Source organism: Allobosea sp. P2_B12 (assembly GCF_056404835.1).
On sequence record NZ_JBFUDG010000007.1, the window covers coordinates 1 to 109,988 of the forward strand.

Below are 109,988 nucleotides of genomic sequence, written 5' to 3' on the forward strand. Positions count from 1 at the left end.
GTCGAACATGGAGTCGAACATGGAGGTCGGCGAGGGCGTCAAGCTGGTGCGCCAGGCCGGCGACCAGCTGAGCCAGATCCTCGGCCATTCCCGCAAGGTCGCCGCCACCATCGCCGACATCTCCTCGGCCGCCGGCGAGCAGGCCAACGGCATCGACGAGATGAGCCAGGCGGTGGCCCATCTCGACGAGATGACCCAGCAGAACGCGGCCCTCTCCGAGCAGAGCGCGGCGTCGGCCGCCTCGCTCTCCTCCCGCATCGGACAGCTCAACGACCTCGTCGCGGCCTTCAAGACCGGGCAGGAGGGCGCGGGGACCGCGGCGACCTATCAGCCGCACGCACCAGCCCCGACCGAGCCGGCGCGCCTGCGCAAGCTCGCCGAGGCCGCCTTCGTGCAGACCAAGGCCCAGGCACCCGCGCCGCGGCCCGCAGCCGCCGCGCCGGCCGCCCGAGCACCGGCCAAGAAGGTCGCCAACAGCCGCGCCAGCGACTCCGGCTGGGAAGAGTTCTGACGAAACCTGAACGGGCTGCGTTTCAGGCGGCGCGGCCCGCCGCCATCATGGTGTTGGCTATTTCGGTATAAAGCGACGTCCAGGCGCGTTCGATTTCGGGCGTGAAGCCCGCGCCGAGAGACGTTCGCAACGTCCAGATCAGCGCCTCTCCGACATAGTGGTAGTGCCGTTCCTGGACGCGGTAGCCGCGATGGCCTCGGCCCAGCTTCCGCAGCAGGACGGTCAGGCCTCCGGGATCGTTTAGCGCCGCCAGCGCGACGGTCAGCATCTCCATCAGCTTCACGCCTTGCGCTGCGATGTCGCCCTTGAACAGCGGCTTCACCTCGGGGGCGATCTCGAAAAGGCGCCCGTAGAACAGCGCCGCCGTCTCGCTCCTGCGGCGATGCAGCTGCGCAAAGCTGTCCCTGACCAGGGTGATGTCGTCCTTGGTCATCGTATCCTCGATCATGGCGTCACTCCCCGATTGTCGGATTTCTGAGCTGCCGTGAGTCGCCACGGTGGACCTGGAGATTTTGACTCCCGCATTCGTAACATGAAACGGGCCAGGCCCTCTTCGGCGGCACAGGCCATGGCCAGCCTGCACACCCATCGACAGGCGCATGCCGGCCCGATTATGCAGGACAGGCCCAACAGCGAGGGCGGCCCGCATATTGCGTGCCTGCCGGCCCGACATGCCTTCATGGAGATGACCGATGAGCAGCAACCTCCGGATCGACGGCGCCCGGCTGGTGTCTCGGCTCACCGCGCTCTCGGCCATCGGCGCCACGCCGGAAGGCGGCTGCCGTCGCCTTGCCCTCAGCGATGAGGACAAGCAGGGCCGCGACTGGCTGGTCGGACAGATGCAGGCGCTCGGCCTCGATGTGAAGATCGATGCGATCGGCAACATCGTCGGCATCCTGAAGGGCAGGGAGGATGGGCCGGCCGTCATCATGGGCTCGCATATCGACACGGTCGGCACCGGCGGCCGCTTCGACGGCGCGCTCGGCGTCGTTGCTGGCGTCGAGGTGCTGGCGACTTTGCGCGATGCCGGCCTGACCCCCAAGCGCGACATGGCCGTGATCGCTTTCACCAATGAGGAGGGCGCGCGCTTCCACCCTGATATGCTCGGCTCTTATGTCTGGGCCGGCGGCATGAGCGTCGTGGCCGCCCATGCGGAGCTCGACGCCGATGGCGCGGTGCTCGGGACCGAGCTCAAGCGCATCGGCTATGAGGGGCCCGAGCAGCCCGGTTTCCTGCCGGCGCATGCCTATCTCGAAATGCATATCGAGCAGGGGCCGGTGCTGGAGAGCGAAGGCGGCGGGCTCGGCGCCGTCACCGGCATCCAGGCGATCTGCTGGCTCGAACTCACGCTCAAGGGCCGCCCGAGCCATGCCGGCACGACGCCGATGGCCTATCGCAAGGATCCGGGGCTGGCTGCGGCGCGCATCAACATCTTCGCCAATGAGGTGACCAAGACGATTCCGGGCCAGCTCGCCAATTCCGGCGTGATCCGGGTGCAGCCGGCCAACGTCAACGTCGTCCCCGAGACGGTGATCATGACGCTCGACCTGAGAAACCCGCTCGACGCGCCACTGGCGCAGGCGGAAGCCGCGGTTCGGGCCTTCTGCGCCGAACTGTCGGCGCGCGACGGCATCGAGATCGCTTTCCGCGACCTCGCCCGCTTCCCGGCAACGCCCTTCGCGGAGGAGCTCATCGCCGGCATGGAGCAAAGCGCCGCCGAACTCGGCCTGCCGATCCGACGCATGATCTCCGGCGCCGGCCATGATGCGCAGATGATGTCGCGGGTCTGTCCGACCGCGATGGTCTTCATTCCCTCGATCGGCGGGCTCTCGCACAACCCGGCCGAGTTCAGCACCGACGAGGACATGACCGCCGGCGCCAACGTGCTGCTCAACGCGGCCTGGCGCGTCGCGAATGCCTAGGCGAGATTTTTTGAACGACGCAGACAGGATACGCCCATGACGACAATCGCCTCGCTTTCCGCAGCCGAACTCGGCCCGCTCTTCGCCAGCCGCGAGCTCTCGCCCGTCGATGTCGCCAGGGACGCGCTCGAGCGGATCGAGCGCTTCGAGCCGCAGATCAACGCCTTCGTGGTGCGCGATGCCGCCACCACGCTCGCCATGGCCGAGGCCTCGCAGGCGCGCTGGCTGAAGGGCGAGCCGCTGGGACCTCTCGACGGCGTGCCCGTCACCATCAAGGACAATATCGGCATCGCCGGCTGGCCGATGCGCCGCGGTTCCGCCGTGGCGTCCGACGCGCCCTTTGCCGAGGACGCGCCGGCAGCCGCGCGCCTGCGAGAGGCGGGCACCGTCTTCCTCGGCAAGACGACGATGCCGGAATATGGCTGGAAGGGCGTCGGCGATTCCCCGCTCTCAGGCATCACCCGCAATCCCTGGAATATCGCCACCGGCCCCGGCGGCTCTTCTGCCGGTGCGGCCTCCTGCGCCGCGCTCAATCTCGGCTGCATCCATATCGGCACGGACGGTGCCGGTTCGGTGCGCATCCCCGCAGCGTTTACAGGCGTCGTCGGCCTGAAGCCGACCTATGGCCGCGTCCCGGCCTGGCCGGTTTCGACCATGGGCTTCCTCGCCCATCTCGGCCCGCTGACCCGCACCGTCGCCGACACCGCGCTCGCGATGAACGCGATTGGCCGGCCCGATATCCGCGACATGACCGCGATGATCGACCGTGCGCCTGATTATGTCGACGGCCTCAAGGGCGGCGTGAAGGGCCTGCGCATTGCCTGGTCGCCGAAACTTGGAGGCAATGTCACGGTCGATCCCGAGATCGCGGCGCTGACGCAAAGCGCGGCGATGGCCTTCCGCGACCTCGGCGCCAGCGTCGAGGAGGTCGATCCGGGGTTCGGGGACCCGATCGAGACGCTGATGACGATCTGGTCGGCGGGCGCTGCACTCGCATTGCGCAGCGCCGGCCCGGCCGAGCGGGCGCGCATGGACCCGGGCCTCGTCGCGGTGGCGCAGCAGGGCGAACGCGTCTCGGGTGCGACTTACGTCGATGCGCTGCTGAACCAGCGCAATGCGCTTGCGCACAAGATGGCGCAATTTCATGCACGCTTCGATCTGCTGCTGACGCCGACCTTGCCGCTGCCGGCCTTCGCGGTCGGCGCCAATACACCGGCCGATGGCGCCTATGGCGACGACTGGACGCGCTGGACGCCCTTCACCTACCCGTTCAACATCACCCAGGCCCCGGCGATCTCGCTGCCCTGCGGGCTGACGAGCGCAGGCCTTCCGGCGGGGCTGCAGGTGGTCGGCGCCTTCGGCCGCGACGCCCTGGTGCTGCGCGCTGCGGCAGCCTTCGAAGCGGCCAGGCCCTTCGCCAGGATCGACACGCCGGTCGGCCTCGCCTGACGATCGCTCGTGCCGGCGCCCGCCAATGAAGCAGGCGTCGGCGCGAGCAACTCAATGGCGCTGCTGGAACCTGCGAAATATTTTTCTCCGCTCCAATCCAGCCCAGCAGCCCCAATCCGGCGGCAAACTCTCAACCGGTTCCGTTTGGCACGAAGCGTGCAGGCAGTTGGCCGCCTGCGGATGGCCGGTCAGACGAGTTGTCACGGCAGAATTTTTCTGCCCAAACTCGCGCCAAGGTCGCCCGTATAGAGGTTGCCGTTTCAGGGGAGAGATCGATGGACCGCAGAACATTTCTGAAAGCCGCCGCGGGGACCGGCGCATTGGCAGCCAGCGGTGGGCTTGCGATGCCGGCCCTCTCGCAAGGTGCCGCGGCGAAGACCCTGCGCTTCGTGCCCCAGGCAAACCTCGCCAATTTCGACCCGATCTGGGGCACGCAATACGTCGTCCGCAACGCGGCCCTGCTGGTCTGGGACACGCTTTACGGCATCGATTCGAACTTCCAGCCGAAGCGTCAGATGACGTCGGGCGAGGAAGTCTCCGCCGACGGGCTGGTCTGGACCTTCAAGCTGCGTCCCGGCCTGAAATTCCATGACGGCGCGCCGGTGACCTCCAAGGATGTGGTCCAGAGCCTGAAGCGCTGGCAGGCCCGCGACCCGATGGGCCTGATGATCAAGGCGATCGAGAACGAGCTCGTCGCCGTCGATGATACGACCTTCAAATGGTCGCTGAAGCAGCCCTATCCCAAGATGCTGTTCGCGCTCGGCAAGAACAACTCGCCCTGCACCTTCATCATGCCCGAGCGCATCGCGAAGACCGATCCCTTCACCCAGATCACCGAGTATATCGGCTCCGGCCCGATGAAGTTCGTGCGCAACGAATGGGTCCCCGGCGCCAAGGCGGTGTTCGAGAAATTCGCCGACTACGTCCCGCGCGACGAGCCTGCCTCCTGGCTCTCCGGCGGCAAGAAGATGCTGCTCGATCGCATCGAATGGGTGATCATGCCCGATGCCGCGACGGCCGCCGCCGCGCTTCAGAACGGCGAAGTCGACTGGTGGGAGACCGCGCTCTCCGATCTCGTGCCGATCCTCAAGAGGAACGCCAACATCAACGTCGATATCGGCGATCCGCTGGGCAATATCGGCGCCTTCCGCATGAACCACCTGCATCCGCCCTTCAACAATGTGAAGGTGCGGCAAGCCGTGATGACGGCGCTGAATCAGGAAGACTACATGCGCTCGATCGTCGGCGACGACGACAAGCTCTGGAAGGAGATGGGCGGCTTCTTCACGCCCGGCACGCCGCTCTACACCGAAGAGGGCGGTGCCATGATGAAGGCGAAGAACGTCGCCGCCGCCAAGAAGCTGCTCGCCGAGTCCGGCTACAAGGACGAGCCTGTCGTCTGCGTCGTCGCGCAGGACATGGCCGCGACCAAGTCGATGGGCGACGTCACCGCCGAGCTGCTCAAGAGCATCGGCCTGAAGGTCGATTTCGTTGCGACCGACTGGGGCACGACCGGCGCCCGCCGCGCCCAGAAGACCCCGCCCGGCCAGGGCGGCTGGAACATGTTCCACACCTGGCATGCCGGCGCCGACTGCGTGAACCCTGCCTCCTACACCGCGGTTCGCGCCAATGGCGAGAAGGCCTGGTTCGGCTGGCCGGACGTGCCGGCCGTCGAGACCGAGGTGACGAACTGGTTCAATGCCAAGGACATTGCCGAAGAAAAGACGGTGATGGGCAGGCTCAATACGGCCGCGGTCGCGAACGTCGTCTATTGCCCGACCGGCTTCTATCTCGGCTACCAAGCCTGGCGGAAGAACGTTTCGGGCGTCACCAGCGGGCCGTTCCCGGTCCTCTGGGGCGTGTCGAAGGCATGACATCTCGGAAATGGGGGCGGCGCTGTCGCCCCATTTCCGATCCAGGGTCGCGCGCGTCCTACGCGCCGATCGCGGCGCTTTCATTTCGCCGGGCCGATGACAGGCCCGGCGCAGCCAGACACCAGATCAAGCGACAAAGGGCCGGAAAGCCGCAATGTTAGCCTTCATTGTCAGACGGATCATCACGACCATCCCTGTGATGGCGTTCGTGGCCCTGTTCGTCTTCTCACTGCTCTACATCGCGCCCGGCGATCCCGCCGCGGTCATCGCCGGCGACCAAGCCTCGCCTGCCGATGTCGAGAAGATTCGCGCCAGCCTGGGGCTCGATCGGCCTTATCTCGTGCGCTTCGCCGAATGGGCCTTCCGCGTGCTGCAAGGCGATCTCGGCACCTCGATCTTCACTTCGCTCCCGGTGACGCAACTCATCGCCCAACGCATCGAGCCAACCCTCTCCCTGATGGTATTGACGCTGATCTTTGCGGTGACGATCGCCGTGCCGATGGGAGTCATCGCCGCCTGGAAGGCTGGGACCTGGATCGATCGCGGCGCCATGGCGTTTGCGGTCTTCGGCTTCTCCGTGCCGGTTTTCGTGGTCGGCTATCTGCTGGCCTATGTCTTCGCCCTGCAGCTCGACTGGGTCCCGGTCCAGGGCTACACGCCACTCTCTCAGGGCGTCTGGCCCTGGTTCAGGAACCTGATCCTGCCCGCGGTCACGCTCGGGCTGGTCTATATCGCGCTGATCGCGCGCATCACCCGGGCAACCATGCTCGAGGTGCTGCAGCAGGATTATGTCCGCACGGCGCAGGCCAAAGGGGTGGGCCAGCGCGAGGTTCTCTTCATCCACGCGCTCAAGAATGCGGCGGTGCCGATCGTCACGATCATCGGCATCGGCATCGCGCTCCTGATCGGCGGCGCGGTGGTCACCGAGAGCGTCTTCGCCATTCCGGGCCTCGGCCGGCTCACGGTCGATGCCATCCTGCGGCGCGATTACCCAGTCATCCAGGGCGTCGTCCTGATGTTCAGCCTGGTCTACGTGCTCGTGAACCTGATCATCGACCTGACCTATACGCTCGTCGATCCGAGGATACGCTATTGACGATGCAAAACTCCCTCTCAGTGCCCTCCGCCCTCGCTGCCTCGCCCGAACCCGACATCGCGCCGCTGCCGGGCCGCTGGACCCGTTTCCACCGCTATCTGCGGCGGCACCCTGCCGTGGCGATCGGCGGCTCGCTGCTCGTATTGATGGCGCTGATCGCCGTCTTCGCACCGCTGTTGTTCACGGTCGATCCGACCGCGATCGCGACCTCGCGGCGCACGCGCGTGCCGTCCGAGCTTTACTGGTTCGGCACCGACATGCTGGGCCGCGACATCTATTCGCGCGTCGTCTACGGCGCGCGGGTCTCGCTGGTCGTCGGCTTCAGCGTGGCCATCCTCTCCTCGATCATCGGTCTGTCGGTCGGACTCTTCGCCGGCTTCGTGCGCTGGGCCGATGGCATCGTCATGCGCATCATCGACGGCATGATGTCGATCCCGCCGATCCTGCTTGCCATCGCCCTGATGGCGCTGACGCGCGGCTCGATCCAGAACGTCATCATCGCGATCACGATCGCCGAGATTCCGCGCGTGGCACGCCTGGTGCGCGGCGTCGTGCTGTCGCTGCGCGAGCAGCCCTATGTCGAGGCCGCGATCTCGAACGGTGCGCGCACCCCGCGCATCATCCTGCGCCATATCCTGCCAAACACCTTCGCGCCGATGAGCGTGCAGGCGACCTATATCTGCGCGAGCGCCATGATCATCGAGGCGATCCTGTCCTTCATCGGTGCGGGCATCCCGCCGGCGACGCCCTCCTGGGGCAACATCATGGCCGAGGGGCGGGCGCTCTGGCAGGTCAGGCCGCACATCATCCTGTTCCCTGCGATCTTCCTCTCGATCACCGTGCTCGCCGTGAACCTGCTGGGCGACGGCCTGCGCGACTCGCTCGATCCGCGCCTCGCCAAGGCGCTCTGACGCGAGGCGTCGAACAACCTCTCCGGGCGCCCCATGCGCCGGGAGCAGTCCATCCCCACGATGGCCGGCGCTTGACGCGCCGTCCATGCCGAGCCGAGCATCCACCATGCCTGACGATGAAGCCGCTCCCGATCGGGACCCGCGCAACGCGCCCGTGATCCCGTCTTCATTGATGGAGACCACCCGGTGAGCCGCATCCTGACCATCGCCGCAGCCCAGCTCGGCCCGATCCAGCGCGACGAGAGCAGGGCGTCCGCCGTCGCCCGCATGATCGAGCTGATGCGCCAGGCCAAGGACCATGGCGCCGATCTCGTCGTCTATCCGGAAGCCGCGCTGACCGCCTTCTTCCCGCATTGGTTGATCGACGACGAGGACGAGATCGACAGCCATTTCGAGAGCGCGATGCCCGGGAACGAGACCGCGCCGCTGTTCGAAGAGTCCAGGCGTCTCGGCGTCGGCTTCCATCTCGGCTATTGCGAACTGGCCCATGAAGAGGGCCGCAAGCGCCGCTTCAACACGGCGATCCTCGTCGACAAATCAGGCGCGATCGTTGGAAAATACCGGAAGATCCATCTGCCGGGCCATCCCGAGCATCGCCCCAACGCCCCGTTCCAGAACCTCGAGAAGCGTTACTTCGAGACCGGCAATCTCGGCTGGCCGGTCTGGCGGACGATGGATGCCAATATCGGCATGATGATCTGCAACGACCGGCGCTGGCCCGAGAGCTACCGCTCGATGGGCCTGCAGGACGTCGAGTTGATCGTGCTCGGCTACAACACGCCCAAGCACAACCCGCCGGCGCCTGACCATGACCGGCTCGGCAATTTCCACAATCAGCTCGTGATGCAGGCCGGCGCCTATCAGAACGCGACCTGGGTCGTCGGCGTCGCCAAGGCGGGGCTGGAGGCCGGCGTCGACCAGATCGGCGGCACCTGCATCATCGCCCCGACCGGCGAGGTCGTGGCGCAGGCGGTGACAGAGAGCGACGAACTCGTCGTTGCCCGCTGCGACATGGATCTGGGCAACAGCTACAAAGCCTCGACCTTCAATTTCGCCAGGCACCGCGAGCCGCAGGCCTATGGCCTGATCGTCGAGCGCAAGGGCGCTGTCGGGCCGTGAGCGAAGCAGAACGTCGTATTCTCATCGGTTCGGCAGGTGGAGAGCAACTCGTCATCGAATGGCCCGAGATCGCCGGCGAGTGGGCTCGCGTTGATGTTTCATTCCGGTCAGGCGCATTCGCCGGAGCTTTTCGGTGCAATGTGCTTGCAGCGGAGCTTCACGAACTCGAACGAATGTTGCCTGTCGTAAAGCGCGACCTCGTCGCCTATTCGTGGTGGTCGGCCGAACGGAACATCGCTCTCGAGTTGATTCCGAGCCGACTCGGCACGATCACCGTGAGCGTGGAACTTTCGGACGATCCTGCCTTGCGCAAACTGAGTTTCGACATGGCGATCGATCAAAGCTACCTGCCAGGGTGAGGCGGATGGCGCCGATTGCGAAGTCAGGCACTTGAGGTTATGTATATCCCAATTGGATATACGGAGGTGATGATGCTGGCGAAAACCCGCGCGACCACCAAGCTCTTTACGACCAACCGCTCGCAGGCCGTGCGCCTGCCGAAGGAACTTGCTTTTCCGCCGGACGTCACGGAGGTCGAGATCATCAAGCAGGGATCGGGCGTGTTGATCGTGCCGAAGGGCAAGGGCTGGGATGATTTCTTCGACAACGGACCTTTCGCCAGTGATGATTTTATGGTGACGCGCGACCAACCGCTGGCTGCAGAGGAACGAGAAGAGTTCTGATGCTGACCTATATGCTGGACACGAATATCTGCATCTACCTCATCAAAGATAAGCTCCCGCATTTGCGCGAGCGCTTCAAAGAGACTCAGGAACAGGTCTGCATTTCCAGTGTGACGTTTGGCGAACTTCATTATGGAGCCGAGAAATCCGATCAGCGCGGCCGCAATATCGATGCGCTGCAGCGTTTCGTCGCGCGCATGCCCGTTCTGCCGTTCGACGCCGAGGCTGCCGAAAACTATGGTCAGTTGCGTGCGGACCTGAGCAGGCGCGGCACGCCCTGTGGCCCATTGGACACCCAGATCGGCGCCCATGCACGCAGCCAGGGCTTGATCGTCGTCACCAACAACCGCCGCGAATTCGACCGCATGCCCGGGCTGCGCGTCGAGAATTGGGTCTGACAGACCTGCCCGATATGCTCCTTCTCGTTCCTTCCGCAGCCGCCCTTCAGGACAAGCCATGACCCACGATCTCATCCTCAAAGGCGGACGGGTCATCGACCCCTCGCAGAAGCATGACGGCATCCTCGACGTCGCCTTCACCGACGGCAAGGTTTCCGGCTTCGGCAAGGACCTCAAGGGCGCCAGGGAGATCCGCGACGTCTCCGGCTACATCGTCACGCCCGGCCTGATCGACCTGCACACCCATGTCTATTGGGGCGGCACCTCGCTCGGCATCGACGCCGACGAATTCTGCCGTGCCTCGGGCGTCACCACCTCGGTCGATACGGGGTCGGCCGGCCCCGGCAATTGGCCGGGCTTCCGCAAGCACGTCATCGAAAAGAGCCAGGCCCGCATCCTCGCCTATCTCCATGTCTCTCATGCCGGCATCTACGGCTTCGATCACCGCGTCATGGTCGGCGAGAGCCGCGATATGGCGATGATGAATCCGATCGACTGTGCCGAGGTCGCCGACAAGAACCGCGACCTGATCGTCGGCATCAAGGTCCGGGTCGGCTTGCACGCTTCAGGCGACCAGGGCACGGCGCCGCTCAACATCGCGCTGCAGGTCGCCAACGAGGTCGGCATGCCCTTGATGTGCCATATCGACCATCCGCCGCCATCCTATGAGGAGGTGGTGAACATGCTCAGGCCGGGCGACGTGCTGACCCATGCCTTCCGCCCCTTCCCGAACGCGCCCTGCACCGCGCAGGGCACGGTGAAGCCCGAGGTCCAGGCTGCCCGCAAGCGCGGCGTCATCTTCGACATTGGCCACGGCAAGGGCTCGTTCTCGTTCAAGACGACGCGCGCAATGCTCGCCAACGGCTTCGAGCCCGACGTGATCTCGTCTGACGTCCACAAGCTCTGCATCGACGGTCCCGCCTATGATCAGGTGACGACCATGTCGAAGTTCCTGCTGATGGGCATGAGCCTGAACAACGTCATCGCGGCCTCGACCGTGAATGCAGCGATGGCGCTGAAGCGCCCCGAATACGGCTCGCTCAGGGTCGGCTCGCTCGGCGACGCGACGATCCTGACGGTGAAGGAAGGCAAGTTCGACTATGCCGACGTTACCGGCGAGCACATGATCGGCGACAGGAAGATCGTCTCCGAGGGCGTCGTGCTGAAGGGCGCCTGGTGGCACCCCAAGCGCAGCAACAAGTTCAAGAAGGTCGCGGCATAGGCGTAGGTTTTCGCCGCAAGGAGTGTTTAGCTGAGGCGGGTTTGGCTGAAGGGAGAATTCCGATGCTGACAATGCGCTCTGGCCTTGCCGTCCTGTCCCTGCTTCTCGTGTCCGCCCCGGCAGCGGCGGACACGCCTGATATCCTCAAGGGGAAATTCGCGTTCAATTGGCACTCGGAACCGGGCCGGCAGAAATGCCTCAAGGTTGATGGACCGGTGCTGGCCAGTTTCAAGTCGAGCAAATACCGCTGCGATCTCAACGCCAAATCAAATACCGCCTCAGGTGCGAGCGCTCGCACCTGCACGGAGGTCAAGGGCAGCAAGGAGTATCTGATCTTCGATACGATGCGGGCGTGCGAAATGGAGCGGAAGGTTCAGGATTCGAACAGTGAAGGCTAATTCGACGGCCTGAACATGATCGATCCGTCTTTGCCGCGGTGGCGAGCGATGACGCCTGCCGACTTGCCCGCCGTCGGCGCGCTCGCAGCGCAACTTCACCCTGGCTATCCCGAGGACGAGGCTGTCTTCGCCGAACGCCTGGCGCTCGCTGCTGAGGGCTGCTTGTGCCTGGAGCAGGCCGGCCGCGTCTGCGGCTATGTGCTGAGCCACCCCTGGCTGCGCGCCCGGATTCCGGCGCTCAACAGCCTGCTCGGTGCGCTGCCGGAGGCGGTGGACGCCTATTACATTCACGATCTTGCGCTGCTGTCGGCCATGCGCGGTGGCGGCCATGCCTCGGACTGCGTCGAACGGATCGCCGGGTTTGCGCGCGGGGGCGGCTTCGCCTGCCTCTCGCTCGTCGCCGTCAACCGCTCGACCGGCTTCTGGCAGCGCCAGGGCTTTCGCCCGGTGCATGACCCCGCCCTTGCGGCAAAGCTCGCAAGCTATGACGATGCCGCGCGCTATATGGAGCGCGAGCTGGACCCCGACGCCATTGGCGTTGCCCGACCCTGATACGACGAGGAAGCTGCCGATGAGCGCCGAAGAGAAACTCAAGGATCTGGGCCTGAGCCTGCCCGCGGTCGCGGCGCCGATGGCGAACTATGTCCGCTTCAAGCGGGCCGGCGATCTCGTCTTTCTCTCGGGGCAGGGGCCACGCAATCCCGACGGCTCCATTCCCGCCGGCAAGGTCGGCAAGGATTTCACCACCGAGCAGGCCTATGAATTTGCCAGGACGACGGGCCTGGGGCTGCTGGCGGCGATGAAGGAGGCGGCCGGCTCGCTCGACAAGGTCGAGGTGATCAAGCTGCTCGGCATGGTCAATGGCGTGCCGGATTATGGCGACCAGCCCAAGGTCATCAATGGCTGCTCGGACCTGCTCGTCGCGGTGCTCGGCGAAAACGGCCGACATGCCCGCTCCGCCGTCGGCATGGGCTCGCTGCCGGGCAACATGCCGGTCGAGATCGAAGTCATCATCAAGGTGCTGCCGTGAACGTGCCTGCCCAGAAAGCCATGAACTACGAAGCACTGAAGGCCGAGGTCGCCCGCGTCTATGGAACGCCGGCCGTCGTCATCGACCTCGACAAGGTCGAGGCCAATATCGCCCGTCTCCAGGCGGTCTGCGATGCCAAGGGCGTCGCCAACCGCCCGCATATCAAGACGCATAAGTCGCCTGAACTGGCCCGCCTCCAGATCGCGGCGGGCGCGCGCGGCATCACCTGCCAGAAGCTCGGCGAGGCCGAGGTGATGGCCGATGGCGGCATCGACGACATCCTGATCAGCTACAACATCCTCGGCGAGCAGAAGCTCGGCCGGCTCGGCCAGCTCCAGCGCCGGGTCAGGATGATCGTCGCCGCCGACAACCCCGTCACGATCGGTAGCTTGCCGCAGGCGGCCGAGATCGCCGGGCGCGACCTCGAGGTCGTGGTCGAATGCGACACCGGCCGGCAGCGCGCTGGCGTCGAGACGCCGGGTGAGGCTGTCGAACTGGCGAAGCTGATCGCGAGCTCGAAGGGGCTGCGTTTCGCCGGCTTCCTGATGTATCCGCCCGAAGACGGCTGGGAGCGCACGCAAATCTTCCTCGACACTGCCAATGCCGGCCTGCGCGATGCCGGTCTCGAAGCCGGCATCGTCTCGACCGGTGGTTCGCCCAACATCCCCAATATCGGCAAACTCAAGGGCGCGACCGAGCACCGAGCCGGCACCTCGATCTTTAACGATCGCATGCAGGTCGCAGCCGGTGTGGCGAGCCTCGATGACTGTGCGCTGAGCGTCTATGCCACGGTGGTCAGCCGGGCCGGACCGGAGCGCGGCATCCTCGATTCCGGCTCGAAGACGCTGACCAGCGACACCGGCGGCCTCGAAGGCCATGGCTACATCCTCGAATACCCGGCCGCGAAGATCGCTAAATTCGCTGAGGAACACGGCTTCCTCGATCTCTCGGCGAGCAACGGCCGTCCGAAGGTCGGAGAGGTCGTGCGGATCGTGCCCAACCATGTCTGCGTCGTCGTCAACATGGTCGACCGGCTGGTGACGGTGCGCGGCGACACGCTGGTCGGCGAATTGCCGGTGGCGGCGCGGGGCAAGCTCGTCTGACGGCGGCCTTGCCGCCAGCGGCCTGTCCGGCCCGGACCCTGTGTCGATGCGAGCCCGGACCAACGGAATGATTCCGTCCCGAAGCGGCATGCTCTAGCCTGCCGCTTCGGAGTCGCACGGGCGGCCCCGTGCAGCCGAAGGGATCGCAGTGGTTTCCGGGCAGGATGTCGAGAAGAACGGGCCGGCCAGATCGGAGTCCAGGGTGCCCGGCAGTTCTGTCGCGGCCCTGGGAGCCATCGTCGCCGGCGCGCTGGTGCTCCAGATCGCCGGCACGGTGCTCAACATGCTGGTGCCGTTGAGCCTCGCGCTGGCGCAGCAGAGCCCGCTTCTGATCGGCCTCGTCGGCTCCGCCTATTCGGTCGGCTTCCTCTGGGGCTGCTTCAAGCTGCCGCCCCTGATCCGCCGCATCGGCCATATCCGCGCTTTCGCCGTCTTTGCTTCCCTGCAGACGATGTCGACGATCTCGATCGCGCTGCTGCCGGCGGAGTTGTGGATCGTGCCGCGGCTGGTGATGGGCCTCGCTGCGGCCGGCCATGGCATCTGCATCGAAAGCTGGATCAGCGGGCAGGCCCATCCCAGCCAGCGAGGCCGGATTTTCGGCCTCTATCAGATCCTGAATCGGATCGCCTTGATCGCCTCCCAGCTTGCGGTCGGCTATGCCGCGATCCGCATGGAGAGCATGCTCCTTCTGGCGGCGATGGCGTTTTCGACGGCACTGATTCCCGTCTGCTTGACCCGGGCGCGCGGGCCGGACTCGTCGGAGGCGGTCACGCTGAAACTCAGGCTGCTCTGGACGCAGGCGCCAGCTGCGGTGATCGGCTGTCTCTATGTCGGCCTCATGGGCGGCCCGCTGGTCAATGTCGCCCCGGCCTATGGCATCCTGATCGGCCTCGACCAAAAGGCGGCGACCCTGCTCACCGCTTCCGTTCAGATCGGAGCCCTGCTGCTGCAATGGCCGATAGGCCTCGTCGCCGACCGGCTCGACAGCCGCATCATCATGCTCGCGGCGGCTGGAACCGTCATTGCGGCCCTCGTCGCGCTGGGCATCAGTCTTCACCTCGGCGCCTTGCATTTGACGGGGCTGCTCGTGCTCTTCGCGATCGTCGGCGCCGGCAGCATTCCGCTCTACACGGTCGCGGTGACCCATGCTTTCGTCCGCCTGAAGGACGAGCAGCCCGTCGGGCTGTCGGCGGGGCTGCTGTTTCTGTGGGGTGTCGGCTCGACGATCGGCCCGCTGGCAAGCTCGGCTGCCATGCAGGCTGTCGGCCCCCAGGGCCTGCCGATCTATTTCGCGGTGCTGTCGGTCGGCCTTTGCATTTTCCTCGCCATCCGCCTTGTCCGCAAACCAGCGCCGGCACCTGTGGAATCCAGCCGCGACGTAAGGCCGATCTCCGTGCCGGGAATGGGGTCGCGGCTGACGCCGCTCAAATGAGCGAGGTGCCCTCCCGGCGCCGCGCCGAATCCGCCCTCAGTTCTGCACGATCTTCGAGCCCTTGATCACCACGTCGGAGGAGGCCTTGGCATTGAGTTTGCCGCTGGCCTGAATGGTGATGTCGTTGCCCTTCAGCGTGACGGTTCCGTCCTTCTTCATGGCGAGCGAAGCGTCGCGGCATGCGAGCCCGAGTTGCTGGCCGCTCTCAACGCTAGCCGCGACCGCCGCGGTCAGGGCGAGGTCGCGGCTGTCCAGCGTGATGTCGCGCCCGCTCGCCAGGCTCATCCTGCTGCCGGCGACGACGCTGAGCTTGCCGCCCGCGCTGATGGCGAGCGCTCCGCCAGCAGTGATGCTCATCCCGCCCGGTGCGGTGATGGCGAGCGCTCCAGCCGGCGTGGCCGAAATCAGCGCGGTCAGCGCGCCCAAGCGAGCTTCGAGGAGAGCTATCCGGCGTTCCAGAGCATCGGTATCGGCTGCCATGGTGCTTCCTCCTGCTCAGTGCCCTCTGGGGATGGCCTGTTCACACCTCTGGGTGGCGCGCGTTCCACGCCGCCGCATAGTCCGTGCAGAGCTTGTCGAGTTCGTCGCGGTCGGTGACGCCGGCCGGCCGGCTCCGCGAGGGCGAGGCTTGTAGGAATGGGACATAACGCTGATGCGCGACGCGCCAGAGCCGGCGCAGCTCCGCCAACGGGTCGGCATGATCGTCGACGCGAATGTCGAAGCTCGGCACCGGCTCGCCGGACCAGATCCGGATCGCCGCCGACTGCCGGCCGCGCTTGTCGCCGCCGGCCTTCTCGCCCGCTTCCAGCGCGACCAGGAGCCGCTCGTCGAAATCGAGCGCGGAGGCCGCGATATAGGCTTTCAACGTTTGCTCGATCACCTCCGGCCCGCTGAGCATATTGCCGGCGACGGAGACCTGCGGTCCATCGATCGCTCCGCACCAGTCGATGCAAGCGGAGCCGGTATGGGAGGCGATTCGGCCCTCGCGGTCGATGACGTGGAGCTGGCGGTGTGAGCGGCCTTCATCGGCGGCTGTCAGCGTCGCCACGATCTCGACCGCGGAGCGGCCCTCCTGCAGCAGCCGGAAGCCGTCGATGCCGTAGAGCGGATTGACGAAGGCCTGGGTCGCGATCGCGCCGATCCGGCCGCCGCCATAGGGCACGCGCGAACCCACCGCGAAGGCGCAGGTCGAGACAGCGACGCCATAGGCGCCGGTGGCGGCATCGCGAGCGACGATGGACCAGGTCATGCTGACACATATCTCATGCGGATCGCTCCTCAGCGGCCGGCGGCATAGGCCTGCATCAGACGCGGCGTCGCGGCCGCGCGCAAGAGGCCGTTGCCGTCCGTCTCGGCGGCGGTCAGGCGTCCGATCGTCCAGGCCGGAGCGCGCTCCAGCCTGTGGCCGCGCGCGACGAGATCGGCCAGCACGGATTCGCCGATGCTCTCCTCGACGGCCAGATGCCCTGGATTGGCCTCTCGCGGATAGAAGGTCGAGGGGAAGTGCTGGGTGTGGAATAGCGGCAGGTCGATCGCCTCCTGCAGGTTGAGGCCGTGATGCACCCGGCGCAGGAACATGCCGAGCTGCCACTGCTCCTGCTGGTCGCCGCCCGGCGTGCCGAAGACGAGGCGCGGCTCGCCGTTCTCGAAGGCGAGCGAGGGCGTCAGCGTCGTACGCGGGCGCTTGAACGGGGCGAGCGAGGAGGGCAGCCCTTCCTCGAGGAAGAAGGCCTGCGCCCGTGCGTTCAGCGGGAAGCCGAGCGCCGGGATCACCGGCGAGGACTGGAACCACCCGCCCGACGGCGTCGCGGCGATCATGTTGCCCCATTTGTCGATGACGTCGATATGCACGGTGTCGCCGCGCCGGCCTGCCGCGACCATAGAAGCCGTGGTCGGCTCGCCAACCGTCGCGTCGGCCTTGCCGGATTGGCCGACATAGCGGACGCTGGCCATGGCGCGCGCGACCTGCTCCTCGAAGCCCGCGATCATGCCCGGCCGCAGCTCCTGAGACGCCGTGTCCGTGATGAGGTTGCGGCGTCCCCGCGCGTAATCCTCGGAGAGCAGCGTCGCCAGCGGCACCTTCACGAAATCGGGGTCGCCGTAATAGGCCTCACGATCGGCGAAGGCGAGCTTCATCGCCTCCGCGACGTGATGGATGAAGGCGGCGCTGTCGGGCCCCATCCCGGCGATGTCGATACCTTCGAGGATCTTCAGCGTCTGCAGGAAGACGGGCCCCTGGCCCCAGGGACCGATCTTGAACACCTCCCAGCCGTGATAGGTCACGCTGGTGGGCGTCTCATAGGTCGGCTGCCAGCGCGCCATATCGTCGGCGGTCAGCAGGCCCTTATGGCGCCGGCCCGAGGAATCGATCGCCTCGGTCGTCCGGCAGAAGGTGTCGATCGCCTCGGCGACGAAACCCTTGTACCAGGCGTCGTAAGCCGCCTGGATCTGCTTCTCGCGGCTGCTGCCCGCGGCCTCCGACTCGCTCAGGATGCGCTTGTAGGTGTCGGCCGCTGCCTGGTTCCGGAACAGCGCCTTGGCCTTGGGAACCTGCCCACCCGGCAGGTAGACCGCGCCCGAGGTCGGCCACTCATTGGTGAAGAGGTCGGTCAGGCCGGCAAGCGTGTCGCTGACGCGCGGCAGCATCGGATGGCCGTCCTCGAAATACCCTATCGCGGGTTCGAGAACCTCGCGCAGGGGCAGGCGGCCATGGTCGCGCAGCAGCGTCATCCAGGCCCCGAAGGCGCCGGGCACGACGGCCGCGAGCAGGCCGGAGCCCGGCACGAGATCGAGGCCTAGCGCCTTGAAGGCATCGATGGTCGCGGCCTCCGGCGCATTGCCCTGCCCGCAGATCACCTCGACCTTCTTCGTCTCAGCCGAATAGAACACCGCCGGCATCTCGCCGCCGGGACCGACCAGATGCGGCTCGACGACCTGCAGCACGAAGGCTGCCGCCGCGCAGGCGTCGAAGGCGTTGCCGCCCTTTTCCAGCATGGCCATGCCCGTCGCAGTGGCGAGCCAATGCGTCGAGGTGCAGACACCGAAGGTGCCGAGGATTTCCGGACGGGTGGTGAACATGGGTGGTCCTTAGGCTCAGTTTTCTTTTGGATCGAGGACGTCGCGCAGGCCGTCGCCGAGCATGTTGAAGCCCAGCACGGCGAGGAAGATGCAGATGCCGGGCGCGACCGACATCCACGGCGCCTGGTCCATGAAGTTCTTGGCGACGTTCAGCATCTGGCCCCAGGAGGGGGAGGGCGGCTGCTGGCCGAGGCCGAGGAACGAGAGCGCCGCTTCGAGAATGATCGCCTGCGCCATGAACAGGGTCGACTGGACCACGATCGGCGACATGATGTTGGGCAGGATATGACGCAGCACGATCCGCAGATCGCGTGCGCCGACCGCCCTGGCGCCCTCGACGAAGTCCTCCGTCTTGACGCTCATGACCTGCGCGCGCACCAGCCGCACGAAGATCGGCACCGCCGAAAGCCCGATCGCGATCATCGCATTGGTCAGCGACGGGCCAAGCACGGCGGCAAACGCAATCGCCAGGATCAGGAACGGGCAGGCCAGCATCGCCTCGGTGACGCGCGAGATCACGGCATCGATCCAGCCGCCATACCAGCCGGCAAGCAGACCAAACGGCACGCCGATGGCGAGCGCGATCAGGACCGAGACGATGCCGGCGAGCAGCGAGGCGCGAGCGCCATAGAACAGCCGCGAGACCTGGTCGCGCCCGAGTTCGTCCGTGCCGAACCAGTAGAGCTCCGAGGGCGGCTTGCGGATGGCGAGGAAGTTCGACTTCAGCGGGTCGGCCAGCGGCAGCAACGGCGCAAACAGCGCCATCAGCACGAAGGCGAGCACGATCGCGCCGCCGATCAGCGCCGAGCGGTTGCGGACGAGCCGCGCCATCACGCTCGGGCGCGGGCGGAAGGAAGGCTCGGCCGGCCCGGTCAGTCCGTCTGTTCCCGCAGCCGCCATCACTGTGCCCTCAGCCGCGGATTGACGAGGATGTAGAGCACGTCGGCGAGCAGGTTCATCAGGATGAAGCCGATCGCGGTGCACAGGACGACGCCCTGCACGACGCCGTAGTCCCGGTTGAACACAGCATCGACGATCAGCTTGCCAAAGCCCGGGATCGTGAAGACCTGCTCGGTCAGCACGGCGCCGCCCAACAATTCGCCGAACAGGATCGTCGATAGCGTGATGATCGGCACTAGCGCATTGCGTAGCGCGTGACGGTTGACCACGGCATCCTCATCGAGCCCCTTGGCGCGGGCGGTGCGGACATAGTCCGAGCGCAACACCTCCAGCATGGCCGAGCGGGTGTGACGCATCAGGAAGGCGGCAAGCCCGCTGCCGAGCACGAAGGCGGGCATGATCAGCCGCTCGATCGCCCCTTTCGGATCGCTGAAGAACGGCTCGTAGCCGGAGGCCGGCAGCCATTTCAGTTCGACCGAGACGACCAGGATCAGCATGATCCCGAGCCAGAAATTCGGGATCGAGAGCCCCGACAGCGCCAGCGCGCTGGCGGAATAGTCGACGACGGTGTCCTTGCGTCGCGCCGCGATGATGCCGGCGGGAATGCCGATGCCGATGGCGACGATGATCGAGGCGATGGCGAGTTGCAGCGTCACCGGCAGCTTCTGCAGGATCAGCGCGAGGACCGGCTCGCCGGTACGCAGCGAGCGGCCGAAATCGCCCTGCACCACCTGTCCGAGCCAGGCGAAGAACTGCACCACGACGGGATCGTCCATGCGGTAGATCTCGCGCAACCGCGCGATCACCTCGGGATCGCGCTCCTCGCCGGCGATGACGAGGAACGGATCGCCCGGCAGCGCGCGCTGCAGGGCGAACACGAACAGCGACACCAGGAACAGCGTCGGCAGCGCGATCAGGGCCCGGCGGCCGATCAGGGCGAGCATGCGGCCCTCGTCACGCTGGTCTTCATCAAGACCGCTTCATCCCCGCGAGCCGGATCATGCCGTCCGGACTGATCGCGAAGCCGCTGATGTTGGAGCGCATCGCGAAGAACACCGTCTGGTTGTAGAGATAGACGATCGGCAGTTCGTCCTGGAGGAACTTCTGCGCGGCGTCGTAGCGCTTCTTGCGCTCCGCGACGTCATAGACGGTGCGTGCTTCGTCGAGCAGCTTGTCGACCTCGGCATTGGAATACTTGCCGTCGTTCTGGTTGCCCTTGGAGGTGACGAACTGGTGCAGGTTGCCGTCCGGGTCGATGCGGCCCGACCAACCGACGCGGCTCATCTGGAACTTGCCCTGCTGCTGGTCGCGCAACTGGCTGGCGAACTCGGTCGAGCGGATCTGGATGTCGATCCCGGCCTCGGCCGCCATCGCCTGGATGACCTGGCCGAGCTGTGCATCGACGGGGTTGTTGGTGACGAAGAGCTCGACCGAGACCTTGGCGACGCCAGCTTCCTTAAGCAGGGCCTTGGCCTTGGCGACGTCGCGTGCCGGCACCGGGAAATCGGCGCTGACATAGGGGTTTCCGGAGTTGAACGGCTGGATCATCGGCTCGTAGAGCCCCTCGAACACGACCTGGCTCAGGACCTTCCGATCGATCGAGAGCGAGAGCGCCTGCCGGACGCGCTTGTCCATGCCCATCGGCTGCTTGGCGGCATCGCCATTGGCGGTATTGATGGTGATGCCCTGGTAGCCGAGGTTGGGGATACCCGCGACCTTGAGAGCCTTGTCTGATTGGGCCGACTTCACGTCGGTGGGGGCCAGCCGTTCCAGCATGTCGAGTTCGCCGGCGCGCAAATTGGCGAGGCGCACGGTGGTGTCGGGGATGGAACGGTAGAGGATGCGGTCGAAATGGTAGTTCTGCGCCTCCCAGTGCTCCTTGAAGCGCTCCAATACGATGCGGTCGTTCTGCACCCGCTCGACGAATTTATAGGGTCCGGAGCAGACTGGCTTGGCGGCGACGTCGCCTGCGAGGCTCTTGGGCGCCAGCATCATGCCAGCCCGGTCGGTGAGTTGCGCCAGCAGCGTCGCGTCGGGACGCTTGAGTTTCAGCACGATCGTCGAAGCATCGGGTGTCTCGACGCTGTCGACCGAGGCGAGCTCCGATTTGCGCAGCGAATCGGGCATTGTCCGTGCGCGCTCGATATTGGCCTTGGCGGCTTCGGCATTGAAGGCGTCGCCATCATGGAACTTGGCGTCGGTGCGTAGCTTCATCGTCAGGGTCAGGCCATCGGACGAAAACGACCATTCGGTCGCCAGCCGCGGCACGAGCTTCAGATCCGGCGTGATGTCGAGCAGCTTGTCGCACAGGCCCTTGAAAACGATGCGGCCGACAAAAGTGCGCGCCTTGTGCGGATCGAGCATGTCGGGGTCTTCCTGCAGGCCGATGCGCAGGGTCGACGGCGTCTGGGCGAGGACGGGCAGGGCTGAAAACGTCAGCAGCGTGGCCGAGGCAAGGGCAGTCAGCAGCTTCATCGGATATCCCCTCTTATTGATCGTGGTCTTCGCCACCGAATGTCGTCCCAGTCGGTACTAACTTGATGCAAAATCGTGCTCGCGTCGATGCGGCATCGCATCATTGTCCGCCCTGACCTGCATGCTTTTGCGTCGCCGACCTGCATGCAAGTTGACGGCCATCCATATGCCCCGCAACGACAGCCCTCATGCGCCCGTCACGGTCGCCTTGGCCGCCCTCGCTGGCTACAAGACCTCAGGAACAAGCGCTCGCGCAAGGCGCCGATTTGGAGAAAGACCAATGCTGCTGGGTGTGATCGCCGACGATATGACGGGCGCGACCGATGTCGCGCTGATGCTGAATCGCAGCGGCATGCGCACCGTCCAGCTCATCGGCGTGCCCCCCACGGGGCAGGCGCTGCCGGAAGCGGACGCGATCGTCGTCGCGCTGAAATCGCGCACCAACCCCGTCGCGGAGGCCGTGGCCGATTCGCTGGCCGCCTGCGAGGCGCTGCTGGCAGCGGGCGCGAAGCAGATACTGTTCAAATACTGCTCGACCTTCGATTCGACGCCGTCAGGCAATATCGGGCCGGTCGCGGATGCGCTGGCGCAGCGGCTGCGCGCTGAGATCGCCATCGTCTGCCCGGCTTTCCCCGCCAATGGCCGCTCCATCTATCAGGCCTATCTCTTCGTCGGCGCGGTGCCGTTGCATGAGAGCTCGATGAAGGACCACCCGCTGACGCCGATGCGGGATTCCAACCTGATGCGCCTGATGGGCGCGCAGACCAAGGCGGCAGTCGGCCTCGTCGATTACGCAACCGTCCTGGCCGGCCCCGATGCGGTCAAGGCACGGTTCGCCAGGCTGAGCGGGGAGGGCACGCGCTATGTCGTCACCGATGCGCTGACCAATGCCGACCTGATGGTGCTGGGCGAAGCCGTCGCCGGCCATGTCCTGCTGACCGGCGGCTCTGGCATCGCGATGGGGCTGCCGCAGAATTTCCGCAAGGCGGGGCTGTTGCCGGAGCGTGAGATCGCAGCCAGCTTGAGCGCGCCGGCCGGCCGTGCCGGCATCATCTCCGGCAGTTGCTCGACCGCGACGCGCGGACAGATCAAGACCGCAATCGAGGCCGGCTATCCAGCGCTCAAGGTCGATCCGATGGAGCTGATCTCCGGCGGGCAGGATGCGGGCAAGCTCGCCGATTGGGCGCTGGCGCAAGCTGCGGACAGGCCCTTCCTGCTCTATTCCAGCGACGATCCGAAAGAGGTCTCGGCGGTCCAGGAAAAGCTTGGCCGCGACAAGGCGGGCGAGACGGTCGAGCATGCCTTTGCGGAAACGGCCGCGCTGCTGGCAAAGGCGGGCGTCTCGCGCCTGCTGGTCGCGGGCGGCGAGACCTCGGGCGCCGTCGTGCAGGGGCTCGGAATCGGGATGCTGGAAATCGGCCCCGAGATCGACCCGGGCGTGCCCTGGACGCGCGTCGCGGGCGGGCAGGATATGGTGATTGCGCTCAAATCGGGCAATTTCGGCGCGCCGGACTTCTTCGTGAAGGCATGGGGCCTGTTGCGCTGAGGCGCAGTTCCCGGCCGGCGAAACTCGTATAGGATGCGCTGCACAAGGAGGGCCCGATGAGCATGGCGTTTCTCGGCGATCTGATGACGAGCGTAGCGGGCCGGGGCCGGGCCCTGATCGGCGAGCGCTTCATCGGCCAGCGCAACCGGCCGATCGACCGCCTCTGCGAGGATCTCCTCTCCGGTCGCGGCGAAGCCTCCGGCATGGCGCTGGCTCAGGGCGTGCTCGATGCCTGGGAGCGGCTTGACCGGCCGGGCCGCCAAGCCTTCTTCGTCATGCTGCAGGAACGCTTCGGGCCGGACCATGACAGGCTCGTCAAGGCGATCGAGGCCTATCGAAAGCAGCCCAGCGCTGCCGCGATTTCGGCATTGCATCTGGCCTCCGAACCGCGCCGGCAGGAATTGCTGCGCCGCCTCAACCTCGCGCCCGGCGGGACCCATGTGCTCGTGCGGATGCGCGAGGCGCTGTTCGAGGCGATGGAGACCGATCCGGACCTGCTCGCGGTCGATTCCGACTTCCGACACCTCTTCGGCTCCTGGTTCAATCGCGGCTTCCTGGTGCTGCGCCGCATCGACTGGCGCAGCCCGGCGAATGTGCTGGAGAAGATCATCCGCTATGAGGCGGTGCACGAAATCCAGGGCTGGGACGATCTGCGCCGGCGCCTGGAGCCCGCCGACCGGCGCTGCTTCGCCTTCTTCCATCCCCAGCTCGTCGACGAACCGCTGATCTTCGTCGAGGTCGCGCTGACCGGCGAAATCCCGCGCAGCATCGGCGAGGTGCTCAGCGGCGAGCGTGAGGTGCTGTCGGCCCAGTCCGCGACGACGGCGGTGTTCTATTCGATCTCGAACTGCCAGGAGGGCTTGCGCGGCATTTCCTTCGGCAATTTCCTGATCAAGCAGGTCGCCGAGGATTTGAAGCGTGAGCTGCCCGGGCTCGACACCTTCGTCACGCTCTCGCCGGTGCCGGGCTTCGCGCGCTGGCTCGACGGCATTGTCGCCGATCCCGGCGAATTTGCCCTCAGCAATGAGGAACGCTCCGAACTGGGCCGTCCTGCCGTCGAGATGATCTCGCTGGACGAGCCGACCCGGTCCCGCCGTGACAAGCTGCTCGGTCAGATGGCGGCGCAGTACCTGTTGCGCGCCCGCACCGCTTCGGGCCGCGTCATCGACCCCGTCGCCCGCTTCCACCTCGGCAATGGCGCGCGGCTGGAGCGCATCAATGTCGGCGGCAACCTCTCGGCGCGCGGCCTGCGCGAGTCGCATGGCGTGATGGTCAACTACCGCTACGACCTCGACGACATCGAGACCAATCACGAGGCGTTCGCCACCCGCAACACGGTGGTCGCCTCCTCGGGCGTGCGCAAGCTGCTGCGGCCGGCCGCAGCCTGATCTCATGCCTCAAAAAGAACGCCTGAAAGGACCCGAAATCATGGGCAACCACCTGTTCGACCTCATCCGCGCACGCATCGCTGCGCCCGACGCCGCCTTCGCCGTGCTCGATGACGGCCGACGCTATTCCTATGCCGACATGGTCGATGTCTCCGGCCGCTTCGCCAATGCGCTGTTGGCGCTCGGCGTGAAGCCGGGTGATCGCATCGCCGTGCAGGTCGAGAAGAGCATTGAGGCTCTGATGCTCTATCTCGGCGCGGTCCGGGCCGGCGCGATCTTCCTGCCCCTGAATACGGCCTATACACCGGCGGAAATCGAGTATTTCCTCGGCGATGCCGAGCCGGCCCTCTTTGTCTGCGATCCCGCCCGGGCCGAGGCGCTGAAGCCCTATGCCGAGAAGGCCGGTGCCAAACTGGAAACGCTCGGTGTCTGGCGCTCGCCCGATGTCTCTGCCGGTACGCTCTCGGACAAGGCGCTGGCTGCTGCGCCGACGTTCGCCGACATCGCGCGCGGTCCCGATGATCTCGCCGCCATCCTCTACACCTCGGGCACCACCGGCCGCTCCAAGGGCGCGATGCTCAGCCACGACAACCTCGCCTCGAACGCGCTGGCCCTGGTCGATTACTGGCGCTTCACGAAGGACGATGTCCTCCTGCACGCGCTGCCGATCTTCCACACCCATGGCCTCTTCGTCGCGACGAACTGCGTGCTGTTCTCCGGTGCCTCGATGATCCTGCTGCCGAAATTCGATCCCGACCACGTCTTCAAATATCTGCCCCAAGCGACCTGCCTGATGGGCGTGCCGACCTTCTATGTCCGGCTGCTGCAGGACGCCCGCCTCACCAAGCAGGCGACCGCGCATATGCGCCTCTTCGTCTCGGGTTCGGCGCCGCTGCTGGCCGAGACCCATCGCGAATGGCGCGAGGCGACCTCCCACGCCATCCTCGAGCGCTACGGCATGACCGAGACCAATATGAACACCTCGAACCCCTATGAGGGCGAGCGCGTCGCCGGCACGGTCGGCTTCCCGCTGCCGGGCGTAACCGCGCGCGTCACCGATCCCGAGACCGGCAAGACGCTGGCGGCCGACGAGATCGGCATGATCGAGGTCACGGGTCCCAATGTCTTCAAGGGCTATTGGCGCAATCCCGAGAAGACCGCGGCCGAGTTCAAGCCGGACGGCTTCTTCATCACCGGCGATCTCGGCAAGATCGATGGCGCCGGCTACGTCCATATCGTCGGGCGCGGCAAGGACCTGATCATCACCGGCGGCTACAACGTCTATCCCAAGGAGGTCGAGACCGAGATCGACGAGATGCCGGGCGTCATCGAAAGCGCCGTCATCGGCTGCCCCCATCCCGATTTCGGCGAGGGCGTCACCGCCGTCGTGGTGGTCAAGCCCGGCGCGACGATCACGGCGGCCACGATCGCCAAGACGCTGGAGCAGCGTCTGGCCAAGTTCAAATTGCCCAAGCAGGTCTTCATCGTGCACGACCTGCCGCGCAACACCATGGGCAAGGTCCAGAAGAATCTGCTCCGCGATGAGTACAAGGACGTCTATGCGCGGCAGATGAAGGCGGGGGAGTAGCCGGGTTCAGGCCGGCACGGTCGCCCGGATCTCGATCGTCTCGCCATCCTTCGGGATCAGCAGCCGGCTGGAGCCTATCCGGCGCGCGATCGCCGCTTGCCTGAGCGCGGCCCGGCTGACGCTGGCATGGTCGAGCGCTTCCATATGTGCCGCGATGACCGTCGCGCGCGGCGCGGCCTCGCAGAGATCGAGCGTCTGGTCTGCGTCCATCACGATCAGCGTGTCGTCCCAGAGCGCGCCGCAGGAATGGCTCACGATCACGTCCGGATCGGTTGCCGCCAGCGCTTCGAGCAGGGGTGGATAAAGCACGCTGTCGCCGCACCAGTAGAGCGTCGGCTCACCCGGCGCTTCCAGGCTGAAGCCCATCACCGGCCCCATCTTGCCGACCACCGCGCCGGTGCCGTGCTGGGCCGGATGGCGCTTCAGGATCGCTGAGCCGAGCCGCACGAAGCAACCCACTGGAGTGACAGAGAGGAAGCCGGCTTCTGCGATCGTCTGTTCATTGCCCGGCTGGCAGAACAGCGGCAGGTGCTTGGGCACCTGCTGCTTGCCGACCTCGTCGAAATGATCGGCATGCAGGTGCGAGACGATGACGGTGTCGACGTCTGCCAGAATGGCCTCGATGGGCTCGGGCAGATCGACCATCGGATTGGGCGAGCGACCGGTAAAGGAGGGCCGGCTGTGCCGCGGCCCGAAATCGGGATCGACCAGGATCGTCCTGCCGGCATAACGCAGCTTGAGCGTGGCGTTGCGGAGAAGCTGGAGTTGCATGGTCGCTGGCCCTGTTGCGAGGGCGGGACTCTTCCGCCATCGCGGGGCTTGGCGCCAGTTCGATTTTGTGAAGGCAACGCCACTCCGGCGTGACGTCCCTGCTCGTGGCGTGCCTGCTTTCGCCTCAGGAGCGCTGCCGCGGTCTCACCCGGCCTTGTGCAGTCGCTCCAGCGGAAACCGTGCAACATCCGCCAGCAATTCGACGAAGCCTTTCGCCTGCAATGCGGCCGTGATTTTGCCCTTCTCTGCCGTGGCGAGGCTGGCGTCGCCCGCGGCGCCTGAGCCGTGAACGTCCTGCGCCATCCAGGCGAAGGCGTGCAGTCCCGTCGGCCGCAACCAGGTGTAGCCCTCCGTCGCCATCTCGACGGTCCGCGGCTCGAAGCGTCCCGCCTGGCTCATATCGACGAGGTCGGGCCGGAAATGCAGCATCAGCGAGGTCTCGATGTCGCCGGCATGGATGCCGTGATTAGCGTCGAAATCGGCATAGAGGCCGGGCGGCAGACCGAAGGCGCGCCAAGCCGTCGTGACCGCCAGCATGCCGTGGCGCACGCGCAGTTCGCGCGCGACGACCTTCATCGGATCGATATTGCCGCCATGCGAGGTCAGGATCACGAGCTTGCGCAGGCCGGCGCGCTTCACGCTCTCGCCGATCTCGATCCAGCCTTGTGTCGCGCTTTCCCAGGAGAGGGTCAGCGTCCCCGGCGAGTGGAGATGTTCGTTCGACTTGCAGATTGCCTGGGTCGGCAACACGAGGACGTCGAGCCCTGCCGGCACGAGGGGCATCGCCTCCGCCAGCATCGCGTTCATGATCGTCGTATCGACGGAAACAGGCAGATGCGGGCCATGCTGCTCGATCGCGGCCAGAGGCAGCACCGCAATGGTGCTCTCCGCCTTGAGCCCGGCGAAGTCGGTGGTCTTCAGATCGCCCCAAAAGCGCGCGCTCATCTCAGCCTTTGTCTCCACCTGCCACCCGGTTGATCTCGGCGCATTCGAGAATGCGCGAGGGGGCCCCGTCCCGGACCAGCGCCAGCATGGCCCGCCCGATCCGTTCCGTCGAGGTGACGTAATCCGGGAACCACCGCTCCAGCAACCGCACCGAGAATCGAGATTTGCGTGATTTGTGCTCAACAAAAAGGCAGAATGCGCGCTCCATGCGCATTCTCGGGGCCGTCTGGTTCACGACGGCGATCGTCGCATGGCATATATGTTGCTCACTTGGAGCTTCGCCAGCGCCGCTGTTCGGGAGGTTGTAGCATGATGATGAAGTATCGCCTGACGCGCCGTGGAGCGCTCGGCCTGATTGGCGGCTCGGCTCTCGTGGCCGTCCCCGGCGCGCGCGTCAGCGCCCAGACCCTCGACAAGGTCTCCTACCAGACCAACTGGCGCGCCCAGGCTGAGCATGGCGGCTTCTACCTCGCCGCCGCCAACGGCATCTACAAGAAGTACGGCATCGACGCCGAGATCAGGCCGGGCGGCCCGCAGCAGAATCCCTCGCAGCTCCTGCTCGGCGGCCGCGTCGACATGATCATGTCGAACTCCTTCGAGGCGATCCGCTACGCGCAGGAGAACATCCCCTTCCTCTGCATCGCCTCGATCTTCCAGAAGGACCCGCAGGTCATCATCTCGCACCCGGGCGTCGGCAACGATTCGCTCGCCGCGCTCAAGGGCAAGCCGATCCTCGTCGGCGCCGCCGGCCGCAACAGCTACTGGCCGTTCCTGAAGGCAAAGTTCGGCTACACCGACGAGCAGATCAGGCCCTACACCTTCAACATGGCCCCGTTCCTGGCCGACAAGACGATCTCGCAGCAGGGCTTCCTCTCGTCCGAGCCCTTCGCGATCATGAAGCAGGGCGGCGTTACGCCGGTCGTCCATCTCATCGCCGATGCCGGCTTCGAGAACTACAACACCACGATCAACATTTCGCAGAAGATGGTCGCGGAGAAGAAGGATGTCGTGCAGCGCTTCGTCACGGCCTCGCTCGAAGGCTGGGCGGAGTACATGAAGGGCGGACCGGCCGTCGCCGCTGCCAACGCCCAGATCCTGAAGGACAACCCCGACATGGATCAGGAGAAGATCGACTACGCGGTCAAGGTCATGAACGAGAAGGGCATCGTGCTCTCGGGCGACGCGCTGACGCTGGGCATCGGCGCCATGACCGATGCGCGCTGGGGCTCGTTCTACAAGACGATGACGGAGGCGGGCGTCTTCCCGGCCGGTATTGACCTGAAGAAGGCCTACAGCCTGGAGTTCGTCAACAAGGGCGTGGGGAAGGCTTGAGTGGCCTGTCATTCCGGGGCAGCGCGCAGCGCTGAACCCGGAACCCACGACCGGGTGAGGCCTTTCGGGTACAATTGCCAACGCTAGCCCAGTCGTGGGTTCCGGGTTCAAGCCTCTGGCTTGCCCCGGAATGACGAAGCTGGGCGCCAATCAACGGATCATCAGGCTTTGGACACGGCCTCTCTGAGCACACCCCATGCCGTCCGCCCCGAGGGCCAGAAGCCCCTGGTCTGCGTGCGCCATGTCTCCAAGCAGTTCGGCAACGGCACGCTCGCCGTCCGCGACGTCAATCTGAGCCTCGGCGCGGGCGAGTTCGTCAGCCTGCTCGGCCCCTCCGGCTGCGGGAAATCGACGCTGCTGCGGATGATTGCCGGCCTCGGTGCGCCCTCCAGCGGGACGATCGAATGGCCGACGACCACTCATGACGCTGCAGGCGAGCCGCAGCGCGATCTCGGCTTCGTCTTCCAGGACCCGACGCTGATGCCCTGGGCGAGCGCGCTCGCCAATGTGATGATGCCGCTGACGCTGAAGGGCGTCCGCAAGGCTGAGGCCCGCGAGCGCGCTGCCACCATGCTGGCGCTGGTGGGGCTCGCCGGCTTCGAGAACGCCTATCCGCGCGAACTCTCCGGCGGCATGAAGATGCGCGTCTCGATCGCGCGCGGGCTGGTGTTGCGGCCCAAGATTCTGCTGATGGACGAGCCTTTCGCCGCACTCGACGAGATCACCCGCCACCGCCTCAATGACGACCTCCTCGAACTCTGGTGGAAGGAGAAGTTCACCGCCGTCTTCGTCACCCATTCGGTCTTCGAGTCGGTCTATCTCTCCAGGCGGATCGTTGTGATGGCGGCACGCCCCGGACGGGTGATGGCCGATCTCGATGTCGATGCGCCCTATCCGCGCGACGAGCTGTTCAGGACCTCGCCCGAATACGCCCATCTTTGCCGCGTCGTCTCCGGCAAGCTGAAGGAGGCGATCGGCTCATGAGCGTCCCTTCGATCGATGCTCCCGCCGCAGCGCATGACGGTACCGATTCCGAGGCGCGGCCCGTCTTTGCCACCGAGCCGCGCATCCTCGGCCTGCCCGCCAGCGCTTGGCCACGGATTCTCGCGCCGATCGCGATTGGCGTCGTCACGCTGGGCCTGTGGGAACTCGCTGTCCGCTGGAACGGGATTCCGTCCTATATCCTGCCGGGGCCCTTGCTGATCGGCCAGACGCTGGTCGCAGACTGGGGCACGCTCTCGGGCTCGCTCTGGATCACGCTGCGCATCACCTTCATGGCGCTGGCGGCGGCGGTGATCGTCGGGGTGACGCTGGCGGTGCTCTTCACCCAGTCGAAATGGCTGGAAATGTCGCTTCTGCCCTATGCGGTGATCCTGCAGGTCACGCCGATCGTCGCGATCGCACCGCTGATCATCATCTGGGCCGGCGACATCAATCTGGCGCTGCTGATCTGCGCCTGGATCGTCGCTTTCTTCCCGATCCTGTCCAACACCATCCTCGGGCTGAACTCGGCCGACCACAACCTGGTCAACCTGTTCCAACTCTATGGCGCGACCCGCTGGCAGACCATGCGCCATCTCAAACTGCCCGCCGCCTTGCCCTATTTTCTGGCGGGGCTGAAAATCTCGGGCGGTCTGGCGCTGATCGGCGCGGTCGTCGCGGAATTCGTCGCCGGCACCGGCGGCAGCGCCTCGGGGCTGGCCTATCGCATTCTGGAGGCGGGCTACCAGCTCAAGATCCCGCGTGTCTTCGCCGCGTTGCTGATGATATCCCTGTCCGGAATCGCGATCTTCCTGGTCACGAGCTGGATTTCGCATCTGCTGTTGCGGCGCTGGCACGAAAGCGCCCTGAAGCGGGAGAATTGAGATGAGCGCCGTGTCCGAACGCAAGCCCAAGCCGGTGCAACCCTCGCGCTATAACATTGCGGCGCTGAAGGAAGATCTCGACGGCATCGCGCTGATCGACGAGGCACAGGTCGTCCGCAAGCGCTCGCGCGACTTCTTCTGGTACTCGCCGATCCTGAACCAGCTTCTCGCCGACAAGTCGGCCGACATCATCGCGGCGCCGCGCGACGAGGCCGAGGTGATCCGCATCGCGGCCGCCTGCGCCAAGCGTCGCATCCCGCTGACTGTCCGCGCCGCCGGCACCGGCAATTACGGCCAGGCGGTGCCGCTCCAAGGCGGCGTGCTGCTCGACATCACCGGCCTGACCGGTATCGAATGGCAGAAGGCCGGCGTGGTCCGCACGGCTGCCGGCTCCCGCATGCTCGACGTCGACATCGCGATGCGCGATTCGGGCTACGAGCAGCGCATGCACCCCTCGACCAAGCGCAGCGCGACGGTCGGCGGTTTCGTCGCCGGCGGCTCCGGCGGCATCGGTTCGGTGACCTATGGCGGTTTGCGCGAACCAGGCAACATCCTCGCGGCGCGCATCGTCACGCTGGAAGAAGAGCCGCGCATCATCGAACTGCGCGATGACGCCGCCCAGAAGGTCAACCGCGCCTATGGCACCACGGGCATCATCACCGCGCTCGAAATGCCGCTGGCGCCGGCCTGGCCCTGGATCGACGTCATCGTCGCCTTCGACGATTACATGGAAGCCTTCCAGGCGGGCTACGAGCTCGCGCTGGCCGACGGCATCGTCAAGAAACTCATCACGCCCATCGCGTCCGAGATCACGCCCTGCTTCGGTGCGCTGAAGCCGTATTGTCCCGAGGGCAAGAGCATCCTGATCTGCATGATCGCCGAGGGTTCGCTCGGCCCGTTCAAGGCGATCGTCGGCAAGCGCGGCACGGTCACCTACGAGGCGCCGTCCGAGGAAGGGCCGGGCACCGTCCCGCTCTACGAATACACCTGGAACCACACCACGCTGCAATGGCTCAAGAGCGATCGCTCGATTACCTATCTGCAGTGCCTGTTCCCGCATGACCGTCTCGTAGAGAGCGCGCGCGAGACCATTGCGGCCTTCGGCGACGAGCTCCTGCCGCATCACGAGTTCATCCGCTTCGGTGGGCGGGTGACGGCAAGCGCGCTGCCGATCCTGCGCTATTCGACGCCGGAACGCCTGAACGAGATCATGGCCCAGCACGAGGCGGCGGGCGTCTTCATCGCCAACCCCCATGTCGTCTCGCTGGAGGAGGGCAGCCGGCACAAGCGGGCGGACGCGGACCAGCTCGGCTTCAAGCGCGACGTCGATCCGCGCGGCCTGCTCAATCCGGGCAAGATGACCAGCTTTATCGCCGATCCCGCGGCCTAGCGATCAGGCGAAATAGGCGAGCTTCTTGTCGGCCGGCAGCGCATCGAGTTCGCGCAGGCCGGCCTCCGAACCCGAGGCAGGCGAGGCCGTCAGCGCGGGCAGCTGGTCGGCGATACGCTGCTGGAAAGCAGCGACCGGAGAGGATTGTTCCAGAATGGCGACTGTCTGATCAGCCGGGTCGCTGAAGACGACGTCGTCGTCGAGCGGCTGAATCGAGCCGATCCGTGGCGCCATGCCTCCCATAGTCATCGCCGGACGCTTGCCCACGAAATTGGGCGCTGCGTGGTCCTCGATCTCGACGATCTCGATGTCGTCATAGCTGTTCAGGGCCGCGGCCTTGTTCAGCTTGAGATCCAGGGCCGGGTGCGCGGGAGGGGTGAAGGGCTCGGCCGTTGTCATGGCGCCCGGAGACAGGCCGACGACGGCGCGCAGGCTGCTGTCGAGCATCGCGATGGTGTCGGCGATCTTGTCGATCTGCTGGACGGTGCCGTCCACGATCACGGTCGCCGCGGATATCTCCGCGGTGCGCTGGTCGAGCATGTCGCAGAGCGCCTCATTGGCGCCGGCTTCGCGCAGACTCCAGGCGGCCTCCTGCATGCTCTCGGTGGCCTGGATGATGCTGCCCGCCGCCGTCGCGATCCGGGCCGCCAGGCCCGAAGCGCGCTCCTCGGCCTTGCCGCTGATCCGCTCCAGGTCGATGCGCAGATCGGCGATGAGGGCTGCCGCTTCGCTGATATCGGGTTCTGCTGTCGGCTCCGGCTGACCGATCCCGACCACGCGCTCGATCCGGCCGATCGCGCTCAGAAGCTGCATCGTGTCGGCTTGCCGGTTGCGCTTGGCGAATTCGGCCATGAACCAGCGGCCGCGGGCCGTTTCCATGACCGCGGTTTCGATCGCCTCGTAGTCCGTTTCGCTCAGCGGTGTCAGTGACCGCGCTTCGCTCATGACCAACCTGTTCTTGAAAGACTGGCCGAATCGCGTTCCGTCAGTCGTGATGCACCGTTGAAAAGCCTGCCACCGGATTGCTTAACGAACTGTTCCCGAGGCTGAATTCTCGGCGACGCAGGGGGCCTGGCGCGCGGCCGTTCCGGACGCGCGCCAGGCTGCCCGCATGAGCGGCTGGCTGTGGCATCCATGCCCTTGCCAAGCCAAACCCGGACGGCGATACAAGCTCAAGGGGCAAGCCGGCGCCTGCCACAGGCGCCGCGGGTTGATGCAAGACCGTCGAGCGCGGGCGAGGGACATCACGCAGAGCCATGGCGAGCCCTGATTCCGCCGAACCGCAAGCCGTCTTCCGCGACGACGCCGGCACGCTGGCCGTGGTGCTCGCCGGCTCCTGGAGCGCCGATCGTGCGCCTCGCATCGAAAGCCTTGCCAGCGAAATCGCGCAGCGCGTCGGGAAGGCCTCGCGCGCACGGCTCGACCTGTCGGCCGTGGTCCGGCTCGATACGCTGGGCGCCTATGTCCTCAATCGAATCAAGCATCAGCAGGAGACCGGTGGCGCCGCCGTCGAGATCGTCAGCAAGCGGCCCGAGCACGGCGTCCTGCTGGCCGAGGTCGGCGTGCATGACCATTACGTGTCGCCGACTGACCACCAGTTTCGGGTCGTCGACGTTCTCGTGAATATCGGCAAGGCCGTGGTCCGCTTCGGGCGCGACATAGTCGGCGGCGCGATGTTCCTGGGCGAGGTGGTCGTCGGCTCGGCCGGCGTCGTGCTCGGCCCCCGCAAGTTTCGCGGACCTTCCCTGGTCAATCAGATCGAGATGATCGCCTTCAACGGCGCGCCGATCATCATGCTGATCTCGTTCCTGGTCGGCTGCATCGTCGCGCAGCAGGGCATCTTCCAGTTGCAGCAGTTCGGCGCCACCGTCTTCGTGGTGAACCTGACCGGCATCCTGATCCTGCGCGAGCTCGGCGTGCTTCTAACCTCGATCATGATCGCGGGCCGGTCCGGTTCGGCCTTCACCGCTGAGATCGGCTCGATGAAGATGCGCGAGGAGATCGACGCACTGCGGGTCATGGGGCTCGACCCCATCGAGGTCCTGGTCGTGCCGCGCATCCTCGCGCTGGTGATCTCGCTGCCGATCTTGACCTTCATCTCGTCGATGTCGGGGCTCACGGGTGCCGCGCTGGTCTCGTGGCTCTACGGCAATATCGGCATCGACACCTTCCTGGCGCGATTGCAGTCGGTCATTACCTGGAAGCACTTTGCCGTCGGCCTCATAAAAGCGCCGTTCATGGCCTTCGTGATCGGGCTGATCGCCTCGATCGAGGGCTTGGCCGTGAAGGGTTCGGCTGAGTCGCTCGGGCGCCAGGTCACCGCCTCGGTGGTGAAGGCTATCTTCATGGTCATCGTCGTCGACGGCCTGTTTGCGATGTTCTTCGCATCCATCGAATTCTGAGGATCGTATCCTGGAGATGAGCGAGCAGGGGATTCAAGAGGCACGACCGGCGCACCACGGTGCTGAACCGTCTGACATTCCTGGCCCTGCCGAGGGCGAAGTCGTCATCCGCGTGCGCGACCTGAAGGTCGCGTTCGGCGACAAGGTCATCATGGACGGGCTGGACCTCGACGTGATGCGCGGCGAGATTCTCGGTTTCGTCGGCGGCTCCGGGCAGGGCAAGTCGGTGCTGACACGCACGATCCTGGGGCTGGTGCAGAAGTCACGCGGCACGATCGAGGTCTTCGGCGAGGATGTTGATACGCTGAACCCGGAACAGCGTCGTACGCTGGAGCGGCGTTTCGGCGTCATGTTCCAGCAGGGCGCGCTGTTTTCGGCGCTGACCGTGAAGCAGAACATCCAGGTGCCGATGCGCGAATATCTCAAGCTCTCGCCGGGCCTGCTCGACGAGATGGCGATGGTAAAGCTCGATCTCGTGGGGCTTAAACCCGACGCAGCCGACAAGACGCCCTCCGAGCTTTCGGGCGGCATGATCAAGCGCGCGGCACTCGCCCGCGCGCTCGCGCTCGATCCTGAGATCGTCTTCCTGGACGAGCCGACCTCGGGGCTCGACCCGATCGGCGCGGCCGAGTTCGACGAATTGATCGTGACGCTGAAGCAGACTTTGGGGCTGACCGTGTTCATGGTAACCCACGATCTGGACAGCCTCTATTCCGCCTGCGACCGAATCGGGGCGCTGGCGGACAAGCGGGTCATCGCGGTCGGGCCGCTGGCCACGATGCTGGCATCCGACCATCCATGGCTCAAAGCTTATTTCGGCGGCGAGCGGGCGCAAGCCCGCCTGCCGCCCGAGCAACGGGAAAATACAGTCTAGACCATGGAATCGCGGGCAAATTATGCGCTGGTCGGACTGTTCACGCTCGCCGTTCTGGCTGCGCTGTTTGGCTTCGTCTACTGGTTCAACAGCGGTGGCGCGGGCAAGCGGGCCGATGTGCGGATCATCTTCAGCGGCACGGTGACGGGGCTGGGGCGCGGCTCCAGCGTGCTGTTCAACGGCCTGCGCGTCGGCGAAGTCACGCGAATCGAACTCCAGCCCGACGATCCGCGCCGCATCTACGCAGTGGTCCAGGTCGATCGCTCGACGCCGCTGCGCATCGATACCCGCGCCCGCATCGAGTCGCAGGGTCTCGCCGGCGTCGTTGCCGTGCAGCTTCTCGGCGGCGACCCCAACTCACCCGTGCTGGAAGCGAAACCCGGCCAGGCACTGCCGACGATCATTGCCGAGCGCTCCGAGTTCCAGGACATCCTCGAGACGGTTCGCACCATCGCCAAGCGCGCCGAGGACGTGCTCGGCAGCGTCGAGGGGCTGGTGAAGGACAATGCCGGCCCGATCAGCAACACGGTCCGCAACGTCGAGAGGTTCTCGGCGGCGCTCGGCAACAACTCCGACGGCGTCGACAAGCTGATGCAGAGCTTCGGCACGATCGCTGAGACCATCGCGCCGCTGTCGCAGAAGCTCGGCGTCCTCAGCGAGGAACTGACGCAGATCGTCCGATCGGTCGACCAGAAGAAGGTCTCGTCGATCGTCGACAACGTCGACAAATTCACCGCGGCGCTGGGCGGCTCCAGCGGCGATGTCGGCAAGGCGGTCAAGGACGTCGCCTCGATCACCGAGAAGCTCAACAAGGCCGCCGACCAGGTCGAGGGCGTGCTGAAGAGCGCGCAGGCCTTCCTCAACACGGCAGCCGGCGAGAATGGCCGCAGCGCCTTCTCCGAGGTCAGCGACGCCGCCAAGTCGATCCGCGTGCTCGCCGACAATCTCGACAAGCGCACCGCGGAGATCACCGCCGGCATCAGCCGCTTCACCGGGCCGGGGCTGCGCGACATCGAAACGCTGGCAAGCGACGGTCGCCGCACGCTGACGGACCTAAACCGCACGCTGCGGAGTTTGGAACGCAACCCGCAGCAGTTCATCTTCGGCGGCAAGCCCCCGCTTCCTCAATATGGTGGATCCCGCTAGTCCGATGACGATCAAGGCCCCGCCCGCGCCGCCAGCCCTTTTCCGCAAGCCCGTCACCATCGCCCTGGCGTTCGCCGCCAGCGTGCTGCTGGCCGGTTGTGGCGGCGGTAGCGCGCCGACCACCTACGATCTCTCCGCCCCGCGCGACTTCGGCCGCCTCGGTGGCTCGCGCGCGACGCTCGTCGTGGCTGAGCCCACGACGGTTCAGGCCCTCGATTCCGACCGGGTCATCGTCAAGGATTCGACCGGCGCGCTCTCCTTCCTCGGCGGCGCCCAATGGGCCGACCGGGTGCCCAAGCTGGTGCAGATCCGGCTGATCCAGACTTTCGAGAACGGCAGCAGGCTGGGCTCGGTGGCGCGTCCGGGTGATCGCATCACGCCGGAAGTGCAACTGATCACCGATATCCGCAGCTTCAACATCGACGCTGCCAGCGGCGCGGCCGTGGTCGAGATCACCGCCAAGCTGGTCGGCGACCGCACCGGCGACATCCGGCGCGCCCGGCTGTTCTCCGCCCGCGTGCCGGCCGGTGCCGTCGATGGCCCAGGCGCCACGCAGGCGCTCGACCGTGCCCTGTCGCAGGTGCTGATCGAGATCGTGCGCTGGGCGCGGTGAGACGATAGCGGCAGCCGATGCAGCAGGTCCGCAAGCGCGGTTCCGCTTCATCGCGAATCAAACTAGCGTCTGATTCCGGCTCGGCCCGAGCCGCCCCCCTCCGATCGGGGAAGTACGATGCGTACAGGGCTTTCCGATGATCCGACCGTCTGTTCGAGCATCACGCATGAGGAGGGATTGCGCCGCCTGCTCGCAATAGGAGGTTTGGACATGAAGTCGCCGCTACCAATCCATCATCTGAAACGCAGGGCCAAGCTTCTCCGGCGCAAGGAAGAGGTTCCGCTGCATGCAGCCCTCGATCGCGTCGCCATGGAGGAGGGCTATCGTAGCTGGAGCCTGCTGATGGCCAGGCAGCCGGAGGCGATGACCGCGAGCATGGTGTTCGCTCGTCTGGCTCCGGGTGATCTGATGATCGTCGCCGGGCGCCCTGGGCAGGGTAAGACATTGCTGAGCCTTGCTTTCGCGGTCGAGGCGATGAAGCGCGGCAATCGTTGCGTGTTGTTCTCGCTTGAATACACCGAGCCGCAACTGGCCGAACGCCTGGGTGCGATTGGAGCGGGGCAGGGCGCCTTCGCGGGATTGTTTGCACTCGACTGTTCGGATGCGATCAGCGCCGATTACATTGTCGGCAGGTTGACCGGCGCCGCACGCGGCACCCTCGTTGTCATCGACTATCTACAACTGCTCGACCAGCGACGCGACAAGCCGGAACTGGCTCTCCAGATGCGGGTTCTGAAGGTTTTCGCGAGAGAGCGCGGACTCATCCTGGTTTTTATCTCCCAGGTCGATCGCAGCTATGAGGGCTCCGGCAAGCCGTTTCCGGACATGACGGATGTGCGCCTGCCCAATCCGCTTGATCTCACGCTGTTCGACAAGGCCTGCTTCGTCAGCAAGGGCGAGCTTCGCTTCCAGTCAGCGGCCTGAGCGGCTCCCCGCCATTTCGGTTCCCGTCAACAAGAAGGCCGCCCTTGCGGGCGGCCTTTTTCGTCGTGCGGATCAGCTTGCCTCTACTCGAAGCGTCCGCTCGCATGAGCCAGCATCGTATACACCTTGCCGGTCTCCGAGGTCAGGTAGGTCTTGGCGACCATCGAGTCGCGGTCGTCCTTGGCGGCTTCGGCCAGCAGGCGCTCGAACTCGTCGATATAGCGATCGACTGTTTCCTTGAACTCCGCGTCGCGGCGGTACTTCCGCCGGATCTCGTCGAAGGTCTGCTGGCCCTGCAGCGTGTAGAGGCGGCGCGTGAAGACGTTGCGCTCGCCGCGCTTGTAGCGGTCCCACAATTCGACGGCCGCATCATGGTCGATCATCCGGGCGATGTCGACCGAGAGCGAGTCGAGTCGCTCGATCGAATGCGCCGTCGGCTTGGGGGCCTCCGGAGCCTTGTCCTCGCGCGAGGCCCGGTTGAGCAGGTCCGACAGCCAGCCGACCTTCGCCGGCGGCGGGGTCTCCGGCGCGGGCTGGCGGCGCGGAAGTTCCTGCACGGGCGCCGCCGGGGGGGGGGCGGAGCGCGGCGCCGGAGCGGGAGGTACCTCTGCGCGAGGTGCCGGGGCGGCCGGCTCCGGCGTTGCGTCAAGCGAAGGCCGCAGCGCCATCGGCTCGGCGGCGGGCAGGCGCGCCTGCGTCACGGTGGTGGTCGTATAGGCCGGCTCCGGCCGGGGCTGGGCGCTCGCGGCCGAGCGACGGCTCTGGCCGGTATCGACGGGCAGCGCGACGTCGCTGCGGCGGCCCGAGCGGGTGACGATCTCGGTCAGCTCGTTCAGCGCCTTGATCTGCTCGGCGACGACGCGGCGCATGGCCGAGGTCGATTCCTGCGTCTCGCGCGGCAGGTCGAGCACGCCGCGCTTCAGCTCCGCCCGGGTCTCCTCCAGCTCGTGCTGGATCTCGGCGGCGACGCCGCGCATGTCCTGCGCCGCGCCCTGGAAGCGTTCCGTGACCTTGGCGAGCTCGCTGCCGACTTCGCTGGAGACCTGCTCGTAAGCCTGGCGCAAGGCCTGGGCGGTACGATCGCGTTCCTTGCCGGTCGTGCTGCGGATCAGTTCGAACTGCTCCGAGATCGCCGTCGTCGTGGCCTCGGCGGAATCGCTCAGCACGCTGCCGATCTGGCGGGCCCGCGCCTCCGCGGTGCTCAGCGACTCGTCCATCAGCGCCGCAAAGGAGCGGGTGATCGACTCGACGTCGTCGGTCCGGTTGGCGATGAGGCCGTGCAACTCCTCGAGCGAATCCTTGCGCTCGGCGAGAGCCTTGCCGACGCGGGCCTCGACCTGCTCCAGACGGGTCGCGACGGCATGCAACGCGGCCGTGCTGGCCTGGGTGACTTCGCCCAGCGAAGCGCCCTTGTCGTCGAGCTGGCCGACGAGCGCGGTGGTCTCGCGCAGCGTGCCTTCCGAGAACGTCTTCAGCTCCGCGACCTGAGCCGCGATCTGCTCCGAAGCCTTGCCGGTCTCGTCCATCACGGTGGCGATCACGCTCTGCAGGTCGCCGACACGGGCGGACAATCCGCCCTCGACGGCGGCGAGGTTCTTGTTCGCGCCGTTGACGATCTGCTGCATCAGCTTGTTGGCCTCGCCCAGGCGGCCGAGCATGCCGCCCAGCTCGCTGCGAAGCTGCTCGTTGGTGTTGACCAGAGCATCGACCGACTGCCGGGTGCCGTGCTCCAGCGTCTCGCGCAGGCCGTTCGACGAGGTGTCGAGCGCCGTCGTGATCGCGGCGCCGCGCTCGCGCAGCCCCTCGATGATCGACGAACCGCGGCTTTCGATCGCCCGCACGACGGTTTCGCCCACGGTCGCGACCTCGTTGGCGATCGCCTCGCCGCGCTGGCCCAGCGCCGTGACCATGCCGCCGCCCTTGTCCTCGAACAGGATGCGCAGCTCCTCGGCGCGCTCGCCGAGCGAAGCCGAAATCGCCTCGGAGCGGTTCTGCAGCGTGTCGGCGATCTCCTGGCCGCGCGTGTCGAGCGTGCCCGAGACCGTGTCGAGCCGGTTGACCACACGCTCCTCGAAGCGCGCGACGCTGCGGTCGAGCGTATCGGCGATCTGGAGCGCCCGCCCGCCGAGCGTGGCGTTGATCGTGTCGGCCTTGTCGCTGAGCGTGCGGGTAAGCGATTCGCTCTTGGAGGTCACGACCTCGCCGATCTCGTCGGCCTTGGCGGCCAGGGCGCGGGTGACCTCGCGGCCGCCCTCGGCCAGCACCCGGGCGATATCGACCGTGCGCTCGACCAGCGCCTCGTTCAGCGCGGTGGCGCGTGCGCCGAGGCTGCCGTCGATCCGGGCGATCAGGCTGTCGAGCGAGGTGGCGATCTCGGCGCTCTTGGCGCCCGAACGCTCCTCGAACAGCTTGATCTGGCTCTCCATCGCATCGGTGGCTTCGCGCGTCCGGTCGGCGAGGATCCCCGCCGCTTCGGTCGCACGCGCGCCGACCCGGTCCGCCAGCGCCATGCCGTCATCGCCAATCAGCTTCTCGACCTGGGCGATCCCGGTCGTCACTGCGGCGGTCAGGGCCTGCGTATCGTCGGACAGCCTGTTCGTCAGGTCGCCGCCCTTGTGAATGATGACGTCCTCGAAGGCCGCCAGGCGCGAGCCGAGAGCAGTTTCGACATGCCGGCCCTGGTTCTCGAACAGCTCCGCGAAGGCGCTGAGCCGTTCGCCCATCGTGGTCTCGATTTCGCGACCCTGCTCGTCGAAGAGCCGGTTCAGCGCGTCGTGACGGCCGGCGAGCGCTTCCGTCAGCGCCTGGGCTCGGCCTTCGACCGAGCGCAGCATCGATTCGGCATTAGCCGACAGCGCCTCGTTGACGCGTCCGCCCTGCTGCGTCAGTGCCAGCACGATCTCCTTGCCGGTGCCGGCGAGCAGCGTGCGCGCCTCCTCGGCATGGATGGTGAAGGTCTCGCGCAGCCCCTGCGTCGCCTGCGCGACGCGATCGGCGACATCGCGGCCGTCGACATTGATGGTCTCCGTCAAGGCGCGGGTGGCGTCGCTCATCCGGCGCGCCAGATCCTCGCTCTGCTCGCCGAGCAGCGTATGAACCTCGCGCCCGGTGCTGACGAGGTCGCGCAGCATCGCCTCGCGCTGGTCGCCGAGCAGCGTACCGACCTGCTCGCCGGTTTCGCTGAGCCGCGTCAGGAAGCCACTCTGCTGCTGTTCCAGCGCCGCCTGCGCGGTTTCGGTGGCGTCCCTGAGGCGGGCTGCCAGCGAAGCGCCACGCTCGTCGAGCCGCTGGTCGAGGCTTTCGCCGGTCTCGGCCAGCCGGGTGATCAGGGCGCCGCTGCGCTCCGCCAGCACGCCATGGACCGAGCGCCCGACATCGGCCACGCGGCTGACCAGGGCTTGGCTCTCACTGCCGAGGAGGTCCTTCATCTCGAGCCCGGCCTGGGAAAGCTTGACGGTTAGGGCGGCTGCCTGCTCGTCGAGCAGCGCGCCGACCCTCGACCCGGTCTCGGACAGGCTCGACGTCAGCGCATCGCTTTGCGCGCCGATCAGGCCATGAACCTGCTCGCCGGCCCGGCCGAGCCGCAGCACGAGCGTATCGCTCTGGTCTTCGAGAAGCTTCGCGACCTCGGCGCCAGTGCCCGATACGCGCGAGATCAGGGTCTCGCTCTGGCCTTCGAGAAGCTTTGCGACATCGGCGCCGGTACCCGACACGCGCGAGACGAGCGTCTCGCTCTGGTCGGCGAGCAGCTGCGCGACATCGGTGCCCGTGCCCGACACACGCGAGGCGAGCGCCTCGCTTTGATCCGCAAGCAGCTTGGCAACATCCGACCCCGTGCCGGAAACGCGCGAGACCAGGCTGTCGGCCTGCTCGCCGAGCATCGCCTGGACGGTCTCGCCGGTTTCCGACAGTCGGGTGACGAGCTTGCCGCCGCGCTCGTCGAGCACGGTCTGCAGGCCCTCGGTCACCTCGGTGACGCGGGTCGCCAGCGTCGCGCCATGCCGACCGACGGTCTCGCCGAGCGACTGGCCGGCTTCGTCGACGCGCAGGATGATCGCATCGCTGCGCTCACGCAGCACGTCGTCGACCGTGCGAGCCGTGTCGTTGAGGCGCGTCACCAGCGCATCGCTCTGGGTGCCGATCAGGCTGTTGACGCTCTCGCCCACTTCGAGAAGGCGCGAGGCGATCATCTCGTTCTGGCGGGTGAGCAGGCCGTTGACGCCACGTCCGACCTCGGCGAGGCGGGTGGTGACGCTGTCGCCCTCGTCGGCGAGCGAGCTGCGCAGGCTCTCGCCGGTCTCGGTCAGGCGCGCCCTCAGGGCCTCGCTCTGGTTCTCGATCAGGGCGACCATGCTGCGGCTGCTGGTCTCGAAACGCTCCGCGGCCTCTGTGCCGCGCGCGGAAATGTCCTGCGCCAGCGTCTCGCCGGTGGCGCGCAGGGTCTCGTTCACGGTCTCGACGCGGGCGGCAAGCGTATCGGCGACCTGCGAGCCGGTCTCGCTGATCGCGCGGGTCACGTTCTGCGCTCCCGTTGCGAGGCCTTCCGTCAGTACGGCGCCGGTGCGCTCGAGCGACGCCGCGATTTCGCGGGCGCGGCCGTCGAGCAGGGTCGACAGGCTGTCGCTGGCGCCCGCGAGCCGCTCGCTGACCTCGCCGGACGTGACCTGCAGGCGTTCGACCAGTTCGCCGCCGCGACCGCTGATCTCGTCGATCATGCGCTCGCCGGCACGTCCGAGCGCCAGGGTGATCTGGTCGCCCTTTTCGCCGAGCGAGCCGGTGACCCGGTCGCCAGCCTGGGCGACAGCATCCGCGATGGTGCGGCTGGCGTTGTCGAGATCCTTCGAAAGGCTCTCATGCGCGCCACTGATCGCGAACTTCACGCGCTCGGCGTTGCCGACGACAGCTTCGCGCTGCGTCACCAACTCGTCGATCAGCGAACGCAGCCGGATCTCGTTATCGGCATAGGCGCGTTCGAGCGTGGCGATCTCGCCGCGCACGATCGTCTCCAGTTCGCCGGCGCGCGCCACGGCGCGCTCGATGCCGTCGCCCATCGCCGCGACTTCGCGGCGGATGGTCTGGCTCAGCGACAGCACCGAATCGGCGCCGACGACTTCTGGCTCGGCCAGTCGCAGGGCGACTTCCGTCATCGCCCGGGCAACGAGGCGCATCTCCTGCGTACGGCGATAGAGCGCCGCCAGCACGAAGAAGAACACGATCGGCGCGCCGACGGACAACGCGAGGATGGTCCATTCGCCGACGCCGAAGGCGCCGAAACGCTCCAACAGACCGGTGTCGAGCGAACCGAAGCGGTTGAACAGAACGAAGGCGGCGCCGCCGAGCCAGGCGAGCGAGGCGAGCGCTGCGAACCAGTAGGGCTTGGAGGAGGGCCGCACGGAGAAGGCCTGGACGAGCGAACTCGAATCGCGCCGGTCGTCATTGGCGACGCGGCTCGTATCGGGCGCGATCGCCGGCCGCGGCGGAGCCTGCGGGGCCGATGCGGAAGCTTGCGGCGCGGCCGGTTCGACACGCGGCAGTTCGAGCTTGAGATCGTTCTCGGTGGTGGCCGGCAGCTTCGGCTCAGGCCCCGGATCGGTGTCGCCCTCGGACTTCGGCTGGTCCAGCCGGAGGGCCTCCTCGATCGCGGACATGGCGGCCTCGGTCGGATCCTGGAGCTTCTTTTGCCGATTCATGCTGTGCCGCCTCGTCACGCTACTGGGACAGGAGCCGTAATCATGTTCACCGCACTCGCGCAGAGACCGCCTCTGGTCCTGGCAAGGGGAGAAACACTGCGCCCATCATTTACCAATTGGAAGGGTAGTGGACGCTCTAAGCCTTGGGAACCCGTTTAAGCCGCCGATTCACAAACGTCGTTAACGCCTCATTCACCATGATGGCGCTTGATGAGGGCTGGGAAACCTCTTCCACGACGCCTGCCCATCCATCGTTTTCGAGCTACAAATGCCCCAAACTGCCATCGATCTCGACCATCTCGCCCTCCAGACCGGCGGCGACCAGGAGCTCGAGCGGGAACTGCTGGCCCTCTTCGCCCAGCAATGCGTCCGTCATCTGCGCACCATCCACAGCGGTGACGACACCAGGACCCGCATGGACGCGGCCCACACGCTGAAGGGCGCGGCGCGCGCGATCGGTGCCTGGCAGGTGGCCGACGCGGCCGACGCCATCGAGCGCCATCTCGCTGAAACCGACCCGCGCCGGACCGAAGCCGCCATGGATACGCTCGCGCTCGCCGCGGCGGAGGTCCGGGCGGTCATCGCGCGCTACGACGCCGCCGCATAAGGGCACGCCCCCGATCCGCGCCGGCGGGTGCGGCGGAAAGTCCTTTCCCCCACGGTTGGAAATGCTCTAAGGCGGGGCGCGCAATCGTCTGCCCGCTGGAGTCCAGGATGCCGAAGATCACCTTCATCGATGCTCGGGGCGAGAGCCGGACCGTCGAGGGCGAGACCGGATCGACGGTGATGGAAGTCGCCATCCGCAACGGCGTGCCGGGCATCGAGGCGGAATGCGGCGGCGCCTGCGCCTGCGCCACCTGCCATGTCTATGTCGATGACGCCTGGACCGCCAAGACCGGTGCGCCTGAATCGATGGAAGAAGACATGCTCGACTTTGCTTTCGAGGTGAAGCCGACCTCGCGGCTCTCCTGTCAGATCAAGGTCCGCGACGAACTCGACGGGCTCATCGTGCGCACGCCTACGCGGCAGGGCTGAGCAAGCCGGCCTATTCGGCAGCAGCCGGGATCACCCGCGCTATCACCGTCTCGCTCCCGGGGGCCGGATGGCGCGGAACGAGGAAGGCCAGCGACAGCGAGACCGTCGCCACGGCAGAGCCGATATAGAAGACGATCGCCGGGTCGCGCAGCCAGATCAGCCCGAACGTCACCGGCAGGACCACCGCCGCGATGTGGTTGATCGTGAAGGCGACTGCCGAGGTCGGCGCGATATCGGCCGGGTCGGCGATCTTCTGGAAATAGGTCCGCTGTGCCAGCGTCAGCGTGAAAAATACACCATCGACGATGAACAGCGCTCCGGCGACGAAGACGCCCCAGCCGGCGAAATGCCCGTGGCTGGCCAGCGCATAGCCGACGAAGACCAGGATCAGCGAGACATTCTCGATCTGGATCGTCGCGCGCTCGCCGATCCGTCCGACGAGGTTGCCGAGCATCGGCCCCATGAAGGTGTTGATGCCGTAGGTCGCGAGCAGCAGCATCGCCGTTGCCGAGACGTCGTAGCCGAAGCGCTCGACCAGCAGGAAGCCGCCGAAGGCCATGAAGATCTGCCGGCGGGCGCCCGACATGAAGGTCAGGGCGTAATACAGCCAATAGCGCTTGCGCAGCACGAAGCCCTTGTTCTGCGGCACCGCACCCTGGAAGCGTGGAAACGCCATCCAGGCGATGAGCGAGAGCACGACGACGAGGCTCCCGGCCGCAACGAAGACGATGATGTATCCGGGCTGGAAAACGCGCCAGATCACGGCAATCGCACCGAAGGCGAGAAGCTGCGCGGTGGCCGACGCGCCTGCGATCCGGCCGAGCAGGCGCGGCGCCTGCGCCTTCGGCAGGAGCTGGAGCTGCAGCGACTGCTGGGCTGTCTCATAATAGTGGAAGCCGAGCGACATCACCGTGGTCGTCAGCAGAAGCCCGCCGAGCGTGGGATAGAACCCCGTGATGGCGACGCCGATGCCGAGCGTCACCAGGCTGAGATAGGCCAGGATCTGCTCGCGCATGATCCAGAACAGGATGATGGCGGTGAAGGCGAGGAAGCCGGGGATCTCCCGCACCGATTGCAGGATGCCGATATCGGAGCCGCTGAAGCCCGCCGCCTCCTTGGCAAAATTGTTGAGCAGCGCGGTCCAGCTCGCAAAGCCGAGCCAGTTGATGAAGGCCAGCACCATCAAGAAGGCGGTCGGGGATCGCAGCAGCGCGGCGAGGCCGCGCGGGGCGGGAGCGATGTCGGTCATCGGGGAGACCCAGCAGGAGGCGCGACCCGGCAGGCCGCTGCATCGCACGGCAGCCGCACATGCGACGACCTTCTTAGAACGCCCGGCTGCAGCTGGATAGCGGCCTGGGTCGCACGGCGCATATGCATCGGATCCGGTCTATGATGGCGCGCGGACCAGCATTTCTTTGCGCTGGATCATCGCAGCTGAACAGGCAAGCGATAGGATGTGACGACAACGCAGCAGGGAGGACATCATGTACAAGTCGATTCTGGTTCCCGTCGATATCGCCGAGCCCGACATGGCGGAACCCGCGATCACCGCCGCCGTGTCCTTTGCAAAAACCTCGGGCGGAGCCGTCAGGCTGGTCTATGTGCGCTCGCTGGTGCCGATCACCTATATGGAGTTCGTGCCGGCGGACTTCGACGCCGAGCAGCAGGAGGACGCCGAGGCCAAGCTCGCCGCCATCGCCGCCAAGATCGATCTGCCCACTGAACAGGTTTCGGCCAAGGTGCTGATCGGCTCGGTCCATGGCGAGGTGCTGGCCGAGGCCGACGCCAGCGGCTCCGACCTGATCGTCATCGGCTCGCATGAGCCTGGCATGCTCGCCTATGTCATCGGCTCGAATGCCTCGGCGATCGTGCGGCGCGCGAAATGCTCGGTGCTGGTCGTGCGCTGAGCGTTTCCGCAAGGAGGCTCTAGGCGGGCAGGCGCCCCGGCACCAGGTCGTCGGGCACCTCGCCGCTGGCGAGTTCGCGCGGCCGGTTGAGCGTCACCATCGGACGGACCTGCCAGAACGACGCAGCCGTCAGAACCAGGCCGAGCAGGCCGGTCGTGTTTGCGCCCAGCAAGAAAGCGCGGCCGGTGAAAAAGACGAGCATCAGCAGCGACAGCGCGCTGACGAGGGCGAGCGCGAGCCAGAAGGCGAAGGGCTTGCCGGCGACGAAGCGGGCACGCGGATTGGCCTTCGCGATCGCGGCGGCCAGTGCCGAGACGAAGGCGTGGTAGCGCGCGTCGTCGCGATCCATATCGGTCAGCGAGCGCCAGGACAAATTGCCGAAGGTGATGCTCTTGCCGTCGCTCAGGCGCAGCTGCGTCTTGAAGCCCTTCGAGCTGACATTGCTCGGGGCATAGACGAAACGCACCTGCTCGACCGCCGCCAGCGCGACCCGGTCGACCTTGCGGGTGGTGTCGATCTCGAGCATGTCGCCATCGAGCGTGTAGGCGATCTCGAAGCCGACCGGCCTCGGGCGCTGGCGCCAAGACGGGTGAGGGGTGTCGTCGTCAGAAATGGGCTGCATGCGGGGAGCCATAGCGGCTCTCGTGATGCTTGTCAGCGCGCCAACACCTTCATCGCGCCATCCAGTCCATCGAGCGTCAACGGAAACATCCGCCCGCTCATCAGCCCGCCGATCTGGCGGATCGACTGGGTGTAGCTCCAGAGGTTCTGCTGGATCGGGTTGAGCCAGACCGACTTCTGGAAGCGTCCGGTCAATCGCTCCATCCAGACCGCTCCGGCCTCCTCGTTCCAGTGCTCCACCGAGCCGCCCGGCATCGCGATTTCATAGGGGCTCATCGAGGCGTCCCCGACGAAGACGACGCGATAATCGGCCGGGTAGGTCCGCAGCACGTCCCAGGTCGGGATGGCCTGGTCGTGGCGGCGCCGGTTCTCGCGCCAGACCTTCTCATACGGGCAATTGTGGAAGTAGAAATGCTCGAAATGCTTGAACTCGGCCCGTGCCGCCGAGAACAGCTCCTCGGCCAGCTCGACATGCCAGTCCATCGAGCCGCCGACATCGAGGAAGAGCAGCACCTTGACCGCGTTGCGCCGCTCGGGCCGCAGCTTGACGTCGAGATAGCCGTGCCTGGCCGTCTCGCTGATCGTTGAATCGAGGTCGAGTTCCTCGGCAGCGCCGGTGCGGGCGAATTTACGCAGGCGCCGCAGCGCTATGCGCAGATTGCGCACGCCGAGTTCGCGCGTGTCGTCGAAATCCTTGAACTCGCGCTTGTCCCAGACTTTCACCGCGCGGAAATTGCGATTCTTGTCCTGGCCGATGCGCACGCCCTCGGGATTGTAGCCATAGGCGCCATAGGGCGAGGTGCCGGCGGTGCCGATCCATTTCGAGCCGCCCTGGTGGCGGCCCTTCTGCTTATCCAGCCGAGCTTTTAGCGTCTCGAACAGCTTGTCCCAGCCGAGTGCCTCGATCTGGGCCTTCTCTTCGTCGGTGAGATATTTCTCGGCGAGCTTGCGCAGCCATTCATCGGGAATGCGTGTCGGCTCGACGCTCTCGCCGAGCGTCTCCATGCCCTTGAAGACCTGGGCGAAGACCTGGTCGAAACGGTCGAGATGGCGCTCGTCCTTCACCAGACAGGTGCGCGCGAGATAGTAGAACTCATCGACCCGGTGCTCGGCCAGGTCGGCCTCGACGCCTTCGAGCAGCGCCAGATACTCCCGCAACGTGACGGGAATTTTGGCGGCCCGCAGATCGGTGAACAGGCGCAGGAACATCGCACTACTGTGCGGCGGAACACGCCGCGGTCAAGCCGTGCGGCGGTCAAGATGTGAGCCCGCCGTCATCCCCGCCCGCATGTCGCGGCCGGGGATGACGGCGGATGACGATCACGCCACGGCGTCGGCGAGATCCTTGGTCACCTTGAACTTGACGACGGTCTTGGCCGGAACCTTGATCGTGGCGCCGGTCGAGGGATTGCGGGCCTCGCGAGCCTCGCGCTTGGCGGCCGAGAGCTTGCCGACGCCGCCGAGCGTGATGTCGTCGCCCGACTTCAGCGTCTTGGCGACGATCGTGCCGAGCGAAACCAGGATGGCGGAGACGTCGGTCTTCGACTTGCCGGTCTCGTCCGCGATGGCGGCGATCAGTTCGTTCTTGGTCATGAGATCCTCCTTGGGAGAGTGTTGTGGGGCGACACGCGTTGGGCCGGTTGTCCGCGGCAGAGTGGTCTTACAAAGCACCACTGCCGCAAATCGCATGGCGCGACTGCGGCAGTTGCCATGACCGCCGTCGAAAGGCGATGCCCGCAGGGCAAGATACGCACAGAAATCGCGTTCGTTCCCGCGAGATGGCAGCAAGATGCAACCTTTTGATAGCGTCTCGCGGCCCAATTGACAAAATGGACCCAATTATTTCAAGCTTGAAATAATAAGTTTGGCCTTGGGGGATCGGCATGAAGGTCATCATCGTCGGCGGCGGGATCGGCGGCCTGACGCTTGCTCTCATGCTGCATGCGCGCGGGATCGAGGCGACCGTCTACGAGCAGTCCGGAGAGATCCGGGAGGTCGGCGTCGGCATCAACACGCTGCCCCATGCGATTCGCGAGTTGGCCGATCTCGGTCTGCTGCCGGCGCTCGACGCGGTCGCGATCCGGACGCGCGAACTCATCTACATGAACCGCTTCGGCCAGACCGTCTGGAGCGAGCTGCGAGGCCTGCATGCGGGCTTGGCCGCGCCGCAGTTCTCGATCCATCGCGGTCGTCTGCAGGGCGTGATCCGGGACGCGGTCGTTGCGCGGCTTGGCGAGGGGGCGCTGTGCACTGGCCGCAGGTTGCAGGGCTTCATGCAGGACGAGGGCGGTGTCACCGCCCATTTCGCCGATTCCCGACGCGGCGAGGCCGGCGAGACCGCCCGTGCCGACATCCTGATTGGTGCCGACGGCATTCACTCCACGGTGCGCGCGCATTATTTCCCCAATCAGGGTCCACCGCGCTGGAATGGCGTGCAGATGTGGCGCGGCGCCTGCGACTGGCCGGCCTTTCTCGATGGCGAGAGCATGATCATCGCTGGCGGCATGGCCGGCAAGCTGGTGCTTTATCCGATCGGGCCGGGATCGGGCCCGCAGACGCGGCTGACCAACTGGGTCGTCAACATCCGCACCGGCGACCCCGCCAAGCCGCCGCCGAAGGAGGCCTGGTCGAAGCCGGGCCGGCTCGAGGACGTGCTGCCCTTCGCCCGGCGCTTCACTGTGCCCGGCGTCGACATCCTCGCGCTGATCCAGGCGAGCCCGGGCTTCTGGGACTACCCGATGTGCGACCGTGACCCGCTGCCGCGCTGGACCCATGGCCGCGTCACGCTGCTCGGCGACGCCGCCCATCCGATGTACCCGGTCGGCTCGAACGGCGCCTCGCAGGCGATCCTCGATGCCCGCTGCCTCGCCGACCTGCTGGTGCGGGCCGAGCATCCGCGCCAGGCGCTTGCGGCCTATGAGGCGCAGCGCCTGCCGGCGACGGCCGAGATCGTCGCTCTGAACCGGAATGGCGGCCCCGAGCGCGTCATCGATGCCGTCGAGCAACTGGCGCCCAACGGCTTCGACGATGTCGAGCGCGTGTTGAGCTATGCCCGACGCGAGGCGATCGTGAAGTCCTATGCCGGCAAGGCGGGCTTTTCCCAGGAGCAGCTCGCCAGGCGCGGCTAGGGGGGGCCGTCAGCCCGCTTCGGTCAGTTGCGAGATGCGCGCCTTGAGCCTCGCATTGGTCTGTTCGCAATGCTTCAGCCGGCGCGCCATATCGAGCGGTACGATCTCGGCCGCGGGCTGGCTTTCGAAGGCGACGCCGACGCGCTCACCATCGCGCCAGCGGATACGCGCGATGTAGGAGCGCTGGTGCTTGGCGAGCTCAAGATCGAAGCTGGCCGGTAGCGCGACGGCGTCTGACACTTGCAGCAGGGCGCCGTCCTCCGAGAGATTGCGGACCACGCAATCCAAGGTGGAATGGCTCTGGTTGAAGCTCACGCGTCCACCCAGCAAGGAACGCAGGCGCTGAGCCTTGCGACGTTCGATCGTCATATGATGCCATCCAGCCTGTCTCGCGCTCTCGCGCAGTGCGACCTGAGCGTTCATAGCCGAGCAGACGTCGGATGGCAGTCTTAAGCCTTACTTAACCTTAACGGCCCGGACGCCGGTCTAAGGCGAGAAGATTTGCCGCCCGCTTACGCAGATGGCACGCCGGTCCGGCCGCTGCGCCTGGCGCGGGCCTCCTGCAGCGAGACGACCTCGCCGGAGCGTTGTTCGTCCGCCGCGATGAAGGCGACGCCGACATCGTCTCCGTGCCGCCAGCACTGGCGCACCCGGACGCTGCCATCCGTGTTGGCGATGTCGAGCTCGAAGGTCTCGGGCAGGGCGATCCAATCGCTCATGCGGACCATTGCTCCTGTCTCCGACCAGTTGCGGACCGTGCAGGCCAGGACGGATTGACGCCCGTTGAACACAACGCTGGCGCCCTGGAAGACGCGGGTTCGCGCCTGGATGCGGCGATCGGCGATCATGGTTTGCTCCCTGGCGGACGGGCCTTTTGCAGCCCGTCTCTTCGTTCGTTGATAGCAAACTGCCGGAAATTCGGCTCCGATACAGCCTAAAGGTCGGTTTAACCTTAACCTGGCCGGCTCAGGCACCTTCGGGCGGAGGTGGCAGGAAATCGACCTCGTGCTTGGCCGATAGCGCCACGACATCGGCCGGGTTCTGGTCGGCCATCGCATGGATGCCCCAGAACAAATCGTAGAGCCGGCCCGTTGGCGCGACCCAGAACAGGCATTTCACCGGGGTCTCGCTCTTGTTGAACAGGCCGTGGGGCACGTTGCGCGGCAGCCGGATCAGGTCGCCGGGGAGCGCGTGGCTCTCGGTGCCGTCGAGGATGAGGTCGAGCCGGCCCTCGAGCATGTAGATGAACTCGTCCTGCGTCGTGTGGATATGTGGCGGGACGAAGGTGCCCGGCGGAAAGGTCGCGTGCCAGGAGAACGAATCCGGGCTCAGCGACTTCGGCACATAGGTCTGGCCGAGAATGTTCCAGGAGATCGAATCGAGCCCGTCATTGGCGCGGGTGACGCCGGCGGTCAGCGGTTTCATGGCTCTGTCCTCACTTGTCGGCACTGCGGTGTTTCTCAGAAATGCAGGAAGCGGTCTTTGACCGCGCTGTCGCTGCGCAGATCGTCGCTCGTGCCGCGCCAGACGACGCGGCCCTTCTCCAGCACGATATGGCGGTCGGCGATTTTCGCCAGCGCATCGACGTTCTTGTCGATCACCAGGATCGACTCGCCCTCGGCCTTCAGCGCGGCGAGGCAGGACCAGATTTCCTGCCGGATGATCGGCGCCAGACCCTCCGTCGCCTCATCGAGAATGACGAGCTTCGGGTTGGTCATCAGCGCGCGGCCGATCGCCAGCATCTGCTGCTCGCCCCCCGACAATTGGTTGCCGCGATTGGCGCGGCGCTCCTTCAGGCGCGGGAAGAAGGCGTAGATCCGGCCGATGTCCCAACGTGCCTCGCCAAAGCGGCTGGAGGCCGTCGCGATCAGGTTTTCCTCGACCGAGAGCGTCGGGAAGATCATCCGTCCCTCCGGCACCAGCCCGATGCCGGCCTGCGCGATCCTGAACGAGGCGGCGCCCGTCAGGTCCTTGCCTCCGACGCTGACCCGCCCGGCCTTGGGCGCAATCATGCCCATGATCGCGCGGATCGTCGTGGTCTTGCCCATGCCGTTGCGGCCGAGCAGCGTCACGACCTCGCCTTCGCCGATCGTAAGATCGACGCCGAACAGGATCTGCGCCTCGCCATAGCCGGCATCGAGCCCTTCGACGACGAGCATTCCTAGCCCTCCTCGCCGAGATAGGCTTCGCGCACGGCCGGATCGGCGCGCACCGTTGCCGGCGCGCCCGAAGCGATGACGCGGCCATAAACCAGCACGCTCACCGTATCCGCCAGCGCGAAGACGGCCTCCATATCGTGCTCGACCAGCAACATCGCGTAGCGCCCCTTCAGGCTCGCCAGCAGCGCGATCAGGCGCTCACCCTCCTCGCGGCCGACGCCGGCCAGCGGCTCGTCGAGCAGGATTGCGGCCGGCTCCAATGTCAGCGCCATGGCGATCTCTAGCGCGCGCTTCTCGCCATGCGAGAGCCGCCCCGCCAGCACATGCGCCCGCTCGGTCAGGCCGACGGCCTCGATCGCGGCCCAGGCCGGGCGGTTCAGACTTTCGTCGCGCGCCGCATTGCGGAACAGGGCGAGCGGATGGTTCGCCCGCGCCTGCACGCCGAGCGCGACGTTCTCCAGCACGGAGAGCGAAGGGATCGTCGAGGTGATCTGGAAGGTCCGCGCGAGGCCGGCCCGTGCGCGCTTCTCCGGGGGCAGGGCGGTGATATCCCGTCCCCTGAAGTGGATGCTGCCGGTGTCGGGGCGCAGCATGCCGGAGATCTGATGCACCAGCGTCGTCTTGCCGGCACCGTTGGGGCCGATCAACGCATGCAACTCGCCGGGCGCGACCGACAGTGCGACACCATCGGTCACCTTCAGCGCCCCGAAGGCCTTGTTCAACCCGGACAGGACCAGCACCGGCTCAGCCATCGTTGCGTCAGTCATGACGACCGACCCCGAGCTTGCGCATCAGCCCGACCAGCCCGCCGCGTGTGAACAGCACGAACAGCACGATCATCGGGCCGAAGATCACTTTCCAATGCTCCGTCCAGCCCGACAGCACATCCTCCGCGAACAGGAAGGCGAGCGCGCCGATGATGGCGCCATGCAGCGAACCGACGCCGCCGAGCACGACCATGAAAATCAGCTCGCCCGAGCGCGGCCAGGACATGTAGGCCGGGCTGACGAACTCGGTCTGGTTGGCGAGCAGGAAGCCGGACACGCCCGCGATCATGCCTGAGATCACATAGGCGACAAGCCGGATGCGGCCGACATGGAAGCCGGTGACGGCGACGCGAGTGGCGTTCTCGCGCGCGGCCCCCAGAACGCGCCCGAAGCGCGAGGCGACGATGACGCTGACGAGGCCGTAGCAGGCGAGCAGCACGCCCAGCACCAGATAGAAGAAGCCGACGCGGTTGCGGAACGGATCGAAGCCGAGGACCGTGCTGCGCTCATACAGCGTCAGCCCGTCATCGCCGCCATAGGCCGAGAGCGCCTGCGCCAGGAAATACACCATCTGGCCAAAGGCGAGCGTGATCATGATGAAGGTGACGCCCCGCGTGCGCAACGAGACGTACCCCGTCACCGCGCCGAAGACCGCGCACAGCGCCAGCACGACCGGCAGGATCAGCATGATCTCGCTGCGCCCCTCGGTGATCATGATTCCGGTGGCATAGGCGCCGATGCCGACGAAGGCGGCATGGCCGAACGAGACCAGCCCGCCGACGCCGAGGATCAGGTCGAGCGAGAGCGCCGCGATGGCGAAGATCATCGCCCGCGTCACCAGCGTCAGCCAATGCGAAGGCAGCCCGAGCGAAACCGCCACCGGCAGCAGTGCCAGCAGGCCGAAAAGCGCGATGGCGACGAGCGGGCGCCGCCGGGCGGGCGCCGTCACTGGCGCCGGGACGGCTGCGCTGGCGAGGCTCATGCGCGCCTCCTCATGACCGTCCCTTGGCCGGCAGCAGGCCCTCGGGCCGCACGAACAGCACGATCGCCATCACCAGATAGATCAGCATCGAGGACAGCGCCGCGCCCGCAGCCCTGGCCGAGGGCGCGCTCATGAACAGCCGCAGCAGGTCGTTCATCGAGGAGCGGCCGAGCGTGTCGACGAGGCCGACGATCAGCGCCCCGACGAAGGCGCCGCGGATCGAGCCGATGCCGCCGACGACGATGACGACGAAGGCGAGGATCAGGATGTTGTCGCCCATGCCGGGCTCGACCGAGAGGATCGGCGCCGCCATCGCCCCGGCGAAGGCCGCCAGCATCGTCCCGAAGGCGAAGACGATCATGAAGAGCTTGTTGATGTCGACGCCGAGCGCCGAGACCATCGGCGCGTTCGAGGCGCCGGCGCGCAAAAGCATGCCGGTGCGCGTCTTCTCGACGATGAACCACAGCAGCGCACCGACTGCGAGGCCGGCGCCGATCAGCGCGAAGCGGTAGGTCGGGTAGAGGATGCCGTCGAGCAGCGCGATGTTGCCGGCGAGGAAGGCCGGCACCGGCACGGACAGGGGCGCCGCGCCCCAGACCATCTTCACACCCTGGTTGAGCAGCAGGATCAGCCCGAAGGTCGCCAGAACCTGGTCGAGATGGTCGCGTTCGTAGAGATGCCGGAAGACCAGGAATTCCAGCGCGAGCCCGATCACCAGCGCCGCAGCCAGCGCCAGCACGAGCCCGAGCACGAAGCTCCCCGTCAGGCCGACGAAGGTGACGGCGAGGTAGGCGCCGAGCATGTACTGCACGCCATGCGCCAGGTTGATGAAGTCCATCACCCCGAAGACAAGCGTCAGCCCCGCCGCCACGAGAAACAGCAGGATGCCGAGCTGGAGCCCGTTCAGGATCTGGACGATAAGGAGGCCGGTGGTCATGTGAGCCTGAGCCGCGATGATGCCGGAAAGGGCGCGGGGAACCCTCTCCCGTAGGGAGAGGGTAGGGTGAGGGGTCGGCCGTTGGAAACTGTAGCTGTGAGCGAACCGAATGCGGTGGTCAGGGCAGCGTCCTACCTTCGAACGGCCGACACTTCACCCCTACCCCTCTCCTTACAGGAGAGGGGTTCCCCGCGGGTCTCTTGCCGCTATTTCAAGCCGCAATCCTTCGCATGCGGATCGGCGTAGTCCGTGAACACCTTCTGGGCGATCTCGGTCTGGAATTTGCCGTCGGCGCGTTTGGCGACCTTGACCAGATAGAAGTCCTGGATCGGGTAGCCATTGGTGTTGAACTTGAACTTGCCGCGCAGCGAGGTGAAGTCGGCCTTCTTGATCGCCGCCCGCAGCTTGTCCTTGTCGGCCGTGCCGCCGGCCGCCTTGACGGCGGAGTCGATCAGCATGGCGGCGTCATAGGCCTGCATCGCGTAGGAGCCGGGCACGATCTTATAGGCCGCCTCATAGGCACTGACGAAGGCCTTGTTCTGCGGGTTGTCCATGTTGGGCGCCCAGGTCATGCCGCCGAACAGGCCGACCGCCGCATCCTGCTGCGCCGGCAGGGTCGATTCATCGACCGTGAAGGCGGAGAGGAACGGGATCTTGCCCTGCAGGCCGGCCTGCGACCACTGCTTGACGAAGTTGACGCCGAGGCCGCCGGGCAGGAAGGCGAAGACCACGTCCGGCTTGGTCGAGGCGATCTTGGCGAGGTCGGAGGCGAAGTCCATAGAGGTCAGCGGCGCATAGACCTCGTCGACCACCTCGCCCTTGAAATAGGCCTTGAAGCCGGCGAGCGAGTCCTTCCCGGCCTGATAGTTCGGCGCGATGATATAGGCGCGCTTGTAGCCTTGGTCCTGCGCGTACTTGCCCAGCACCTCATGGACCTGGTCGTTCTGGTAGGAGGTGACGAAGAAGTTCTGATGGCAGGCCTTGCCCGCCATGGTCGAGGGGCCGGCATTGGGGCTGATCAGGATCGCGCCGGAATCCAGCACCGGCTTGGCGATCGCCCCGAGGATGTTGGAGAAGATCGGGCCGACGACGAAATCGACCTTGCCGCCCTCGACGAAGCTACGGACCTTGCCGACCGCGACGTCGGGCTTGAGCTCGTCGTCGATCACGGTGATCTGAACCGGCACGCCGCCGAGCTTGCCGCCGTTCTTGTCGACCGCGAGCTGGAAGCCGTCGCGGAGTTGCTGGCCGAGCGCGGCCGCAGGGCCGGTCAGGACGGAGACGACGCCGATCTTGATCGGCTCCTGCGCCTGGGCGCTGGCGATGCCGAGCGCCAGCAGACCGGCACCGAGCGAGAGTGAGAGTTTGAGTGTCATGTCGGATGTCCTCCCGGGACGAGCGAGAAAGCGACAGCGCGGCAGGGGTCCCTCAACCCTCATTGCCACGCGATGAAGGCATATTGTTTCAAGCTTAAAATATCCGCAAGGGGTTCTTGCGCGGGAATTTTCGTGGCTTCGATCAACCGCCGTCATCCCGGACCAGCGGCGAAGCCGCGCCGCTCCGGGATCCATCGTAGAGCCAATCCTTTGGGCCGTATCCGCCCTACGATGGATCCCGGAGCTTCGCTGCGCTGCGTCCGGGATAACGGCGCGGGTGTGACGCCCGGCACAGCGAACTCACGCCTGCACGCCGTCGACATACCAGTCCATCTTGGACAGCATCTCGTCGGAGGCTTTCTCGCCCGCCTTGATGCGAACCTCTCCCTTGAGGTCCTTGAGCTCGCCGGTGAAGGGATGCAGCGTCCCGGCCACGATGCCCTTCGTCACCTCGTCGGCGGCAGCGCGCGCGGCGGGCGTCACGGCGGCGTTATAGGGCGCGATCTTGACGAAGCCGTCCTTGATCCCGCCCCAGACGTCGCCGGACTTCCAGGTGCCGTCCATGGCCTCCTTGACGCGCTTGACGTAGTAACCCGACCAGTCGTCGATGATCGCCGAGAGATGCGCCTTGGGCGCGAAGCTGCTCATGTCCGAGGCTTGGCCGAAGGCGAAGACTCCGCGCTGCTCGGCCGCCTGCAGGGCCGCGGCCGAGTCGGTGTGCTGGGTGATCATGTCGGCGCCCTGGTCGATCAGCGCCTTGGCGGCGTCGGCCTCCTTGGCCGGGTCGTACCAGGTCGAGGCCCAGATCACCTTGGTCTTGAAGTTGGGGTTCACCTTCCGCGCGGCAAGCGTGAAGGCGTTGATGCCCATCACCACCTCGGGGATCGGGAAGGAGGCGATATAGCCGGCCTGGCCCGATTTCGACATGTGCCCGGCGATGGTGCCGATCACGGCACGGCCCTCATAGAAGCGGGCATTGTAGGTCGCGACGTTCTCGGCGCGCTGATAGCCGGTGGCGTGCTCGAAATGGATCTTCGGGAACTGCTTGGCGACCTGGATCGTCGGGTTCATGAAGCCGAAGGAGGTCGTGAAGATGATCCGGTTGCCGGCCTGCGCAAGTTGGCGGATGGCGCGCTGGGCATCCGGTCCCTCGGCGACGTTCTCGATGAAGCTCGTCTTGATCTTGGCGCCGAACTCCTTCTCCAGCGCCTTGCGCCCCTGATCATGCGTCCAGGTCCAGCCATGGTCGCCGACCGGGCCGACATAGATGAAGCCGACGCCGAGCGGCGCCTGCGCCGAGGCGCCACCGATCAGCGGCAGGGTCGCGGCGGCGGCGCCGGCGCCGAAATTGAACCGGCGGCGCGTGATGATGGAGGTCATGATCCTGGTCTCCCCGTTATGGTGGCGGCGTCACGACGCCGAGAAAGGCTTGCCGAGACAGGCCGGCGCATCGAGCCGGCCTGTCTTTCGGCCTAACGACATCATGGTCAGAACCGCGATCGTCGCAAGATAGGGCGCCATGGCCAATAGTTCCGGTGCGAGCCAGGTGATGCCGGCGGCCTTCGCCTGCAGCTCCAGCGTCATCACCGCGCCGAACAGATAGGCGCCCAGGAGCAGCCGGCCCGGCTTCCAGGCGGCGAAGACGACCAGCGCCAGCGCGATCCAGCCGCGGCCCGCGGTCAGCCGGTCGGCCCACATCGGCGTCAGCGCCAGCGAGAAATAGGCACCGCCCAACCCTGCCAGCGCGCCGCCAAAGGCAATCGCGCCATAGCGGATGGCGATGACGGGATAGCCGATCGCATGGGCCGAGGCATCGTTCTCGCCGACGGCACGCAGGATCAGTCCGGCTCGCGTCCTGCGCAGGAACAGGCTGACGCCGAGCACGAGCGCGAGCGAGAGATAGACGACGATGTCGTGGCCGAAGACGGCGCGCAGCAGCGGATGCTCCGATAGCGCGGCGGGAAACACCGGGCCGATCCGCGTGATCGTGCGCCCGACGAAGCCGGCCCCGATCAGCGAGGAAACACCGACGCCGAAGATCGTCAGCGCCAGCCCGGTCGCGACCTGGTTGGCGGTCAGCGATAGGGTCAGAACCGCGAAGACCATGGCGGTGGCGATACCGGCGCCGCAGGCCGCGACCAGCCCGAGCCCGGTGCTGCCGGTGCTGAACGCCACGGCGAAACCCGCGACGGCCCCGCACAGCATCATGCCCTCGACGCCGAGATTGAGCACGCCGGATTTCTCGACGACGAGTTCGCCCAACGCCGCCAGCAGGATTGGTGTCGAGGCGGCGACGAGGGTCATCAGGATGGAGACGAGGATGGCGGTGGTCATAGACGCGCCTCCGAGGGCCGCAACGCCGCTGCCAAAACCCGCGCCGTCATCCCGGACAAGCGGCGCAGCCGCGCAGCGCCGGGATCCATCGGAAGGCTCCGACGCTCTAGGATGGATCCCGGAGCTCCGCTTCGCTGCGTCCGGGATGACGCGGAGGGTGTAGAGAGCGAGGAGGAAAAGCCGCAAACGCTCATGCCGCCCGCACCTTCCAGCCGATCCGGTAGCGCACGAGCACATCGGTCGCGAGCAGCACGAAGAGCAGCAGCGCCTGGAACATGCCGGTCGCCGCCTGCGGCAGCCGCACCGTGGTCTGCGCGATCTCGCCGCCGACATAGGTCGCCGCCAGCACGACGCCCCCAAAAACGATGCCGAGCGGGTTCAGGCGGCCGAGAAACGCGACGATGATCGCGGTGAAGCCGTAGCCGGTCGGGAATTGCGGCGTGAGCTGGCCGAACGGGCCCGCCGCCTCGAACAGTCCCGCAAGTCCGGCAAGCCCGCCGCCCGCCAGCAGCGTCGCCCAGGTTACCCTGTCGGCGCTGAAGCCGCCATGGCGCGCGGCGGCCGGGGCGAGGCCGACGACCTTCACCGCATAGCCGGCGGTGGTCTTCTCCATCAGCAGCCAGGCGACAAGCGCGATGATCACCGCGACGGGAATGCCGAGATGGACGAGCGACCCCTCCATCATCGCCGGCAGCGTCTGGTCGGCGGTGAACATCCGCGTCTGCGGAAAATTGAAGCCGTCCGGATCCTTCCACGGGCCGCGCACGAGGTAGTACAGCGCCTGTACCGCGACATAGGTCAGCATCAGGCTGGTCAGGATCTCGCTGACCTGTAGCTTCACCCGCAGGAAGGCGGGGATTGCCGCCCAGGCCATGCCGCCGAGGATGCCGGCCAGCGCCATGACGGGCAGGATCCACCATCCGGTCATCTCGTAGGTCGCGAGCGCCACGCCGGTGCCGGCGATCGCACCCATGATGTACTGACCCTCGGCGCCGATGTTCCAGACATTGGCGCGGAAGCCGATGGCAAGCCCGAGCGCGATGATGACGAGCGGCGCGGCCTTGACGCCGAGATCGGCCCAGCGCTGCGGCTCGAGGAACGGCGTCAGGAAGATGTCGCGCACGGCGTGGAAACCGTCATAGCCCATCGCAGTGAAGACGATCATGCCGATCAGCATGGTCAGGACGACCGCGATCAGCGGGCTGGCATAGAGCATGGCCGTGCTCGGTTCGCGGCGGCGGCGCCATTCAAGCATGGGCCGATTCTCCAAGATCGGACTTGCCGTGCCCGCTCTCGCCATGCACCCCACCCATCATCAGCCCGATCTCGTCGATGCCGAGTTCGGCCACGGCGCGAGGCGCCGACAATCGCCCCTCATTGATGACGCAGAGCCGGTCGGCGAGCTCCAGCAACTCGTCGAGGTCCTGCGAGATCACCACCACGGCCGAGCCCTTGGCGGCGAGATCGACCAGCTCCTGCCGGATCGCGGCGGCAGCGCCGGCATCGACGCCCCAGGTCGGCTGGCAGACGACGAGCACGCCGGGCTGCTGGCCGATCTCGCGGCCCATGATGAATTTCTGCAGATTGCCGCCCGAGAGCGAACGCGCCAGCGCGGCGGTGCCGGTGGTGCGGACATCGAAGCGCTTGATCACGGAATCGGCGAAGTTGCTGACGTCACTGGCGCTGATGATGCCGAGCGGGGTCAGCGGCAGGCGGTGCCGCGCCGTCAGGATACTGTTGTCGGCCAGCGAAAAGTCCGGCACGGCGGCATGGCCGTTGCGCTCTTCCGGCACGCAGGCAAGGCCAAGCGCCCGGCGCGGACCGGCCGTCATCGTGCCGATCGGCTTGCCGTCGAGCGTGATCGCGTCGTGTTGCGTCGCGGGCCGCTCGCCCGAAAGCGCGGCCAGCAGCTCCGACTGGCCATTGCCGGCGACACCCGCAATGCCGAGGATCTCGCCGGCTCGCGCCTCGAAGGTCACGGCTTCGAGATCGGTGCCGAAGGGTGGCTCGCCCGCCAATGTCAGCCCCGAGACGGAGAGCCGCACGGCCCCTGTGCCGCTGCTCTCGCCATGCTCGATCTGGCGCAGTTCGGCGCCGATCATCAGCTCGGCCATGCGCTTGGTCGTCTCGATCTTGGGGTCGCAGGTCGCGACGACCTTGCCCCCGCGCAGGATGGTGGCGGCCTCGCAGAGCGCTTTGATCTCGTGCAGCTTGTGCGAGATGTAGAGGATGGCGCAGCCTTCGGATGCGATCTGGCGCAGCGTCAGGAACAGCTTGTCGACCTCCTGCGGCGTCAGCACCGAGGTCGGCTCGTCCATGATCAGGAGCTTGGGCTTCTGCAGCAGGCAGCGCACGATCTCGATGCGCTGGCGCTCGCCGACCGAGAGCGTATGGACCTCGCGCTCGGGGTCGAGCGGCAGCGAATAGCTGTCGAGGATGGCGGCGACGCGGGCCTTGAGTTCATCGCGATCGACCGCCTCGTCGAGCCCGAGCGCGATGTTCTCGATCACCGTCATCGCGTCGAACAGCGAGAAATGCTGGAACACCATGCCGATGCCGAGCCTGCGTGCTGCCTTGGGCGAGGGGATCGCGACGGTCTCGCCATTCCAGGCGATGCTGCCCTCGTCGGCCTGCTGCACGCCGTAGATGATCTTGACCAGGGTCGATTTGCCGGCGCCGTTCTCGCCGAGCAGGGCGTGGATCTCGCCTGGTCGCACGGAGAGGCTGATGTCCTCGTTCGCTTTCACGCCGGGAAAGCTTTTGGAGATGTGCGACAGGGCAAGCCGAGGGCGAACCGTCTGGTCAGGCGGTTGCGTCATGGCCGGCACTTTCCTCCACTCCGGCTTCGTCGGAAGCCCTTGATCCGCGAAGCAAACTCCGCACCAGCTCGGCCGCCGTCAAGGTCGCGATGACCTCGGGGCGCTTATCCGCGACATCGGCGCCACCGATGGGACAGGTCAGGCGCGTAAGCGCGTCGCTCCGGCCGCCGGCGCGCAGGAAGCCGGCCTCGAAACGCGCCCGTTTCGTCGCCGAGCCGATCATGCCGACATAAGCCCCGTCGCCGCGCATCAGCGCCACCTCGCTGAGGCGGTAATCCAGCGCGTGGCTGTGGGTCAGGATGACGAAGGCGGAGCCTGCTCTGGCGGTATCGATGGCCGCGACCGGGTCGGCCATGCGGATGCAGGTGATGGCGGGAGGCAACCCGTCCATGACGCCGTCGCGGTCGTCAATCAGCGTCGTCGCGAAGGGCAGGGCGGCAAGCGCTTGCGCCAGCGCCCGTCCGGTATGTCCGGCGCCGAAGATCAGCACGGCCGGGCGGGAGGCGGCGTCGGCCTTCTCGCTCGCCGCGAGCATGGCGAGATCGGCCGCCGTCGCGCGCTTCAGTGAAACGGTCACCCGCCCGCCGCAGCACTGGCCCATCTGCGGGCCGAGCGGGATGTCGAGGCTGCGATCCCTGTCGCCTGCCGCCAGCATCTCGCGGGCGATGTCGATGCAATGGAATTCGAGCTGCCCGCCGCCGATGGTGCCGGCTGTGGCGCCGTGGCTCACGGCCATCGCCGCGCCGGCCTCGCGCGGCGTGGAGCCGGCGGCGCTGGCGATGGTGACGAGGATGGCACCGTGGCGCAGGTTGCGGGCGAGGAAAGCTGAGAGGGTCACGCGCCCGCCTCCGCCCGCACCCGCTCGACCGCCGCCAGCACGCGCTCGGGCGTCGCGGGCGTATCGAGCTTCGGGCAGACCTTATGCCCGCCGACGCTGGCCACCGCATCCGACAGCGCATGCAGCACTGAGATCGCCAGCATCAGCGGCGGCTCGCCGACCGCCTTGGAGCGACCGATCGTCGGCTCGCGATTGGGCGTATTCTCCAGCAGCGCGACGTTGAAGATGCGGGGCCGGTCTGAGGCGACGGGGATCTTGTAGGTCGAGGGGGCATGCGTCTTGAGCACGCCCTTCTCGTTCCAGACCAGTTCCTCGGTGGTGAGCCAACCCATGCCCTGGATGAAGCCACCCTCGATCTGGCCCTTGTCGATCGCCGGATTCAGCGAGGTGCCGCAATCATGCAGGATGTCGACGCGCTCGACCTTGTATTCGCCGGTCAGCGTGTCGATCGCGACCTCGGCCGCGGCCGCGCCATAGGCGAAGTAATAGAACGGATGACCGCGCCCGGCCTTGCGATCCCAGTGGATCTTCGGCGTCGCGTAGAAGCCGGTCGCCGAAAGCTGGACCCGGCCCATATAGGCAGCCCCGACCAGCTCGGAAAAGCCGATCTCCTGCGCGCCGATCCGGACACATCCCGGCAGGAAGGCGATGTCGGTGGGCAGCACGTTCCATTTCGTCGCGGCAAAGGCGACGAGCCTTGCCTTGATCGTCTCGCAGGCATCGAGCGCCGCCATGCCGTTGAGATCGGAGCCCGATGAGGCGGCCGTCGCCGAGGTGTTGGGTACCTTGCCGGTCGTCGTCGCGGTGATCTTGATCTGGTCGAGCCCGATGCCGAAGGCCTGCGCCACAACCTGCGCGACCTTCACATAAAGCCCCTGGCCCATCTCGGTGCCGCCATGGTTCAGCATCACCGTGCCATCGGTGTAGACATGCACCAGCGCGCCGGCCTGGTTGAACCAGGTCGCGGTGAAGGAGATGCCGAACTTGACCGGCGTCAGCGCGATGCCGCGCTTGACGATCGGGCTTCTGGCGTTGGCCTCGCGGATCGCTTTTTGGCGCGCGCGATAGTCGCTGGAGCGCTCCAGCTGGTCGATGACCTCGCCAGCGATATTGTCCTCGACGGTCTGGTGATAGGGCGTGACGTCGCGGCCCAGGGGTCGATAGAGGTTCCGCCTTCGCACCTCCAGCGGGTCGAGCCCGGTCGCGAAGGCGACCTCCTCGATCAAGCGCTCGGCGCCGACCATGCCCTGCGGCCCGCCGAAGCCGCGAAAGGCCGTGTTCGAGACCGTATGCGTGCGCAGCGGCTCTGAGACGGCGCGCACTGCCGGATAGAAATAGCAATTGTCCATGTGGAACAGGGCGCGGTCCGTCACCGGTCCCGACAAATCGGCATTCCAGCCGCAGCGCGCCGCATAGATGGCATCGACCGCGAGGATATGGCCGTCATCGTCGAAGCCGATCTCGTAATCGCAGATGAAGTCGTGGCGCTTGCCGGTGATGACCATGTCGTCGTCGCGGTCGGGCCGCAGCTTCACCGGCCGCTTCAGTTTGCGCGCGGCCAGCGCCGCGACGCAGGCGAAGAGGTTCGACTGCGTCTCCTTGCCACCGAAGCCGCCGCCCATGCGCCGGACCTCGACGGTGACCGCATGCGAGCCGACGCCCAGCACCTGCGCCACCATGTGCTGCACTTCGCTGGGATGCTGCGTCGAGGAGAACACCTGCATGTCCTCCTCCTCGCCGGGGATGGCGAGCGCGATCTGGCTTTCGAGATAGAAATGGTCCTGCCCGCCGATCTCAATCGAGCCCTTGAGCCGACGCGGGCTGGCGGCCATCGCAGCCGCGACGTCGCCGCGTTCGAGCTTGAGCGGGTCGGTGACGAGATCGCCGCCCGCCGCGCGTGCAGTCGCGACGTCAAGCAGAGGCTTCGCCTCCTCGTAAACCGCCTTGGCGAGCAGGGCCGCATGCCGCGCCGCCTCGCGTGTTTCGGCGACGACCGCGAAGAGCGGCTGGCCGTGATGCAGGATCATATCCGTCGCAAAGACCGGCTCGTCATGGCGATGCGTCGAGGAGATGTCGTTGCTGCCGGGAATGTCGGCAGCGGTCAGCACGGTGAGCACGCCCGGCGCCGCGCGGACCGCGTCGAGATCGAGCGAGGCCAGCTTGCCATGGGCGATGCCGCTCAGCCCGAGATAGGCGTGCAGCAGCCCGGCCGGGGCCGCGATGTCGTCGATATAGACCGCCTCGCCCGCGACATGCCGCGCGGCGGAATCATGGATGCGGGCCGCGCCCAGCGGCCCTGTCGCGCTCTCGGGCTCGATCCGCTTGCGCGCGTCAGCCATGGCCGACCTCCGCCAGCAGCCCCGCAACGCGGGTCTCGACCTCCGGCTGCGTGGTCTCGATCAGGAAGCGCCGCAGCAGGTTTCCGGCGACCGTCAGGCGATACTGCGCGGAGGCCCGCATGTCTCTGAGCGGGGTGAAGTCTTTGGGCAGGGCGGCAATAGCGGCTGTCACGGCTGCCTCATCCCAATTCCTGCCGATCAGCGCGGTCTCCGCAGCCGCCGCGCGCTTCGGGATGCCAGCCATGCCGCCATAGGCCAGTCGCGACTCCGCAACCCGGCCGTCTTCACCGATCCGCAGCAGGAAGGCGCCGCAGACGGCCGAGATATCCTCGTCGAAGCGCTTGGAGATCTTCGAGACGTGGAACAGCGCGTCGGCAGCTAGCTTCGGCACGATCACGGCCTCGACGAACTCGCCTTCGCGCCGATCCTGCTTGCGGTAGTCGAGGAAGAAGCCTTCGAGCGGGATGCTCCGGCGATCGTCCCCGCGACGCAGCACCAGCTTGGCACCCAGCGCGATCAGCACCGGCGGCAGGTCTCCGATCGGTGAGCCGTTGGCGATGTTGCCGCCGATGGTGCCGGCATTGCGGACCTGCTCGCCGCCGAAGCGACGCATCAGTTCGTCAAGCTGCGGCGATAGCGCTGCCAGCGCCGAACGGACATCGGTCTGCGTCGCCATCGCGCCAATCCGCAGATGGTCGTCCCGATCCTCGATCTCCCGCAGAGCCTCGATTTGGCCGAGATAGATCACGGGGTCGAGCCGGCGCATGCCTTTCGTCACCCACAAACCGACATCGGTCGCGCCGGCAATCAGTGTCGCCTGCGGCTCGGCGATGAGGAGGTCGGCCAGCGCCTCGACGGTCGCCGGCGCGAGGAAGCGGCCGCTTGGACCCGAAAGCGAAAGCGTTTCCGTGTCGGAGAGCTCGCTCAACCGCTTTGCAACGGCGTCGCGATCGAAGCGATCCGCCGCGCCGAGGCGATACATCCGCCGCGCCGCCGCGATGATCGGCTCATAGCCGGTGCAACGGCAGAGATTGCCCGCCAGCGCATCCTCGATCCGCGAAACCGACGGCGCATCCTCGTTGAGCCAGAGCGCGAACAGCGACATCACGAAGCCCGGCGTGCAGAAGCCGCATTGCGAGCCATGGCAGTCGACCATCGCCTGCTGCACCGGATGCAGTGCGCCGTCCTCGCCCTTCAGATGCTCGACCGTCAGCAGCTGGCAGCCGTCGAGCGTCGGCAGGAAGCGGATGCAGGCATTGATCGCCTCATAGCGCATCAGGCCCCGGTCGATGCGGCCAACGACGACGGTGCAGGCTCCGCAATCGCCCTCGGCGCAGCCCTCCTTGCTGCCGGTCATGCGCCTGTCGAGCCGCAGCCAGTCGAGCACCGTCAGGGTCGGATCGCAGGAGGCGATCTCGACCCGTTCGTCGCCGAGAAGGAAGCGTAGGGTGTCACGCATCCCGCCCGCCTCGTTCGCAAATACCGATCATGCCCGCAGATTAGGCATGATCCCGGCTTGGCCGGAAGCTTTGATTTGGTGCAGATGTGATGTGAATTTGAGCCGGAGCCTAAAGCCCGTGACGGAAAAGACCGTGATTGCCTTGCGCGGCCGCCTGCTCTGGTTCGTCGATGATCCCCATGATGCCGGCGAGGCCGCCCATCGCTATGTCGCGGATGGGCTGGTCGTGGTCGAGGATGGCATCATCGCCGCCGTTGGCGAGGCGAGCGCATTGCTGGCGACGCTGCCCTCTAGCGCAGAGATCGTCGATCACCGCCCACATCTGATCATGCCTGGCTTCATCGACGCGCATCTGCATATGCCGCAGACGCAGGTGATCGCCTCCTATGGCGCGCAGTTGATGGACTGGCTCAATCGCTACACCTTCGTCGAGGAGCAGAAGCTCAGCCAGCAGGGCCATCCCGAAAAGCTCGTCACCTTCCTGCTCGACGAATTGCTGGCGAACGGCACCACGACGGCGGTGATCTACTGTTCGGTGCATCCGCAATCGGCGGAAGCTCTGTTTCGCGAATCGCAGCGTCGCAACACCCGTATGCTCGCGGGCAAGGTAATGATGGACCGCAATGCGCCCGACGCGCTGACCGATACGGCTACAAGCGGATATGCCGACTCGAAGGCGCTCATCGAACGCTGGCATGGCAAGGGCCGGCAGCTTTACGTCATCAGCCCACGCTTTGCCGTGACCTCGACGCCGGAGCAGATGGAGGCCGCCGGGCGGCTGGCGGCCGAGCATCCCGATTGCCACGTCCAGACCCATATCAACGAGAACAGGGCCGAGATCGCCTTCGCCAACGAACTCTACCCGGAGGCCGGCGACTATGCCGGCATCTACCAGCATTACGGCCTGCTCGGACCCAAAAGCCTGCTCGGCCACTGCATTCACATGACCGATCGGGAATGGCGGCGCTTCGCCGAGACCGGCACGGTCGCGGTGTTCTGCCCGACCTCGAATCTCTTCCTCGGTTCGGGGCTGTTCGATTGGGCGAGGGCGCGTGCCGAGGGCGTCCCCGTGGCGGTCGCGACCGATATCGGCGGCGGCACCTCCTATTCGATGCTGCGCACGATGTCGGAGGCCTACAAGGTGCTGCAATTGCAGGGGCAGTCGCTCTCGGCCTTCGCCGCCCTGCATGCGATCACGCTCGGCAATGCCAGAGCGCTGAAGCTCGACCATCTGATCGGCTCGCTGGAGCCAGGCCACGAGGCCGACATCGTCGTGCTCGACCCCGCCGCGCAGCGCGCGATGGCGCACCGACTGGAGACGGCGCGCGACCTGGCGGAGGAACTTTTCGTGCTGGTCACGCTGGGGGACGATCGCAACGTGGTGGCGACCTATGTGATGGGGGAGCGGGTGGCGCCCGCGTCATCCTCGAGCGGAGTGTAGCGAACGAACCTCCCCGTCATCCCGGACGCAGCGAAGCGGAGCTCCGGGATGACGGGGAGGTTCTCGAGGGTCGCGTAAAAGCGTCACCCCAGCGCGCCGCCCTTGCGCGCGAAATCGACATAGATTTCGCGCAGGCGCAGCGCCGCCGGCCCTGGCGCGCCATTGTGGATGGTGTGGCTGTCGATCGTGGTCACCGGCATCACCAGGCTGGTGGCCGATGTGATGAACGCTTCTTCGGCCTCCAGCGCCTCGTCGAGCGTGAAGGCGCGTTCTTCCAATGTGAAGCCGGATTCATCGAGGAAGGCGAGCACGGCCTTGCGGGTGATGCCGGGCAGCACCTTGTTGGACAAAGGCCGCGTGATCAGGGTCTTGCCCTTGACGATCCAGGCGGTCGAGGAGGCACCCTCGGTCACGACGCCGTCCTCGGTCAGCCAGGTCTCTTGCGCGCCGTTCTCGGCTGCGAACTGCTTGGCGAGCACCGGGGCGAGCAGATTGACGCTCTTGATGTCGCGGCGTGCCCAGCGCAGATCCGGCATCGACACGACCTTGATGCCGGTCTTGACGGTCGGGGCATTCACGAAGTTGCGGGCCTGGGTGAACATCACCAGCGTCGGCGTCACGTCCTTGGGGAAGGCGAATTCGCGGTCCGAGGCGCCGCGCGAGACCTGCAGATAGATGCCGCCCTCGTCGAGGCTGTTGCGCCTGATGAGTTCCTCATGGATGGCGACCAGTTCGGCCTTCGACCAGGGCAGGGCAAGCCTGATCTCGCCGCAGGAGCGCTCCAGCCGGGCCAGGTGCGCCTCGCAATCGACGAGCTTGCCACCGATCACCGCCGAAACCTCGTAGATGCCGTCGCCGAAGATGAAGCCGCGGTCGAAGATCGAGATGGTGGCGTCTTCTTCCGGCAGGTAGCTGCCATTGACATAGACGGTGCGGCTCATCGGTCTGGTCTCGTCGCTTCAGGGAGATGGATTGATGTAGCCGAGCGTTCTGCGTGAGGCGAGCGCCAAAGCAGGCTTGCGGGGCGGCGTCGCGCGCAACTCACGGCCGCAGCGCGGCCGCCAGCAGCCGTTGCGTATAGTCGTGATGCGGCGCCGCGAAGATCGCCTCCGTCGGCCCGCTTTCGACGACGCGCCCGTCCTTCATCACCATGGTCTCATCAGCCATCGCCCTGACTACGGCGAGGTCATGGCTGATGAAGAGGTAGGACAGGCCGTGCCGGGTCTGCAGGTTCTTGAGCAGCGCAATGATGCTCGCCTGCACGGTGCGGTCCAGCGCCGACGTCGGCTCGTCGAGCACGACCAGCGCCGGATGCAGGATCATCGCGCGCGCGATCGCGATGCGCTGGCGCTGGCCGCCGGAAAATTCGTGCGGGTAGCGGTTGCGCAAGGCTGCGTCGAGCCGGACCTCCTCCAGTGCCTGCGCCACGCGGGCCTCGCGCTGCGCCCGCGTCAGGCCGGGCGCATGGACGAGCAGCCCCTCGCCGACGATCTCCCCCACCGTCAGCCGGGGCGAGAGCGAGCCATACGGGTCCTGGAACACCGCCTGAAGGCTTTTGCGCAGCGGACGCATCGCGGCCCGGTCGAGCGGCTGCAGGGCGCGGTCCTCGAAGCGGATCGTGCCGGCGCAGGGCAGGAGCTTCAGCACCGCCTTGCCCAGCGTCGACTTGCCGGAGCCGGATTCGCCGACGATGCCGATGGTCTGGCCGCGCCGGAGCGTCAGGTCGATGCCGTCGAGCGCATGCAGCACCAGCCTGTCCCGCCCCAGGAACCCGCGCGACAGCGTGTAGCTGACGCGCAGGTCGCGGGCCTCCAGCAGCACGGGCGCATCGGCCGGCGGCGGCGCCTTCATGCCATGCGGTTCGGCTGCGAGCAGCATCTGTGTGTAGGCATGCGAAGGCTGAGCGAAGAGCTTGTCCGTCGGCCCGCTTTCGACGATCCGGCCGGCCTGCATCACATGGATGCGGTCGGCATGATGGCGCACCAGTCCGAGATCATGCGTGATCAGCAGCACCGCCATGCCGAGCCGCTGGCGCATCTCGGCGATCAATTCGAGGATCTCGGCCTGGATGGTGACGTCGAGCGCCGTCGTCGGCTCGTCGGCGATCAGCAGGTCCGGGTCGTTGGCGAGCGCCATCGCGATCATCACGCGCTGGCGCTGGCCGCCGGAGAGCTCGTGCGGATAGGCATCGATCCGCGCGTTGGGGCGGTCGATCCTGACCAGCCCGAGCAGTTCGAGCGCGCGGGCCCGCGCGGCTTTGCGGGACAGGCCTTGATGCCGGCGTAAGGGCGCCGCGATCTGGTGCCCGACCCGGGACAGCGGATCGAGCGAGGTCATCGGCTCCTGGAAGATCATCGCAAGCCGGCTGCCGCGATAGCGGTTGAGCTGCGCCGGCGGCAGGTTCAGCAGCTCGGTGCTGCGATAGCGCACCGAACCGCTGGCCTCGCCATTGCTCGCGAGCAGGCCCATCGCCGCCATCGCGCTCTGGCTCTTGCCGGAGCCGGATTCGCCGACGATGGCGGCGAATTCGCCCGGTGCGACATCGAGGTCGATGCCGCGCACAGCCTCGACCATGCCGTCACGCGTGCGGAAGCGCACCTTGAGATCGCGGACCGAGAGCAGGGGAGCGCCGGTGTCCATCTCAATGCTCGGTCGGATCGAGCGCGTCGCGCAGGCCGTCGCCGAGGAAGTTGAGCGCAAACAGCGTCGTCACCAGGAAGCCGGCGGGTACAGTGAGCAGCCAGGGCGCGGCCTCGATGGCGCGTGCCCCGTCCGAGATCAGCGCGCCCCAGCTCGTCATCGGCTCCTGCACGCCGAGCCCGAGAAAGGAGAGGAAGCTTTCCAGCAGGATCACCTTCGGCACCAGCAGCGTGACCTGCACGATCACTGGCCCCAGCGTGTTGGGGATGATGTGGCGGGTCAGGATGCCGCGCGTCGGCACGCCCAGCGCCTCGGCCGCCAGCACATAGTCGCGCCGCTTGATCGAGAGCGTCTGGCCCCGGACGATGCGGGCCATGTCGAGCCATTCGACCGCCCCGACTGCGAGGAAGACCAGCACGACATTCCGGCCGAGGAAGACCACGAGCAGGATGGCGATGAAGATGAAGGGCAGCGCATAGAGCACATCGACGGCGCGCATCATCACCATGTCGATGCGCCCGCCGAGATAGCCGGCCGTGGCGCCGTAGGCGACGCCGATGACGAGCGCCACGGTCGTCGCCAGCAGGCCGATGGAGAGCGACATCCGGCCGGCCATCAGCGTACGGGTCAGCAGGTCGCGGCCGTTGCCATCGGTGCCGAACAGGAAGCGCATGGGTTTGAGCGGCGCCTCAACCACGAGCCTGCGGCCGTCATCGCCGCTCTCGACGATGCGGGCGACGCCGAACTGGTCCGAGCGCTCGAAATAGACGAGCAGCCGCGGGTCGATCGGGCGCGGCGCGGTCAGGGTCGCGCGCGCCACACCGTTCTCGATGATGACATCGCCGGCCGTGGCGCGGATGCGCGCCGCGATGCGCGCGACGGCCGCCGGCACGGCCTCCGCCCGCGGGTGGCTGGCGATGCCGGCCGGCAGGCGCACATAATCCGGATAGACCTTGTCGTAGGGGTGCCCGGTCAAGAGCGGCCCGATCAGGCAGGCCAGCGCGATCAGCGCCAGCACGACCAGGCTCACCACGGCGGCGCGGTTGCGCACGAGCCTGCTGCGCGCGTCCTGCCAGAGCGAGCGGCCGGGTGCGGGCGGGGGGAGCAGGGCGGCGTCGCTCATCGCCTCAGCCCAGCCGGATGCGCGGGTCGAGCAGCGCATGCAGTAGATCGACCGCGAGGTTGAAGACCAGCACGAAAAGGGCGACGACGACCACCGTGCCCATCACCAGCGTGTAGTCCCGGTTGAGCGCGCCATCGACGAAATAGCGGCCGATCCCGGGAATGCCGAAGATCGTCTCGACCACGACGGAGCCGGTCAGCAGCGCCGCCGCCGTCGGTCCGAGATGCGAGACGATGGGGAGCGCCGCCGCACGAAGCGCATGCAGCGCAACGGTTGCCCCTGACAACCCTTGAGCGTGCAGGGTGCGGATATGGTCGGCGCGCAGCGTCTCGATCATCGCCGCGCGCGTCATCCGCGCGATCACGGCAAGCTGCGGCAGGGCCAGCGTCACGATCGGCAGGATGGTGTTGCGTGTGGCGCCGCCATTCCAGCCGCCGACTGGCAGCCAGGCCAGCATCAGCCCGAAGACGATCTGCAGTACCGGCGCCACGACGAAGCCGGGGATGGTGATGCCCGCCGTCGCCAGCCCCATCACGGCGTGGTCGGCGGCGCTGTTGCGGCGCAGCGCGGCCAGCACGCCGAGCGGCGCCCCGATTGCGAGTGCTACCACCAGCGCGCTGGCCCCCAGCCGCATCGAGACCGGCAGGCCCTGTTTGAACAGCTCCGCGATCGTGAAATCGCGGAAGAAGTAGGAGGGTCCGAAATCGCCCCGCAGCAGCGCGGCGAGATAGGTCAGGTATTGCTCGTGAAGCGGCCGGTCGAGCTGGTAGATACGGCGCAGATTGGCCATCACGGCGGCATCCAGCGGCCGCTCCAGATCGAACGGACCGCCCGGAGCCAGCCGCATCAGTAGGAAGGACAGCGTCACGACCGCAAACAGCGTCGGGATCGCGCTTAGGAAGCGGCGCAGGATGAAGGGGAGCAAAGGCTCAGCGCCCTACGTCATCGCGAGCGCGGCGCTCAAGGCTTGAGGCTCAGGAACCGCGTCGGGATCGCCCCGCGCAGGTTCTGCTCGAACCCGGTGAGCTTTGGCGAGACCAAGTTCTTGGTCGAGTAGTACATCACCGGAATCCAGGGCTGCTCGCGGGCGATGATGCTGTCGGCCTCGCGCAGGATGGCGGCGCGCTTGGCGAGATCGGTCTCGTCGGCGGCGAGCTTCATCAGCGCGTCGAATTGCGGGTTGTTGTACTTGCCCGAATTGAAGCCGGTATTGTCGCTCTGGAACAGGAACAGGAAGTTCTGCGGATCGGAATAGTCGCCGATCCAGCCATAGCGGGCCACGTCGAAATCGCCGCCGTCGCGCAGATGGGCGAAATGGGTCTTGCCATCCGTGCTGATGAAGCTGGTCTCGACGCCGATGGCCTTCCACTGCTCGGCCAGTGCGATGGCCGTATGGCGGTTGTTGTCGGTGGTGTTGTAGCGATATTCCAGGCGCAGCGGCATGCCCGGCCCGAAACCGGCCGAAGCCAACAGCCGCTTGGCCTCGTCCTCTCGGTCGAGCGGCGAGGCCAGCTTGAAGTCGAGTTCGGCGCGCTCGCCGTAATTGCCGATATGGGGCGGGATCACGCCATAGGCCGGCAGCATCGTGCCGCCCCAGATCTCCTCGGCGATGAACTCGCGGTCGATCGCAAGCGAGAGTGCCCGGCGCACACGCTCATCGTCGAAGGGTTTCTTGGCCGTGTTGAGGATTAGGAAATAGGTGCCGAGATAGGGCGCGACCCGGACCTGGTTGCCGAGCTTCTCGCGCAATGACTTGATCTGGTCGGCCGGGACGTCGGTGGTGAGGTGCAATTCGCCCGCCTGGAAACGTCGTGCCGCCGCCGCGAGATCGGATGTCGGATAGTAGATCACCGTGTCGATCTTGACGTTGGCGGCGTCGTGGAAGGCCGAATTCCGGTCGAGCCGGATATGCGAGTTCGGCACGAACTCCTTCAGCACATAGGCGCCGTTCGAGACCCAGTTCTCCGGCTTGACGAAATCGCGGCCGAATTTCTCGACCGAGGCACGATGGACCGGGAGCCCAGTCTGGTGCGTCAGCAACTCAAGGAAGTAGGGCGTCGAGCGCTCCAGCGAGATTTCCAGCGTGCGCGGGTCGATCACCCCGACGCCGAGATCCTCGATCTTCGTGCCGTCCGTGCCCTTGTTGATCTTCTCGGCGTTCAGGATCGGGTAGAGGATGTTGGCGTATTTCGCTCCGGTCTGCGGATCGAGCATCCGCCGCAGCGAGAACACGAAATCGGCGGCCGTGACCGGATCGCCATTCGACCAGCGCGCATTGCCGCGCAGGACGAAGCGCCAGGTCCTGCCGTCCTCGCTCGTCGTCCAGCTCTCGGCGACGCCGGGGATGACCTCGCCCTTCATGCTGTGGATGACGAGCCCTTCCGACAGGTCCCGCAGGAGGTGCGCCTCGCCGACCGTCGAGGTCTTGTGGGCGTCGAGCGTTTCGGGGTCGCCGTCATTGCCGCGATGGAAGACACCTTGGGCAAGGGCCGTCGCGGCGCCGGAGAAAAGCAGCATCGCGGCCAGCACGAGAGGCGCCGCGCGGCGCGTGACGTCGATCATGAAAACCTCCCCTTGGCGACGGTCCGCGCTGCGATGCAAGGAACCCTCAAGGCGAAGTAGAACCCGGCTGCCAGGGCATGCCAAGCTGGAAAAATGGACTGACCTGCGCTGATTTTACAGGCCAGTGGTTGGTGGCCGGCGCTGCAATGGCCGATCGCGTCGTCAGCCTTGCGCCGCCGCCCGCTCCTGCGCTTCGACGACCGCGACCGCCGTCATGTTGACGACGCCGCGCGCCGTGACGTTGCCGGTGAGGATATGCACCGGCTTGGCCGCGCCGATCAGGATCGGGCCGACGGGCAGGGCGTCCGCCAGCACCTTGGCAAACTGATAGGCGATGTTGGCGGCGTCGAGATTCGGGAAGATCAGCACGTTCGCCACCCCCTTCAGCGTCGAGGAGGGCAGGACGCGCTCGCGGATCATGGCGACGAGCGCCGTGTCGGCCTCCATCTCGCCGTCGCATTCGAGTGCCGGCGCGCGCTCGCGGATGAGTGCCAGCGCCTTGCGCATCTTGAGGGCAGACGGCGTATCGGCCGCACCGAAATCCGAATGCGAGAGCAGCGCGATCTTGGGCTCGATGCCGAAGCGCGCGACATGGCTTGCCGCCAGCACCGTCATATCGGCGATCTCCTCGGCGGTCGGGTCGTTCTTGACATGGGTGTCGGCCAGGAAGAACGCGCCCTTGTTGGTGATGATCAGCGTCATCGCTGAGATGTCGCAGACGCCCGGCGCCAAGCCGATGATGTCCTTGATGTGCCGCAGCCGCGACATGAAGCGGCCTTCGAGGCCGGTGATCATCGCGTCCGCCTCGCCGCGCGCCACCGCGAGCGCGGCGATCACGGTGTTGTTGGTGCGCACCAGCGAGCGCGCCGCCTCGGGCGTGACGCCGCGGCGCCCTGCGATGTCGAGATAGGTCTGGACGTAGTCGCGATAGCGCGGGTCGTCCTCGGGGTTGATCACCTCGAAATCGATGCCCGGCCGCAGCGACAGGCCGAAGCGCTGCACACGGCTCTCGATCACGCTCGGGCGGCCGATCAGGATCGGGATCGCCAGCCCTTCCTCCAGCGCGACCTGGGCCGCGCGCAGCACGCGCTCATCCTCGCCCTCGGCGTAGATCACGCGCTTGGGGTCGGCCTTCGCCTGGGCGAAGAGCGGCTTCATGATGAAGCCGGAGCGGAAGACGAAGCGCGACAATTCCTCGCGATAGGCCTCGATGTCGGCGAGCGGCTTGCGCGCGACGCCGGTTGCCATCGCGGCTTCCGCCACGGCCGATGCGATGCGGATGATCAGGCGCGGATCGAACGGGTTGGGGATCAGCGAGTTCGCCCCGAAGGTCGAGGACTCGCCGCCATAAGCGCGCGCCGCGATGTCCGAGGTTGCCTCGCGGGCGAGGGCTGCGATGGCGCGCACGGCGGCGAGTTTCATCGCCTCATTGATCGTCGTCGCCTGCACGTCGAGCGCGCCGCGGAAGATGTAAGGGAAGCACAGGACGTTGTTGACCTGGTTCGGATAATCCGAGCGCCCGGTGCAGATCATCGCATCGGGGCGCACCGCCAGCGCATCCTCGGGCGTGATCTCGGGATTGGGGTTGGCGAGCGCCAGGATCAGCGGCTTCGGCCCCATGGCCTTCGCCATCTCGGGCTTGAGCACGCCGGCGGCCGAGAGGCCGAGAAAGACATCGGCGCCGGGGATCACATCGGCCAGCGTGCGGGCACCGGTCTCCTGAGCATAGACCTCCTTCCAGCGGTCCATCAGGGTGTTGCGGCCCTTGTGGACGACGCCCTCGAGGTCGGTGACCCAGATGTTCTTGCGTTGCGCACCGAGCTCGACCAGCAGGTTGAGGCAGGCGAGCGCTGCCGCACCCGCGCCCGAGACCACGATCTTGACGTCGGCGATCTTCTTCTCAGCCAGGTCGAGCCCGTTCAGGATCGCCGCCGAGACGATGATCGCGGTGCCGTGCTGGTCGTCATGGAAGACCGGGATCTGCATCCGGGCCTTGAGCTGCTCCTCGATCTCGAAGCATTCCGGACCCTTGATGTCCTCGAGATTGATGCCGCCGAAGGTCGGCTCCAGCGCCGCCACCACCTCGACGAATTTCTCGATGTTCTTCTGCTCGACCTCGATGTCGAAGCAGTCGATCCCGGCGAATTTCTTGAACAGGACCGCCTTGCCCTCCATCACCGGCTTGGACGCCAGCGGCCCGATGTCGCCCAGGCCCAGCACGGCGGTGCCGTTGGTGATCACCGCGACGAGATTCTGGCGCGAGGTCAGTTCGGCCGCCTGGCTCGGGTCGTCGACGATCGCCTCGCAGGCGGCTGCCACGCCGGGCGAATAGGCGAGCGCGAGGTCGCGCTGGTTGCCGAGCGGCTTGGTCGCCTGGATCTCGATCTTACCGGGGCGGGGCAGGCGGTGATAGACGAGCGCGCCCGAGCGGAGATCGGGGGACAGGTTGCTCTTCATCGCGGTGGCTCCAGCGGCGTCGGCTCAATGTCAGGAGCAGTCGAGGTCGCGCGAATGAGGGCACGTCGTCAAGCGCGCAGCGTGGATTAATCGCAGCTATAGTCTGCCCCGGCGTCGATGGCAGGCTGGAGGGACTGCTGCAGCGTCGTTGAATCAGTCTGTGAAGGAGCTGAAGCAACCTCTCAGCGGACGCCAGCAAGTGACTCCGGCGATTCGCAAATCGCCTGCCGCGGTATCCGGCCAGCGGCTCAGCCCGTGAGGCTTCCGCTCAAAACGCCTTGAAGGTGATGATCGTGTGGGTGTCGGCGATCTCGGGGATCGACTGCACCTTCTGGGCGACGAAATGGCCGATATCGACGTCCGCTGCGACATGGAACTTCGCCAGGATGTCGTAGTTGCCCGCAGTCGAATAAATCTCCGAGGCGATCTCGCGGTCGGCGAGCTCGCTGGCGACCTCATAGGTCTTGCCGAGCTTGCATTTGATCTCGACGAAGAAGGTCTGCATCAGGAACTCCGGGACTTTCTGCCGCATCGGCTTTGCCGAAAACCGGGACCACTTTTCGGGCCGATGCTGTCGGCTCTGGATAGAGCCTCCGGCATGGTCAGATCAAGCGCAGTCAAATCAGACGCCTGCGAGTTCGGCGATCCGGCGGGTCATGGCGTTCTCCGGGTCGGGGAGGCCGGCGAGCACTGTGAAATGGTTCGCCTGCGCAATCTCCTCATAGCGCGTGCGCACGCCCGACAGCCCCCAGACATCGACGATGCGCCGGCTCTGCTTGAAATACTCTTCGCTCTCCGCGCCGCCGACAACGGCGTCCATGACGAGCCCGGAGGGGGCAGGCCAGAACAGCGGGCTCTCCCGTTCGGCCGCCTCGAAGCTCAGGCCCAGCGCCGTGTTGATGCTGGTCTCGGTCAGAGGCTTCAGGTTGTAGAGGCCGGAAATGCCATAGGCCGCCGGCACGAGCTGTTCCGGCAGATCGGGGTCGACATTGGCCCAGTTCGTCGCGAGCAGGCAGGCCGCGAGATGGCCGCCGGCCGAGTGCCCCGTCGCCACCACCGGCAACGAGAAGCGTCGCCACAGCGCGGCTGCCGCCTGCTGCAGTTCCCAGACGATGTGGCCAAGCTCGACCTGCGGGCAGAGATCATAGCCCACCACCGCGACCGGCACGCCAAGCCGGTTCAGCCCCCGCGCCATATGCGAGAAGAAGCTGCGATCGAGCGCCTGCCAATAGCCGCCATGGATGAACATCACGATGGACTGGCTGCGGATCGTCTCCGGCTTGAACAGGTCGTAGCGCTGGCGTTCGCCCTCGCCATAGGCGATGCCGAGTTCGCAGACGGATTCAGTCCGGTAGGCCGCCGCATCGCTGGCCCAGCCGGCGATGATGCCGGGATGCTCGGGCACGCGAGCGCGGTTGTTGTATTGCGTTTCGTAGTCGGGCGACATTCCTGGCTCCGGCTGGCCTCGCGCGCCGACGCAGGCCGTTGCGGGCGGGCATGTGTGAATGGCAGTTGCGCGCAGTCTGCGCCATGGCTTTTGACAGGTCGAGGATGCCTTTTGACAGGTCGAGCACCGGGCGGCACAAGGCTCCGCGTTCCGCGCATGACACATCTGACCCGGAGACGACGATGGACAACCCGATCCTTGCCGAGGTGACGCGCGGAAACGCCGTCGAATCGCGCCATCGCGGCTCAGCGCTGGTGATCGACGCCGACGGCGCCGTGGTGTTCTCGGCCGGCGACGTCGAGCGGCCGGTGTTTCCGCGCTCGGCGGTGAAGGCGCTCCAGGCGCTGCCGCTGTTCGAGAGCGGTGCCGCTGACCGCTACGGACTGACCGAACCGGAGATCGCGCTCGCCGTGTCCTCGCATTCCGGCGAGCCCCTCCATGCGCAGACCTCCCTCGCCATGCTGGCCAAGGCGGGTCGCGATGCAGGTTGCCTGGAATGCGGCGCGCATTGGCCGATGAACGACGCCGCGGCTCGCGCCATCGCCAGGGCCGGCGGCGAGCCGACCCCGCTCAACAACAACTGCTCTGGCAAACATGCCGGCTTCATCTGCCTCGCCTGTGGCCTCGACGAGGATACGACCGGTTATGTCAAGGCCGGCCATCCCGTGCAGCAGGCCGTGCGCGGCGCGCTGGAAGAGGTGACCGGCGCCACGCACTCGGCCGATCTCATGGGCACGGATGGCTGCTCGATCCCGACCTATGCCGTGCCGCTGAAGGCGCTGGCGCTCGGGTTTGCCCGCTTCGGTGCCGGCCATGGCTTCGGCCCGCAGCGAGCAAAGGCGGCCACCCGCATCCGTAAGGCGGCAGCCGCCCATCCCTTCATGGTCGCCGGCACCGGCCGCTTCGACACCCGTGCCATGGAATTGCTGCGCGAGCGCATCTTCATCAAGACCGGCGCCGAGGGCGTCTATTGCGGCGCTCTTCCCGAACTCGGCTATGGCATCGCCCTGAAATGCGACGACGGCGCCGGCCGGGCTGCGGAGGTCGTCATGGCCGATCTGATCGCGCGCTTCCTGCCGATGAGTGAGGCGGAGCAGGCGGGCTTCGCGCCCCTGCGCGAGAGCGTGATGACGAACTGGAACGGTATCGAAGTGGGACGCGTGAGGGCGGCGAGGGTGGCTTAACCGACCGCGTTGTTCTCGACCCTGACGCCTGCCGCTCGTGCGTCGGGGGCCTTCGTCAAATCGCCCGTCACGGGTTTGCCGTATTCCGTGCCGACGACCGCGCCGCGCGTCGCATCAGTGATGACGTTGCTGGCGATCAGGGCGTTGCGCTGCTTGGGGACCAGCGAGACCGAGATGCCGATGCCGGTCCTGCGCACCATGTTGCCGGTCGCGACGAGGTTGCGCATGCCCCAGGACCAGCCCAGCGAGATGCCGATGTCGCTCGCGCCCTCGATGACGTTGCCGGTGACGGCGGCTTCCGCCTCGACATGGACGCCCATGCCGCCGATCGGCTCCTTGACGCCGGGATAGAGGCCCTTGCGGGCATTGCGGATGATGTTGTTGGCGAAGACGCTGAGCCGTCCGCCATGGTCGAGATTGGTCATGCTCGCGCCCAGGGCACAGTCCTCGGCAAGGTTATTGGCGATGATCGCGCCCTCGAAGGCGAATTCGGAGAAGATCCCGCATTCGCCGCAGCGCTTGCCCTGGTTGCCGAGGATCTGCACGCTCGAGCCGGAATTGTTGCGGATGAAGGTGAGGGCGCAATCGCGCAGCGAATTGCCCTCGATGATCACGCCGCCGGCCTTGTAGAGGCTGATGCCGTTGCCGTTGGGGCCGTCGCCGCCGGCATCGGCGCGAATGCGCTCGAGGCGGTTGCCCCTGACGATCGAGCGGTCGTCGCCCGGCTGGCTGCGCCAGAGCTGGATGCCGTTGTTGCCGCAATCCTCGACGCGGTTGCGCTCGATCTGGAGCCCGCGTGAATCCAGCGAGAACAGGGCCGACTCACGCATGGTCTGGAACTGGCTGGCCTCGACGCTGCCGCCGGTCCGGGTGAGCGCGACCCCGACCGAGCCCGCGCTGACGAAGGCGCAGTCGCGGATGCCGAGATCGGCGACGTCGTCGGCATTCAGCAGGCCCTCGCGTGCCGTGACGCGGATATCGAGCCCGTCCAGCGTCATTCCTGACAGCGCCGCGCGCGCCAGCCCGCGAGCCAGCAGCAGCGGGCCGGTCTGCGCCGCGACGAGCCGCGTCGCGCCGGGCACGCCGATCAGCCGCGCGCCATCGGGCAGCACGATGCGCGAGATGCGGTAGCGCCCCGGCGCGATGACCAGCGGCGCATCGCGTTTGGCCGCCTCGATCAGCGCGTTCTGGAGCAGCCGCGACTGATCGTCATCAGAGCCGGCCCGCAGGCCGAACTGTGCCGCATCGAGCCCGAACTGGCCAAGCGGGCCGGAGCCTGTTCGCGCCGGCGTCTGGCCGAACGCTGGTGCGGCCGCGAGCGAGGCTGTGCCGAAAAGGGCCGTCGCGATGAGCGCGCGCCGGGAGAGGGCCGTCGGATCCGTCATCATGGCCGGAACGTTCAAGCTCCGTGCCGCGCCCGTCCGTGCCGTTTCGAGACGGGCTTTAGCGCCCCCGCCGCGCCAGCGCGGCGCCGATCTCGGCAAGGCTGTTGGCCAATGCGGCCGCACCCGGCCGGAAGGACACGACGCGCGATGTCCGATGTTGACCCGCTCCGGGCCGCAGCCAGGGCACATGCACGAACAGCACCGGCGTTCCCGCGGCGCGCGTGTCTGCAAGAGCCGCCGCATAGCAGGCGTCGCAGAGATAGCGTCCGGCCGAGGCCGAGAGATGGCTGCGGATGCCGCGGCGTCTCAGCGTCGCGAGCGCGTCTTGTGCGTTGCCCGTAGTGCGGGCGGGCAGGGTCCTGGAGTGGGCCGCGCCAGCTTTCGGCGTGCCGCCGGTCGCATCGGGATGAAGCGGGCTCGCATGGCCGCGCGCGAACAGCTCGACGCGCACGAAGCGGGCGCGCGCGGCCAGCCCGAGCATCAGCATTGCTCTGGGCTTCGTCGTCGCCAGATGCGCCCGTAGCGCAGGGAGCCCCGCGCCGTAGCTGGTCTCGACGACGAGGGCCTGTGCATCGAGGCCGGAGCGCTTCAGCCGTGCCGCGACGGCCCGCGCCAGCGTGGCGGTCGGATTGACGCGGACGCGCGGAAAGGGGCCGAAGCCCGTGACCAGAATATCCATGGGCCGCACGTCCTTCACATCAAAGCCCCAGCGCCCTGGCGATTTCCTCGGCCGCCAGCGTCGGCGCGAGCGTACCGGCCGCCACGGCCGCCTCCAACGCCGGTGTCCGCACCTTGAGCGCCGGGTCGTGGCGCAGCTTCGCCTGGAGCCGGTCCTCGACCATTGCCCACATCCATTTGACGTCCTGCCGGTGGCGCCGCTCCGTGATCAACCCCTTGGCCTCGTGGCGAGCCCGGTGATCCTCGATCTTGCGCCAGAGCGCATCGAGGCCTTCGCCGGTCAGGCCGGAGATCGTCACGACGGGAGGCGACCATAGCGCCGAGGACGGCGCGAGGATGTGCAGCCCGGCCTGATATTGCGCAGCAGCGGCGCGTGCAGTGGTCGCTCCAGCGCCATCCGCCTTGTTGACGGCGATCATGTCGGCGAGCTCGATGATGCCCTTCTTGATGCCCTGCAGCTCGTCACCCGCATTGGGCAGCATCAGCACCAGGAAGAAATCGGTCAGGTCGGCGACCGCCGTCTCCGATTGGCCGACGCCGACCGTCTCGACGAGGACGACGTCGAAGCCCGCAGCCTCGCAGAGCAGCATGGTCTCGCGCGTCCGCGCCGCGACGCCGCCGAGCGTTCCCGACGAGGGCGAGGGCCGGATATAGGCATTGGGATCGATGGCGAGGCGCGCCATCCGGGTCTTGTCGCCCAGGATCGAGCCGCCGGTTCGGGTCGATGATGGATCGACGGCGAGCACCGCGACCTTGTGGCCCTTCTCCGTCAGGTAGCTGCCGAGCGCGTCGATCGTCGTCGATTTGCCGACACCGGGGACGCCGGTGATGCCGACGCGGATCGCGCCTCCTGTCTTCGGCAGCAGATGCTGGATCAGGGCCCGCGCCTGCTCGCGATGGTCGGCCCGGCGCGATTCCGCCAACGTGATCGCACGCGCCAGCGCGGCCCGCTCGCCGGCGAGAAGGGCTTGGGCAAGCGCAGCGACGGGGGAGGGCAGATCGGCCATGATCTCACCTAGCAAGACCGGGCGGCGCGCGACAAGGTTCGGCCCTGCGGTCGATTGCTTCATGCCTGTGTCATGCAGGCATCTTGATCATGCGCGGGTTCGGTGAGACCAGTTCCACGATGATGATGCGTAGGGTTTTGCGGCTTCGGGTTCTGGCGGTGGCGTTGCTCGTGCCGCTGGCGCTCGCCGCCTGCGGGACGCCGCGCGTGCTGGAACTGAATAAGACCCCCTCGACCGACATTGCCGGCAAGGTCGAGATCTTCGTTGCAACCACGCGCGAGGCGTCTGCCGAGCCGGTCTATTTCAGCGGCGAACGCGGCCCCAGGCTCTCCTTCGCCCGTCTCGACTTCACGGTGCCGCGCAGCCACAAGCCGGGCGAACTGGAATTGCCGGATTCCGGCCCGAGCGATCCGGCCAGGCACTTCACCGTCACGGGCGTGCAGCGGCTCGACCTTGCGCCGATCGTCGCCGATGTCCGCCGCGAGATCATGCGCCGGCCGGCCTCGCAGCGCGACGTGCTGGTGTTCGTGCACGGCTTCAACACCAACTTCGCCGATGCCGCCTTCCGCTTCGCCCAGATCGTCCATGATGCGGGCTTCAAGGGCGTGCCGGTGCTCTTCACCTGGCCGTCGCGCGGGCAGTTGCTCGCCTACCCCTATGATCGCGAGAGCGCGTTCTATTCGCGCGATTTCCTCGAGGCCAATCTGCGAGCGATCGCGCGCGATCTCGGGACCACGCGCATGGACATCCTGGCGCATTCGATGGGTACATTGCTGACACTGGAGGCCGTGCGCCAGGCCGCTATCCGCGGCGATGGCACCTTCGGCGGCAAGCTGCGCGACATCATCCTGGCCGCACCCGATGTCGATCTCGACGTGTTCAAGACGCAGATGCGCGAAATCAGGCGCCCGGTAACCGTCTTCGTCTCGGCAGACGACCGCGCTTTGGACTTTTCGCGGCGTTTTGCCGGCGACAAGACGCGTCTTGGGGCCGTCTCCGCAAAGGACACCGAGATCATCGCCGAACTCGAAAAGCTCGGCGCGCGGATCATCGATCTGTCGGAAGTGGCATCCGGGGACAATTTGAACCACAGCAAGTTCGCCTCCTCGCCGAAGGTCGTGCAGATGATCGGCCAGCGCCTCCAGGCCGACAGGGGCATCGCCACAGCCGGACCCCAGTTCGGCGACAGGCTCGGCGACATCGCGGGCGGCGTGGTCGGCACCGTAGGCTCGACCGTGGGGCTCGTGACGTCACCGATTACGATCATCTCCGGCGCCCGCTGATCCGCGATCTTCGCGCGATCTGTCGTCTCGCCGCATTCTGGCCGCGTTAGCCTGTCGTTAAGACGACGCTGGCCAACTCGGCCCCTCACAAACGCTGGATGACCGACACGATGCCCCTTTCGCGGCACGCCCCTTCCTGCCGTATGGCGGCGCTCGCCGCGCTGCTGTCGCTTGCGCTCTCGGCCTGCGCCCAGACCGAGACCGTCGTCTCACCGTTCTCGGAGCCGACGCGCGCCGACGCCTCGGCGCTCGGCAAGGAGCCGGAACTGCTTGTCGTCACGACGCGCAAGGCGATCGGCCCGCGCCAGCCCTTCTTCGGTTCGGATCGTGGCGCCTTGACCTTCGCGGAGGCGCGACTCGCGCCGCCCGGTGCCGGCATCTCCGGCCGCGTCTCATCTGCCGTGAGCGGCGATTGGGCGGTGCTCGGCATCGATAGCCAGACCTCCGGCGACGCAGGCCGCGCCTTCGCACAGGCGGCGACCGGGCGCGACGTGCTGCTCTATGTGCACGGCTATAACGAGACCTTCGAATCGGCGGCGCGCAGCGCAGGCCAGCTCTCGCATTCGCTCGAATTCCAGGGCCGCACGGCGATCTTCTCCTGGCCCTCGGGTGGCAAGCTCTTCGACTATGCCTATGACCGCGAGAGCGCGCTCTGGTCGCGCGACGGCTTCGTCAAGGCGCTGCAGGCGCTGGTCGCCAACCCTACCGTCGGCCGCATCCATATCGTCGCGCATTCGATGGGCACCTTCCTGACGCTGGAAGGCCTGCGCGAGCTGCGCGAATCGGCCGATGTCTATGCCCGCATCGGCTCGGTCGTGCTGGCCTCGCCCGATGTCGACATCGACGCTTTCGAGCAGACCGTCGGCAAGCTCGGTCCGCTGGCCCGCCGCATGACGCTGATCATCGATCCCGGCGACCGGGCGCTGGCGATCTCCTCTCGGCTGGCCGGTGGCGTCGCCCGCGCCGGTACGGCGGATCGTTCTCGCCTGGAGGCGCTGGGCGTTCGAGTCGCCGACACGCAAGGGCGGGGCTGGAGCATGCTGCGCCACGACCTCTTCCTCTCCGACAGCGAGGTCACGCAGGTGGTGCGCCGGGCGATGGATCGCGCCGGCGCCTGACCCCTTCGGCTCGGATTGAAGCGGACGAGGGTGGCTGCTCGATCCGGACGGCTTGCGGTGCCCCTGCGTCATTCGTAGTGTCGCTGGATGTGGCCCCGCATTATCCTCGCGCTTGGCGTTCTCATCATCGTCCTCACCTTCGCGGCCTGGTACCTCCTGAGCGGCTTCGGGTGTGAGATGAACACCAGCGGGTGCCGCACCGTCAGGCTCGACCTGGGGCGAGATGCGCTTCGGATATTTCTGCCGCCTATCGCGCTCAGCGTTGCCTTGATGGCGATCGGCTTCTGGAAGATGCGTCGCCCCTCTGGAAACGGCTGAACCTCACGTCGTCGAGCGGGTTTGGGGGCTGGTCGGTGTTGCTCACAACCCTCAGATCGGCGGCAGGCCAATGCGCCTCTTGACGGTGGCCAGGGCAAAGTTGGATTCGACCGACTGGATGCATTTCAGCCGCGTCATCTTCTGCTTCAGGAAGCGCTCATAGCCCTCGATGCCATCGGTCAGCACGCGCAGCAGGTAGTCCTGCGAGCCGGTCATCAGGTAGCATTCGGTGACTTCGCTCCAGCCCTCGACGGCCTTCTCGAATTCGGAGATGTGCTCCTGCGTCTGTTGCGACAGCCGCACCGAGACGAAAACGCTGAAGGGCAGGCCATAGGCCTTGGGATCGACGATCGCCGAATAGCCCTGGATGACGCCGGTGTCCTCGAGACGCTTCAGTCGGCGCAGGCAGGGCGTCGGCGAGAGGCCGACCCGCTGCGACAGGTCCTGGTTGGTGATGCGGCCATCCTCCTGAAGGACGGTCAGCATGCGGCGATCGACGCTATCGAGCATGGTCTGCTCCAGTTGGACGGATCATTGGCAGTAAGTTGCTGAAATGACTCCATAGGGAGTTGGTTGCGTCCAAGCAATCGCCGTGCTGCGGGATTATCTTGGATGCCAGAGCGAACCGAGCGCGTTTCCCGCCAGAGTTCAACCAGCGAGGCCACCATGAGCGACGACAGCTATCACAAGGATCGCATCGCCAACCGCAAGCTCCATCCCGAGACCCTGATGATGGGCTTCGGCTATTCGCCGGCGATGTCGGAAGGCTCGCTCAAGCCGCCGATCTTCCTGACCTCGACCTTCGTTTTCGCGAATGCCCAGCAGGGCAAGGACTTCTTCGACTTCACCTCCGGCCGTCGCCAGCCCAAGCCGGGCGAGAAGCCCGGCCTTGTCTATTCGCGCTTCAACCACCCCAATATGGAGATCCTCGAGGATCGGCTCGCGATCTGGGATGAGGCGGAAAAATGCGCCGTCTTCGCCAGCGGCATGGCGGCGATCGCCACGACCTGCTTCGCCTTCCTGCGGCCGGGCGACACCATCATCCATTCGCGCCCGCTCTATGGCGGCACCGAAACCCTGCTGAAGAACCAGATGGGCGCCTTCGGAGTCACGCCCTTCGGCTTCACCGACGGTCTCGACATCGCCCAGATGCGCGAGACCGCGAAGGCGGCTGCCGCCAAGGGCCGCGTCGGCATGATCCTGGTCGAGACGCCGGCGAACCCGACCAACGGGCTGGTCGACCTCGCCGCCTGCGCCCTGATCGCCGACGAACTGGAAAAATCGCAGGGCCATCGCCCGCCGGTCGTGGTCGACAACACCATGCTCGGGCCGAAATACCAGAAGCCGCTGAAGCAGGGCGCCGACCTCTCGCTGCTCTCGCTGACGAAATATGTCGGTGGCCATTCCGATCTCGTCGGCGGCTCAATCAGCGGCTCGAACGAACTGGTCAAGCAGGTCAAGAGCTGGCGCGGTTCGCTGGGGACGCAGCTCGATCCGAATTCGTGCTGGATGCTGATGCGCTCGCTCGAAACCCTCGACATCCGCATGAGCCGCGCCAATGAGAACGCCAAGCTCGTCGCCGAATACCTGTCGAGCCATCCCAAGGTGGCGAAGGTGCATTATCTCGGCGATCTCAGGGATGGCGACCCGCGCAAGGCCGTCTTCGACCGGCAATGCACGGCAGCCGGCTCGACCTTCGCCTTCGACGTCGTCGGTGGCGAGAAGGAGGCCTTCGCCCTGCTCGACAACCTCCAGATCATGAAGCTCGCGGTCTCGCTCGGCGGCACCGAGACGCTGGTCTCGCATCCTGCCGCGATGACGCATTCGGGTGTCGCCAGGGAGCTTCGCGAGGAGATCGGGCTGACCGACGCGCTGATCCGCATCTCGGTGGGCATCGAGAACATCGAGGATCTGATCTCGGATCTGGCGCAGGCGCTGGAGGCGGTGTGAGGCGGGCGGCGCTTTTCGCCGCTCTCACCTGCGCGGCGTCTTTCGCCGCCATGCCGGCCTTTGCATCCGAGTCGCAGGATAGCGTCGCGGAAACGATCTGCCGGCTGATCGAACGGGCGGCCGGCGACCATGACCTGCCGGTCGCCTTCTTCACCCGGCTGATCTGGCGCGAGAGCAGCTTCCGGCCCGACGTCACCAGCCGCGCCGGGGCGCAGGGCGTCGCGCAGTTCATGCCAGGCACGGCGACCGAGCGCGGCCTCGCCGACCCGTTCGATCCGGAAGCCGCGATCCCGGCCTCGGCCGCTTATCTCGCCGCGCTGAAGGCTCAGTTCGGCAATCTCGGCCTTGCCGCCGCCTATAATGCCGGGCCGGCGCGGCTTTCGCGCTGGCTCAACCAGGGCGGTGGCCTGCCGCTGGAGACGCAAGGCTATGTGCGCTTCATCACCGGCCGCAGCGTCGAAGAATGGCGCCCGGCGGCCGGCGAGGCGCCACCCGATGCTACGATCGACAAGACCGACTGCCTGCCGACCGTGGCGTCGATCCGCCGCTCGGCGCCGCCTTCACTGATCGAGGGCGTCTATGCGCCCTTTGGCGTCCAGCTCGCCGGCAATGTCTCGAAGGCCCGTGCGATCCGGTCCTATCAAACGCTCACCCAGCGCTTTTCCTCACTGCTGGCGGACCGGCCGACGCTGATCCTTGGCTCGCGCATTGCCGGGCGTGGCCGCGCGCCGTTCTATCGCGTCCGCCTGCCGATGCAGACCGCGCGCGAGGCGAGCGTATTCTGCGACCGGCTCAGGCGCGTTGGAGGGAACTGCGCTGTGCTACGGAACTAGCGCGACAAGGGCGGGACTGGGGCGGATCGCGTTCAGACGCCGATCCGTCCCCAGCCAGGCAGCTTCAGTGCGGGATGGCGCAGGTCCAGCCCTGCCACCAGCCCGAGCAGGTTGACCTCGACGCCCTCGACCCAGCCGATGGTGATGCCGGCCAGCCCGTAGAGCGAGGCTTGTACGCCGGTGCGGCTGGGAGTCAGTCCGGCGAAGATCCCGTCGTCGCGCCAGTCCTTGCCGATCGCAGTGGGCGGCAGCGCCTGCGCGAGTTCGGGCACCTCGGCCATCACATGCTGGACGAAGCTGTTCGAGTTCGGGCCGGGCCAGGCGCTGTAACTGCCATTGGTGGAATAGGCATAGCCTTTCACGGCCCCGCGAATGCGCGGGATCAGTCGCTGCGCCGCTTCGCCCCGAATCTCGACCACGAGTTCGGGCACATTGCCGTACCAGCGGCCATCCGCCTCGCGATGGTTGACACGCACCGGCGTGCCCCAGCCGACGACGTCGAAGCGGGTATAGGCGCTGGCGCCGGCCTCCTTCACCACCACCCAGGAATGATGCGCGAAGACGCCACGCCACCGCCCAACGCGGGCGGCGAAGACATGCACGGTCGCCTCCGGCTCGATGGAAGCGGCGGGGAGGAGCTTGGCGCTCGACCAGTCGGCCCGCTGCCAGTCATCTGCGTTGGCCTGCATTGACCACCACGCGGCATGGGTGGCCAAAGGCAGGACGAACAGCAGCAGGAAAAGCAGGGGAACAAGCCGGGCGGGGCGCATGGGCCATGATATGTGGCAGCCTTGTTGCATCGCAAGGTCGTTTGCCGGCCGTGCCGGATCACAACGGCTTGAGGCGCGTGGCCAAGCTGCTAGCTTCGGCGCCGTCGCCAAAGGGGGAATCGGACGGATCATGACCGCGAGGAGCTGGCTGAAGGGGATCGTATCGTGTGCGGCGCTGGGGCTTTCGCTTCTGGCTCCAGGCTCGGCCGGCGCGCAGAACAAGGAACTGCGCATCTACAACTGGTCGGATTATGTCGATCCCGACGTGCTGGACGCCTTCAAGAAGGAGACCGGGATCACCGTCGTCTACGACACCTTCGACCAGATGGAGACGGTCGAGACGAAGCTGCTTGCTGGCAAGACCGGCTACGACCTGATCGTCGTCACGGCCTCATTCCTGCCGCGCCATATCCCGTTGGGGCTCTACGCTCCGATCGACGCCGCGAAGGTTCCGAACCTCAAGAACGCCTGGCCCGAGATTCAGGGCCGCCTCGCCAAATATGATCCCGGCAACAAGTTCGCCGTGAACTACATGTGGGGCACGACCGGCATCGGCTACAACGTCGCCAAGATCAGGGAACGGCTCGGGTCAGACGCCGTCATCGATAGCTGGAAGATCCTGTTCGAGCCCGACCAGTTAAAGAAGCTCTCCAATTGCGGCGTGCATGTGCTGGACGCGGTCGAGGAGATGTTCCCGGCCGCCCTGCGCTATCTCGGGCTGAACCCGGATTCCAAGGTCGAGGCCGATCTCAACAAGGCCGGCGACCTGCTGCGCAAGATCAGGCCGCATATCCAGAAATTCCATTCGTCGGAATATATCAACGCACTCGCCAATGGCGATATCTGCCTCGCGGTCGGCTATTCCGGCGACGTGCTGCAAGCCAGGAAGCGGGCCGAGGAGGCGAAGAACAAGGTCGAGATCGCCTATGCAATCCCCAAGGAGGGGGCGCTGATGTGGTTCGATTCCTTCGTCATCCCGAAGGACGCCGGCAACCCGGAAGCGGCGCTGACATTCATCGATTTCGTCAACCGCCCAGCGATGGCGGCGAAGAATTCTGACTTCATCCAGTACGCCAACGGCAATCTCGCCTCGCAGCCGCTGCTTTCGCCTGCGGTGCGCGGCAACCCCGGCATCTACCCGCCCGAGGCCGTGATGGGCCGGCTCTACACGATCACGCCCTACGACCAGAAGTCGCAGCGGCTGGTCAACCGGCTGTGGACGCGGGTGAAGACCGGCAAGTGACCGGAGCAAAACCGACCAGAGCAGGAGAGGGCGCGGCCGCGATGCGCAGATCCTCGCCCGGCAGCCTGCGCCGGGCCTTCCAGCCCTGGAACGACCCGACCGCGAAGCCGCTGGTCGAGTTTCGCGGCGTCACCAAGCGCTTCGGCAGCGTCACGGCGGTGTCCGAGGTGTCGCTGTCGCTTTATCCGCGCGAATTCTTCGCGTTGCTCGGCCCATCCGGCTGCGGCAAGACCACGCTGATGCGCATGCTGGCCGGATTCGAGCAACCCGATGCCGGCGAGATCCTGCTCGATGGCGTCGACATCACGGCCGTGCCGCCGCATCTGCGGCCGGTCAACATGATGTTCCAGTCCTATGCGCTGTTTCCGCATCTCAGCGTGGCCGACAACATCGCCTATGGGCTGAAGCGCGAGGGACTTCCGCGTGCCGAGATCGCGCAGCGTGTCGCGGAGATGCTGGCGCTGGTGAAGCTCGACGGTCTCGGCAGACGCCGGCCAGACCAGCTTTCGGGCGGCCAGCGCCAGCGCGTCGCGCTCGCCCGCGCGCTCGCCAAGCGGCCGAAGCTGCTGCTGCTCGACGAGCCGATGGCAGCGCTCGACCGCAAGCTGCGCGAGGCGACGCAGTTCGAGCTGATGGATCTGCAGAGCGAGCTCGGCACCACCTTCATGGTCGTCACCCATGACCAGGACGAGGCCATGACGATGGCCGACCGCATGGCGGTGATGGACCATGGCCGGCTCGTCCAGATCGGCCCGCCCGATGTGATCTACGAGGCGCCGGTCAACCGCTACGTCGCCGAGTTCGTCGGCGACATCAATGTGCTGAAGGGCAGGGTCGTCGCGGTCGAGGGCGATCTGGTCAGGGTCGAGACCGGGATCGCCGGCACGGTCGAGTTCGACGAGGAAGTACCGGCGCTCTCGATCGGCGCCGCCGTCCTTATTGGCCTCCGGCCGGAGAAGATCGACCTCAGCCATGACGAGCCGGCGCAGTCCTTCAATAAGGTGCCGGGCGAAATCTGGGACATCGGCTATCTCGGCGACGTCACCATGGTCCAGGTCATGGTCGGCGGCGAGGGTGGCCGGCTGATGAAGGTGGCGCTGACCAACCGCACGCGCCGGGCGGCGCGGCCCTTCGCCTGGGAGGACAAGGTTTGGCTCTCCTGGGACGTCGAGGCCGGGCTGGTGCTGCCGCCATGAGCGCGCCAGCTGCCCTTGCGGCGCGGTGGAGCCGCCTCGTCGTGGCGGTGCCCTATCTCTGGCTGCTGCTGTTCTTCCTCGCTCCCTTCGCGATCGTGCTGCGCATGGCGCTGTCGGACGCCGACACCGCGCTACCGCCCTATGCGCCGCATTTTGAGGGTTTCGCGACGCTTCGGGAGTTCATCGGCAAGCTCGATCTCGAGAATTTCCGCCTGCTCGCCGACGATGCGCTCTACCGCGACAGCTATCTCCAGTCCCTGCGCCTGGCGGGGCTGACGACGCTGATCTCGCTCGCGATCGGTTACCCGCTCGCCTATGCGATGGCTGCGGCCCCCCGGCATTGGCGGCCGGTCCTGCTCGTGCTCGTGGTTTTGCCGTTTTGGACCTCGTTCCTGATCAGGGTCTACGCCTGGATCGGCATCCTGCGCCCCGAAGGCCTGCTCGACATGGTGCTCGGCGGGCTCGGCCTCACCAGCGAGCCGCTGCGGCTCCTGAACACCGAAGCCGCCGTGCTGATCGGCATGGTCTATTCCTACCTGCCCTTCATGGTGCTGCCGCTTTACGCGACGCTGGAAAAGCTCGATCGCAGCCTGCTGGAAGCAGCCGCCGATCTCGGCGCGACGCCGGCGACCGCCTTTCTGACCGTGACGCTGCCGCTGTCTCTGCCGGGCATTCTGGCTGGCGCGGCACTCGTCTTCATCCCTTCGGTCGGCGAGTTCGTGATCCCCGATCTGCTGGGCGGTCCAGATACGGTGATGATCGGCAAGGTGCTCTGGAACGAGTTTTTCTCGAACCGCGACTGGCCGCTGGCTTCGACTGTCGCGATCGTGCTGCTGATCGTGCTCGTGCTGCCGCTCGCTTTGCTTCAGCGTGCGAGGCTGGCGCGAGGAGGCGGCCCGTGAAGCGGCTCGGCCCCGGCCTGATCCTCGCCCTCGTCGTCGGGTTTGCCTTCCTCTATCTGCCGATCCTGGCGCTCGTCGCCTATTCCTTCAATGCCTCGCGGCTGGTCACGGTCTGGGGCGGGTTCTCGACGCATTGGTATGGCGCCCTGCTGTCGAACCAGCCCTTGCTCGACGCCGCATGGCTGAGCATCAGGCTGGCCTTCGTCTCCGCGACGCTGGCGACGCTGCTCGGCACGCTGGCGGCGCTGGCGCTGGCGCGGCATGGCCCCTTCCGGGGCCGGGTGATGTTCTCCGGGATGGTGCTGGCGCCGCTGGTCATGCCCGAGGTCATCACCGGCCTGTCGCTGCTGCTGCTCTTCGTGGCTGTTGATGTCGAGCGCGGCTTCTGGACGGTGACGATCGCCCACGCGACCTTCAGCCTGGGCTTCGCCTGCATCGTGGTGCAGGCGCGGCTCGCCGGCTTCGACCGCTCGTTGGAGGAAGCTGCTCGCGATCTCGGTGCGACGCCGCTGGTGACGTTCTGGACCGTGACGCTCCCCCTGATCTGGCCGGCGGTCGCGGCCGCCTGGATGTTGGCCTTCACGCTTTCGCTGGACGATCTCGTCATTGCGAGCTTCACCACCGGGCCGGGCGCGACCACCCTGCCGATGCGGCTCTATTCGGCGATCAGGCTCGGCGTCTCGCCGGAGATCAACGCCGCCTGCACGCTGATGATCGGCGCCGTCGCGCTGGCCGTGATCGCCGCCTCGCTGCTGCTGAAGCGCGGTCAGGCTGTGGGCGGCTAAACGGCGGGTGAACGCCGGCCTCAACGGCCGTTCAGACGCGGCATGCGATGGTCCATGTCAGGCAAGGGGATGTCCCCGGGCCACCAGACAGGACGAGGACCATGTTCCGCAAGTTCGCCGCGACCAGCCTAGCCAGCCTTGCCATCGGTGCCGCGGCCCTGGCCGCAGCCAGCGTCATGACGGTCGGCCCCGCCGAAGCCTTCGGCCAGCGCTATGAGCTGGGTCGCGATACGCCGGCCTATGGCTGGCGTTCACCGCCGCCGGCCTTCCACGGCTATTGGGGCCGCCGCCGCTGGCAGCACTCCCATGACGGCCATGGCTTCCGGTCGCCCCCGCCGCGCTACGGTTACGGCTACGGCTGGAGGTGAGACGGCGACAGCGGCAGGCTGGGTACACTCAGCCTGCCGCTCCGCGAGATCAGTCTTCGCTATGAAGGCAGAAGGCGACGATTTCCGCGGCCCGCTCGGCAGAGATGCCGTTGGCCTGATCCAGCGCTAGCGGGTGGCTGTCGGGTTCGAGTTCCACCCAAGGTCTCATTCCGTGATTCCGCAAGTGGATCATGGACTTGAGCCCTGCGGTGGCCGGATAGAGCGGCAGGTCATCGACGATCCACGCAAAGAATGGGCCGATATGGTTACGCTCCACCCATTCGTAGGACCGTTCATAGGCTGCATAGCTGGCCTCGCTGAGTGCAACCCACATCAGCCAGGCGAAACACTCATCAAGCCCAACAACCGGAATCTCCAGCCGAGCCAGCACATAGAACTCGCGATCGTCGATAATGCACTGATCGCTGCTCAGTAGCGTGCGTGTCGCCCGCTCCGCTTCGGTGATGTCGAAATAGCGTGCAGGTGCGTGTGGGCCGAAGGCAGGCATGCCCTCATGCCACTGACCGCAGCTTGCGCATTTGAAGCGGAACATTTGCGACCCGAACGCTCTATCGTAGGCTGCATCTGCACGTCATGCAGTTTCACTCCGCGGCCGTGCGCTGGACGTATCCCAGCCGGCCGTTGAGGTCCTCGAGGAGCTTCTCGGCCGCATCGGCAATGACCGTTCCCGGCGGGAAGATCGCACTGGCGCCGGCCTCGTAGAGCGCATCGAAATCCTGCGGCGGGATGACGCCGCCGACGACGATCATGATGTCGGGCCGGCCAGCCTTGGCGAGTGCCGCCTTGAGTTCTGGCACCAGCGTCAGATGGCCCGCCGCGAGCGACGAGACGCCGACGATGTGGACGTCGTTTTCGACGCCCTGGCGCGCCGCCTCGTCGGGCGTGGCAAAGAGCGGCCCGATATCGACGTCGAAGCCGAGATCGGCGAAGGCCGAGGCGATCACCTTCTGCCCGCGATCATGCCCGTCCTGCCCCATCTTCGCGACGAGGATGCGCGGGCGGCGGCCATCGGCCTCTTCAAAAGCCTGCGTCATCATCTGCACGCGCATGACGGCTGGGTTCATCGTGCCGACCTCCCGCTTGTAGACCCCCGAGATCGACTTGATCTCGGCCCGGTGGCGCCCGAAGACCTGCTCCATCGCCATGGAAATCTCGCCGACCGTTGCCTTGGCGCGCGCCGCCTTGACCGCAAGGTCGAGCAGGTTCGCATCGCCCTTCGCGCCATTGGTCAGCGCGGTGAGCGCGGACTGGACATCGGCCTCGTTGCGCTCCGCCTTGAGACGCCGGAGCTTTTCGAGCTGCTGGGTCCGGACCGAGGCGTTGTCGACCTTGAGCACGTCGATCGAGGCCTCATTGTCGGGCTTGAACATGTTGACGCCGATGATGGCCTGCTGGCCGCCATCGATGCGGGCCTGCGTCTTGGCGGCGGCCTCCTCGATGCGCAGCTTGGGGATGCCGGCCTCGATCGCCTTGGCCATGCCGCCGAGCGCCTCCACCTCCTGGATATGCGCCCAGGCCTTCTTGGCGAGTTCGGCGGTCAGCCGCTCGACATAGTAGGAGCCGCCCCACGGATCGATGATCCGGCTGGTGCCGCTCTCCTGCTGCAGCAGGATCTGGGTGTTGCGGGCGATGCGGGCGGAAAAGTCGGTCGGCAAAGCCAGCGCCTCGTCCAGTGCGTTGGTATGCAGCGACTGGGTGTGCCCCTGGGTCGCCGCCATCGCCTCGATCATCGTGCGCGGCACGTTGTTGAAGACGTCCTGCGCCGTCAGCGACCAGCCGCTGGTCTGGCAATGCGTGCGCAGCGGCAGTGACTTTTCGCTGGTCGCGCCGAAATCCTTGACCAGCTTGGCCCAGATCAGCCGGCCGGCGCGCAGCTTCGCCACCTCCATGAAGAAGTTCATGCCGATCGCCCAGAAGAAGGACAGGCGCGGCGCGAAGGCATCGACGCCCAGCCCCGCCCGCTGGCCGGCGCGGATGTATTCGACGCCGTCGGCCAGCGTGTAGCCGAGCTCGAGGTCCTGCGTCGCGCCCGCCTCCTGCATGTGGTAGCCGGAGATCGAGATCGAGTTGAACTTCGGCATGTTCGCCGAGGTGTAGGAGAAGATGTCGCCGATGATCCGCATCGAGGGCGAGGGCGGGTAGATATAGGTGTTGCGGACCATGAACTCTTTGAGGATGTCGTTCTGGATCGTCCCCGAGAGCTTGGCCGCGGGCACGCCCTGTTCTTCCGCCGCGACGATGTAGAGCGCCAGCACTGGCAAAACCGCGCCGTTCATCGTCATCGACACGCTCATCTGGTCGAGCGGGATGCCGGAGAACAGCGTGCGCATGTCGTAGATCGAGTCGATCGCGACGCCGGCCATGCCGACATCGCCGCCGACGCGCGGATGGTCGCTGTCATAGCCGCGATGGGTCGCGAGATCGAAGGCGACCGAAAGACCCTTCTGCCCGGCGGCGAGGTTGCGCCGGTAGAAGGCGTTGGAATCCTCGGCTGTCGAGAAGCCGGCATATTGCCGGATCGTCCAGGGCTGATTGACATACATCGTCGGGTAGGGACCGCGCAGATAGGGCGCGATGCCAGGCAGCGTATCGACGAAGGGCAGGCCGGCACGGTCTTCTGCCGTGTAGAGCGGCTTCACCGGGATGCCTTCAGGCGTCAGCCAGTCCTCGCCAGCCGGCAGCGTTGCCGGGTGGGGCGCGGGGCCATCGCTGAAAGCCAGCGTCGTGAAATCCGGGATCGCGGTCATAGCCGTGCCTCCAGTTTCGCCAGGGCGGCGCGTCGTTTGGCCAGCGCCGCCTCGAGCTTGCGGCGACGGTCCGATTTCTCCGAACCCTTGCCGTCGCCACCGAAATCGAGCCCGCCAAGATCGCCCTCGAACAAGATGGCGAGCAGCAGAGCGACGAGGATCACCGGGATCCAGAGCGTGTACCGTCCGAGCCACCAGACCAGTGCCGCGATCGCGACGCTCGCCATGATGACAGCGACGGGATGATACATGAAATAATGCAGCTTCGCCGCCGTCAGGGTCAAAAGCAGCGCGATGACGACCACGGCAACCGCTGAATCGATCAGCGCTTTGCGCCAGAGGCGGCCATCCATGTGTTCGAGCAGCCCGATCTCGCGCCGCAACCGCTCGGCGCGCCGCGCCCGGAGCGGGTGGGACGCGCGCGTCTTGCCGGGAGCAGCGCTCACGCCTTGCCCCACCAATGGTGGAAATGATGCACCGGCCCGTGGCCATGACCGACCGGGACCTCGTCGGCAGCAGCGATGGCGGCGGTAATATAGGTCTTGGCGTGGCCGACAGCCTCCGGCAGGGCCAGCCCCTTCGCCAGCCCGGAGGCTATAGCCGAGGACAGCGTGCAGCCTGTGCCATGGGTGTTGCGCGTCGCGATGCGCGGCGCATCGAAGCGCTGGCGGCTGCCGCCGGCGAGCAGGAGCAGGTCGCTGCTGGTCTCGCCGCCGCCATGGCCGCCCTTGATCAGGACGTTGGCGGCGCCGAGCGCGGCAAGCTTGTCCGCCTGCTTCTCGATGGTGGCCTCGGTTTCGGCGACGCTGCTACCGAGCAGGGCGGCCGCTTCCGGCAGGTTCGGGGTGATCAGGGTCGCGAGCGGGAAGATATGGCGTCGGATCGCATCGACCGCGTCGTTTTCAAGCAGGCGTGCGCCGGATGCTGCGATCATGACGGGATCGAGAACGATATTGCGCGCACCATGCCGCTTCAGCCCGGCGGCGACGGTCTCGATCAGTTCCGCCGTGGCCAGCATGCCGATCTTAACGGCGGCGACGTCGAGATCCTCGAACACCGCATCGATCTGCCTGGCGACGAAATCGGCCGGCACGGCATGGATCGCGCTGACGCCCTTCGTGTTCTGCGCCGTCAGCGCCACGATAACGCTGGCGCCATAGACCTGATGCGCCGCGAAGGTCTTGAGATCGGCCTGGATGCCGGCGCCGCCGCTGGAATCCGAGCCGGCGATGGTCAGGGCGATAGTGGTCACGATGTTTCTGTCTCCCTCAGGCGGCCGCGACATCATGCGCATGTGTCAGCGCCTCGATGACATCGCCGCCAGCATAGATGAACCGGGAAACACCAGCCTTGTTCAACTCCGCTTCCAGTTCTCCCGGCCGCCCGGCGAGACAGACCGTAGCACCGGCCGCCGTCAGCGCCTGAGCCGCAGCCGCGCCCTCGTCCGCGTAGGCAGCATCAGAACCGCAGAGGCAGGCGAGCCGTGCGCCCGATGCCGTGAAGGCCGCAGCCAGTGCCGCGATGTCGGTTACGCCGTCCTTCGCAAAACCGTCGCCGCTTGGCGCCGAAAGCCCGCCGGCCTCGAACAGGTTGCGCGCGAAGCCGGCCCGCGCCGCGAAATCCGCAATCGGCCCGAGTGTCGCCAGAAAGACCACGGGGCGGTCGGTTGCCGCGTCTGCGGTGTCGCGCAGAGCCTCGAACGGCTCGGCCAGTCTCTGTGATGGCAGCGGCTCGGCTCGTAGGCCGTCCTCCGGAGCGCTCAAGGCGACGTCGCGTGTCGCGCCCTTGGCCAATTGGTCGATGAGATCGCCCTGATCCTGATCGGAGGCCTTGGCGAGCGGGAGTTTCGGCTTGGCACGGACAGCCGGCGCGACGTCGAGCACCGAGACGGCCGCCTCCCTGAGATTGGGAAACTCGCTCGTGCCGGTGATCGGCTCGCGGCGCGTGGCGATGGCTTTGGCGCGCGTCTCTCGCTGTCTGGCAAGGTCGGCTTGCAGCGTGCCGGCGGCCAGCGCTGCGACGATGCCTGGGAGATCGTTGCCCGCCTGGCGTTCCAGCTTCTGCAATTCGGTCCATGCTTGTTCGCACAGCGCCTGCGTCAGCGCCTCAAAGCCGCCGGCTCCGGCAGCCGGATCGGTGACGCGCCAGAGGCTGGCCTCCTCCAGCAGCACGAGCTGGGTGTTGCGGGCGATGCGCCGCGCGAAGATGTCGGGCAGGCCCAGCGCCGCCGTGAAAGGCTGCACGGTCAGGCAATCCGCGCCGCCGACGCCGGCCGCGAAGGTCGCGATCGTGCCGCGCAGCAGATTAACCCAAGGGTCGCGCCTTGTCAGCGAGCGCCAGGCCGTCTCGGCATGCAGGACCATCGGCTTCGGCGTCAGGCCGCAGGCCTCCTGCACGCGCGTCCAAAGCAGCCGCGCAGCCCGGAACTTCGCGATGGTCAGGAACTCGTCGGTATCGGCGACGAGGACGAAGGAGATCGCGTCGCGCGCCTCCTCGAGCGAGAAGCCCTCGGATTCCAGAGCGCGCAGATAGGCGATTGCAGCGGCCAGCATCGCGCCGAGTTCCTGCGCCTCGCTGGCGCCCGCCTCGTGCCAGGGCCGGGCATCGGCAGTGATGAACGAACCTGCGAAGCCGCGCGCTTTCAACGGGCGGATGGTCGCTGCCAGCCTGCGGCCGATCTCCGGCCATGACGCCGGAAAGCTGCCGGTGGTGGCGAGCTGCCCGATCGGGTCGAGCCCGAAGTCGATCGCGGTCGTGTCGGGCGCGATGGCGCGCCTCTCGACGAGCGCAGCCAGCATCAGCGCGTTGACGCGACCCTGCGGAGCAGGATCGAGCCGCAGCCGGATCAGGTCGAGCATGACGCCGTCGAGGCTGGCATCGAGCGCGGTGACATCATCCGCGACGAGGCCGTAGCCTCGCGCTGCGCGCGCGCCGGCAAAGGCGAGCGTCAGGGAATCTGCGCCGCCTTCGAGATCGGCGAGTGCGAGCTTTTGCGCCTCCGCCGGCTCGGGATGGTCGAGGCGGGCGGCGACATGCCAGCGGCCGGCCTCTCCGCGCAGCGGCCGGAGCGTCGGCGAGGCGGCGCCATAGAGCGGCTCGATGCGGATGCCGTCGGCTGTCTTGCCCACCAGCCGTTTCTCGAAATCGGCACCCTTGAGGACCTTGTCGACCGCCGCCCGCCACGCCTCCTGCGAGGGCGCCGGGAAGGCGTCCATGAAGGGCTGGTCGGATGCTGGGGCCGAGTTCATGCGGGGCCGATCCTCGTCTGTCGCAGCTCATCTGCAGTCGCGAGGCGGTGATTGCCACGGGCAGCGACGCATCGCCATTCCTACTTCGTCGCAACGGGGCTGCGCAAATTTGCGCCGACAGGAGAGGGCGCTGATACAACAACGCCGCCTTGCGGCGGCGTTGGGAATGTCTCAATCGCGGGCCAGCGTCAGACGAACTGGCCAAGTCCCGGAATGGCGCCGACGATAGCGCCCATCGCATCCTCGCCCGCCTTCTCGCGGCCGACCGCGAACATCTCCTTCGAGACCGACTGAATCTGGCCCATCGACAGGCCCGCGCCCATCAACTGGCCGCCGAGCGCCATCACGCCGCCGCTGCCGCCCATCATGCCGCCGACCATGCCCATCAGCCCACCCTTGGCGCCGCCTTCGGCATTAGCGAGGTCCTGCGCGCCGGGCAGGGCGGCCATCAGCTCGTTGATCTCGGTCGGGGGGCCTTCCTTCTGCAGGAAGGCGAGGATGATGCCGATCGCCTTGCGGGCGAGCTCTTCGTTGAGGCCCGAGGCCGCGATCACGCGGGAAATCAGTTCATCCATGGTCTTGATCCTGTCGGTTGCGGCGGTTGGCGCGAGATAGTTCACATATCAACGATTGGATCAAGCCAGCAATCCACGTCCCGAGCGGGCTTCCGCCCGCGGGCGCGTTTCGCTACACCCTTGCCCTGACGTTTCGATAACACAACAGGCAGGTCCATGGCGGAAGACGGCGCGATTCTGATCGGCAAAAGCTGGAAGGCGGAAAACCTGCTTCTCAAGCTGGCCAACCGCCACGGCCTCGTGACGGGCGCGACGGGCACCGGCAAGACGGTCACCCTGCAGGTGATGGCCGAAGGCTTCGCGAAGGCCGGCGTGCCGGTCTTCGCCGCCGACATCAAGGGCGACCTCTCGGGCATCGCAGCACCGGGCGATTCCAAGCCCCCCTTCGTCAAGCGGGCAGAGGAGATCGGCCTCAAATACGAGCCCGACCAGTTCACCACAGTGTTCTGGGACGTCTTCGGCGAACAGGGCCACCCCGTCCGCGCCACGATCTCCGAGATGGGGCCGCTACTGCTGGCGCGCCTGCTCGATCTCAATGAGACGCAAGAAGGCGTGCTCAACATCGCCTTCCGCATCGCCGACGAGCAGAAGCTGCTGCTGCTCGACCTCAAGGACCTGCGCGCGATCCTCGCCTTCATCGCCGAGAACGCCAAGGACCTGACCACCAAATACGGCAACGTCACCTCCCAGACCGTCGGCACGATCCAGCGCGCCTTGCTGGTGCTGGAGAACCAGAAGGGCGACATGTTCTTCGGCGAGCCGGCGCTCGACATCGCCGATCTGATGAAGCTCGATCGCTATGGCCGCGGCATCGTCAACATCATGGCGGCCGACAAGCTGATGGCCAATCCGCGGCTCTATGCGACCTTCCTGCTCTGGCTGCTTTCGGAGCTGTTCGAGCAGCTTCCGGAGGTCGGCGACCTCGACAAGCCCAAGCTCGTCTTCTTCTTCGACGAGGCGCATCTGCTCTTCAACGGCGCGCCCAAGGCGCTGCTGACGGCCGTCGAGCAGGTCGTGCGGCTGATCCGCTCGAAGGGCGTCGGCGTCTATTTCGTCACGCAGAACCCGCTCGATATTCCCGATACCGTGCTGGCCCAGCTCGGCAACCGCGTCCAGCACGCGTTGCGCGCCTTTACGCCGCGCGATCAGAAGGCGGTCAAGGCGGCCGCCGAAACCTTCCGCCAGAACCCCAAGATCGACACGGCCGAGGCGATCACGCAGCTCGCTGTCGGTGAGGCGCTGACATCGACGCTTGAGGGCAAGGGCACGCCGACCATCGTCGAGCGCACGCTGATCGCGCCGCCGATGGCGCAGGTCGGCCCCTGCTCGGTCCAGATCCGCCAGCAGGCGCTGGCCGAATCCGGCTTCAAGGGCAAGTACGACACGATGGTCGACCGCGAGTCGGCCTATGAAGAGCTGATGAAGCGCAAGAACCTGACACCGGATGGCGAGCCGATCGAGGCTTCGACGACGGGCGGCGGCGGCATCCTCGACACCATCGGTGGCTGGCTCGGCGGCAACGCCAATGCGCAGAGGCCCAAGACCGGCCCCGGCAGCCGCGGCGGCGCCCTGCCGCAGAGCATGACGGAGAAGATCATCACCTCGGCGGCACGCTCGGCCGCGACCTCGATCGGCCGGCAGGTCGGAACCGCGATCCTGCGCGGCGTGCTGGGCTCGATGATGGGCGGGCGGCGCTGAGGAGGGCGTCATGCTCGGGCTCGACCCGAGCATCTCCGGGGAGAGATTCTCGGGTCTGCGCCCTTGGGCCGATCAAAGATCGGACCCGAGGGCTTCGCCCGAGAATGACGCACGCCGCATTTTCGCCATGCGGACAGCGAGGCTGACGCCGCCGCCAAGCCTTGTCATGATGGCGCCACCTGAACCGGCTCCCATTTGCCCGAGCCCAGCCTAGCCGAGTGCCATGTCCAAGCTTCCCGCGATCCTTTCCCGCCTCGATGCCGACCTCGACGCCGCGCTGGCGCGTCTGTCGTCCTGGCTCGAAATTCCCTCGATCTCGACCGATTCGGCTTACTCCGCCGATAGCCGCCGCGCGGCGGAATGGCTGCGCGCCGATCTCGAATCGCTCGGCTTCACGGCCGGCTTGCGCGAGACGCCTGGGCATCCGATCGTGCTCGCCCATCGCCCCAAGCCGGGCGCGCCGCATGTGCTGTTCTATGGCCATTACGACGTCCAGCCGGTCGATCCGCTCAATCTCTGGGACAGCGAGCCGTTCAAGCCGGTGGTCAAGGAGATCGAGCCCGGCCGCAAGGTCATCCTCGGGCGCGGTGCCTGCGACGACAAGGGCCAGGTCATGACCTTCGTCGAGGCGATGCGGGCGACGATCGCCGAGACCGGCGACCTGCCGATCGGCGTCACCATTCTCGTCGAGGGCGAGGAGGAATCGGGCTCGGTCAACCTGCCGGCCTTCGTCCGCGAGAACGCCGAGGAGCTGAAGGCCGATTTCGCCCTGGTCTGCGACACCGGCATGTGGGACCGCCAGACGCCGGCCATCACCGCCTCGCTGCGCGGCATGGTCTATCAGGAGGTGACGGTCACCTGCGCCGACCGCGATCTGCATTCGGGCCTGTTCGGCGGCGCTGCCGCCAACCCGGTCCATGTTCTCGCAAAGATCGTGGCGGCGCTGCATGACGAGGACGGCAGGATCACGCTGCCCGGCTTCTATGAGGGTGTCGAGGAACCGACCAACCAGCAGAAGGCGGATTGGGCCGATCTCAACCTCACCGAGGACGAGTTCCTCGGGCAGATTGGCCTGAAGCATTCCGTGGGTGAAAAGGGCCGCATGCTGATCGAGCAGATCCAGTCGCGCCCGACCTGTGACGTCAACGGCATCTGGGGCGGCTATACCGGTGAGGGCACCAAGACGGTGATTGCCGGCAAGGCCTCCGCCAAGATTTCGTTCCGCCTCGTCGGCCAGCAGGATCCCGACAAGGTGGCCGCCGCCTTCCAGGCCTTCGTGCGCGAGCGGCTTCCGGCCGATGTCACGGCCGAATTCATCGCGCATGGTGCCTCGCCCGCCATCGCGGTGCCGGTCGATTCACCGGCCTTGCGCAAGGCGCAGGTCGCGCTGACCGAGGAATGGGGCCGCAAGGCCGTGACCATCGGATCGGGCGGCTCGGTGCCGGTCGTCGGCGACTTCAAGCGTCTGCTCGGCATGGACACGCTGCTCGTCGGCTTCGGCCTCGATGACGACCGGGTCCATTCGCCCAATGAGAAATACGACCTCTCCTCGTTCCACAAGGGCCAGCGCTCCTGGGCGCGCATCTTGCAGGCTCTGGGAACGGAAAAGGCCTGAGCAATGAAATCCATCTGCGTCTTCTGCGGGTCCAATCCCGGTAACGATCCCATTTATGCCGATGCTGCACGCGCCATGGGTGCCGAGATCGCCCGGCGCGGCTTGGTGCTGGTCTATGGCGGCGGCGCGGTCGGGCTGATGGGCATCGTCGCCGATGCCGCGCTCGCGGCCGGCGGCGAGGTCCACGGCATCATCCCCCGCGCGCTGCGCGAAAAGGAGGTCGGCCATTACGGGCTGACGCGGCTCGAGGTCGTCGAGACCATGCATATCCGCAAGGCTCGGATGGCGGAGCTCTCCGACGGCTTCATCGCCATGCCCGGCGGCATCGGCACCTTCGAGGAACTGTTCGAGATCTGGACCTGGGGCCAGCTCGGCATCCACGACAAGCCGCTGGCCTTCCTGAATGTCGCGGGCTTCTACGACCCGCTGGCCATCTTCCTCGACAACACGGTCGAGGCCGGCTTCCTCAAGCAGACCCACCGCGCCATGGCGATCACCGACACCCAGCCCGCGACGCTGCTCGACCGGATGGAACAGTATGTGCCGGCGGCGACGTATAAATGGGTCGAAAAGGAGGAGGTCTGACGGGGTTATGGGGCCGCGCATCGTGACTTGTCCGGAAGCGGGCAAGCCCCTATCTAAGTCTCGAAAGCGCCGACCGATTTGCAAGACAGGCTGAATCGGCGCATGATTCTTGCTTCGCTGTGAGGTACCGTGATGGTCATCATGGGTTTCAAGATCGAGCATCGTGTCGTCGGGACGCAGCACGTCTTCACGTCCCCCGACCTGCCGGGTCTGTTTGTCGCTCATCGCGACCGTGATCAGGCGGAAGCCGACGTGCCTGCGGCGATCGACATGTTGCGCGCCATGGAACAGCGGCTCGCTGAAAAGCGTCGTGTGAAGGAGCGGATTGCGATCGGTGCCTGATGGCATTCTATCGCGAGGCTGACGTTCTGCGATTCCTCGAAGAGACCGGCTGCCGTTTCGAAGGCGACCGCTACCCGCATGGCATGGGCTGGATCACGCGTGACGAGATGCCGTTCACGCTGCCCGACGCGGAAGACGGCTGGCTTGATGCCGACGTCATCGACCTCATTCTCGCGGACCGGTGGATCTGGACAGGCGCATCGCGAATGCAGCGGCATCCGGCCCCGAGCAAGGAAATAGGAAATTAGTCCTAATTATATACGTGACAAAGCAATTTCGATGCCCCATGATTCTCAGCGACAGGCCGGCACTGAAATTGAGGTTACGGAGGCTATGATTGCCGCCGGCGCGGACGTTTTACTGGCGTCGGGGCAGGTTCGGCACTCGATGGGTCGTTGGGAAGCGCTTTCACTTGTCGAAGACATTCTGAGGGGATCGACATGTCGCTTAGCGAGTGCATGTGCTCCAGAACGTCACCCAGAAGGCGAGACAGTTCGCTGAACCGCGCTGCCGACCGTTCGAGGTGCTGAATAGTCAGCGCCGAGTCTGCCGCGATTGCGGGGTGTTTATCGCCCTGTAGGTGGATGAACTGTTTGTAAGTGGGGGAGCCTTCGCGCACGTCAAAAGTTGGCTCGCCATGGACGATTGAGTTTCTAAAGGCGCTGAACTGGTGAGATTTTTTGGTGGCGGCTCGAAGAAACTCTTTCTCGTCTTCGGTGAGGTGACAAACGGCTACCGCTTGGGAGAGCATGTCGGCTCGGGCGGTGAAATTGCGGGCTGAGTAAAAAATAGCGCGGGCCATGTCCTGCTTCATGCCGGTGATGAAAAAGAACCACAGGAACATCCGCTCCTCTATTGCGGCCCATTTTGATAGGGCTATGCCGTAGGCGAGGTGGAAGCGATTGCTGGCCTCGCCGTATTCGACCAGGTTGAATTTCGTGAAGCCAAGGAAGGCGGGCATGGTGGTCCTCAAATCCGAAGACGAGAAGCGCCGCGACGAGGTGCTAAAGCGGATGCTGGCGACGCCGCCGAAGCCGCATGACGACAAAGCCAACAAGCCGACAAAGGCTCAAACCCGCATTCCACAGGTTAAGCCGAAGGATCGCGCCTAACGACAGGCGGGAGGGGTGGCGGTGTCACGTGACTGAATGCGTATTCAGTCTTGCACTCAGCACACCGGTGAACCCGGCGTCGCATTTCGAGCCTTTGCGTGGCTTGGAGGAAGGACCGCTTGTGGTCATGGAAGCATTTTGCACACAACAAATGAAATGGTTCGGACGAGTTGGCGTCTGGCTTCAACGCATAGGCAACCACCCCGTCCCCAACATTCATCAGAGTGTAGCGCTGCTTCTGAGTGTTCCATTCTTCAAGGTCAGCAACTTGTTTTTCAAAGTTGCGTATCTGCTCCAGCAGCGCAAATTGGTCAGATTGGGCCGAAAGTGCGCTCTGCTGGGCGGAAAGGATTACAGCTTGCAGTTCGATGACCTTCGCTTGGATCATCTGTCCGTCGCGCAGCGTTATCATCGCCTTCGTGATATCGCCCGCAAGTCGCAGTGACGCCATAGCCGCTGAGAACGCGCTCATATCAGCCATCGGGGTTCCTCCCTTTGCGCCAGCGAGCGAATCGCTTCGCTTTCTGCTTAAGCGTAAGCGGCTTTACCAATCCGCCGATAGGTGAGGCGCTTGCCGTCGATGCCCTTCAAGGCGTTGTCGCGGCGCATAACGTCGTTGACGCCAAGCTTGGTGCGGTTGTTGTAGCGGAAATCGAATTCCGCGAGGTAGCGGTGCAGGTGCTTCTCAGCGCAGTGCTGGTAGATGCCCTTCATGCCGCGCTTGAAGATCGAGAACACGCCTTCGATGGTGTTGGTGTGGACATCGCCGCGAGCGTATTCCTTGGCGCTGTGGCGCACCGTCTCATGGCGGGCGAACTCTTCGCCGGTCTTTGTGTAGAGGCGGCTTTCGTCGGTGTGTAGGCGGCTCTCGCGGCTGATGTTGGTCACGACGATCTCGCGGACGCTCTCAGCGTTGGCGCGATCGACATGGAAGGAACGGACGCGACCGCCACGCTCGACCAGCGCGACGACCGCGCGCTTACCAGACGGGCCGCTCTTGCCTGACTTGGTGAAGGGCTCGCCTCGGGTGTTGAGCTTGGGCTGATATTCGGTTTTGCCGAAGTAGGTTTCATCGGCCTCAACGATCTGGCCTTCGCCGCCCATGGGACCACCAACGTCATCGCGCATGGCCTCGCGAATGCGATGGCACATGAACCAAGCGGTCTTGTAGGTGACGCCGAGCATGCGGTGGATCTGATGGGCGCTGATGCCCTTCTTGCTCGACGTCATGAGGTGGACGGCAAGCAGCCACTTGTTGAGCGGGATTTTGGAGCGCTCGAACACGGTGCCAACGGTGACGGTGAACTGCTCGCGGCACTCGGCGCACTGGTAGAGGCCGGGGCGATGGGCCTTGCCCTTCAACGCCTTGATCTTCTCAGGGTCGGCATTGCCGCAGTGGGGGCACGTCGCGCCGTTGGGCCAACGCTGAGCTTCAAGATGCTCGCGGGCCTTGTCGGCGTCGGCGAAGATGGGATTGTCGAGTGCGGCGGCCATTGGTCTTGCTCCTGTGATTGGGAGCATAAACCCAAAGGCTGCTTTGTCAAGTATATAATTGGGAAATTAGTCCTTGACAGCGTCACGCTGATCGGGTAGACATCAGGAATGCTCACGAAATGTGACCAGCAAGCCGCCGCGCCCTCCAGCCGGCGGCTTTCGCATGTCCGGCCCGCGAGGTTTTCCCATGTCCGATGAAGACGATGACGCGCCGGTGCCGCCGGCCGTGAAGCCCAGGCGCTTGACTGTCGGTCGCAAGGCCGTGGTGACGAAGCTCTGGCGCGCGGCGCAGCGCCAGCTCGACGCGCATGAGGCGCGGCTCGACGAACTGCCGAAGGGTGCGGCGGCGAGCGAGGCCGACGCCAAGGCGCTGGCGGTGCTCGCCCGCACCGTCCGCGAGCTCGTGGCGATGGAAGGGGCGAGCGCGGCCCAGCAAAACAAGGCCTCCGATGAAGCCGACCCTACCGATGGATTGCGCCACGTCGCCGAACTCCGAAAGGAGCTTGCACGACGTCTTGATGCGCTTGCCGATCGCGAGTTGGGCGAAGCTGATCCCGCAGCATCTCATTCCCGAGCTGGACCCTGACCACTTGACGGCCCTTGGCGAGGCCTGGAGCCTGTTCGGTCGGGTCGATCAGCGTCTCGACAGTCCACCGCACAAACCCGTCTGGCTGGTGCTGGGCGGGCGCGGCGCGGGAAAAACCCGCACCGGCGCGGAATGGGTCAAGGGCATGGCGCTGGGCCATCCGCCCTATGCGTCGAACCCAACCGGCCGCATCGCCCTCGTTGGCGAGACGCAAGGACAGGTTCGCGACGTCATGGTCGAGGGCATCTCCGGCTTGCTGGCGATTCACACGAAATGGGAACGGCCGGACTGGTCCCCGTCCCGGCGGCAATTGCGTTGGCCCAACGGCGCGATCGCGCAGGCCTTCTCTGCCGAGGATCCCGAAGGGCTGCGCGGTCCGCAATTCGGCGCGGCCTGGTCAGACGAACTGGCGAAATGGCCGAACCTCCAGGAGTGCTGGGACATGCTGCAATTCGGGCTTCGCCTCGGCGACCGGCCGCGCCAGATCGCCACCACGACGCCGCGTCCGGTGCCGCTGATCAAGCGGCTCCTGGCCGACCCGCATGTTGCGGTCAGCCGGGCGGCGACGAGCGCCAACCGCTTCAACCTGGCTGCTGACTTCATCCGCAGCGTGACGCAGACCTATGGCGGCACCCGGCTCGGCCGGCAGGAGCTCGACGGCGAACTCGTCGAGGAAAGCGCCGACGCGCTCTGGACGCGCGCCATGATCGAGGCATGTCGCGAGGCGGCTGCGCCCGCCCTGGCGCGGATCGTGGTCGCGGTCGATCCGCCGGCCTCGTCGTCGCAGCGCGCCGATTCCTGCGGGCTGGTCGTCGCCGGCATCGACCGCGACGGCATCGGACATGTGCTCGATGACGGCACCATCTCCGGCGCGAGGCCGCATGAATGGGCGGCGAAGGCGGTTGCGCTCTATCAGCGCTTCGAGGCCGATGCGCTGGTCGTCGAGGTCAACCAGGGCGGCGAGATGGCGACCTCCGTCATTCGCGAGGTCGATGCGAGCGTGCCGGTGACGGCGGTCCGGGCGACGCGCGGCAAATATCTGCGGGCCGAGCCGGTCGCGGCGCTCTATGCGCAAGCGCGGGTGCGCCATGCCGGAGCCTTCCCCGCGCTGGAAGACGAGATGTGCGATTTCGGGCCGGGCGGACTCAGTTCGGGCCGCTCTCCCGACCGGCTCGACGCGCTGGTCTGGGCGCTGACCCATCTGATGTTGGCGCCAAAGGGCCGGCCTCGGGTGAGGGGGATTTAGGAGCCGTCATTCTCGGGCGGCGCGAAGCGCCGACCCGAGAATCTCAGGACGAGAAGACACTGGTTTCCGAGATGGTCGGGTCAAGCCCGACCATGACGCCGCACCACAAGCATCAACAGCGAGACCTTCATGCTCAATTTCCTACGCAACCTGCGCGGCATCGCCGCGCCGGAACGCAAACGCTCGCGCGTCGGGCCGCTGATCGCGCTGCACGAGGCCGGGCGCCCTGTCTGGACGCCGCGCGATTATGCGGCGCTCGCCCGCGAGGGCTATGAGCGCAACCCGGTCGTGCATCGCTGCGTCCGGCTGATCGCGGAAGCCGCGGCGCAGACGCCGCTGATCGCCAAGGTGGGGCTGCGCGAAATGCCGGAGCATCCGGCGCTCGCATTAATCGACCGGCCCAATCCGCGCCAGGGCGGCATCGCCTTCCGCGAGATGCTGTTCGGCCATTTGCTGGTCGCCGGCAACGCCTATGTGGAGGCGGCGAGCGCCGGTCGCGAGCCGCGTGAACTCTACGCGCTGCGGCCCGACCGGATGCGGATCGTGCCCGGCCGGGACGGCTGGCCGGAGGCCTACGACTACACGGTCGGTGGCGAGACCATGCGCTTCCGGCAGGACGAGGGCGGCGTGCCGCCGATCCTGCATCTCACCCTGTTTCATCCGGTCGACGATCATTACGGCCTCTCGCCGATCGAGGCGGCGGCCTGTTCGCTCGACATCCACAACGCCGCCAGCAACTGGCACAAGGCGCTGCTCGACAATGCGGCAAGGCCCTCCGGCGCGCTGGTCTATGACGGGCCGGACGGGGCGAGCCTGAGTGACGCCCAGTTCGAACGGCTCAAGGCAGAGCTGGAGGAAAGCTTCCAGGGCGCGCGCAATGCCGGCCGGCCGCTCCTGCTCGAAGGCGGGCTCGACTGGAAGCCGCTCTCGCTGACCCCGGCCGAACTCGACTTCGTCGCGGCCAAGGGCGTCGCGGCGCGCGAGATTGCGCTCGCCTTCGGCGTGCCGCCGCTGCTGTTGGGCCTGCCCGGCGACAACACCCACGCCAATTTCGCCGAGGCCAACCGCGCCTTTTGGCGCCAGACCACGATCCCCTTGGTCCGGCGCACGGCGCAATCGCTGGCCCAATGGCTCGGTCCGGCCTTCGGCGACGAGCTGACGCTCGAACCCGATCTCGATGCGATCGAGGCCCTGGCCGAGGAGCGCGAGTCGCTCTGGCGCAGGCTCTCGGCTGCGACCTTCCTCAGCGAGGA

Annotated in this window: 105 protein-coding genes (1 of these 105 running past the window's edge); 52 read left to right on the forward strand and 53 right to left on the reverse strand. The window is 66.4% G+C overall.

All coding sequences use genetic code 11. The annotated features are described in order from the left end of the window. A partial coding sequence (locus AC1DYU_RS17290) for a methyl-accepting chemotaxis protein (RefSeq protein ID WP_476792708.1) occupies positions 1 to 511 on the forward strand: 511 nt, incomplete at its 5' end. 22 nt (positions 512 to 533) lie between these two features. Here AC1DYU_RS17290 and AC1DYU_RS17295 read toward each other — a convergent pair. Then, positions 534 to 959 (reverse strand): globin family protein, encoded by a 426-nt coding sequence (locus tag AC1DYU_RS17295; protein WP_476792709.1) that lies wholly within the window; start codon positions 957 to 959, stop codon positions 534 to 536. A 244-nt stretch (positions 960 to 1,203) separates the two neighbouring features. Between AC1DYU_RS17295 and AC1DYU_RS17300 the strand changes: the two genes are divergently transcribed. The 15 genes from AC1DYU_RS17300 (at position 1,204) to AC1DYU_RS17370 (ending at position 15,148) form a co-directional block, all read left to right on the forward strand. Further along, positions 1,204 to 2,433 (forward strand): M20 family metallo-hydrolase, encoded by a 1,230-nt coding sequence (locus AC1DYU_RS17300; protein ID WP_476792710.1) that lies wholly within the window; start codon positions 1,204 to 1,206, stop codon positions 2,431 to 2,433. Positions 2,434 to 2,469: 36 nt separating this feature from the next. After that, the gene (locus tag AC1DYU_RS17305) at positions 2,470 to 3,882 is read left to right on the forward strand and encodes an amidase (protein ID WP_476792711.1); all 1,413 of its coding nucleotides are present in this window, start codon (positions 2,470 to 2,472) and stop codon (positions 3,880 to 3,882) included. 275 nt (positions 3,883 to 4,157) lie between these two features. Continuing rightward, on the forward strand, positions 4,158 to 5,756 hold the full coding sequence (locus AC1DYU_RS17310) for an ABC transporter substrate-binding protein (protein ID WP_476792712.1): 1,599 nt from the start codon (positions 4,158 to 4,160) through the stop codon (positions 5,754 to 5,756). A 154-nt stretch (positions 5,757 to 5,910) separates the two neighbouring features. Then, the gene (locus AC1DYU_RS17315; RefSeq protein ID WP_476792713.1) at positions 5,911 to 6,852 is read left to right on the forward strand and encodes an ABC transporter permease; all 942 of its coding nucleotides are present in this window, start codon (positions 5,911 to 5,913) and stop codon (positions 6,850 to 6,852) included. Between the two features lie 2 nt (positions 6,853 to 6,854). After that, positions 6,855 to 7,763 (forward strand): ABC transporter permease, encoded by a 909-nt coding sequence (locus AC1DYU_RS17320; protein WP_476792714.1) that lies wholly within the window; start codon positions 6,855 to 6,857, stop codon positions 7,761 to 7,763. Positions 7,764 to 7,949: 186 nt separating this feature from the next. After that, the gene (locus tag AC1DYU_RS17325; protein WP_476792715.1) at positions 7,950 to 8,882 is read left to right on the forward strand and encodes an N-carbamoyl-D-amino-acid hydrolase; all 933 of its coding nucleotides are present in this window, start codon (positions 7,950 to 7,952) and stop codon (positions 8,880 to 8,882) included. Further along, positions 8,879 to 9,241: a WapI family immunity protein gene (locus AC1DYU_RS17330; RefSeq protein WP_476792716.1), complete on the forward strand. Its 363-nt coding sequence runs from the start codon at positions 8,879 to 8,881 to the stop codon at positions 9,239 to 9,241. The genes AC1DYU_RS17325 and AC1DYU_RS17330 overlap by 4 nt, the downstream gene beginning before the upstream one ends. A 72-nt stretch (positions 9,242 to 9,313) precedes the next feature. Continuing rightward, positions 9,314 to 9,565 (forward strand): type II toxin-antitoxin system VapB family antitoxin, encoded by a 252-nt coding sequence (gene vapB / locus AC1DYU_RS17335; RefSeq protein ID WP_476792717.1) that lies wholly within the window; start codon positions 9,314 to 9,316, stop codon positions 9,563 to 9,565. Next, complete coding sequence (gene vapC, locus AC1DYU_RS17340; RefSeq protein WP_476792718.1) at positions 9,565 to 9,963, forward strand: type II toxin-antitoxin system tRNA(fMet)-specific endonuclease VapC; 399 nt, start codon at positions 9,565 to 9,567, stop codon at positions 9,961 to 9,963. The genes vapB and vapC overlap by 1 nt, the downstream gene beginning before the upstream one ends. A 58-nt stretch (positions 9,964 to 10,021) precedes the next feature. Then, entirely contained in the window at positions 10,022 to 11,185 is a 1,164-nt protein-coding gene (locus AC1DYU_RS17345) for an amidohydrolase/deacetylase family metallohydrolase (RefSeq protein WP_476792719.1), read from the forward strand. Between the two features lie 62 nt (positions 11,186 to 11,247). Continuing rightward, on the forward strand, positions 11,248 to 11,583 hold the full coding sequence (locus tag AC1DYU_RS17350; RefSeq protein WP_158485971.1) for a hypothetical protein: 336 nt from the start codon (positions 11,248 to 11,250) through the stop codon (positions 11,581 to 11,583). Positions 11,584 to 11,631: 48 nt separating this feature from the next. Further along, positions 11,632 to 12,135, forward strand: a complete 504-nt coding sequence (locus AC1DYU_RS17355; protein WP_476792720.1) for a GNAT family N-acetyltransferase — start codon at positions 11,632 to 11,634, stop codon at positions 12,133 to 12,135. Between the two features lie 19 nt (positions 12,136 to 12,154). Further along, positions 12,155 to 12,613: a RidA family protein gene (locus AC1DYU_RS17360; protein ID WP_476792721.1), complete on the forward strand. Its 459-nt coding sequence runs from the start codon at positions 12,155 to 12,157 to the stop codon at positions 12,611 to 12,613. Positions 12,614 to 12,633: 20 nt separating this feature from the next. After that, entirely contained in the window at positions 12,634 to 13,716 is a 1,083-nt protein-coding gene (locus AC1DYU_RS17365) for a D-TA family PLP-dependent enzyme (protein WP_476792722.1), read from the forward strand. Between the two features lie 202 nt (positions 13,717 to 13,918). Further along, complete coding sequence (locus AC1DYU_RS17370; RefSeq protein WP_476792723.1) at positions 13,919 to 15,148, forward strand: MFS transporter; 1,230 nt, start codon at positions 13,919 to 13,921, stop codon at positions 15,146 to 15,148. A gap of 36 nt (positions 15,149 to 15,184) precedes the next feature. Here AC1DYU_RS17370 and AC1DYU_RS17375 read toward each other — a convergent pair whose 3' ends face one another. The 6 genes from AC1DYU_RS17375 to AC1DYU_RS17400 all read right to left on the reverse strand — a co-directional run bounded on the left by AC1DYU_RS17375 (position 15,185) and on the right by AC1DYU_RS17400 (position 21,601). Continuing rightward, a complete protein-coding gene (locus AC1DYU_RS17375; protein ID WP_158485976.1) occupies positions 15,185 to 15,628 on the reverse strand; it encodes a DUF2345 domain-containing protein in 444 nt (147 codons plus the stop codon). A 40-nt stretch (positions 15,629 to 15,668) separates the two neighbouring features. Beyond that, positions 15,669 to 16,397, reverse strand: a complete 729-nt coding sequence (locus AC1DYU_RS17380; RefSeq protein WP_476792724.1) for a DUF1028 domain-containing protein — start codon at positions 16,395 to 16,397, stop codon at positions 15,669 to 15,671. Between the two features lie 29 nt (positions 16,398 to 16,426). After that, entirely contained in the window at positions 16,427 to 18,226 is a 1,800-nt protein-coding gene (locus tag AC1DYU_RS17385; protein WP_476792725.1) for a gamma-glutamyltransferase family protein, read from the reverse strand. A 15-nt stretch (positions 18,227 to 18,241) separates the two neighbouring features. Continuing rightward, the gene (locus AC1DYU_RS17390) at positions 18,242 to 19,057 is read right to left on the reverse strand and encodes an ABC transporter permease (protein WP_476792902.1); all 816 of its coding nucleotides are present in this window, start codon (positions 19,055 to 19,057) and stop codon (positions 18,242 to 18,244) included. Positions 19,058 to 19,125: 68 nt separating this feature from the next. Then, positions 19,126 to 20,070: an ABC transporter permease gene (locus tag AC1DYU_RS17395; RefSeq protein ID WP_476792726.1), complete on the reverse strand. Its 945-nt coding sequence runs from the start codon at positions 20,068 to 20,070 to the stop codon at positions 19,126 to 19,128. A gap of 25 nt (positions 20,071 to 20,095) precedes the next feature. Continuing rightward, positions 20,096 to 21,601 carry an ABC transporter substrate-binding protein gene (locus AC1DYU_RS17400; RefSeq protein WP_476792727.1) on the reverse strand — a complete coding sequence of 502 codons (1,506 nt, stop codon included), beginning with the start codon at positions 21,599 to 21,601 and terminating at the stop codon, positions 20,096 to 20,098. 280 nt (positions 21,602 to 21,881) lie between these two features. On the opposite strand from AC1DYU_RS17400, the gene otnK reads away from it, so the two are divergent. Genes otnK through AC1DYU_RS17415 form a run of 3 tightly spaced genes read left to right on the forward strand, consistent with a single transcriptional unit; the run spans position 21,882 to position 26,123 of the window. Further along, positions 21,882 to 23,147, forward strand: a complete 1,266-nt coding sequence (otnK, locus tag AC1DYU_RS17405; RefSeq protein ID WP_476792728.1) for a 3-oxo-tetronate kinase — start codon at positions 21,882 to 21,884, stop codon at positions 23,145 to 23,147. Positions 23,148 to 23,203: 56 nt separating this feature from the next. Beyond that, complete coding sequence (locus tag AC1DYU_RS17410; RefSeq protein ID WP_476792729.1) at positions 23,204 to 24,535, forward strand: malonyl-CoA decarboxylase; 1,332 nt, start codon at positions 23,204 to 23,206, stop codon at positions 24,533 to 24,535. Between the two features lie 40 nt (positions 24,536 to 24,575). Beyond that, the gene (locus tag AC1DYU_RS17415; RefSeq protein WP_476792730.1) at positions 24,576 to 26,123 is read left to right on the forward strand and encodes a malonate--CoA ligase; all 1,548 of its coding nucleotides are present in this window, start codon (positions 24,576 to 24,578) and stop codon (positions 26,121 to 26,123) included. A gap of 6 nt (positions 26,124 to 26,129) precedes the next feature. On the opposite strand, the gene AC1DYU_RS17420 is transcribed toward AC1DYU_RS17415, so the two are convergent. The 3 genes from AC1DYU_RS17420 to AC1DYU_RS17430 form a co-directional block, all read right to left on the reverse strand. Continuing rightward, the gene (locus tag AC1DYU_RS17420; RefSeq protein ID WP_158485985.1) at positions 26,130 to 26,894 is read right to left on the reverse strand and encodes an MBL fold metallo-hydrolase; all 765 of its coding nucleotides are present in this window, start codon (positions 26,892 to 26,894) and stop codon (positions 26,130 to 26,132) included. Between the two features lie 144 nt (positions 26,895 to 27,038). Continuing rightward, entirely contained in the window at positions 27,039 to 27,839 is an 801-nt protein-coding gene (locus AC1DYU_RS17425; protein ID WP_158485986.1) for a creatininase family protein, read from the reverse strand. Between the two features lies 1 nt (position 27,840). Continuing rightward, positions 27,841 to 28,047, reverse strand: coding sequence for a hypothetical protein (locus AC1DYU_RS17430; RefSeq protein WP_476792731.1), 207 nt, complete (start codon positions 28,045 to 28,047; stop codon positions 27,841 to 27,843). A 101-nt stretch (positions 28,048 to 28,148) separates the two neighbouring features. Here AC1DYU_RS17430 and AC1DYU_RS17435 point away from each other — a divergent pair, with 101 nt between their 5' ends. From AC1DYU_RS17435 to AC1DYU_RS17450, 4 genes are all read left to right on the forward strand, one after another. Beyond that, on the forward strand, positions 28,149 to 29,171 hold the full coding sequence (locus AC1DYU_RS17435) for an ABC transporter substrate-binding protein (RefSeq protein ID WP_476792732.1): 1,023 nt from the start codon (positions 28,149 to 28,151) through the stop codon (positions 29,169 to 29,171). Positions 29,172 to 29,339: 168 nt separating this feature from the next. Next, positions 29,340 to 30,155, forward strand: coding sequence for an ABC transporter ATP-binding protein (locus tag AC1DYU_RS17440; protein WP_476792733.1), 816 nt, complete (start codon positions 29,340 to 29,342; stop codon positions 30,153 to 30,155). After that, entirely contained in the window at positions 30,152 to 31,036 is an 885-nt protein-coding gene (locus tag AC1DYU_RS17445; protein ID WP_476792734.1) for an ABC transporter permease, read from the forward strand. Before AC1DYU_RS17440 ends, AC1DYU_RS17445 begins: the two co-directional genes overlap by 4 nt. A 1-nt stretch (position 31,037) precedes the next feature. Beyond that, positions 31,038 to 32,426, forward strand: coding sequence for an FAD-binding oxidoreductase (locus tag AC1DYU_RS17450; RefSeq protein ID WP_476792735.1), 1,389 nt, complete (start codon positions 31,038 to 31,040; stop codon positions 32,424 to 32,426). A 3-nt stretch (positions 32,427 to 32,429) separates the two neighbouring features. On the opposite strand, the gene AC1DYU_RS17455 is transcribed toward AC1DYU_RS17450, so the two are convergent. After that, complete coding sequence (locus AC1DYU_RS17455) at positions 32,430 to 33,371, reverse strand: hypothetical protein (protein ID WP_476792736.1); 942 nt, start codon at positions 33,369 to 33,371, stop codon at positions 32,430 to 32,432. A 311-nt stretch (positions 33,372 to 33,682) separates the two neighbouring features. Between AC1DYU_RS17455 and AC1DYU_RS17460 the strand changes: the two genes are divergently transcribed. From AC1DYU_RS17460 to AC1DYU_RS17480, 5 genes are all read left to right on the forward strand, one after another. Next, positions 33,683 to 34,828, forward strand: coding sequence for an ABC transporter permease (locus AC1DYU_RS17460; RefSeq protein WP_476792737.1), 1,146 nt, complete (start codon positions 33,683 to 33,685; stop codon positions 34,826 to 34,828). Positions 34,829 to 34,979: 151 nt separating this feature from the next. Beyond that, entirely contained in the window at positions 34,980 to 35,702 is a 723-nt protein-coding gene (locus AC1DYU_RS17465) for an ABC transporter ATP-binding protein (RefSeq protein WP_476792903.1), read from the forward strand. Positions 35,703 to 35,705: 3 nt separating this feature from the next. Further along, positions 35,706 to 36,848 (forward strand): MlaD family protein, encoded by a 1,143-nt coding sequence (locus AC1DYU_RS17470; RefSeq protein WP_158485995.1) that lies wholly within the window; start codon positions 35,706 to 35,708, stop codon positions 36,846 to 36,848. 4 nt (positions 36,849 to 36,852) lie between these two features. Beyond that, the gene (locus AC1DYU_RS17475) at positions 36,853 to 37,461 is read left to right on the forward strand and encodes an ABC-type transport auxiliary lipoprotein family protein (RefSeq protein WP_476792738.1); all 609 of its coding nucleotides are present in this window, start codon (positions 36,853 to 36,855) and stop codon (positions 37,459 to 37,461) included. Between the two features lie 210 nt (positions 37,462 to 37,671). Continuing rightward, positions 37,672 to 38,385 carry a DNA helicase gene (locus AC1DYU_RS17480; protein WP_476792904.1) on the forward strand — a complete coding sequence of 238 codons (714 nt, stop codon included), beginning with the start codon at positions 37,672 to 37,674 and terminating at the stop codon, positions 38,383 to 38,385. An 83-nt stretch (positions 38,386 to 38,468) separates the two neighbouring features. Here AC1DYU_RS17480 and AC1DYU_RS17485 read toward each other — a convergent pair whose 3' ends face one another. Beyond that, complete coding sequence (locus tag AC1DYU_RS17485) at positions 38,469 to 44,075, reverse strand: apolipoprotein A-IV repeat region-like domain-containing protein (RefSeq protein ID WP_476792739.1); 5,607 nt, start codon at positions 44,073 to 44,075, stop codon at positions 38,469 to 38,471. A gap of 268 nt (positions 44,076 to 44,343) precedes the next feature. Here AC1DYU_RS17485 and AC1DYU_RS17490 point away from each other — a divergent pair, with 268 nt between their 5' ends. Both AC1DYU_RS17490 and AC1DYU_RS17495 read left to right on the forward strand, forming a co-directional pair. Beyond that, positions 44,344 to 44,682 (forward strand): Hpt domain-containing protein, encoded by a 339-nt coding sequence (locus tag AC1DYU_RS17490; protein ID WP_476792740.1) that lies wholly within the window; start codon positions 44,344 to 44,346, stop codon positions 44,680 to 44,682. Positions 44,683 to 44,789: 107 nt separating this feature from the next. Then, positions 44,790 to 45,110 carry a 2Fe-2S iron-sulfur cluster-binding protein gene (locus AC1DYU_RS17495; RefSeq protein ID WP_158485549.1) on the forward strand — a complete coding sequence of 107 codons (321 nt, stop codon included), beginning with the start codon at positions 44,790 to 44,792 and terminating at the stop codon, positions 45,108 to 45,110. Between the two features lie 10 nt (positions 45,111 to 45,120). Here the strand turns inward: AC1DYU_RS17495 and AC1DYU_RS17500 are convergent, their stop codons facing one another. Continuing rightward, positions 45,121 to 46,359 (reverse strand): MFS transporter, encoded by a 1,239-nt coding sequence (locus AC1DYU_RS17500; protein ID WP_476792741.1) that lies wholly within the window; start codon positions 46,357 to 46,359, stop codon positions 45,121 to 45,123. Positions 46,360 to 46,594: 235 nt separating this feature from the next. Between AC1DYU_RS17500 and AC1DYU_RS17505 the strand changes: the two genes are divergently transcribed. Continuing rightward, on the forward strand, positions 46,595 to 47,017 hold the full coding sequence (locus AC1DYU_RS17505; protein WP_476792742.1) for a universal stress protein: 423 nt from the start codon (positions 46,595 to 46,597) through the stop codon (positions 47,015 to 47,017). 19 nt (positions 47,018 to 47,036) lie between these two features. On the opposite strand, the gene AC1DYU_RS17510 is transcribed toward AC1DYU_RS17505, so the two are convergent. The 3 genes from AC1DYU_RS17510 to AC1DYU_RS17520 all read right to left on the reverse strand — a co-directional run bounded on the left by AC1DYU_RS17510 (position 47,037) and on the right by AC1DYU_RS17520 (position 49,327). Further along, positions 47,037 to 47,639, reverse strand: a complete 603-nt coding sequence (locus tag AC1DYU_RS17510; RefSeq protein ID WP_158485546.1) for a hypothetical protein — start codon at positions 47,637 to 47,639, stop codon at positions 47,037 to 47,039. Between the two features lie 32 nt (positions 47,640 to 47,671). Continuing rightward, entirely contained in the window at positions 47,672 to 48,847 is a 1,176-nt protein-coding gene (locus AC1DYU_RS17515) for a vWA domain-containing protein (RefSeq protein WP_476792743.1), read from the reverse strand. 111 nt (positions 48,848 to 48,958) lie between these two features. Then, the gene (locus AC1DYU_RS17520; RefSeq protein ID WP_476792744.1) at positions 48,959 to 49,327 is read right to left on the reverse strand and encodes an HU family DNA-binding protein; all 369 of its coding nucleotides are present in this window, start codon (positions 49,325 to 49,327) and stop codon (positions 48,959 to 48,961) included. Between the two features lie 194 nt (positions 49,328 to 49,521). On the opposite strand from AC1DYU_RS17520, the gene AC1DYU_RS17525 reads away from it, so the two are divergent. After that, entirely contained in the window at positions 49,522 to 50,766 is a 1,245-nt protein-coding gene (locus AC1DYU_RS17525; RefSeq protein WP_476792745.1) for a flavin-dependent oxidoreductase, read from the forward strand. Positions 50,767 to 50,775: 9 nt separating this feature from the next. Here the strand turns inward: AC1DYU_RS17525 and AC1DYU_RS17530 are convergent, their stop codons facing one another. The 15 genes from AC1DYU_RS17530 to xdhA all read right to left on the reverse strand — a co-directional run bounded on the left by AC1DYU_RS17530 (position 50,776) and on the right by xdhA (position 66,776). After that, the gene (locus AC1DYU_RS17530; RefSeq protein ID WP_476792746.1) at positions 50,776 to 51,135 is read right to left on the reverse strand and encodes a PilZ domain-containing protein; all 360 of its coding nucleotides are present in this window, start codon (positions 51,133 to 51,135) and stop codon (positions 50,776 to 50,778) included. A gap of 143 nt (positions 51,136 to 51,278) precedes the next feature. Continuing rightward, the gene (locus AC1DYU_RS17535; protein WP_476792747.1) at positions 51,279 to 51,614 is read right to left on the reverse strand and encodes a PilZ domain-containing protein; all 336 of its coding nucleotides are present in this window, start codon (positions 51,612 to 51,614) and stop codon (positions 51,279 to 51,281) included. A 118-nt stretch (positions 51,615 to 51,732) separates the two neighbouring features. After that, positions 51,733 to 52,191 carry a cupin domain-containing protein gene (locus tag AC1DYU_RS17540; protein WP_476792748.1) on the reverse strand — a complete coding sequence of 153 codons (459 nt, stop codon included), beginning with the start codon at positions 52,189 to 52,191 and terminating at the stop codon, positions 51,733 to 51,735. 35 nt (positions 52,192 to 52,226) lie between these two features. Next, complete coding sequence (locus tag AC1DYU_RS17545) at positions 52,227 to 52,925, reverse strand: ABC transporter ATP-binding protein (protein WP_476792749.1); 699 nt, start codon at positions 52,923 to 52,925, stop codon at positions 52,227 to 52,229. A 2-nt stretch (positions 52,926 to 52,927) separates the two neighbouring features. Then, complete coding sequence (locus AC1DYU_RS17550; protein WP_476792905.1) at positions 52,928 to 53,677, reverse strand: ABC transporter ATP-binding protein; 750 nt, start codon at positions 53,675 to 53,677, stop codon at positions 52,928 to 52,930. Positions 53,678 to 53,684: 7 nt separating this feature from the next. Continuing rightward, positions 53,685 to 54,674, reverse strand: a complete 990-nt coding sequence (locus AC1DYU_RS17555) for a branched-chain amino acid ABC transporter permease (protein ID WP_476792750.1) — start codon at positions 54,672 to 54,674, stop codon at positions 53,685 to 53,687. Between the two features lie 10 nt (positions 54,675 to 54,684). Beyond that, positions 54,685 to 55,611 carry a branched-chain amino acid ABC transporter permease gene (locus tag AC1DYU_RS17560; RefSeq protein WP_476792751.1) on the reverse strand — a complete coding sequence of 309 codons (927 nt, stop codon included), beginning with the start codon at positions 55,609 to 55,611 and terminating at the stop codon, positions 54,685 to 54,687. A gap of 206 nt (positions 55,612 to 55,817) precedes the next feature. Continuing rightward, positions 55,818 to 56,987 (reverse strand): ABC transporter substrate-binding protein, encoded by a 1,170-nt coding sequence (locus AC1DYU_RS17565; protein ID WP_476792752.1) that lies wholly within the window; start codon positions 56,985 to 56,987, stop codon positions 55,818 to 55,820. 300 nt (positions 56,988 to 57,287) lie between these two features. Beyond that, a complete protein-coding gene (locus AC1DYU_RS17570; RefSeq protein WP_476792753.1) occupies positions 57,288 to 58,367 on the reverse strand; it encodes a BMP family ABC transporter substrate-binding protein in 1,080 nt (359 codons plus the stop codon). Positions 58,368 to 58,397: 30 nt separating this feature from the next. After that, entirely contained in the window at positions 58,398 to 59,321 is a 924-nt protein-coding gene (locus AC1DYU_RS17575) for an ABC transporter permease (RefSeq protein ID WP_476792754.1), read from the reverse strand. A gap of 190 nt (positions 59,322 to 59,511) precedes the next feature. Continuing rightward, entirely contained in the window at positions 59,512 to 60,576 is a 1,065-nt protein-coding gene (locus AC1DYU_RS17580) for an ABC transporter permease (protein WP_476792755.1), read from the reverse strand. Next, positions 60,569 to 62,140 (reverse strand): ABC transporter ATP-binding protein, encoded by a 1,572-nt coding sequence (locus tag AC1DYU_RS17585; RefSeq protein WP_476792756.1) that lies wholly within the window; start codon positions 62,138 to 62,140, stop codon positions 60,569 to 60,571. Before AC1DYU_RS17585 ends, AC1DYU_RS17580 begins: the two co-directional genes overlap by 8 nt. Continuing rightward, positions 62,124 to 62,978, reverse strand: a complete 855-nt coding sequence (gene xdhC / locus AC1DYU_RS17590; RefSeq protein WP_476792757.1) for a xanthine dehydrogenase accessory protein XdhC — start codon at positions 62,976 to 62,978, stop codon at positions 62,124 to 62,126. Before xdhC ends, AC1DYU_RS17585 begins: the two co-directional genes overlap by 17 nt. Further along, positions 62,975 to 65,317: a xanthine dehydrogenase molybdopterin binding subunit gene (xdhB, locus tag AC1DYU_RS17595; protein ID WP_476792758.1), complete on the reverse strand. Its 2,343-nt coding sequence runs from the start codon at positions 65,315 to 65,317 to the stop codon at positions 62,975 to 62,977. Before xdhB ends, xdhC begins: the two co-directional genes overlap by 4 nt. Beyond that, positions 65,310 to 66,776 (reverse strand): xanthine dehydrogenase small subunit, encoded by a 1,467-nt coding sequence (gene xdhA / locus AC1DYU_RS17600; protein ID WP_476792759.1) that lies wholly within the window; start codon positions 66,774 to 66,776, stop codon positions 65,310 to 65,312. Before xdhA ends, xdhB begins: the two co-directional genes overlap by 8 nt. A 118-nt stretch (positions 66,777 to 66,894) precedes the next feature. On the opposite strand from xdhA, the gene guaD reads away from it, so the two are divergent. Then, positions 66,895 to 68,217, forward strand: coding sequence for a guanine deaminase (gene guaD, locus AC1DYU_RS17605; RefSeq protein ID WP_476792760.1), 1,323 nt, complete (start codon positions 66,895 to 66,897; stop codon positions 68,215 to 68,217). A gap of 83 nt (positions 68,218 to 68,300) precedes the next feature. Here guaD and AC1DYU_RS17610 read toward each other — a convergent pair whose 3' ends face one another. The 8 genes from AC1DYU_RS17610 to AC1DYU_RS17645 form a co-directional block, all read right to left on the reverse strand. Then, positions 68,301 to 69,158, reverse strand: coding sequence for a D-amino-acid transaminase (locus tag AC1DYU_RS17610; RefSeq protein ID WP_476792761.1), 858 nt, complete (start codon positions 69,156 to 69,158; stop codon positions 68,301 to 68,303). 100 nt (positions 69,159 to 69,258) lie between these two features. After that, complete coding sequence (locus AC1DYU_RS17615; RefSeq protein WP_476792762.1) at positions 69,259 to 70,857, reverse strand: ABC transporter ATP-binding protein; 1,599 nt, start codon at positions 70,855 to 70,857, stop codon at positions 69,259 to 69,261. A gap of 1 nt (position 70,858) precedes the next feature. Continuing rightward, positions 70,859 to 71,980: an ABC transporter permease gene (locus AC1DYU_RS17620; protein ID WP_476792763.1), complete on the reverse strand. Its 1,122-nt coding sequence runs from the start codon at positions 71,978 to 71,980 to the stop codon at positions 70,859 to 70,861. A 4-nt stretch (positions 71,981 to 71,984) separates the two neighbouring features. Beyond that, positions 71,985 to 72,905: an ABC transporter permease subunit gene (locus AC1DYU_RS17625; RefSeq protein ID WP_476792764.1), complete on the reverse strand. Its 921-nt coding sequence runs from the start codon at positions 72,903 to 72,905 to the stop codon at positions 71,985 to 71,987. A 35-nt stretch (positions 72,906 to 72,940) separates the two neighbouring features. Then, complete coding sequence (locus AC1DYU_RS17630; RefSeq protein ID WP_476792765.1) at positions 72,941 to 74,542, reverse strand: peptide ABC transporter substrate-binding protein; 1,602 nt, start codon at positions 74,540 to 74,542, stop codon at positions 72,941 to 72,943. 162 nt (positions 74,543 to 74,704) lie between these two features. Continuing rightward, on the reverse strand, positions 74,705 to 76,999 hold the full coding sequence (locus AC1DYU_RS17635) for an NADP-dependent malic enzyme (RefSeq protein ID WP_476792766.1): 2,295 nt from the start codon (positions 76,997 to 76,999) through the stop codon (positions 74,705 to 74,707). Between the two features lie 268 nt (positions 77,000 to 77,267). Further along, positions 77,268 to 77,504 (reverse strand): Lrp/AsnC ligand binding domain-containing protein, encoded by a 237-nt coding sequence (locus AC1DYU_RS17640; RefSeq protein WP_038361355.1) that lies wholly within the window; start codon positions 77,502 to 77,504, stop codon positions 77,268 to 77,270. Between the two features lie 117 nt (positions 77,505 to 77,621). Next, positions 77,622 to 78,446: an alpha/beta hydrolase gene (locus tag AC1DYU_RS17645; RefSeq protein WP_476792767.1), complete on the reverse strand. Its 825-nt coding sequence runs from the start codon at positions 78,444 to 78,446 to the stop codon at positions 77,622 to 77,624. A 182-nt stretch (positions 78,447 to 78,628) separates the two neighbouring features. On the opposite strand from AC1DYU_RS17645, the gene AC1DYU_RS17650 reads away from it, so the two are divergent. Then, positions 78,629 to 79,630, forward strand: coding sequence for an asparaginase (locus AC1DYU_RS17650; RefSeq protein ID WP_476792768.1), 1,002 nt, complete (start codon positions 78,629 to 78,631; stop codon positions 79,628 to 79,630). On the opposite strand, the gene AC1DYU_RS17655 is transcribed toward AC1DYU_RS17650, so the two are convergent. Genes AC1DYU_RS17655 through meaB form a run of 3 tightly spaced genes read right to left on the reverse strand, consistent with a single transcriptional unit; the run spans position 79,627 to position 82,700 of the window. Continuing rightward, positions 79,627 to 81,018 carry a TIGR03808 family TAT-translocated repetitive protein gene (locus AC1DYU_RS17655; RefSeq protein ID WP_476792769.1) on the reverse strand — a complete coding sequence of 464 codons (1,392 nt, stop codon included), beginning with the start codon at positions 81,016 to 81,018 and terminating at the stop codon, positions 79,627 to 79,629. The genes AC1DYU_RS17650 and AC1DYU_RS17655 overlap by 4 nt on opposite strands. A 55-nt stretch (positions 81,019 to 81,073) precedes the next feature. Further along, the gene (locus AC1DYU_RS17660; protein WP_476792770.1) at positions 81,074 to 81,694 is read right to left on the reverse strand and encodes a pyroglutamyl-peptidase I family protein; all 621 of its coding nucleotides are present in this window, start codon (positions 81,692 to 81,694) and stop codon (positions 81,074 to 81,076) included. Between the two features lie 19 nt (positions 81,695 to 81,713). Then, positions 81,714 to 82,700 (reverse strand): methylmalonyl Co-A mutase-associated GTPase MeaB, encoded by a 987-nt coding sequence (meaB, locus tag AC1DYU_RS17665; RefSeq protein WP_476792906.1) that lies wholly within the window; start codon positions 82,698 to 82,700, stop codon positions 81,714 to 81,716. A gap of 89 nt (positions 82,701 to 82,789) precedes the next feature. On the opposite strand from meaB, the gene AC1DYU_RS17670 reads away from it, so the two are divergent. Together AC1DYU_RS17670 and AC1DYU_RS17675 are read left to right on the forward strand one after the other, a co-directional pair. Continuing rightward, a complete protein-coding gene (locus tag AC1DYU_RS17670; RefSeq protein WP_476792771.1) occupies positions 82,790 to 83,983 on the forward strand; it encodes an alpha/beta hydrolase in 1,194 nt (397 codons plus the stop codon). A gap of 98 nt (positions 83,984 to 84,081) precedes the next feature. Beyond that, positions 84,082 to 85,101, forward strand: coding sequence for an alpha/beta hydrolase (locus AC1DYU_RS17675; RefSeq protein WP_476792772.1), 1,020 nt, complete (start codon positions 84,082 to 84,084; stop codon positions 85,099 to 85,101). A gap of 369 nt (positions 85,102 to 85,470) precedes the next feature. Here the strand turns inward: AC1DYU_RS17675 and AC1DYU_RS17680 are convergent, their stop codons facing one another. Further along, on the reverse strand, positions 85,471 to 85,929 hold the full coding sequence (locus tag AC1DYU_RS17680; protein ID WP_476792773.1) for an Lrp/AsnC family transcriptional regulator: 459 nt from the start codon (positions 85,927 to 85,929) through the stop codon (positions 85,471 to 85,473). 156 nt (positions 85,930 to 86,085) lie between these two features. Between AC1DYU_RS17680 and AC1DYU_RS17685 the strand changes: the two genes are divergently transcribed. Both AC1DYU_RS17685 and AC1DYU_RS17690 read left to right on the forward strand, forming a co-directional pair. Next, positions 86,086 to 87,369, forward strand: a complete 1,284-nt coding sequence (locus AC1DYU_RS17685) for a cystathionine gamma-synthase family protein (RefSeq protein WP_476792774.1) — start codon at positions 86,086 to 86,088, stop codon at positions 87,367 to 87,369. Positions 87,370 to 87,419: 50 nt separating this feature from the next. Next, positions 87,420 to 88,202, forward strand: coding sequence for a lytic transglycosylase domain-containing protein (locus AC1DYU_RS17690; RefSeq protein WP_476792775.1), 783 nt, complete (start codon positions 87,420 to 87,422; stop codon positions 88,200 to 88,202). A gap of 32 nt (positions 88,203 to 88,234) precedes the next feature. Here the strand turns inward: AC1DYU_RS17690 and AC1DYU_RS17695 are convergent, their stop codons facing one another. Then, positions 88,235 to 89,002: a DUF3750 domain-containing protein gene (locus AC1DYU_RS17695; protein WP_476792776.1), complete on the reverse strand. Its 768-nt coding sequence runs from the start codon at positions 89,000 to 89,002 to the stop codon at positions 88,235 to 88,237. 100 nt (positions 89,003 to 89,102) lie between these two features. On the opposite strand from AC1DYU_RS17695, the gene AC1DYU_RS17700 reads away from it, so the two are divergent. The 5 genes from AC1DYU_RS17700 to AC1DYU_RS17720 all read left to right on the forward strand — a co-directional run bounded on the left by AC1DYU_RS17700 (position 89,103) and on the right by AC1DYU_RS17720 (position 93,466). Then, positions 89,103 to 90,215, forward strand: a complete 1,113-nt coding sequence (locus tag AC1DYU_RS17700) for a polyamine ABC transporter substrate-binding protein (protein WP_476792777.1) — start codon at positions 89,103 to 89,105, stop codon at positions 90,213 to 90,215. A gap of 41 nt (positions 90,216 to 90,256) precedes the next feature. After that, positions 90,257 to 91,411 carry an ABC transporter ATP-binding protein gene (locus tag AC1DYU_RS17705; RefSeq protein WP_476792778.1) on the forward strand — a complete coding sequence of 385 codons (1,155 nt, stop codon included), beginning with the start codon at positions 90,257 to 90,259 and terminating at the stop codon, positions 91,409 to 91,411. Beyond that, positions 91,408 to 92,313, forward strand: coding sequence for an ABC transporter permease (locus tag AC1DYU_RS17710; protein WP_476792779.1), 906 nt, complete (start codon positions 91,408 to 91,410; stop codon positions 92,311 to 92,313). The genes AC1DYU_RS17705 and AC1DYU_RS17710 overlap by 4 nt, the downstream gene beginning before the upstream one ends. Then, positions 92,310 to 93,098 (forward strand): ABC transporter permease, encoded by a 789-nt coding sequence (locus tag AC1DYU_RS17715; protein WP_476792780.1) that lies wholly within the window; start codon positions 92,310 to 92,312, stop codon positions 93,096 to 93,098. Before AC1DYU_RS17710 ends, AC1DYU_RS17715 begins: the two co-directional genes overlap by 4 nt. Before the next feature lie 101 nt (positions 93,099 to 93,199). Beyond that, positions 93,200 to 93,466, forward strand: coding sequence for a hypothetical protein (locus AC1DYU_RS17720; protein ID WP_476792781.1), 267 nt, complete (start codon positions 93,200 to 93,202; stop codon positions 93,464 to 93,466). Positions 93,467 to 93,515: 49 nt separating this feature from the next. On the opposite strand, the gene AC1DYU_RS17725 is transcribed toward AC1DYU_RS17720, so the two are convergent. The 6 genes from AC1DYU_RS17725 to AC1DYU_RS17750 form a co-directional block, all read right to left on the reverse strand. Then, positions 93,516 to 94,019 carry a DUF2199 domain-containing protein gene (locus AC1DYU_RS17725; protein ID WP_476792782.1) on the reverse strand — a complete coding sequence of 168 codons (504 nt, stop codon included), beginning with the start codon at positions 94,017 to 94,019 and terminating at the stop codon, positions 93,516 to 93,518. A gap of 49 nt (positions 94,020 to 94,068) precedes the next feature. Further along, entirely contained in the window at positions 94,069 to 96,234 is a 2,166-nt protein-coding gene (scpA, locus tag AC1DYU_RS17730) for a methylmalonyl-CoA mutase (protein ID WP_476792783.1), read from the reverse strand. Next, positions 96,231 to 96,680, reverse strand: a complete 450-nt coding sequence (locus tag AC1DYU_RS17735; RefSeq protein WP_158485504.1) for a hypothetical protein — start codon at positions 96,678 to 96,680, stop codon at positions 96,231 to 96,233. Before AC1DYU_RS17735 ends, scpA begins: the two co-directional genes overlap by 4 nt. Next, on the reverse strand, positions 96,677 to 97,486 hold the full coding sequence (gene thiD, locus AC1DYU_RS17740; protein ID WP_476792784.1) for a bifunctional hydroxymethylpyrimidine kinase/phosphomethylpyrimidine kinase: 810 nt from the start codon (positions 97,484 to 97,486) through the stop codon (positions 96,677 to 96,679). The genes AC1DYU_RS17735 and thiD overlap by 4 nt, the downstream gene beginning before the upstream one ends. A gap of 16 nt (positions 97,487 to 97,502) precedes the next feature. After that, positions 97,503 to 99,482, reverse strand: coding sequence for a methylmalonyl-CoA mutase subunit beta (locus tag AC1DYU_RS17745; RefSeq protein ID WP_476792785.1), 1,980 nt, complete (start codon positions 99,480 to 99,482; stop codon positions 97,503 to 97,505). A gap of 188 nt (positions 99,483 to 99,670) precedes the next feature. After that, positions 99,671 to 100,057, reverse strand: coding sequence for a DUF2267 domain-containing protein (locus tag AC1DYU_RS17750; protein WP_158485503.1), 387 nt, complete (start codon positions 100,055 to 100,057; stop codon positions 99,671 to 99,673). A gap of 156 nt (positions 100,058 to 100,213) precedes the next feature. Between AC1DYU_RS17750 and AC1DYU_RS17755 the strand changes: the two genes are divergently transcribed. From AC1DYU_RS17755 to AC1DYU_RS17775, 5 genes are all read left to right on the forward strand, one after another. After that, positions 100,214 to 101,755: a helicase HerA-like domain-containing protein gene (locus AC1DYU_RS17755; RefSeq protein ID WP_476792786.1), complete on the forward strand. Its 1,542-nt coding sequence runs from the start codon at positions 100,214 to 100,216 to the stop codon at positions 101,753 to 101,755. Positions 101,756 to 101,978: 223 nt separating this feature from the next. Continuing rightward, positions 101,979 to 103,370: a dipeptidase gene (locus AC1DYU_RS17760; protein ID WP_476792787.1), complete on the forward strand. Its 1,392-nt coding sequence runs from the start codon at positions 101,979 to 101,981 to the stop codon at positions 103,368 to 103,370. A gap of 3 nt (positions 103,371 to 103,373) precedes the next feature. Further along, entirely contained in the window at positions 103,374 to 103,955 is a 582-nt protein-coding gene (locus AC1DYU_RS17765; RefSeq protein WP_476792788.1) for an LOG family protein, read from the forward strand. 141 nt (positions 103,956 to 104,096) lie between these two features. Then, a complete protein-coding gene (locus AC1DYU_RS17770; protein ID WP_476792789.1) occupies positions 104,097 to 104,297 on the forward strand; it encodes a hypothetical protein in 201 nt (66 codons plus the stop codon). Further along, positions 104,297 to 104,545, forward strand: a complete 249-nt coding sequence (locus tag AC1DYU_RS17775; protein ID WP_158485498.1) for a hypothetical protein — start codon at positions 104,297 to 104,299, stop codon at positions 104,543 to 104,545. Before AC1DYU_RS17770 ends, AC1DYU_RS17775 begins: the two co-directional genes overlap by 1 nt. Positions 104,546 to 104,628: 83 nt before the next feature. Here the strand turns inward: AC1DYU_RS17775 and AC1DYU_RS17780 are convergent, their stop codons facing one another. Further along, the gene (locus AC1DYU_RS17780) at positions 104,629 to 105,258 is read right to left on the reverse strand and encodes a hypothetical protein (RefSeq protein ID WP_476792790.1); all 630 of its coding nucleotides are present in this window, start codon (positions 105,256 to 105,258) and stop codon (positions 104,629 to 104,631) included. On the opposite strand from AC1DYU_RS17780, the gene AC1DYU_RS17785 reads away from it, so the two are divergent. Then, on the forward strand, positions 105,257 to 105,409 hold the full coding sequence (locus AC1DYU_RS17785) for a hypothetical protein (protein WP_476792791.1): 153 nt from the start codon (positions 105,257 to 105,259) through the stop codon (positions 105,407 to 105,409). The genes AC1DYU_RS17780 and AC1DYU_RS17785 overlap by 2 nt on opposite strands. On the opposite strand, the gene AC1DYU_RS17790 is transcribed toward AC1DYU_RS17785, so the two are convergent. Then, positions 105,387 to 105,890, reverse strand: coding sequence for a hypothetical protein (locus AC1DYU_RS17790; RefSeq protein ID WP_476792792.1), 504 nt, complete (start codon positions 105,888 to 105,890; stop codon positions 105,387 to 105,389). The genes AC1DYU_RS17785 and AC1DYU_RS17790 overlap by 23 nt on opposite strands. A 47-nt stretch (positions 105,891 to 105,937) precedes the next feature. Beyond that, entirely contained in the window at positions 105,938 to 106,903 is a 966-nt protein-coding gene (locus AC1DYU_RS17795; RefSeq protein WP_476792793.1) for an IS1595 family transposase, read from the reverse strand. Between the two features lie 187 nt (positions 106,904 to 107,090). On the opposite strand from AC1DYU_RS17795, the gene AC1DYU_RS17800 reads away from it, so the two are divergent. The 3 genes from AC1DYU_RS17800 to AC1DYU_RS17810 form a co-directional block, all read left to right on the forward strand. Next, positions 107,091 to 107,489, forward strand: a complete 399-nt coding sequence (locus AC1DYU_RS17800) for a hypothetical protein (protein WP_476792794.1) — start codon at positions 107,091 to 107,093, stop codon at positions 107,487 to 107,489. Beyond that, positions 107,422 to 108,735 (forward strand): DNA-packaging protein, encoded by a 1,314-nt coding sequence (locus AC1DYU_RS17805; protein ID WP_476792795.1) that lies wholly within the window; start codon positions 107,422 to 107,424, stop codon positions 108,733 to 108,735. Before AC1DYU_RS17800 ends, AC1DYU_RS17805 begins: the two co-directional genes overlap by 68 nt. 129 nt (positions 108,736 to 108,864) lie before the next feature. Continuing rightward, positions 108,865 to 109,988 carry the 5' portion of a phage portal protein gene (locus tag AC1DYU_RS17810; RefSeq protein ID WP_476792796.1) on the forward strand. It continues 61 nt past the right edge of the window, so 1,124 of the gene's 1,185 nt are visible here — the first part of the coding sequence; the start codon lies at positions 108,865 to 108,867; its stop codon lies beyond the right edge, outside the window.

Excerpts from the sequence above, each read along its gene's own strand:
- AC1DYU_RS17360 (WP_476792721.1), top strand. The coding sequence starts at position 12,155 with ATGAGCGCCGAAGAGAAACTCAAGGATCTGGGCCTGAGCCTGCCCGCG.
- AC1DYU_RS17310 (WP_476792712.1), top strand. The coding sequence starts at position 4,158 with ATGGACCGCAGAACATTTCTGAAAGCCGCCGCGGGGACCGGCGCATTG.
- AC1DYU_RS17795 (WP_476792793.1), bottom strand. The coding sequence starts at position 106,903 with ATGGCCGCCGCACTCGACAATCCCATCTTCGCCGACGCCGACAAGGCC.
- AC1DYU_RS17645 (WP_476792767.1), bottom strand. The coding sequence starts at position 78,446 with ATGTCGCCCGACTACGAAACGCAATACAACAACCGCGCTCGCGTGCCC.
- AC1DYU_RS17395 (WP_476792726.1), bottom strand. The coding sequence starts at position 20,070 with ATGCTCGCCCTGATCGGCCGCCGGGCCCTGATCGCGCTGCCGACGCTG.
- AC1DYU_RS17765 (WP_476792788.1), top strand. The coding sequence starts at position 103,374 with ATGAAATCCATCTGCGTCTTCTGCGGGTCCAATCCCGGTAACGATCCC.
- AC1DYU_RS17315 (WP_476792713.1), top strand. The coding sequence starts at position 5,911 with ATGTTAGCCTTCATTGTCAGACGGATCATCACGACCATCCCTGTGATG.
- AC1DYU_RS17525 (WP_476792745.1), top strand. The coding sequence starts at position 49,522 with ATGAAGGTCATCATCGTCGGCGGCGGGATCGGCGGCCTGACGCTTGCT.
- AC1DYU_RS17535 (WP_476792747.1), bottom strand. The coding sequence starts at position 51,614 with ATGATCGCCGATCGCCGCATCCAGGCGCGAACCCGCGTCTTCCAGGGC.
- AC1DYU_RS17640 (WP_038361355.1), bottom strand. The coding sequence starts at position 77,504 with ATGCAGACCTTCTTCGTCGAGATCAAATGCAAGCTCGGCAAGACCTAT.
- AC1DYU_RS17365 (WP_476792722.1), top strand. The coding sequence starts at position 12,634 with ATGAACTACGAAGCACTGAAGGCCGAGGTCGCCCGCGTCTATGGAACG.
- AC1DYU_RS17385 (WP_476792725.1), bottom strand. The coding sequence starts at position 18,226 with ATGTTCACCACCCGTCCGGAAATCCTCGGCACCTTCGGTGTCTGCACC.
- AC1DYU_RS17585 (WP_476792756.1), bottom strand. The coding sequence starts at position 62,140 with ATGACGCAACCGCCTGACCAGACGGTTCGCCCTCGGCTTGCCCTGTCG.
- AC1DYU_RS17415 (WP_476792730.1), top strand. The coding sequence starts at position 24,576 with ATGGGCAACCACCTGTTCGACCTCATCCGCGCACGCATCGCTGCGCCC.
- AC1DYU_RS17570 (WP_476792753.1), bottom strand. The coding sequence starts at position 58,367 with ATGACCTCCATCATCACGCGCCGCCGGTTCAATTTCGGCGCCGGCGCC.
- AC1DYU_RS17760 (WP_476792787.1), top strand. The coding sequence starts at position 101,979 with ATGTCCAAGCTTCCCGCGATCCTTTCCCGCCTCGATGCCGACCTCGAC.
- xdhA (WP_476792759.1), bottom strand. The coding sequence starts at position 66,776 with ATGCGTGACACCCTACGCTTCCTTCTCGGCGACGAACGGGTCGAGATC.
- AC1DYU_RS17445 (WP_476792734.1), top strand. The coding sequence starts at position 30,152 with ATGAGCGTCCCTTCGATCGATGCTCCCGCCGCAGCGCATGACGGTACC.
- AC1DYU_RS17505 (WP_476792742.1), top strand. The coding sequence starts at position 46,595 with ATGTACAAGTCGATTCTGGTTCCCGTCGATATCGCCGAGCCCGACATG.
- AC1DYU_RS17410 (WP_476792729.1), top strand. The coding sequence starts at position 23,204 with ATGAGCATGGCGTTTCTCGGCGATCTGATGACGAGCGTAGCGGGCCGG.
- AC1DYU_RS17550 (WP_476792905.1), bottom strand. The coding sequence starts at position 53,677 with ATGGCTGAGCCGGTGCTGGTCCTGTCCGGGTTGAACAAGGCCTTCGGG.
- AC1DYU_RS17575 (WP_476792754.1), bottom strand. The coding sequence starts at position 59,321 with ATGACCACCGCCATCCTCGTCTCCATCCTGATGACCCTCGTCGCCGCC.
- AC1DYU_RS17565 (WP_476792752.1), bottom strand. The coding sequence starts at position 56,987 with ATGACACTCAAACTCTCACTCTCGCTCGGTGCCGGTCTGCTGGCGCTC.
- meaB (WP_476792906.1), bottom strand. The coding sequence starts at position 82,700 with ATGGCCGATCTGCCCTCCCCCGTCGCTGCGCTTGCCCAAGCCCTTCTC.
- AC1DYU_RS17775 (WP_158485498.1), top strand. The coding sequence starts at position 104,297 with ATGGCATTCTATCGCGAGGCTGACGTTCTGCGATTCCTCGAAGAGACC.
- AC1DYU_RS17495 (WP_158485549.1), top strand. The coding sequence starts at position 44,790 with ATGCCGAAGATCACCTTCATCGATGCTCGGGGCGAGAGCCGGACCGTC.
- AC1DYU_RS17695 (WP_476792776.1), bottom strand. The coding sequence starts at position 89,002 with ATGCAACAAGGCTGCCACATATCATGGCCCATGCGCCCCGCCCGGCTT.
- AC1DYU_RS17350 (WP_158485971.1), top strand. The coding sequence starts at position 11,248 with ATGCTGACAATGCGCTCTGGCCTTGCCGTCCTGTCCCTGCTTCTCGTG.
- otnK (WP_476792728.1), top strand. The coding sequence starts at position 21,882 with ATGCTGCTGGGTGTGATCGCCGACGATATGACGGGCGCGACCGATGTC.
- AC1DYU_RS17615 (WP_476792762.1), bottom strand. The coding sequence starts at position 70,857 with ATGGACACCGGCGCTCCCCTGCTCTCGGTCCGCGATCTCAAGGTGCGC.
- AC1DYU_RS17475 (WP_476792738.1), top strand. The coding sequence starts at position 36,853 with ATGACGATCAAGGCCCCGCCCGCGCCGCCAGCCCTTTTCCGCAAGCCC.
- AC1DYU_RS17530 (WP_476792746.1), bottom strand. The coding sequence starts at position 51,135 with ATGACGATCGAACGTCGCAAGGCTCAGCGCCTGCGTTCCTTGCTGGGT.
- AC1DYU_RS17545 (WP_476792749.1), bottom strand. The coding sequence starts at position 52,925 with ATGCTCGTCGTCGAAGGGCTCGATGCCGGCTATGGCGAGGCGCAGATC.
- AC1DYU_RS17680 (WP_476792773.1), bottom strand. The coding sequence starts at position 85,929 with ATGCTCGATAGCGTCGATCGCCGCATGCTGACCGTCCTTCAGGAGGAT.
- AC1DYU_RS17455 (WP_476792736.1), bottom strand. The coding sequence starts at position 33,371 with ATGAGCGAAGCGCGGTCACTGACACCGCTGAGCGAAACGGACTACGAG.
- AC1DYU_RS17515 (WP_476792743.1), bottom strand. The coding sequence starts at position 48,847 with ATGTTCCTGCGCCTGTTCACCGATCTGCGGGCCGCCAAAATTCCCGTC.
- AC1DYU_RS17675 (WP_476792772.1), top strand. The coding sequence starts at position 84,082 with ATGACCGACACGATGCCCCTTTCGCGGCACGCCCCTTCCTGCCGTATG.
- AC1DYU_RS17355 (WP_476792720.1), top strand. The coding sequence starts at position 11,632 with ATGACGCCTGCCGACTTGCCCGCCGTCGGCGCGCTCGCAGCGCAACTT.
- AC1DYU_RS17800 (WP_476792794.1), top strand. The coding sequence starts at position 107,091 with ATGTCCGATGAAGACGATGACGCGCCGGTGCCGCCGGCCGTGAAGCCC.
- AC1DYU_RS17635 (WP_476792766.1), bottom strand. The coding sequence starts at position 76,999 with ATGAAGAGCAACCTGTCCCCCGATCTCCGCTCGGGCGCGCTCGTCTAT.
- AC1DYU_RS17690 (WP_476792775.1), top strand. The coding sequence starts at position 87,420 with ATGCCGGCCTTTGCATCCGAGTCGCAGGATAGCGTCGCGGAAACGATC.
- vapB (WP_476792717.1), top strand. The coding sequence starts at position 9,314 with ATGCTGGCGAAAACCCGCGCGACCACCAAGCTCTTTACGACCAACCGC.
- AC1DYU_RS17700 (WP_476792777.1), top strand. The coding sequence starts at position 89,103 with ATGACCGCGAGGAGCTGGCTGAAGGGGATCGTATCGTGTGCGGCGCTG.
- AC1DYU_RS17620 (WP_476792763.1), bottom strand. The coding sequence starts at position 71,980 with ATGAGCGACGCCGCCCTGCTCCCCCCGCCCGCACCCGGCCGCTCGCTC.
- AC1DYU_RS17295 (WP_476792709.1), bottom strand. The coding sequence starts at position 959 with ATGATCGAGGATACGATGACCAAGGACGACATCACCCTGGTCAGGGAC.
- AC1DYU_RS17400 (WP_476792727.1), bottom strand. The coding sequence starts at position 21,601 with ATGAAGCTGCTGACTGCCCTTGCCTCGGCCACGCTGCTGACGTTTTCA.
- AC1DYU_RS17300 (WP_476792710.1), top strand. The coding sequence starts at position 1,204 with ATGAGCAGCAACCTCCGGATCGACGGCGCCCGGCTGGTGTCTCGGCTC.
- AC1DYU_RS17540 (WP_476792748.1), bottom strand. The coding sequence starts at position 52,191 with ATGAAACCGCTGACCGCCGGCGTCACCCGCGCCAATGACGGGCTCGAT.
- AC1DYU_RS17425 (WP_158485986.1), bottom strand. The coding sequence starts at position 27,839 with ATGAGCGCGCGCTTTTGGGGCGATCTGAAGACCACCGACTTCGCCGGG.
- AC1DYU_RS17750 (WP_158485503.1), bottom strand. The coding sequence starts at position 100,057 with ATGGATGAACTGATTTCCCGCGTGATCGCGGCCTCGGGCCTCAACGAA.
- AC1DYU_RS17500 (WP_476792741.1), bottom strand. The coding sequence starts at position 46,359 with ATGACCGACATCGCTCCCGCCCCGCGCGGCCTCGCCGCGCTGCTGCGA.
- AC1DYU_RS17610 (WP_476792761.1), bottom strand. The coding sequence starts at position 69,158 with ATGAGCCGCACCGTCTATGTCAATGGCAGCTACCTGCCGGAAGAAGAC.
- AC1DYU_RS17305 (WP_476792711.1), top strand. The coding sequence starts at position 2,470 with ATGACGACAATCGCCTCGCTTTCCGCAGCCGAACTCGGCCCGCTCTTC.
- AC1DYU_RS17345 (WP_476792719.1), top strand. The coding sequence starts at position 10,022 with ATGACCCACGATCTCATCCTCAAAGGCGGACGGGTCATCGACCCCTCG.
- AC1DYU_RS17710 (WP_476792779.1), top strand. The coding sequence starts at position 91,408 with ATGAGCGCGCCAGCTGCCCTTGCGGCGCGGTGGAGCCGCCTCGTCGTG.
- AC1DYU_RS17705 (WP_476792778.1), top strand. The coding sequence starts at position 90,257 with ATGCGCAGATCCTCGCCCGGCAGCCTGCGCCGGGCCTTCCAGCCCTGG.
- scpA (WP_476792783.1), bottom strand. The coding sequence starts at position 96,234 with ATGACCGCGATCCCGGATTTCACGACGCTGGCTTTCAGCGATGGCCCC.
- AC1DYU_RS17650 (WP_476792768.1), top strand. The coding sequence starts at position 78,629 with ATGGACAACCCGATCCTTGCCGAGGTGACGCGCGGAAACGCCGTCGAA.
- AC1DYU_RS17660 (WP_476792770.1), bottom strand. The coding sequence starts at position 81,694 with ATGGATATTCTGGTCACGGGCTTCGGCCCCTTTCCGCGCGTCCGCGTC.
- xdhB (WP_476792758.1), bottom strand. The coding sequence starts at position 65,317 with ATGGCTGACGCGCGCAAGCGGATCGAGCCCGAGAGCGCGACAGGGCCG.
- AC1DYU_RS17630 (WP_476792765.1), bottom strand. The coding sequence starts at position 74,542 with ATGATCGACGTCACGCGCCGCGCGGCGCCTCTCGTGCTGGCCGCGATG.
- AC1DYU_RS17450 (WP_476792735.1), top strand. The coding sequence starts at position 31,038 with ATGAGCGCCGTGTCCGAACGCAAGCCCAAGCCGGTGCAACCCTCGCGC.
- AC1DYU_RS17430 (WP_476792731.1), bottom strand. The coding sequence starts at position 28,047 with ATGGAGCGCGCATTCTGCCTTTTTGTTGAGCACAAATCACGCAAATCT.
- AC1DYU_RS17655 (WP_476792769.1), bottom strand. The coding sequence starts at position 81,018 with ATGATGACGGATCCGACGGCCCTCTCCCGGCGCGCGCTCATCGCGACG.
- AC1DYU_RS17560 (WP_476792751.1), bottom strand. The coding sequence starts at position 55,611 with ATGACCACCGGCCTCCTTATCGTCCAGATCCTGAACGGGCTCCAGCTC.
- AC1DYU_RS17770 (WP_476792789.1), top strand. The coding sequence starts at position 104,097 with ATGGGTTTCAAGATCGAGCATCGTGTCGTCGGGACGCAGCACGTCTTC.
- AC1DYU_RS17375 (WP_158485976.1), bottom strand. The coding sequence starts at position 15,628 with ATGGCAGCCGATACCGATGCTCTGGAACGCCGGATAGCTCTCCTCGAA.
- AC1DYU_RS17390 (WP_476792902.1), bottom strand. The coding sequence starts at position 19,057 with ATGGCGCGGCTCGTCCGCAACCGCTCGGCGCTGATCGGCGGCGCGATC.
- AC1DYU_RS17480 (WP_476792904.1), top strand. The coding sequence starts at position 37,672 with ATGAAGTCGCCGCTACCAATCCATCATCTGAAACGCAGGGCCAAGCTT.
- AC1DYU_RS17320 (WP_476792714.1), top strand. The coding sequence starts at position 6,855 with ATGCAAAACTCCCTCTCAGTGCCCTCCGCCCTCGCTGCCTCGCCCGAA.
- AC1DYU_RS17380 (WP_476792724.1), bottom strand. The coding sequence starts at position 16,397 with ATGACCTGGTCCATCGTCGCTCGCGATGCCGCCACCGGCGCCTATGGC.
- AC1DYU_RS17745 (WP_476792785.1), bottom strand. The coding sequence starts at position 99,482 with ATGAACTCGGCCCCAGCATCCGACCAGCCCTTCATGGACGCCTTCCCG.
- AC1DYU_RS17580 (WP_476792755.1), bottom strand. The coding sequence starts at position 60,576 with ATGCTTGAATGGCGCCGCCGCCGCGAACCGAGCACGGCCATGCTCTAT.
- AC1DYU_RS17520 (WP_476792744.1), bottom strand. The coding sequence starts at position 49,327 with ATGCGATTTGCGGCAGTGGTGCTTTGTAAGACCACTCTGCCGCGGACA.
- AC1DYU_RS17685 (WP_476792774.1), top strand. The coding sequence starts at position 86,086 with ATGAGCGACGACAGCTATCACAAGGATCGCATCGCCAACCGCAAGCTC.
- AC1DYU_RS17490 (WP_476792740.1), top strand. The coding sequence starts at position 44,344 with ATGCCCCAAACTGCCATCGATCTCGACCATCTCGCCCTCCAGACCGGC.
- AC1DYU_RS17435 (WP_476792732.1), top strand. The coding sequence starts at position 28,149 with ATGATGATGAAGTATCGCCTGACGCGCCGTGGAGCGCTCGGCCTGATT.
- AC1DYU_RS17420 (WP_158485985.1), bottom strand. The coding sequence starts at position 26,894 with ATGCAACTCCAGCTTCTCCGCAACGCCACGCTCAAGCTGCGTTATGCC.
- AC1DYU_RS17805 (WP_476792795.1), top strand. The coding sequence starts at position 107,422 with ATGCGCTTGCCGATCGCGAGTTGGGCGAAGCTGATCCCGCAGCATCTC.
- AC1DYU_RS17785 (WP_476792791.1), top strand. The coding sequence starts at position 105,257 with ATGGTGGTCCTCAAATCCGAAGACGAGAAGCGCCGCGACGAGGTGCTA.
- AC1DYU_RS17555 (WP_476792750.1), bottom strand. The coding sequence starts at position 54,674 with ATGAGCCTCGCCAGCGCAGCCGTCCCGGCGCCAGTGACGGCGCCCGCC.
- AC1DYU_RS17460 (WP_476792737.1), top strand. The coding sequence starts at position 33,683 with ATGGCGAGCCCTGATTCCGCCGAACCGCAAGCCGTCTTCCGCGACGAC.
- AC1DYU_RS17510 (WP_158485546.1), bottom strand. The coding sequence starts at position 47,639 with ATGCAGCCCATTTCTGACGACGACACCCCTCACCCGTCTTGGCGCCAG.
- vapC (WP_476792718.1), top strand. The coding sequence starts at position 9,565 with ATGCTGACCTATATGCTGGACACGAATATCTGCATCTACCTCATCAAA.
- AC1DYU_RS17755 (WP_476792786.1), top strand. The coding sequence starts at position 100,214 with ATGGCGGAAGACGGCGCGATTCTGATCGGCAAAAGCTGGAAGGCGGAA.
- AC1DYU_RS17725 (WP_476792782.1), bottom strand. The coding sequence starts at position 94,019 with ATGTTCCGCTTCAAATGCGCAAGCTGCGGTCAGTGGCATGAGGGCATG.
- AC1DYU_RS17485 (WP_476792739.1), bottom strand. The coding sequence starts at position 44,075 with ATGAATCGGCAAAAGAAGCTCCAGGATCCGACCGAGGCCGCCATGTCC.
- AC1DYU_RS17470 (WP_158485995.1), top strand. The coding sequence starts at position 35,706 with ATGGAATCGCGGGCAAATTATGCGCTGGTCGGACTGTTCACGCTCGCC.
- AC1DYU_RS17670 (WP_476792771.1), top strand. The coding sequence starts at position 82,790 with ATGCGCGGGTTCGGTGAGACCAGTTCCACGATGATGATGCGTAGGGTT.
- AC1DYU_RS17720 (WP_476792781.1), top strand. The coding sequence starts at position 93,200 with ATGTTCCGCAAGTTCGCCGCGACCAGCCTAGCCAGCCTTGCCATCGGT.
- AC1DYU_RS17465 (WP_476792903.1), top strand. The coding sequence starts at position 34,980 with ATGGACGGGCTGGACCTCGACGTGATGCGCGGCGAGATTCTCGGTTTC.
- AC1DYU_RS17780 (WP_476792790.1), bottom strand. The coding sequence starts at position 105,258 with ATGCCCGCCTTCCTTGGCTTCACGAAATTCAACCTGGTCGAATACGGC.
- AC1DYU_RS17790 (WP_476792792.1), bottom strand. The coding sequence starts at position 105,890 with ATGGCTGATATGAGCGCGTTCTCAGCGGCTATGGCGTCACTGCGACTT.